At 54.0% G+C, this 113,612-nt stretch carries 117 protein-coding genes, 1 tRNA gene and 2 pseudogenes (1 of these 120 running past the window's edge); 78 read left to right on the forward strand and 42 right to left on the reverse strand.

Translation table 11 applies throughout. The features are described 5' to 3' along the window. Positions 1–352 (forward strand): annotated as a pseudogene (locus V7676_RS00005) (chromosome partitioning protein ParB); the annotation flags it as partial. Positions 353–771: 419 nt separating this feature from the next. On the opposite strand, the gene V7676_RS00010 reads toward V7676_RS00005, so the two are convergent. Next, positions 772–1,038, reverse strand: coding sequence for a hypothetical protein (locus V7676_RS00010; RefSeq protein ID WP_335657609.1), 267 nt, complete (start codon positions 1,036–1,038; stop codon positions 772–774). A gap of 48 nt (positions 1,039–1,086) precedes the next feature. Here V7676_RS00010 and V7676_RS00015 point away from each other — a divergent pair, with 48 nt between their 5' ends. After that, a complete protein-coding gene (locus V7676_RS00015; protein ID WP_335657610.1) occupies positions 1,087–1,410 on the forward strand; it encodes a DUF736 domain-containing protein in 324 nt (107 codons plus the stop codon). A gap of 50 nt (positions 1,411–1,460) precedes the next feature. Here V7676_RS00015 and V7676_RS00020 read toward each other — a convergent pair whose 3' ends face one another. Continuing rightward, positions 1,461–1,682 (reverse strand): helix-turn-helix domain-containing protein, encoded by a 222-nt coding sequence (locus V7676_RS00020; protein ID WP_335657611.1) that lies wholly within the window; start codon positions 1,680–1,682, stop codon positions 1,461–1,463. A gap of 162 nt (positions 1,683–1,844) precedes the next feature. Here V7676_RS00020 and V7676_RS00025 point away from each other — a divergent pair, with 162 nt between their 5' ends. The 8 genes from V7676_RS00025 to V7676_RS00060 all read left to right on the forward strand — a co-directional run bounded on the left by V7676_RS00025 (position 1,845) and on the right by V7676_RS00060 (position 7,960). Continuing rightward, positions 1,845–2,102, forward strand: coding sequence for a DUF2285 domain-containing protein (locus V7676_RS00025; RefSeq protein ID WP_335657612.1), 258 nt, complete (start codon positions 1,845–1,847; stop codon positions 2,100–2,102). 176 nt (positions 2,103–2,278) lie between these two features. Further along, positions 2,279–3,016: a DNA -binding domain-containing protein gene (locus tag V7676_RS00030; protein WP_335657613.1), complete on the forward strand. Its 738-nt coding sequence runs from the start codon at positions 2,279–2,281 to the stop codon at positions 3,014–3,016. 109 nt (positions 3,017–3,125) lie between these two features. Continuing rightward, complete coding sequence (locus tag V7676_RS00035; RefSeq protein ID WP_335657614.1) at positions 3,126–3,383, forward strand: helix-turn-helix transcriptional regulator; 258 nt, start codon at positions 3,126–3,128, stop codon at positions 3,381–3,383. After that, positions 3,376–3,855 (forward strand): DUF2840 domain-containing protein, encoded by a 480-nt coding sequence (locus tag V7676_RS00040; RefSeq protein ID WP_335657615.1) that lies wholly within the window; start codon positions 3,376–3,378, stop codon positions 3,853–3,855. Before V7676_RS00035 ends, V7676_RS00040 begins: the two co-directional genes overlap by 8 nt. Further along, the gene (locus V7676_RS00045) at positions 3,852–4,376 is read left to right on the forward strand and encodes a S26 family signal peptidase (protein WP_335657616.1); all 525 of its coding nucleotides are present in this window, start codon (positions 3,852–3,854) and stop codon (positions 4,374–4,376) included. Before V7676_RS00040 ends, V7676_RS00045 begins: the two co-directional genes overlap by 4 nt. A 1-nt stretch (position 4,377) precedes the next feature. After that, positions 4,378–5,094, forward strand: a complete 717-nt coding sequence (locus V7676_RS00050; protein ID WP_335657617.1) for a lytic transglycosylase domain-containing protein — start codon at positions 4,378–4,380, stop codon at positions 5,092–5,094. 208 nt (positions 5,095–5,302) lie between these two features. Next, entirely contained in the window at positions 5,303–7,048 is a 1,746-nt protein-coding gene (locus V7676_RS00055) for a relaxase/mobilization nuclease domain-containing protein (protein ID WP_335657618.1), read from the forward strand. Positions 7,049–7,267: 219 nt separating this feature from the next. Beyond that, positions 7,268–7,960 (forward strand): hypothetical protein, encoded by a 693-nt coding sequence (locus V7676_RS00060; RefSeq protein ID WP_335657619.1) that lies wholly within the window; start codon positions 7,268–7,270, stop codon positions 7,958–7,960. Between the two features lie 177 nt (positions 7,961–8,137). On the opposite strand, the gene V7676_RS00065 is transcribed toward V7676_RS00060, so the two are convergent. Further along, positions 8,138–8,785, reverse strand: a complete 648-nt coding sequence (locus V7676_RS00065; protein ID WP_335657620.1) for a TetR/AcrR family transcriptional regulator — start codon at positions 8,783–8,785, stop codon at positions 8,138–8,140. Between the two features lie 133 nt (positions 8,786–8,918). Between V7676_RS00065 and V7676_RS00070 the strand changes: the two genes are divergently transcribed. From V7676_RS00070 to V7676_RS00080, 3 genes are read left to right on the forward strand one after another with little or no spacing between them, the layout of a single operon-like run. Continuing rightward, a complete protein-coding gene (locus V7676_RS00070; RefSeq protein WP_335657621.1) occupies positions 8,919–10,010 on the forward strand; it encodes an efflux RND transporter periplasmic adaptor subunit in 1,092 nt (363 codons plus the stop codon). Then, positions 10,007–13,228, forward strand: coding sequence for an efflux RND transporter permease subunit (locus V7676_RS00075; RefSeq protein WP_335657622.1), 3,222 nt, complete (start codon positions 10,007–10,009; stop codon positions 13,226–13,228). Before V7676_RS00070 ends, V7676_RS00075 begins: the two co-directional genes overlap by 4 nt. Then, a complete protein-coding gene (locus tag V7676_RS00080) occupies positions 13,225–14,712 on the forward strand; it encodes an efflux transporter outer membrane subunit (protein ID WP_335657623.1) in 1,488 nt (495 codons plus the stop codon). The genes V7676_RS00075 and V7676_RS00080 overlap by 4 nt, the downstream gene beginning before the upstream one ends. A 33-nt stretch (positions 14,713–14,745) precedes the next feature. Here the strand turns inward: V7676_RS00080 and V7676_RS00085 are convergent, their stop codons facing one another. After that, entirely contained in the window at positions 14,746–15,735 is a 990-nt protein-coding gene (locus V7676_RS00085; RefSeq protein WP_335657624.1) for an AraC family transcriptional regulator, read from the reverse strand. A gap of 165 nt (positions 15,736–15,900) precedes the next feature. On the opposite strand from V7676_RS00085, the gene V7676_RS00090 reads away from it, so the two are divergent. From V7676_RS00090 to V7676_RS00105, 4 genes are all read left to right on the forward strand, one after another. Continuing rightward, the gene (locus V7676_RS00090; protein WP_335657625.1) at positions 15,901–16,380 is read left to right on the forward strand and encodes a cupin domain-containing protein; all 480 of its coding nucleotides are present in this window, start codon (positions 15,901–15,903) and stop codon (positions 16,378–16,380) included. 113 nt (positions 16,381–16,493) lie between these two features. Then, the gene (locus V7676_RS00095) at positions 16,494–16,949 is read left to right on the forward strand and encodes a hypothetical protein (RefSeq protein WP_335657626.1); all 456 of its coding nucleotides are present in this window, start codon (positions 16,494–16,496) and stop codon (positions 16,947–16,949) included. Between the two features lie 35 nt (positions 16,950–16,984). Further along, entirely contained in the window at positions 16,985–17,746 is a 762-nt protein-coding gene (locus tag V7676_RS00100) for an SDR family oxidoreductase (RefSeq protein ID WP_335657627.1), read from the forward strand. Next, positions 17,746–18,162 carry a hypothetical protein gene (locus tag V7676_RS00105; protein ID WP_335657628.1) on the forward strand — a complete coding sequence of 139 codons (417 nt, stop codon included), beginning with the start codon at positions 17,746–17,748 and terminating at the stop codon, positions 18,160–18,162. The genes V7676_RS00100 and V7676_RS00105 overlap by 1 nt, the downstream gene beginning before the upstream one ends. A 40-nt stretch (positions 18,163–18,202) precedes the next feature. Here V7676_RS00105 and V7676_RS00110 read toward each other — a convergent pair whose 3' ends face one another. Continuing rightward, a complete protein-coding gene (locus tag V7676_RS00110) occupies positions 18,203–18,529 on the reverse strand; it encodes a hypothetical protein (protein WP_335657629.1) in 327 nt (108 codons plus the stop codon). Further along, positions 18,530–19,258 (reverse strand): SDR family oxidoreductase, encoded by a 729-nt coding sequence (locus tag V7676_RS00115; RefSeq protein ID WP_335657630.1) that lies wholly within the window; start codon positions 19,256–19,258, stop codon positions 18,530–18,532. It lies immediately after the preceding gene. A gap of 132 nt (positions 19,259–19,390) precedes the next feature. Between V7676_RS00115 and V7676_RS00120 the strand changes: the two genes are divergently transcribed. Then, positions 19,391–19,984, forward strand: a complete 594-nt coding sequence (locus tag V7676_RS00120; RefSeq protein WP_335657631.1) for a TetR/AcrR family transcriptional regulator — start codon at positions 19,391–19,393, stop codon at positions 19,982–19,984. Positions 19,985–20,687: 703 nt separating this feature from the next. Here V7676_RS00120 and V7676_RS00125 read toward each other — a convergent pair. The 4 genes from V7676_RS00125 to V7676_RS00140 are packed head-to-tail and all read right to left on the reverse strand — an operon-like array spanning position 20,688 to position 24,089. Beyond that, positions 20,688–22,040, reverse strand: coding sequence for an MATE family efflux transporter (locus tag V7676_RS00125; protein ID WP_335657632.1), 1,353 nt, complete (start codon positions 22,038–22,040; stop codon positions 20,688–20,690). After that, a complete protein-coding gene (locus tag V7676_RS00130; RefSeq protein ID WP_335657633.1) occupies positions 22,033–22,962 on the reverse strand; it encodes an alpha/beta fold hydrolase in 930 nt (309 codons plus the stop codon). The genes V7676_RS00125 and V7676_RS00130 overlap by 8 nt, the downstream gene beginning before the upstream one ends. After that, positions 22,959–23,354, reverse strand: coding sequence for a hypothetical protein (locus V7676_RS00135; protein ID WP_335657634.1), 396 nt, complete (start codon positions 23,352–23,354; stop codon positions 22,959–22,961). The genes V7676_RS00130 and V7676_RS00135 overlap by 4 nt, the downstream gene beginning before the upstream one ends. A gap of 6 nt (positions 23,355–23,360) precedes the next feature. Then, the gene (locus V7676_RS00140) at positions 23,361–24,089 is read right to left on the reverse strand and encodes an SDR family NAD(P)-dependent oxidoreductase (RefSeq protein WP_335657635.1); all 729 of its coding nucleotides are present in this window, start codon (positions 24,087–24,089) and stop codon (positions 23,361–23,363) included. A gap of 147 nt (positions 24,090–24,236) precedes the next feature. On the opposite strand from V7676_RS00140, the gene V7676_RS00145 reads away from it, so the two are divergent. The 16 genes from V7676_RS00145 to V7676_RS00220 all read left to right on the forward strand — a co-directional run bounded on the left by V7676_RS00145 (position 24,237) and on the right by V7676_RS00220 (position 39,777). Continuing rightward, positions 24,237–24,788, forward strand: a complete 552-nt coding sequence (locus V7676_RS00145) for a TetR/AcrR family transcriptional regulator (protein ID WP_335657636.1) — start codon at positions 24,237–24,239, stop codon at positions 24,786–24,788. Between the two features lie 437 nt (positions 24,789–25,225). Beyond that, on the forward strand, positions 25,226–27,199 hold the full coding sequence (locus V7676_RS00150) for a conjugal transfer protein TraG (protein WP_335658868.1): 1,974 nt from the start codon (positions 25,226–25,228) through the stop codon (positions 27,197–27,199). 11 nt (positions 27,200–27,210) lie between these two features. Continuing rightward, positions 27,211–27,627 carry a CopG family transcriptional regulator gene (locus V7676_RS00155; RefSeq protein ID WP_335657637.1) on the forward strand — a complete coding sequence of 139 codons (417 nt, stop codon included), beginning with the start codon at positions 27,211–27,213 and terminating at the stop codon, positions 27,625–27,627. A 240-nt stretch (positions 27,628–27,867) separates the two neighbouring features. Beyond that, entirely contained in the window at positions 27,868–28,830 is a 963-nt protein-coding gene (gene trbB, locus V7676_RS00160) for a P-type conjugative transfer ATPase TrbB (protein WP_442955379.1), read from the forward strand. Between the two features lie 4 nt (positions 28,831–28,834). Next, a complete protein-coding gene (locus V7676_RS00165; protein WP_335657638.1) occupies positions 28,835–29,155 on the forward strand; it encodes a TrbC/VirB2 family protein in 321 nt (106 codons plus the stop codon). Further along, positions 29,155–29,427: a VirB3 family type IV secretion system protein gene (locus V7676_RS00170; protein WP_335657639.1), complete on the forward strand. Its 273-nt coding sequence runs from the start codon at positions 29,155–29,157 to the stop codon at positions 29,425–29,427. Before V7676_RS00165 ends, V7676_RS00170 begins: the two co-directional genes overlap by 1 nt. A 5-nt stretch (positions 29,428–29,432) precedes the next feature. Continuing rightward, positions 29,433–31,865, forward strand: a complete 2,433-nt coding sequence (gene trbE, locus V7676_RS00175; RefSeq protein ID WP_335657640.1) for a conjugal transfer protein TrbE — start codon at positions 29,433–29,435, stop codon at positions 31,863–31,865. 2 nt (positions 31,866–31,867) lie between these two features. Next, complete coding sequence (gene trbJ / locus V7676_RS00180; protein ID WP_335657641.1) at positions 31,868–32,617, forward strand: P-type conjugative transfer protein TrbJ; 750 nt, start codon at positions 31,868–31,870, stop codon at positions 32,615–32,617. Beyond that, on the forward strand, positions 32,614–32,919 hold the full coding sequence (trbK-alt, locus tag V7676_RS00185; RefSeq protein WP_335657642.1) for a putative entry exclusion protein TrbK-alt: 306 nt from the start codon (positions 32,614–32,616) through the stop codon (positions 32,917–32,919). Before trbJ ends, trbK-alt begins: the two co-directional genes overlap by 4 nt. Positions 32,920–32,923: 4 nt before the next feature. Further along, positions 32,924–34,201 (forward strand): P-type conjugative transfer protein TrbL, encoded by a 1,278-nt coding sequence (trbL, locus tag V7676_RS00190; RefSeq protein WP_335657643.1) that lies wholly within the window; start codon positions 32,924–32,926, stop codon positions 34,199–34,201. A 5-nt stretch (positions 34,202–34,206) separates the two neighbouring features. After that, positions 34,207–34,884, forward strand: a complete 678-nt coding sequence (gene trbF, locus V7676_RS00195) for a conjugal transfer protein TrbF (protein ID WP_442955401.1) — start codon at positions 34,207–34,209, stop codon at positions 34,882–34,884. Continuing rightward, entirely contained in the window at positions 34,881–35,873 is a 993-nt protein-coding gene (gene trbG, locus V7676_RS00200; RefSeq protein ID WP_335657645.1) for a P-type conjugative transfer protein TrbG, read from the forward strand. The genes trbF and trbG overlap by 4 nt, the downstream gene beginning before the upstream one ends. Then, positions 35,870–37,024: a TrbI/VirB10 family protein gene (locus V7676_RS00205; protein WP_335657646.1), complete on the forward strand. Its 1,155-nt coding sequence runs from the start codon at positions 35,870–35,872 to the stop codon at positions 37,022–37,024. Before trbG ends, V7676_RS00205 begins: the two co-directional genes overlap by 4 nt. Positions 37,025–37,033: 9 nt before the next feature. Then, a complete protein-coding gene (locus tag V7676_RS00210) occupies positions 37,034–37,258 on the forward strand; it encodes a DUF2274 domain-containing protein (protein ID WP_335657647.1) in 225 nt (74 codons plus the stop codon). Continuing rightward, positions 37,259–38,584, forward strand: a complete 1,326-nt coding sequence (locus tag V7676_RS00215) for a tyrosine-type recombinase/integrase (RefSeq protein ID WP_335657648.1) — start codon at positions 37,259–37,261, stop codon at positions 38,582–38,584. Continuing rightward, positions 38,581–39,777 (forward strand): tyrosine-type recombinase/integrase, encoded by a 1,197-nt coding sequence (locus tag V7676_RS00220; RefSeq protein ID WP_335657649.1) that lies wholly within the window; start codon positions 38,581–38,583, stop codon positions 39,775–39,777. Before V7676_RS00215 ends, V7676_RS00220 begins: the two co-directional genes overlap by 4 nt. 379 nt (positions 39,778–40,156) lie before the next feature. Here the strand turns inward: V7676_RS00220 and V7676_RS00225 are convergent, their stop codons facing one another. The 6 genes from V7676_RS00225 to V7676_RS00250 form a co-directional block, all read right to left on the reverse strand. Next, on the reverse strand, positions 40,157–41,545 hold the full coding sequence (locus tag V7676_RS00225) for a sulfatase family protein (RefSeq protein WP_335657650.1): 1,389 nt from the start codon (positions 41,543–41,545) through the stop codon (positions 40,157–40,159). Between the two features lie 28 nt (positions 41,546–41,573). Further along, positions 41,574–42,434 (reverse strand): SMP-30/gluconolactonase/LRE family protein, encoded by an 861-nt coding sequence (locus tag V7676_RS00230; protein WP_335657651.1) that lies wholly within the window; start codon positions 42,432–42,434, stop codon positions 41,574–41,576. Between the two features lie 23 nt (positions 42,435–42,457). Beyond that, complete coding sequence (locus V7676_RS00235; RefSeq protein ID WP_335657652.1) at positions 42,458–44,833, reverse strand: TonB-dependent receptor; 2,376 nt, start codon at positions 44,831–44,833, stop codon at positions 42,458–42,460. 276 nt (positions 44,834–45,109) lie between these two features. Continuing rightward, positions 45,110–46,129, reverse strand: a complete 1,020-nt coding sequence (dmpG, locus tag V7676_RS00240; RefSeq protein ID WP_335657653.1) for a 4-hydroxy-2-oxovalerate aldolase — start codon at positions 46,127–46,129, stop codon at positions 45,110–45,112. Next, positions 46,126–47,082 carry an acetaldehyde dehydrogenase (acetylating) gene (locus V7676_RS00245; protein ID WP_335657654.1) on the reverse strand — a complete coding sequence of 319 codons (957 nt, stop codon included), beginning with the start codon at positions 47,080–47,082 and terminating at the stop codon, positions 46,126–46,128. Before V7676_RS00245 ends, dmpG begins: the two co-directional genes overlap by 4 nt. Further along, a complete protein-coding gene (locus tag V7676_RS00250) occupies positions 47,079–47,864 on the reverse strand; it encodes a 2-keto-4-pentenoate hydratase (RefSeq protein WP_335657655.1) in 786 nt (261 codons plus the stop codon). The genes V7676_RS00245 and V7676_RS00250 overlap by 4 nt, the downstream gene beginning before the upstream one ends. A 105-nt stretch (positions 47,865–47,969) precedes the next feature. On the opposite strand from V7676_RS00250, the gene V7676_RS00255 reads away from it, so the two are divergent. Then, entirely contained in the window at positions 47,970–48,737 is a 768-nt protein-coding gene (locus tag V7676_RS00255) for an IclR family transcriptional regulator (RefSeq protein WP_335657656.1), read from the forward strand. A 92-nt stretch (positions 48,738–48,829) separates the two neighbouring features. Here the strand turns inward: V7676_RS00255 and V7676_RS00260 are convergent, their stop codons facing one another. From V7676_RS00260 to V7676_RS00290, 7 genes are all read right to left on the reverse strand, one after another. Further along, positions 48,830–49,414, reverse strand: coding sequence for an FAD synthetase family protein (locus V7676_RS00260; RefSeq protein ID WP_335657657.1), 585 nt, complete (start codon positions 49,412–49,414; stop codon positions 48,830–48,832). 58 nt (positions 49,415–49,472) lie between these two features. Further along, entirely contained in the window at positions 49,473–50,315 is an 843-nt protein-coding gene (locus V7676_RS00265) for an alpha/beta fold hydrolase (protein ID WP_335657658.1), read from the reverse strand. Positions 50,316–50,350: 35 nt separating this feature from the next. Next, the gene (locus V7676_RS00270) at positions 50,351–51,103 is read right to left on the reverse strand and encodes an SDR family NAD(P)-dependent oxidoreductase (RefSeq protein WP_335657659.1); all 753 of its coding nucleotides are present in this window, start codon (positions 51,101–51,103) and stop codon (positions 50,351–50,353) included. After that, positions 51,100–52,518: an FAD-dependent oxidoreductase gene (locus tag V7676_RS00275; protein ID WP_335657660.1), complete on the reverse strand. Its 1,419-nt coding sequence runs from the start codon at positions 52,516–52,518 to the stop codon at positions 51,100–51,102. The genes V7676_RS00270 and V7676_RS00275 overlap by 4 nt, the downstream gene beginning before the upstream one ends. Then, on the reverse strand, positions 52,500–53,375 hold the full coding sequence (locus V7676_RS00280; RefSeq protein WP_335657661.1) for an isocitrate lyase/PEP mutase family protein: 876 nt from the start codon (positions 53,373–53,375) through the stop codon (positions 52,500–52,502). The genes V7676_RS00275 and V7676_RS00280 overlap by 19 nt, the downstream gene beginning before the upstream one ends. Before the next feature lie 3 nt (positions 53,376–53,378). After that, positions 53,379–53,972: a cysteine hydrolase family protein gene (locus V7676_RS00285; protein ID WP_335657662.1), complete on the reverse strand. Its 594-nt coding sequence runs from the start codon at positions 53,970–53,972 to the stop codon at positions 53,379–53,381. A 90-nt stretch (positions 53,973–54,062) separates the two neighbouring features. Next, positions 54,063–56,333 carry a TonB-dependent receptor gene (locus tag V7676_RS00290; RefSeq protein WP_335657663.1) on the reverse strand — a complete coding sequence of 757 codons (2,271 nt, stop codon included), beginning with the start codon at positions 56,331–56,333 and terminating at the stop codon, positions 54,063–54,065. 136 nt (positions 56,334–56,469) lie between these two features. On the opposite strand from V7676_RS00290, the gene tcuA reads away from it, so the two are divergent. Continuing rightward, positions 56,470–57,927, forward strand: coding sequence for an FAD-dependent tricarballylate dehydrogenase TcuA (tcuA, locus tag V7676_RS00295; protein WP_335657664.1), 1,458 nt, complete (start codon positions 56,470–56,472; stop codon positions 57,925–57,927). Here the strand turns inward: tcuA and V7676_RS00300 are convergent. After that, positions 57,924–58,826, reverse strand: a complete 903-nt coding sequence (locus tag V7676_RS00300) for a LysR family transcriptional regulator (RefSeq protein WP_335657665.1) — start codon at positions 58,824–58,826, stop codon at positions 57,924–57,926. The genes tcuA and V7676_RS00300 overlap by 4 nt on opposite strands. A 123-nt stretch (positions 58,827–58,949) precedes the next feature. Between V7676_RS00300 and V7676_RS00305 the strand changes: the two genes are divergently transcribed. The 8 genes and pseudogenes from V7676_RS00305 to V7676_RS00340 all read left to right on the forward strand — a co-directional run. Next, the gene (locus V7676_RS00305; RefSeq protein WP_335657666.1) at positions 58,950–59,849 is read left to right on the forward strand and encodes a VOC family protein; all 900 of its coding nucleotides are present in this window, start codon (positions 58,950–58,952) and stop codon (positions 59,847–59,849) included. Continuing rightward, positions 59,850–60,422: a flavin reductase family protein gene (locus V7676_RS00310; RefSeq protein ID WP_335657667.1), complete on the forward strand. Its 573-nt coding sequence runs from the start codon at positions 59,850–59,852 to the stop codon at positions 60,420–60,422. Positions 60,423–60,432: 10 nt separating this feature from the next. After that, positions 60,433–61,635 (forward strand): acyl-CoA dehydrogenase family protein, encoded by a 1,203-nt coding sequence (locus tag V7676_RS00315; RefSeq protein ID WP_335657668.1) that lies wholly within the window; start codon positions 60,433–60,435, stop codon positions 61,633–61,635. A gap of 3 nt (positions 61,636–61,638) precedes the next feature. After that, positions 61,639–62,439: an aspartate/glutamate racemase family protein gene (locus tag V7676_RS00320; RefSeq protein WP_335657669.1), complete on the forward strand. Its 801-nt coding sequence runs from the start codon at positions 61,639–61,641 to the stop codon at positions 62,437–62,439. Further along, complete coding sequence (locus V7676_RS00325; protein WP_335657670.1) at positions 62,436–63,785, forward strand: FAD-dependent oxidoreductase; 1,350 nt, start codon at positions 62,436–62,438, stop codon at positions 63,783–63,785. Before V7676_RS00320 ends, V7676_RS00325 begins: the two co-directional genes overlap by 4 nt. Further along, a complete protein-coding gene (locus tag V7676_RS00330; RefSeq protein WP_335657671.1) occupies positions 63,782–64,531 on the forward strand; it encodes a hypothetical protein in 750 nt (249 codons plus the stop codon). The genes V7676_RS00325 and V7676_RS00330 overlap by 4 nt, the downstream gene beginning before the upstream one ends. Beyond that, positions 64,528–65,274, forward strand: a complete 747-nt coding sequence (locus V7676_RS00335; protein ID WP_335657672.1) for an electron transfer flavoprotein subunit alpha/FixB family protein — start codon at positions 64,528–64,530, stop codon at positions 65,272–65,274. The genes V7676_RS00330 and V7676_RS00335 overlap by 4 nt, the downstream gene beginning before the upstream one ends. 88 nt (positions 65,275–65,362) lie before the next feature. Further along, positions 65,363–65,569 (forward strand): annotated as a pseudogene (locus V7676_RS00340) (IS6 family transposase); the annotation flags it as partial. Positions 65,570–65,791: 222 nt separating this feature from the next. Here V7676_RS00340 and V7676_RS00345 read toward each other — a convergent pair. The 4 genes from V7676_RS00345 to V7676_RS00360 form a co-directional block, all read right to left on the reverse strand. Continuing rightward, the gene (locus V7676_RS00345; protein WP_335657673.1) at positions 65,792–66,421 is read right to left on the reverse strand and encodes a trimeric intracellular cation channel family protein; all 630 of its coding nucleotides are present in this window, start codon (positions 66,419–66,421) and stop codon (positions 65,792–65,794) included. Between the two features lie 235 nt (positions 66,422–66,656). Next, positions 66,657–67,256: an NAD(P)H:quinone oxidoreductase gene (wrbA, locus tag V7676_RS00350; protein WP_335657674.1), complete on the reverse strand. Its 600-nt coding sequence runs from the start codon at positions 67,254–67,256 to the stop codon at positions 66,657–66,659. Further along, entirely contained in the window at positions 67,253–67,972 is a 720-nt protein-coding gene (locus V7676_RS00355) for a DODA-type extradiol aromatic ring-opening family dioxygenase (RefSeq protein WP_335657675.1), read from the reverse strand. The genes wrbA and V7676_RS00355 overlap by 4 nt, the downstream gene beginning before the upstream one ends. A gap of 97 nt (positions 67,973–68,069) precedes the next feature. Beyond that, positions 68,070–68,477 carry a DoxX family protein gene (locus tag V7676_RS00360; protein WP_335657676.1) on the reverse strand — a complete coding sequence of 136 codons (408 nt, stop codon included), beginning with the start codon at positions 68,475–68,477 and terminating at the stop codon, positions 68,070–68,072. A gap of 99 nt (positions 68,478–68,576) precedes the next feature. Between V7676_RS00360 and V7676_RS00365 the strand changes: the two genes are divergently transcribed. Further along, positions 68,577–69,476 (forward strand): LysR family transcriptional regulator, encoded by a 900-nt coding sequence (locus V7676_RS00365; RefSeq protein ID WP_335657677.1) that lies wholly within the window; start codon positions 68,577–68,579, stop codon positions 69,474–69,476. Positions 69,477–69,897: 421 nt separating this feature from the next. After that, positions 69,898–70,818, forward strand: coding sequence for an alpha/beta hydrolase (locus V7676_RS00370; RefSeq protein ID WP_335657678.1), 921 nt, complete (start codon positions 69,898–69,900; stop codon positions 70,816–70,818). A gap of 349 nt (positions 70,819–71,167) precedes the next feature. On the opposite strand, the gene V7676_RS00375 is transcribed toward V7676_RS00370, so the two are convergent. Then, positions 71,168–73,390, reverse strand: coding sequence for a KAP family P-loop NTPase fold protein (locus V7676_RS00375; RefSeq protein WP_335657679.1), 2,223 nt, complete (start codon positions 73,388–73,390; stop codon positions 71,168–71,170). Positions 73,391–73,754: 364 nt separating this feature from the next. On the opposite strand from V7676_RS00375, the gene V7676_RS00380 reads away from it, so the two are divergent. The 3 genes from V7676_RS00380 (at position 73,755) to V7676_RS00390 (ending at position 76,245) form a co-directional block, all read left to right on the forward strand. Next, on the forward strand, positions 73,755–75,104 hold the full coding sequence (locus tag V7676_RS00380) for a hypothetical protein (RefSeq protein WP_335657680.1): 1,350 nt from the start codon (positions 73,755–73,757) through the stop codon (positions 75,102–75,104). Continuing rightward, entirely contained in the window at positions 75,085–75,498 is a 414-nt protein-coding gene (locus tag V7676_RS00385) for a hypothetical protein (RefSeq protein WP_335657681.1), read from the forward strand. The genes V7676_RS00380 and V7676_RS00385 overlap by 20 nt, the downstream gene beginning before the upstream one ends. Before the next feature lie 402 nt (positions 75,499–75,900). After that, positions 75,901–76,245 carry a single-stranded DNA-binding protein gene (locus V7676_RS00390; protein WP_335657682.1) on the forward strand — a complete coding sequence of 115 codons (345 nt, stop codon included), beginning with the start codon at positions 75,901–75,903 and terminating at the stop codon, positions 76,243–76,245. A gap of 631 nt (positions 76,246–76,876) precedes the next feature. Here the strand turns inward: V7676_RS00390 and V7676_RS00395 are convergent. Together V7676_RS00395 and folK are read right to left on the reverse strand one after the other, a co-directional pair. Beyond that, positions 76,877–76,952: transfer RNA gene (locus tag V7676_RS00395), tRNA-Lys, on the reverse strand. A 98-nt stretch (positions 76,953–77,050) separates the two neighbouring features. Beyond that, positions 77,051–77,536, reverse strand: a complete 486-nt coding sequence (gene folK / locus V7676_RS00400) for a 2-amino-4-hydroxy-6-hydroxymethyldihydropteridine diphosphokinase (RefSeq protein WP_335657683.1) — start codon at positions 77,534–77,536, stop codon at positions 77,051–77,053. 106 nt (positions 77,537–77,642) lie between these two features. Between folK and V7676_RS00405 the strand changes: the two genes are divergently transcribed. The 4 genes from V7676_RS00405 to V7676_RS00420 all read left to right on the forward strand — a co-directional run bounded on the left by V7676_RS00405 (position 77,643) and on the right by V7676_RS00420 (position 80,546). After that, complete coding sequence (locus V7676_RS00405; protein WP_335657684.1) at positions 77,643–78,224, forward strand: superoxide dismutase family protein; 582 nt, start codon at positions 77,643–77,645, stop codon at positions 78,222–78,224. An 82-nt stretch (positions 78,225–78,306) separates the two neighbouring features. Then, positions 78,307–78,765, forward strand: coding sequence for a low molecular weight protein-tyrosine-phosphatase (locus tag V7676_RS00410; RefSeq protein ID WP_335657685.1), 459 nt, complete (start codon positions 78,307–78,309; stop codon positions 78,763–78,765). Between the two features lie 236 nt (positions 78,766–79,001). Further along, positions 79,002–79,736, forward strand: a complete 735-nt coding sequence (locus V7676_RS00415) for a Bax inhibitor-1/YccA family protein (RefSeq protein WP_442955380.1) — start codon at positions 79,002–79,004, stop codon at positions 79,734–79,736. Positions 79,737–79,886: 150 nt separating this feature from the next. Then, positions 79,887–80,546 (forward strand): hypothetical protein, encoded by a 660-nt coding sequence (locus V7676_RS00420; protein ID WP_335657686.1) that lies wholly within the window; start codon positions 79,887–79,889, stop codon positions 80,544–80,546. A gap of 82 nt (positions 80,547–80,628) precedes the next feature. On the opposite strand, the gene V7676_RS00425 is transcribed toward V7676_RS00420, so the two are convergent. The 6 genes from V7676_RS00425 to V7676_RS00450 all read right to left on the reverse strand — a co-directional run bounded on the left by V7676_RS00425 (position 80,629) and on the right by V7676_RS00450 (position 86,127). Then, positions 80,629–81,240: a glutathione S-transferase family protein gene (locus tag V7676_RS00425; protein WP_335657687.1), complete on the reverse strand. Its 612-nt coding sequence runs from the start codon at positions 81,238–81,240 to the stop codon at positions 80,629–80,631. A gap of 68 nt (positions 81,241–81,308) precedes the next feature. Further along, positions 81,309–82,034, reverse strand: a complete 726-nt coding sequence (locus V7676_RS00430) for a DUF1428 domain-containing protein (protein WP_335657688.1) — start codon at positions 82,032–82,034, stop codon at positions 81,309–81,311. Positions 82,035–82,060: 26 nt separating this feature from the next. Continuing rightward, positions 82,061–82,549 (reverse strand): SRPBCC family protein, encoded by a 489-nt coding sequence (locus V7676_RS00435; protein WP_335657689.1) that lies wholly within the window; start codon positions 82,547–82,549, stop codon positions 82,061–82,063. Then, positions 82,546–83,199, reverse strand: coding sequence for a TetR/AcrR family transcriptional regulator (locus V7676_RS00440; RefSeq protein ID WP_335657690.1), 654 nt, complete (start codon positions 83,197–83,199; stop codon positions 82,546–82,548). The genes V7676_RS00435 and V7676_RS00440 overlap by 4 nt, the downstream gene beginning before the upstream one ends. A 147-nt stretch (positions 83,200–83,346) precedes the next feature. Then, the gene (clpA, locus tag V7676_RS00445; RefSeq protein ID WP_335657691.1) at positions 83,347–85,662 is read right to left on the reverse strand and encodes an ATP-dependent Clp protease ATP-binding subunit ClpA; all 2,316 of its coding nucleotides are present in this window, start codon (positions 85,660–85,662) and stop codon (positions 83,347–83,349) included. 267 nt (positions 85,663–85,929) lie between these two features. Next, positions 85,930–86,127: a DUF1192 domain-containing protein gene (locus V7676_RS00450; RefSeq protein WP_335657692.1), complete on the reverse strand. Its 198-nt coding sequence runs from the start codon at positions 86,125–86,127 to the stop codon at positions 85,930–85,932. 127 nt (positions 86,128–86,254) lie between these two features. Between V7676_RS00450 and V7676_RS00455 the strand changes: the two genes are divergently transcribed. From V7676_RS00455 to argC, 11 genes are all read left to right on the forward strand, one after another. Next, positions 86,255–87,265: an NAD(P)H-quinone oxidoreductase gene (locus V7676_RS00455; protein WP_335657693.1), complete on the forward strand. Its 1,011-nt coding sequence runs from the start codon at positions 86,255–86,257 to the stop codon at positions 87,263–87,265. An 81-nt stretch (positions 87,266–87,346) separates the two neighbouring features. Next, entirely contained in the window at positions 87,347–88,354 is a 1,008-nt protein-coding gene (locus tag V7676_RS00460; protein ID WP_335657694.1) for an acyltransferase family protein, read from the forward strand. Between the two features lie 97 nt (positions 88,355–88,451). Beyond that, entirely contained in the window at positions 88,452–89,366 is a 915-nt protein-coding gene (locus V7676_RS00465; protein WP_335657695.1) for a UDP-2,3-diacylglucosamine diphosphatase, read from the forward strand. Further along, positions 89,363–90,427: a glycosyltransferase family 4 protein gene (locus V7676_RS00470; RefSeq protein ID WP_335657696.1), complete on the forward strand. Its 1,065-nt coding sequence runs from the start codon at positions 89,363–89,365 to the stop codon at positions 90,425–90,427. The genes V7676_RS00465 and V7676_RS00470 overlap by 4 nt, the downstream gene beginning before the upstream one ends. 166 nt (positions 90,428–90,593) lie before the next feature. Beyond that, a complete protein-coding gene (locus V7676_RS00475) occupies positions 90,594–91,280 on the forward strand; it encodes a DUF1013 domain-containing protein (protein WP_335658871.1) in 687 nt (228 codons plus the stop codon). Between the two features lie 137 nt (positions 91,281–91,417). After that, the gene (locus tag V7676_RS00480; protein WP_335657697.1) at positions 91,418–92,533 is read left to right on the forward strand and encodes an MBL fold metallo-hydrolase; all 1,116 of its coding nucleotides are present in this window, start codon (positions 91,418–91,420) and stop codon (positions 92,531–92,533) included. Positions 92,534–92,690: 157 nt separating this feature from the next. Next, a complete protein-coding gene (locus V7676_RS00485) occupies positions 92,691–94,229 on the forward strand; it encodes a flavin-containing monooxygenase (RefSeq protein ID WP_335657698.1) in 1,539 nt (512 codons plus the stop codon). A 65-nt stretch (positions 94,230–94,294) separates the two neighbouring features. Then, entirely contained in the window at positions 94,295–95,803 is a 1,509-nt protein-coding gene (locus V7676_RS00490; RefSeq protein ID WP_335657699.1) for a flavin-containing monooxygenase, read from the forward strand. 43 nt (positions 95,804–95,846) lie between these two features. Continuing rightward, the gene (locus tag V7676_RS00495) at positions 95,847–97,268 is read left to right on the forward strand and encodes a leucyl aminopeptidase family protein (protein WP_335657700.1); all 1,422 of its coding nucleotides are present in this window, start codon (positions 95,847–95,849) and stop codon (positions 97,266–97,268) included. A gap of 126 nt (positions 97,269–97,394) precedes the next feature. Continuing rightward, a complete protein-coding gene (locus tag V7676_RS00500; RefSeq protein WP_335657701.1) occupies positions 97,395–98,333 on the forward strand; it encodes a C40 family peptidase in 939 nt (312 codons plus the stop codon). Positions 98,334–98,342: 9 nt separating this feature from the next. Further along, positions 98,343–99,275 carry an N-acetyl-gamma-glutamyl-phosphate reductase gene (gene argC, locus V7676_RS00505; protein WP_335657702.1) on the forward strand — a complete coding sequence of 311 codons (933 nt, stop codon included), beginning with the start codon at positions 98,343–98,345 and terminating at the stop codon, positions 99,273–99,275. A gap of 10 nt (positions 99,276–99,285) precedes the next feature. Here the strand turns inward: argC and lepB are convergent, their stop codons facing one another. The 4 genes from lepB to pyrE are packed head-to-tail and all read right to left on the reverse strand — an operon-like array spanning position 99,286 to position 101,936. Next, on the reverse strand, positions 99,286–100,155 hold the full coding sequence (lepB, locus tag V7676_RS00510; RefSeq protein ID WP_335657703.1) for a signal peptidase I: 870 nt from the start codon (positions 100,153–100,155) through the stop codon (positions 99,286–99,288). A 53-nt stretch (positions 100,156–100,208) separates the two neighbouring features. Then, positions 100,209–100,613 (reverse strand): holo-ACP synthase, encoded by a 405-nt coding sequence (gene acpS, locus V7676_RS00515; RefSeq protein ID WP_335658872.1) that lies wholly within the window; start codon positions 100,611–100,613, stop codon positions 100,209–100,211. A gap of 10 nt (positions 100,614–100,623) precedes the next feature. Beyond that, the gene (locus V7676_RS00520; RefSeq protein ID WP_335657704.1) at positions 100,624–101,349 is read right to left on the reverse strand and encodes a pyridoxine 5'-phosphate synthase; all 726 of its coding nucleotides are present in this window, start codon (positions 101,347–101,349) and stop codon (positions 100,624–100,626) included. A gap of 5 nt (positions 101,350–101,354) precedes the next feature. Next, on the reverse strand, positions 101,355–101,936 hold the full coding sequence (gene pyrE / locus V7676_RS00525) for an orotate phosphoribosyltransferase (protein ID WP_335657705.1): 582 nt from the start codon (positions 101,934–101,936) through the stop codon (positions 101,355–101,357). A 212-nt stretch (positions 101,937–102,148) separates the two neighbouring features. Between pyrE and coxB the strand changes: the two genes are divergently transcribed. The 14 genes from coxB to V7676_RS00595 all read left to right on the forward strand — a co-directional run bounded on the left by coxB (position 102,149) and on the right by V7676_RS00595 (position 113,253). Continuing rightward, complete coding sequence (gene coxB, locus V7676_RS00530) at positions 102,149–103,210, forward strand: cytochrome c oxidase subunit II (RefSeq protein WP_335657706.1); 1,062 nt, start codon at positions 102,149–102,151, stop codon at positions 103,208–103,210. Positions 103,211–103,223: 13 nt separating this feature from the next. Then, positions 103,224–104,876: a cytochrome c oxidase subunit I gene (gene ctaD / locus V7676_RS00535; RefSeq protein ID WP_335657707.1), complete on the forward strand. Its 1,653-nt coding sequence runs from the start codon at positions 103,224–103,226 to the stop codon at positions 104,874–104,876. Between the two features lie 90 nt (positions 104,877–104,966). Next, complete coding sequence (locus V7676_RS00540; protein WP_335657708.1) at positions 104,967–105,872, forward strand: heme o synthase; 906 nt, start codon at positions 104,967–104,969, stop codon at positions 105,870–105,872. Next, positions 105,869–106,033, forward strand: a complete 165-nt coding sequence (locus tag V7676_RS00545) for a hypothetical protein (protein WP_335657709.1) — start codon at positions 105,869–105,871, stop codon at positions 106,031–106,033. Before V7676_RS00540 ends, V7676_RS00545 begins: the two co-directional genes overlap by 4 nt. After that, the gene (locus V7676_RS00550) at positions 106,030–106,620 is read left to right on the forward strand and encodes a cytochrome c oxidase assembly protein (protein ID WP_335657710.1); all 591 of its coding nucleotides are present in this window, start codon (positions 106,030–106,032) and stop codon (positions 106,618–106,620) included. The genes V7676_RS00545 and V7676_RS00550 overlap by 4 nt, the downstream gene beginning before the upstream one ends. A 34-nt stretch (positions 106,621–106,654) precedes the next feature. After that, complete coding sequence (locus V7676_RS00555) at positions 106,655–107,524, forward strand: cytochrome c oxidase subunit 3 (protein ID WP_335657711.1); 870 nt, start codon at positions 106,655–106,657, stop codon at positions 107,522–107,524. Between the two features lie 9 nt (positions 107,525–107,533). Beyond that, a complete protein-coding gene (locus tag V7676_RS00560; RefSeq protein ID WP_335657712.1) occupies positions 107,534–107,926 on the forward strand; it encodes a DUF983 domain-containing protein in 393 nt (130 codons plus the stop codon). Then, complete coding sequence (locus V7676_RS00565; protein ID WP_335657713.1) at positions 107,923–108,513, forward strand: SURF1 family protein; 591 nt, start codon at positions 107,923–107,925, stop codon at positions 108,511–108,513. The genes V7676_RS00560 and V7676_RS00565 overlap by 4 nt, the downstream gene beginning before the upstream one ends. 42 nt (positions 108,514–108,555) lie before the next feature. Further along, positions 108,556–109,959, forward strand: a complete 1,404-nt coding sequence (gene thrC, locus V7676_RS00570; RefSeq protein ID WP_335657714.1) for a threonine synthase — start codon at positions 108,556–108,558, stop codon at positions 109,957–109,959. Next, positions 109,952–110,836 (forward strand): class I SAM-dependent methyltransferase, encoded by an 885-nt coding sequence (locus V7676_RS00575; protein ID WP_335657715.1) that lies wholly within the window; start codon positions 109,952–109,954, stop codon positions 110,834–110,836. Before thrC ends, V7676_RS00575 begins: the two co-directional genes overlap by 8 nt. A 77-nt stretch (positions 110,837–110,913) precedes the next feature. Continuing rightward, positions 110,914–111,285, forward strand: a complete 372-nt coding sequence (locus tag V7676_RS00580) for a dihydroneopterin aldolase (protein ID WP_335657716.1) — start codon at positions 110,914–110,916, stop codon at positions 111,283–111,285. Beyond that, positions 111,282–112,055 carry an SDR family oxidoreductase gene (locus V7676_RS00585; protein WP_335657717.1) on the forward strand — a complete coding sequence of 258 codons (774 nt, stop codon included), beginning with the start codon at positions 111,282–111,284 and terminating at the stop codon, positions 112,053–112,055. The genes V7676_RS00580 and V7676_RS00585 overlap by 4 nt, the downstream gene beginning before the upstream one ends. Before the next feature lie 112 nt (positions 112,056–112,167). Next, positions 112,168–112,740 carry a fasciclin domain-containing protein gene (locus tag V7676_RS00590; protein ID WP_335657718.1) on the forward strand — a complete coding sequence of 191 codons (573 nt, stop codon included), beginning with the start codon at positions 112,168–112,170 and terminating at the stop codon, positions 112,738–112,740. Between the two features lie 102 nt (positions 112,741–112,842). Further along, complete coding sequence (locus V7676_RS00595) at positions 112,843–113,253, forward strand: EVE domain-containing protein (RefSeq protein ID WP_335657719.1); 411 nt, start codon at positions 112,843–112,845, stop codon at positions 113,251–113,253. A gap of 206 nt (positions 113,254–113,459) precedes the next feature. On the opposite strand, the gene V7676_RS00600 is transcribed toward V7676_RS00595, so the two are convergent. Next, positions 113,460–113,612 carry the 3' end of a thiamine pyrophosphate-binding protein gene (locus V7676_RS00600; RefSeq protein WP_335657720.1) on the reverse strand. Its footprint extends 1,503 nt past the window's final position, so 153 of the gene's 1,656 nt are visible here — the last part of the coding sequence; its start codon lies beyond the right edge, outside the window; it ends in the stop codon at positions 113,460–113,462.

Below are 113,612 nucleotides of genomic sequence, written 5' to 3' on the forward strand. Positions count from 1 at the left end.
GACCGCGCTTTTGGGCGAAGTTGGCGGAGCCAGCATTGCTGCTGCGAACGCCAGCGAAAAGACCAAGACGGTGAAGGGCATTATTAGTGACCATCTGACCGGCGAGAATGACCGTGAGAAGAAGGAGTCATGGGTTCCGCGCTGGATGGCGTTTCCGCCATCGGCATATACGACACGCGGCGGGGTCGGCACCGTTGCCGCCGCCGAGAGGGCCAAATGGCTTATGGAGGATGATGAGCTAGCGGAGCCAGCGCCGCAAATCGCGGCGTCTGCCGAAGAAAAAAAAGACGAGGATGACAGCGGCGAAGCCACCCATAGCGAAGCCGCCGAGGATGGGCGGATTGCGGCTTGAGTGAATGAACGGACGGCGCATTAGCGCCGTCCGTGTCTTTGTTTGATAAAGACAATCCGCCTTATGATTGAGATACACTGGCAGCTATTAGTGTGAATTTGCCAATCCTCCGATTTTCCGAGAATGCCCCGCCCGAACAGATCGGGCGGGGCTATTGGGCTGTCTAGCGCCAGCCTTAAAGGCGCGTGACCGACCAACTGCCAGCCATCTTCATCGGCGAACAGACAGGTTGGTGTGCTTTTGCTGGTGGTCGCGATAAGCGAACAATTTGCTGGCCTGATTCAAGACATGGCGGCAGCCCTCGGTTTCTGCGCGGTCAAAACGGGGGAGGGCGGCACATTACAATCGCGCAGTTCAAGAAATCATTGGAATTTGGTCTGGGGTCATATTTACAGATTTCGCCGGAATTGCACTTTCAGCTATTGGTTCACACAGCGATATTTGCCAGTTTCTCCATTGTTCTGATTTAGCGGGTCCGCGCCCAGCACGGTCTCTTCGAATGGCTTGGTAGGCCGGTAACGGCTGCGCCTTATGGCCTTTGCTGCAACGCTGGACCCACCAATTTCTTCCCCTGCCTGCTTGCAGGCATTCCTCGCGGAAACAAGAAATTCGCGTGTCCAGCGTCCTTCGCTGCGCTGCGGCCCTGCGGGTGCAGCAGTCCATATCCCGGCCTTTGAACCAGCCATCGAGACCGCGATGAGCGCGGGACCGAGATAAACTCAAGGAGAAATATCATGGCAAATATCGGATCATTCACAAAGTCAGGCGAAAGCTACAAAGGCGAAATCGTCACAATGAGCGTTCAGACCAAGAACGTCCGCATCGTTCCCGAAACGCCAAGCGAAAATGAAAACGCACCTACCCACCGGGTTTTTGTGGGCCGCGCAGAAATTGGAGCCGCCTGGACCAAGAGCTCAAACGAAGGCCGTGAATATCTTTCGGTCAAGCTCGACGATCCCAGCTTCACCGCACCGATTTTCGCAAATCTGTTCGATGACGAAGATGGCAAGACCTTTAATTTGATCTGGTCACGCGCCCGCAAGGCCAGCGGCGAATAAGTCCGCCAATTTCAGCCCCGCCCGATCTGTTCGGGCGGGGCTTTGAAATGTCAATCGTCTGACTTGGGCGCTCCAAACAGTTCGACAAAAGCAACATCAAGCGCGATGGCAAGTTCCGATACGCGCACGATCGTCATATTCTGCAAGCCTCGCTCGATTGCGCTCACATAAGCGCGATCTGCGCCAATCTTTTCTGCGAGAGCTTCCTGACTTAGTTGCCGTTCGCGGCGAAAGCGACGGGTGTTGGCTCCTAAAATAATACGAATGTCCATGGACTAGCTTGAAGACAATCGCGCATTTTCATGCTACGTATTATAATACGCGAAAACTTGGTCACTTGCTGTCATGTCAGATTGGTCTATTGAACGTGACGGTTATTGATCGCTTCGGCTTGCACGCGGAAGGTTCATTTTGGTATGGGAACCAGATCGATTATGGTTGAAAAGACGTTTCAGACATGCCCACCGGCTTCGGAAGCACTGACCGAGTATGACGAGCAGCATCTGGTTACCTATCTGCGATTGCTTGAAGCGGACAAAGAGGGGGCAGACTGGAAAGAGGTTGTATCGATCATTTTTGGTCTCGACCCAAATGACGATCCAAAGTCAGCAAAAAAAATGTTCGAAAAGCATCTGGCGCGCGCAGTCTGGATTTCGCGGTCAGGTTTTTCTCATCTGTTAAACAAGCAATAGGAACCAGTGAATCTTGTCTCTTGTGGATCGGTTGTCGTTACGGAAATATGGACTAATCTTGATTTTCCGGTAAAACAATGTAATTAGTTTTGGCCTCGCTTTGAGAAAAGTTGACTGGGATACAACAATAGGTCTGATCCCTACTTCAGCTTTTGAAGCTATTTAGGGGTTTCGTAATGGGAACTACCGAGGATTGGAGGTCACCAGACTATGGTGACCAATTTGAAGGGTATGAACGGCCCGATTTCGCGCAGGAATTTTTGCGGCGTAATCCCGCATATATAGCAAACTACATCCGCGCTGGCGACGACCAGCAAATCCGTAAAGAGGTAGCGCGGCGCTGGGGGCTTTGCGTTCCGTTTGATCCAAGTTTGAAGGCCAGTCAGTCCAAGGCTTTATGGGATGAAAAGCTCCATCCACTCAGCCTCGAAATTCACGGTCCCAAATTCGACGTGGAGAATGTCGCGGCAGAGCATCAAGGCAGCATATTCAGAAATATCCTTTTGTCTGACAAGAATGGCGATCACTATGTGATTTGGAAAAAGACCGGTAGTCAAGGGTATCAGATTGTCATTCCGATGTGCTGCGATACCACCGCTAAACTCAAAGCTGCTTACCGATATTGGCGGCATATGGAGGGCAGAAATGCTGGCCCCTATCCTACGCCATATCGCCTGACCAACCAGCAACGTAAACGCTTGGCCGATGCCTTGCAAATAATCGATGCGCAAAAATCAGGTGCAAACAAACATTCGACTGCTGAAATCCTGTATGATGAAAAAATATCGCTGCGTGCTTGGTCAGACAGCAGTGAGCGGGCCCATGTGCGCAGATTACTCAAACGCGGTAAATATCTGTCCGATGAAGGATATCGGAAACTCCTCAATCCATTTCGCGGGACCGCAACCGCCTGACATTACTCCAAGGGGACGATTATCGCCCCTGCGATAAACGTCCCTTCCTCGGCCCCCTAACGCTTCGCCAGTATCGCCTCTTGTCACCCGAGCTACGCAAGAGGCCAATATGTCAGCAAATAAAACACCGCAGCGCTATCTCACCACGCCCGAAGCCGCCCGCTTCCTCGCACTTTCCGGCCGCACGCTCGAAAAGCACCGCACCTATGGAACAGGGCCAACCTACCGCAAGGTCGGTGGCCGCGTTATCTATGCGCTGGAAGACTTGCAGAGCTGGGCCAATCGCGGAACGCGCAATTCTACATCAGACCCCGGCATAGGCACTGTCCATCCAGCCAAACGCATGGAGGATGGCAGCCATGACTGATATTTCCGCTTCCGCCAATGTGCAGGTTCGCCTCATCTGGATAGATAAGCGCATCCAGTATTGGCTGCGCTTTGGCGATCCTTGCAGCGAAACCATAACCGACCGCCGCCGCAAAACCGCGAATTTCCAAGAGGGCAATATCTTCGCGCTCGTGCGCTGGAAATCTAACGACTACGGCACGGTATTTTCCGCACTGGACATATTGCAATGCGTGACCGGAGAAGGCGATCAGCTTGATATTCGCTGTGTGACGGGCAATGTCCGGTCACTATTGCATCTCACCAGCTGGCACCGCGTCAAACAGGTTTTTGAACATATTGATGCCATTGAGGCGCTCGATATCCCGCCCGCAGATGTTTGCCCTGACCATTGGAGCCATGTGCAATCGCGTATCATGGGCGGCGATAGCCCGCGTGATTATACTACGGTAAGACACAAAGTCTGGACCGAACGCCGGGAATATGTCGGATGAAACAGCGTTCGCTATTTCCGCTTTCGTGCAGCAGTAAGTGGGCCTTTGTTGCGCTGGCATTGCTCGCTGCCAGCAACATCCCCCAGCATAAATTCGTCATCTGGAATGCCAGCGCGAGCATGGCAAAGGGGCTATATATTGTCATCCCGCAGGCGCATGTTCGGCGCGGACATATTGCAGCCTATCAGCCGCCGCCAAAACTTGCGGCATGGATGGCAAAGCGCGGCTACCTTCCCGAAGGCTATCCTTTGTTGAAGCATGTAGACTCAAAGCCCGGCAACCGTTTCTGTCGCAGCGGCAGCATCATTAGCTACCGCGCGCAGCCGCTAGCTATCGCGCAAAGTCATGATCGCTTTGGGCGCGGTCTGCCGGTTTGGCAGGGTTGCCGCACGGTCGGTAACGACGAGATATTCCTGCTCTCATCATCAAAAGCGAGCCTCGATAGCCGCTATTTTGGACCGCTGCCAGCATCCGGCCTGCTGGGCCGTGCCTATCCGCTCTGGACATATGAAAGCGACTGATATGCAACTTTTCCGCTCATCCGCAGCTTGCCTTTTGATAGGCGTCGCAGCTTTCCAACCCAGTGTCTTATATGCCCAGAGCTATTCTTCCGCGCCAGCCGAGACACGCTCTAAACAAAATGGTCTGCAGAACATTATCGCCGAGGCATCCGCTCGTTTTGCAATTCCTGAGCGCTGGATCATCGAAGTCATTCGAGCTGAAAGCAACGGCAAAGTCGGCGCAGTGTCGCATAAGGGCGCACGAGGATTGATGCAGGTGATGCCTGCAACCTGGGCCACCTTGCACCGCCGCTATGGACTAAAAAATACGCCTTATGACCCGCGCGAGAATATCATGGCGGGAACCGCCTATTTGCGCGAAATGTATGATAAATTCGGTTTCCCCGGATGTCTTGCGGCTTACAATGCAGGGCCAGGTCGTTATGCTGCCTACGTTTCCGGCAAGCGCAAACTCCCTCGCGAAACCATCAATTACGTCAATCTGATCACGTCGCGCATCGGGCGCGGTTCGTCATTTGCTTTCTCAAATTCATCTCCCCTTGCCAAGCCGAACGCTTTGCGGCCAGCACAGTCTGGCCTGTTTATCAGCAGGCCGGTAGCAGACGGGGAACAGAAAAATATGAACACCCTTGGTGCAAAAGAAGTGCATCCGAAGGATGGCCTTTTGCAGTCCCAAGGCCTATTTGTTCCGGTCTCCGGCGCGTCAGCTCCCGAGTGATGGCAAATTTCCCAAATCAGACACTGGCGACCAAAAGCGTAAGCTTTTCTGTATGCTGCATCAAAAAATTTGGAGGGCAAGATAAAAGGAGCGCCGTCGGTCGCTCTGGGATGGTTGGAGTTCTGCGGGTTTTAGAGCGGCGCTTTCGCAAGGGGTGCGGCGGTTCACTTGAATATGCCAATAAATTCAATGCTATTGGAGACGGCGCATGACCCTTCGCGAAGATCGCTTCGAACTGCGCACGGGCAAAGCGCGCCGCGAGACGCGGCAGCGGCCAGCCAGCTTTGTGAAACAGATTTTACGGGCAGCACATCGATCAGGTCGAAGCGTCAGCCGCTGCAGAACTGGCAAGCCGGGCGGCGTTAGCTTTGGACGGGGATCGGCTGCGACACTGGCGACAAGGGATACGGCTTTTGCCCGGCGCGTTGTTATCAAGACCCATATTGTTCGCCATACTTCCGCAAGCGGTAATTCGCTGGGGCGTCATATCAATTATCTCGAACGCGATGGCGTTGCCCGCGGCGGCGAAGACGCTAGGATGTTTGATCACGCGGGAGATAAGGTTCCTGCGAAGGATTTTGCCGAGCGCTGCGCGGATGATCGTCATCATTTCCGCTTCATGGTATCTCCTGAAGACGCGGTGCAGCTGCAAGATTTGCGCGCGCTCACCCGCGAGCTGATGAGTGATATGGAGCGCGATCTGGGCACAAAGCTGGATTGGCAAGCGGTGGATCACTGGAACACCGATAATCCCCATGTTCATATATTGGTGCGCGGAATCGATGATACCGGACAGGATCTTGTGATTTCGCGAGGCTATATCAGCCACGGTATGCGGGCCCGGGCAGAGGAGAGGGTATCACTCGAACTGGGACCGCGCAGCGAGCGTGAAATTGCAGCGGATATCAAGAAGCAGATTACAGCCGAACGCTGGACCAAGCTTGATCAGGCTTTGACGCGGCGCGTATCAATGGGCGATGGAATCGCCGACCTACGGCCTGGCAGATCGCATCAGGATCAAAATTTCCAGAATGCATTGCGCGGACGCGCGCAGCATCTGGAAAAGATGAAGTTGGCAAGGCAGCTCGATCCGGCGCGCTGGTCATTTGTCCCTGATATGGAGGACAGGCTCCGCGAGCTTGGAACGCGCGGCGATATTATCAAGACCATGCACAACGCGATGGCGCGATCTGGTCGCAGGGCCGATGTGTCGCGCTTCTCTTTAACCGAGGTGTCGGGAAAGTCCGTTGTCGGAAAATTCGTGGCTCGCGGCCTTCATGATGAATTGAGAGGCGAGGCCTTTGCCATCGTCGACGGTGTTGATGGACGCAGTCACTATCTGCGTTTCGGCAATGTCGAGGTGACAGGCGATGCAGCGCCCGGCGCTATTGTCGAGCTGCGCAACTGGAAAGACGGGCAGGGGCGAAGGGCGAGAACACTTGCGGTTCGGTCTGATTTTGATCTTACATCGCAGGTCACAGCCGATGGCGCGACTTGGATAGACCGGCAACTTGTAGCAAAATCACAGGACGATTTGGGCGGCGGGTTTGGCAAAGAGGTGGCTAGTGCAATGGAGCGCCGGGTGGAATTTCTAACAGAGCAGGGATTGGCTAAGAAACAAGGCGGCAGGGTAGTCTTCGCTAGGAACCTGATCGTGACACTTCGCAAACGTGAAATTGAGAAAATAGCTTCAAAGATTGAGCGTGAAACTAGAATTGCGCATCGACCAACCAAGCAAGGTGAATATCTCAGCGGGACATATTCCAAACGTTTGCAATTGGCGTCAGGGCGCTTTGCTATGGTCGAAAGTATCAGCGAGGGAGGAAAGAGTTTTGAACTCGTTCCGTGGAGACCAGCTTTGGAGAAACAATTGGGCAAGCCGGTTCAAGGACAGATGATGCCTGGTGGTCGCGTCGATTGGTCAGTTGGGCGTCAGCGGGGGTTGTCGCGTTGACCGGCATAACAAACGGCGGTTGTTGATCGTGGTGACGTCGCAAAAGCAGACGGACCGATGCTGGTGCGAAGAGCAGCCGGTCGGCAAGCGCCCCAGGTTCAGACGTTCAATCCAATCCGATATTATGACTGCTTTACGCCCCATCCAAGACGTAGTCATCCAAATCTTAGTTCCCGAAAGCAGACATTCTTCTCGGCCATTCAGGCCAAGGAGAACAACATGACTTACTCTAAATTCGATCCTGCCACCCAGAATCGGGTGCCATGGAACTTAGGAGCCAAGATCGGCCCTAAGCGTCCTTTCAATCAGAAACAGATTTGGGCGATCCGTTTCTTCCTAGATCGCGAGCAGCGCATTTGCTACTCCGATTTGTCGAACGCAGCTTTGACCGCGCTCGGTCAAATCAAGATCATCGTTGCCCCGAACAGTTACCATTTTCTTCACATCGGCGAGTGGGCGGCAGCACACCCATCTGCCAAGGTACTCGTTCCTCGCAGTGCCCCAGAAAAAGTCAAAGCTCAGTGTGATTTTCTGGATGATGATGTGAGGGGTATCTCAGACACTGAACTTCTCACGAAGTGCATCAACCTTGGCCAATATCAAGAAACCGTGTTCTTCCATCCACTCTCGAGGACGCTTATTGTGACTGACTTAATGCAGAACTTCGAGGCCAGCCGAGTTAGAAAAAGATTGACCCGCTTCTTGCTCAAAGTAGGGCGCGCGACCGGCCCCACCGGTCAGCCATCAATCGAAATTCGCCATGCTGCTCGCAACCATCGAGCCGCTCTCAATGATGGTATCCAGCAAATGCTCGACTGGCAGCCGACTCAGATTATCCCCGCACATGGCAAATGCTATCGCTCAGACGCTGTCAGCGAATTGAACAAAGCATCCTCTTGGTCTCGCAAGTAGCGATTCTCACGGGCTGTGTTCGGGCATGACGACCAGCAATGTTTTCGCCCGACTTTGGGCGGGTAGCGAAACGCCCGATTTTGTTGGTCCCGCAACGTTGTAACTGCCAGAGGGGAAATAACCCCAAAAAGCCAGATTTGTGTGCGGCATAGCTGTCAGTTGGACAGCACATGACCGTCAGTTGGACTTATTGCTCTCAGGAAATAGCAGCTCGATGCACTCGGCAACGTGCGCGTTGCGGTCTCGCTGCTCATCGGCCGGAAGCCCAAGCTGAAGTGCGCAGTGATCCATTCCCTTCCATAGGATCAGCAGGTGCTCTGCCATCTGCTGCGCGGGCAAATCACTACGCGCATTTCCGCTTTCCTGAGCTTTCAGAATGAACTTCGCCATACGGTCTCTGGTGCCGATATGTGCATTGGCAAAGAACAACCGAGCACCTTGTGGCAGCTCGTCTGCCTTGCTCAGCAGCGTGCGTTCAAAGGTCATCTTTTCCGGGCTCAGGATCAGGTCGAGGAACCGCTCGCCATAGCTCTGAAGAGCGTCGCGAAACTCGGTCTTGGTGTCGACGCGGTCTGGGATGCCGTCGAAGATCTGCGCGGATTCGGCGTTCACCATTCGGCCCATCAGATCGGCCTTGCTCGAAAAATTGCGATAGATAGTCGCTTTGCTGACATTGGCCTCGCGCGCCAACATGTCGGTCGTCACATTCTCGTAACCGTGCGCAAACATCAATTCGCGCGCAATGACGAGAAGCCGTGCCTCTGCATCTTCCGCAGCAAGCGATCGTTGGGCTGAGCCCGCCGTTTTTCCTTTGTCTGCTTGCATGAGCCGCCCGATTAAGTTGCCAAAAGTTGATCCAATGCACTCTCGGCTATTGCAATTGCGTGCGAAAGAGGTCAATAGCAACGAGTGAGTACTGGTCAGTACTCAGATTGAACGTCTAGGAGAATCGCGCTTAATGTCCCTTCCGGTCCGCATCCTACTCTCTTTGCTCGGATTGTCTATGGTTGCCGCGTGCGGAGGGGCTCCGGTCCAAGAGCCGCCGCCCCGCGTTGCTCAGACGGTGAAAGTCGAAAGATCAACGCTCAGCTCAAGCAATCGGTTTCCTGCGGTTCTGCGATCAGATGATCGCGGGCGGCTTGGGTTCGAGCTTGGCGGACTAGTGGCGCGGGTAAATGTCGATGTGGGTGACCGGTTTCGGCGAGGAGCGTTGCTTGCAACGCTGCAGGCTAATCAGCAGCAACTTGGCGTCCGAGGGGCTTCGGCCAGCCTCGCGCAAGCACAAGCGTCCGCTCGTGAAGCTGAGCTCGATTTTGGACGTAAGTCGGCCCTCGAAGGTACAGGCGCTGTATCCCAATCGGAGGTTGATAGTGCTCGGCGTGTCCGCGATGAGGCCGTTGCCCGCGTCAACGCACTGAAAGCCCAGCGCGAACAAGCGGCTGATACCCTGCGCGACACGAGGCTCTATGCCCCATATGCGGGAGTTGTAACCAATCGTCTGGTCGAACCTGCGGAAGTTGTAGGCGTTGGCCAACCCGTACTCGAAGTTACCGGCCTTAGCGCGGGTCTCGAAGCCATCATAACCGTGCCCTCACGCCAGCGCAGCGAGTTTTCTGTAGGCCGGCGGCTCAGTTTTGTCCCAGAGAGCGGGCCAAGGCTTCAGGCCGTAGTGCAGCAGATCAATGCCGCTGCCGGCAGCAACGGTCTGTTCGAGATCATCCTGAGTGTACCTAATGCCGCCCGCAGCGGCCTCGCGCAGGGCAGCCGGGGCGAAGTGATCTTGAGTTCGGAAAGTGCTCTGAGCGTAAGGCTACCACTCGCGGCAGTTCGTATGGGGGAGCAAGGACGCGGGAGCGTGCTGGTCGTCGACCCGAAAACGAAAAAAGTCGCTGAACGCCGGGTTGTCCTCGGGCAAGTCAGCGATGGCGGTGTCGCAGTCATGGCCGGTTTGAAACCTAGAGAGACGGTGGTTGTCAAAGGTGCACGGCTGCTGCGGCCCGGCGAAATTGTGCGCCCGACATCTGACGGCCCGCGGCAGTTCAATCAGTGAATATCTCTGTCGCTGCACTGCGCGCTCAGCCGCTCATGCTGTTTCTTGTCAGCATTCTGATGCTGTTCGGGATATACAGCTATCTCACTCTGCCGGCTCGCGAAGACCCCAAGCTGATTATCCGCGAGGCAGTTGTCACAACTGCTTATCCTGGGCTTGCTGCCGACCAAGTCGAACTGCTGATCACTAAACCGCTGGAAGAAGCAATCATTGCGTTGCCCAATATCCGGGACATCAAAAGCACTTCAATGAATGGTGTTTCGATCGTCAAGCCGCGGTTTGATTTTACCACGCCTGATCTCGAACTCGCCTTCGAAAACCTGGCTGAAACCGTCGCAGAAACAGTGCCCTCGCTGCCTGAAGGAGCCCGGACGCCCATCGTCAATGATGATTTTGGCGATATCGCCGCGATGACGCTGGCACTTCACGGCCCGGATTTCACCAATGCTGAGCTCGCTGAATATGCCGAGCATGTCCGGGACGAGCTGATCCTTGTCGAAGGCACCAAGAAGGTCGATCTACTGGGCGTTCGCCCTGAACGAATCTTTGTCGAGTTTGAGAATGCCGTCTTGTCGCAAGCGGGGATTTCCCCGAATGCCATTGCCGCGGCGTTGGATACCGAAAATACGATCCGCCCCGGCGGGACTGTTGAGATGGAAGATGGCTCCATTGCCGTCCGGCCCGGCGGAGACTTCCAAAACCTTGACGACGTGCGTGGTGCGCTCATCCGATCTCCCAGCGGCACCCTTGTGCGGCTGGAAGACATTGCAACTGTCAGCCGCGGGTACGAAGATCCAGCGCAGCGGCTTGCCTATTACAACAATGACGAAACCGTAATTCTCGCCGTGGTGATGGAGGAAGGGCTGAGTGTTCTCAATTACTCAGCTGTTGCGCGCGAGGAAGTAGAGCGGGTTGCTGGCACACTGCCAGCCGGTCTAGCGCTCGATATCGTCACATACGAGGCAACCAAAGTCGAAGCCGCGGTCTATGGCGTCAGCTTCAACATGCTGCAAACCCTTGCTGTGGTTCTCGGCATCGTTATCCTGTTCCTTGGCCTGCGCACAGGACTGATTGTCGGCGCGATTATTCCGGCGGTCATTCTCGCGACATTTGCGATCATGGGCTATTTCCAGATTCCGCTGCAACGGATGAGCCTAGCGACCATTATCATTTCGCTGGGCCTGTTGGTCGATAACGGCATTGTGATTGCGGAAGACTTCAAACGGCGGGTTCAGGAACTGGGTGACCGTGACAAGGCCATCGCACAGACCAGCCGGGAGCTCGCCTTTCCCTTGCTGGTGTCTTCCCTGACCACGATCGCTGTTTTCCTGCCGCTACTCATCGCCAACAGTGACAGCTCTGAATACACCCGTTCGATCAGTCAGGTGGTCACCATCGCACTTGCTGTATCCTACGTCTTCGCCATGACGGTGACAACGGCCTTGTGCTATCGCTTCCTCAAGGTTCCTGAACCCGGGGACCCTGCGAATAAAGAAGAAGAGAACCCCGGCCGGATCGCGCGGGCGTTTGATCGGCTGACCGATATCTACGCTGGGATTCTGCGCAAGGCGCTCGCGTTCCGCTGGCTCTATGTTGCCGGAATGGTGGCTCTGTTTGCCGCAGCCGGGCTGCTACAATCCGCCATCCCAAAAGAGTTCTTCCCCAGCAATAACAACCCGCAGGTGCTGGTCTATATCGAACTGCCATCAGGCGCGACCACCAGCCAGACCGACGCGGGTGTCCGCGAAATAGTGAACCTGATCGACGACGAGGATCGCTTCCCCGAGGTTGAAGACTTCGCGGCTTATGTGGGCTTTGGCGGACCTCGCTTCGTGCTTTCGCTGTCCCCGGTCGATCCGGCGCCGAATAAGGGCTTTATCGTTATCAACACGGACGATCTGGCAGGGGCGCAGGCGATTGTGCCCCGTCTTCGCGAGATTTTTGCTGAGCGTGTGCCGGATATCAACGCGCGGGTCACCCGCATGTTTTTGGGGCCGGAAGATCCCAAAGTTATCCGGCTCCAGGTCACCGGACCAGACGCTGACTACATCAATGCCCGCGCCGGTGATGTTATGGAAATGCTCGCTGAAGAACCCGACATGATCGATATTTGGTCGGATTGGCGCTCCCGCACCGTAGAGCTCGATCTGAACGTGGACCAACAGGCCGCACGAGCAGCAGGCGTGACCTCAGCGGATATCGCAACATCGCTGCAACGGCAGCTTGATGGCCAGCCAGTTTCGACCTTCCGGGATGGCGATGAAAGCTTTCCAATCGTGATGCGCGCAAACGAGGACGAACGTACCAGTATCGAGCGGCTTCGCAATTCGGCGGTTTATGGTGCGGATGGTTCGAGCGTACCATTGGGACAGGTTGCCCAGCTTGATCTGAGCGGTGAGTGGGGATTCATCCAACGCGAGGATATGGAGCGGGCTGTGACAGTCGAGGGCCGTCATCTCACCATGACCCCGGACGATCTGGCGCCTTTGCTCCAGCCGAAAATCGATGAGTTGAACGCAGGACTCGCGCCTGGTCATAATGTCAAAATCGCCGGAATCCTTGAAGAGTCCGGCAAGAATAATGCCGCTTTGATTGCAACTCTGCCGATTGTGATCGGCATAACCTTCTTCCTGCTAATCGCTCAGTTTGGCGATTTCCGCCGCCCTCTGGTCATTTTTCTAAGCTTGCCCTTTGCAACTTTTGGTGCGTTTCTGGGCCTGCTGATCATGCAATCGCCGTTCGGCTTTATGGCGATTCTGAGTCTGTTCGCGCTGTTCGGGGTGATCATCAACAACTCGATCGTTCTCGTCGACCGCATCGATATCGAGCGTAATGCGGCTCTTGCTGAGGACGTGGAGCGGCCTGAGAGCGCTGCGAAAACATCGGCCAGCCGCGAACGTGAATTTGAAGCGGTGATCTCAGCATGTCGGCGGCGTTTTCGTCCGGTTGTGATGACAACTTTGACGACAATCGCGGGGCTTCTCCCGCTAATCATTGCGCAGGATGTGCTGTTCTACGGATTTGCAAGCTCCGTCGCATTCGGCCTTCTGGTCGGCACCTTTGTCGTTTCGTTAGGGCTAACCCCTGTCCTCTATTGCTTGTTCTTCGGGATACGCAAAGTGGACCCCGAGGAAGAGGTGGAAGACTCTGCACGTGCAAGCTGGTGGCAGCGGCTTACCGCAAAACTGCCATTGGCTCAGCGTTGGAAGAAAGCATGACACACAAAGATTCCATTACCGCCTTCGCGCTGTGCGGGCTGGGCCTGAGTATGGCTGGCTGCGCAGTCGGGCCTGATTACGCGGCACCTGCACAAAGCGTGCCCATCGCTACTTCCACATTGCCCGATGCCCCCGAACTCTCGCAGGCCTCGCCCGATCCCTATTGGTGGCGAGCATTCGGTGACCCGTTGCTCAATCAACTGGTTGCGGGCGCGGTGGCGAACAACGCCGATCTCGAAGCGGCGGCTGCGCGCATCGAACAAGCACGCGCGTTGCGGGCAGTCGCGGTTGGTGGCGGCCGACCCAATGTCGCGGCGAATAGCAGCGCGACGCGGTCGCAAAGTAGCGAGAATGCCATCGATCTCAGCGGCCTTGGCGGCGGCGGAAGCGGCGGCGGGGCTCCGATCGGCGGCATTGGGTCGCCTCAGACCATTTACAGCGTAGGCACCTCTGCCTCATGGGAAATCGACCTGTTTGGCCGGGTCGGTCGCCGGGTGGAAGCGGCCGACGCGCGGATCGGCATCGCACAAGAAGATCGCAACGGACTGTTGCTGACTGTGATCGCGGATACCGTCCAAAACTATGCTGAGTTGCGCATCGCTCAAGAGCAACTCGCCGCGGTACAGGCCAATCTGGCGACTGCACGTGAGACCGTTAGGCTGACACAATTACGGCTGGATAAAGGCTTGGCATCGCAGTTCGACCTGTCCCGCGCTGAAGCTGATGCTCGCAGCGCTGAGGCACAGCTTGCGCCCTTGCGAGCGCAGGTCAGGGCAAACAATGCTGCGATTGCGGCTTTGACAGGGCAATTTCCGTCCGAGCTTGGCGACAGCCTCATTACACCTGCCGAGATTGCCGTCCCGCGCGATGCGTTTCCCGCCGGAATGCCGAGCGATGTGCTGCGACGCAGACCAGATGTTCGCCTTGCTGAGCGCAGGCTCGCCGCTGAAACTGCGGACATTGGCGGTGAGATTGCCGATCTTTATCCCAGCTTCAGCCTTTCCGGCCTCTTCGGTTTCTCTTCAATTGCCCTCGACACGCTGTTTGCGGGCGGGTCGGACAACTTTTCAGTCGGCGCGGCGCTTGACTGGCCTATTTTCTCAGGAGGCCGCGCGCGCGCAGAAATCGCAGAAGCGCGGGCCGGAGCGGACGAAGCACGCGCGCTGTACCGGGGCGCGGTCCTGCGCGCTTTTGAAGACGCTGATCGGGCGCTAACCGTCTATGTCTTTGCGCAACGGCGACTGGCTGTTCTTGAATCGGTGCTGGCAGAGCGAGAACGCAGCTTCGGCTTTGCGAAACTGCGCTTCGAACAGGGGCTCGATAGCCAGTTGACTTTGCTTGATACGCAGCGCCAATTGATCGCGGCGCGGTCAGAGGTTGCCAGAGCCAGAGGCGAAATACTGGGAGCGACCGTGGGGGCCTATCGCGCATTGGGCGGCGGATGGGATATCGGCGAAACAGCCGATCCCGGCAATCAACCGTAGCAGCAATTAAGGTGAGGCACTGAGATGCGCGCCTTAAGCTTCGTAATCCTCGCGGAACCTCTCCGGAGGTTTCCCAGTCCATTTCTTGAAAGCGCGCTGGAAAGACTTCGCGTCTGCAAACCCAAGCAACCCCGCGATTTGGGCCAGCGTGAGCGTGCTTTTCGTGAGGTAGCGCGCGGAAAAATCCCCGCGCACATGGTTCAGGATTGATTGGTAAGCCTGCCCTGTCGCCGCGAGTTGGCGCTGCATTGTCGACCGGCTGACACCCAGTTCCTCGCAAATCGCCTCGACCCGTACCTGCCCGACATCCAGCGCCCGTCTTATCGCGCCCTCAACCTGCGCCGGGAAGTCTCCTGCACCGGCTTGCGCGCGCAGTTGCCGCTCGAGATCAGCTTCGATCTCGACCCACAACTCGTCATTGACCGACATAAAAGGCGCTTTGGCATCGGCCACGGCGAATTCGAGCACCACGTTTGCCCCATGAACGACGCCGGTCCCGAAGTACTCGCTTGCGACCGCATCCTCGATCAGACCTTTAGGAAATGTCACATGAAGCGGCACGATTTCGCGCAGCGAATGCGCCCTTGCCTTTTCGACAAGGAAGACTGCGATGGGCGCGGAGAGATGGGGCGGCATGGTAAGCGTTGGATCGTCTGCAACAATCTCTACCCGCAGCCCTGCTTTCTGGTGACTAAGCTTGATCGCCACGGGGCCAAACAGTGTCTTGTAGCGTGACAGACGTCGCAGGCCCTCTGCCATGTCGGGCGCAATCGAAATAGCCAGGAAAATCGGCAAAATCGGCCCGCTAGCCATCGCTTTGCCGACGGCAATTGGGTTGGCTCTTTCGCCTGCCAGTTCTGCCAAAGTCTGAAAAAGGGTAACATAATCTCGTCCTGAGACCAGCGTGTCAGCGCCAAGTTTGGTCGTTGATGGCCATGGCACATTGCGCAGCAAATCATCGGGATCAACACCCACAATTGGGCAGACGGCATTGAGCAGGATCGCGATCGAGTGTTTGGGCATCTTCATCTCTGGATAATGCATCCCACATTTTAACGCGCAGTTCCAGAAGCGCGGCACGCCTGAACGAATTGATCACCGCTTGACCGAATTCGTCACTCGCTTTTGCCCTTCCAAACGGTCAATTTGAGTTCGGCTGCGCTTCCGCAGTCCTCCTAGAGAGCATGCATGAAGCGATCACACATTCTTCCGCCGGCAGCCTTATTGATTTTGGCCGGATGCTATCCAGCAGCAGGCGATGAACGCCCGGAGGTAAGCGCTCCAGCGGTTACAGCATCGGTCGCCAGTACGCAGTTTGAAAGAACGACAGCAGATGCAGTCGAGTTCCAACAGTTTCTCCCTGGAATTTCCGTCGATGTTCTTTATGGTGGTATTGATCAGGGCGTCCCGACCGGCCAGCTGGCCAAGCTTGGCGCTGGCGTGACCTTCCCCGCGCATTCGCATTCGAGCAGCTATTATGCTGTCATCATCGCGGGCCAGTTTCAGCATTGGGAAGAAGGCGATGCCGACCGTGGGCCAGTCATGACGGCGGGTGCGCACTTCTACCAACCAGGGGGAAATTTGCATTACGACAGTTGCCTCGGACCAGAGGCTTGCATCGTGTCGGTCATATTTCCTGAGCGTGCTGACGTGACTGTCCCGCAATAACATGACCAGATGTCGCAGAGATCAAAGCCTATCATACGTCGCTACAGCTCCCGATGCATACCCCCGTATGCGCCATGGGAGCAGCCCGCAGTGAGCGTCCATGGAGTTCGACAATGATAGCCAAGTCTGACGTAACAGCCATACTCGCCGCGGGCACTTTTGCTGGCGCGCAATTGATGATCGGCATCTCTTTCGGCGCACAATGGAGACAGATGAGCGGCCCCGAACTGGTCGCCGCCTTTACCGGGAATTGGTTCAACATTGCCAAAACCATCATCCCGTTCGCGCTATTGCAGACGATTTTCCTGCCGTTTTCGCTCTATCTGGCATGGGGCAACGCACCGGCGCGAAAACTATGGGCGTTCTCGCTTGCAATTTGGCTCATCAATTGCCTGATTACCTCTGCCTATCATTTCCCGATTGTCTGGGCGTCGATGCAGGTCGGCTATTCCGCCGCGGAAATTGCCGCAGTGGTTGATACCTGGGTGCTGGTGCACTGGGTCCGGATCGCGCTGGGCTATCTAATTTTTGTTCGCTGTTCTCGCGACGCTGCGCGTGCGCGGGATTAAGTGAGCAGCCCTCTTCAAAGGATCGACATCACATCATGATTCTGGAAAAAAAGATTGTACTGGTCACCGGCGGAAGCTCTGGCATCGGTGCAGAAATCGCTCGGCAATTTCGCGCTTTGGGCAATGAAGTCATCATTTGTGCGCGCAACGAGCAGAAGCTCAAAGCAGCCGCCGCTTCGCTCGATGCCTATCCGATCCGCTGCGATGTTTCCAATATCGAAGATTGCACGCAGATGCTGGCCGAGATCGAGAAGAAGTTCGGCCAGATCGACATTCTGATCAATTGTGCCGGGATCATGATGCTCTATGATTTTCACATAGAAACAGACACCCCCGAGAGGCTTAGCAGTGAAATCGAAATCAACGCCGTTGCCCCTTTGCGGCTCACGCATATGTCGCTGCCGCTGATGCGCGAAGGGTGGGAACCGGCGATCGTTTTTGTCAGCTCCGGGCTTGCCTACATTCCGTTTCCCAAAACTCCAGTCTACTCCGGCACCAAAGCACTGATCCATCACAGCGCCATGGCGCTGCGGCATCAACTTGCGAGCATCGGAATAAAGGTATTCGAGCTGCTTCCCCCGGTGACTGACACGCCAATGGCTGAGGGTATGGATATCGGAAACTTCAAGAAAAGCGCACCTTCCGATGTGGTCGCGGAATTGATTGCTGGAATGCAGAAAGACAAGTTTGAGATTCCCGCCGGTGCCTCCAAACAGCTGCGCCTGATGAGCCACCTCGCGCCGGGCTTCCTGTTTAACCAAATGGTCAAACAGTTCGGAAAAGGTGCTCAAGCGTGATGAGCACGAAGCTCCGCTGGACTATCGCGGTGCTGATGTCGGCGACGATATTCAGGGCCCAGACGGTCCTGTTCTTGCCCACTGTTGAAATGTTCGGCGGGATCGCGCCCGATGCCTGGTTTGCGCCATGGTTCAGCGACGCCATACTCGGCTTCATGGTCCCGGTGATGGTCTATCTGTTCTGGCGGAGACGGGGCATCGCAGTCTGGGGCGTGCTGGTGATCTACAACGCTGTCGGCGCGTTCGACTATGCCACCGGATTGGCGACACAATGGACCGATTCGATGCCCGCCGAAATGGCCTCAGCCACCACGGTTTACCTTGGTATCAGCGTGTTCATGGTGTGCGAGTTGATAGCTCTGGCGCTTCTGTTTCACGATGATGTGATCGCACATTTCTCAGACGGCAAAGGATGAATGAAGTCCTGATTGCCGCGCATTCGGCGATCATCATCCGTCAGGTCGCTCGTCGCCCCAGTGCGGCAATCATCGCCAGCGCCATCAGGGCAACGACCGTCCCGGCTATCGCGGTCCCGAAACCTGCGAGGATCAGATATTCCGGTTTGCGGCTAGCGAGAACGAACATGGCCGCCATCGCAACGAGCGCAACCGATCCAACATGCCAAGAGAAGTGGTGCAGCCACACGACATCGTCAGGCAAATCTGTCCGGTGGAGCGGGTCAAGTACCTTCGCTCCGCCCAACGCTTCGTGGCCAAGCATCGCAGCGATGCACACCGTCGCGGCAATGCCGAAGCACCACTTTGCCGGGGCGCTCACAGCCATTCACCAAGCCTCGCTGAAGGGGCGCAAGTCAAGTTCATGCGTCCACGTCGAACGCGGCTGACGGTGAAGCATCCAGTAAGCTGACGCGATATCGTCCGGTTTGAGTGTGCCGTCGGGACCGAGCTTATCCAAGTGCTCACCAAACAGACTCGCTGCACGCTCACCATCCACCAAACCGTCTATGACGATATGCGCAATATGAACGCCATTCGGCCCGTACTCGCGCGCCAACGCTTGCACGAGATTGCGCAATGCAGCCTTTGCTGAAGCGAACTGTGCGAAGTTCGGTTTGCCGCGGAGCGAGGCTGAAGCCCCGGTAAACAGCATAGTGCCAGAGCCCTGCGTGCGCATAATTGGCAAGGCTTGCTTAGCGGCAAGGAACGCGCCGTAGCAGCACACTCGCCAGACCTGTTCGAACGCATCCGGCGATAGGTCTTCGAATGCATCGGGCGTGTTGCCACCGGCATTGAAAATGACAGCCTTTAGGTCGCCCTCGTGAGCCCAGACCGAGTCGAACAGGGTCTCGATGTCCTCTTGAGAGGTTACATCCACGCGCATGGCTTGAGCCGATCCACCTTCAGCAACAATCTTCTCAGCGCTCTCTTCGACTTTTTCGATAGCGCGGCCGGAAATGAAGACATGCAGCCCTTCTCGCGCAAAACGATTGGCTACCGCAGCCCCGATACCTTCAGGCGGGCCTGCGCCGAGTACGACCACTTTGTTTTTCATTTCTTTGCTCCCGTAATCGCTTACTAATGTTGCGCCTTGCTATTGTGGCAACTTTGCCGGATAGTTTCGGAACGATCGTTCTATAAGGGGTGATGAATGCCACGACCGCGATTAAAGTCAAGGGAAAATCTAGTGCAGAATGCCATGTGGGTGTTCTGGACGAAGGGGTATTACGCTACGTCTGTAGATGACCTCGTCAAGGCAACGGGAGTTGCGCGCAGTGGCATCTATTCCGAGTTTGGGGGCAAGGCAGAAGCGTTCCAATCCTGCCTGGCTCACTACCGCAAAGTGGTTACAGGCCCCGCAATCGCCATCCTCAATGATCAGGAAGATGGATTGCAAGCGATCCGGCAATACTTTTCTTACTTCATAGACAAGCATCGCCAGCATGGATTGCCCGGGCCGGGGTGTTTCATTGCCAATGTCGTCACGGAAGTTGCACCGCATTCTGAGGCGGTGGATCGAGAGGTTTCAGCCCACAAAGCAAAGTTGCAGCAGGGCTTCAAAGCGGCGCTGCGCCGCGCGGTCGGGCAGGCGCGTTGCGACTTGTCTCCGAGCGAAATCGAAAGCCTGGCCAATTTCCTCACGATCGCGTCCCAGGGCCTGTGGTCATATGCAAGGACGATGCATGAGCTAACAGAGATCGAAAATTTCGCGCGAGATGCCCTCGTTCTTGTTGAGGCGAAACTATCCCCCATTCAAGAAGAATATCGTTCCGATCGCTGATCGATCAAAGCCGGAAGCAATTCAAGCGCGGGTCGCAATTGCTCGATCTCCGGTTTTTCGTACTCTACTCAACACCTAGGATTTGGCCAGGCGTCCCGATTCCGCGCGCAGATTGAGAGCACATAACTCCTCGCCAACGATGGCACAGATCGCCTAACAATTGCCGTAGCTTGGGAGGAGAGCCGAAATCACATCAAACGATCACAACGGGGTTGCTAGCCGAACGGCCGCTTTCAATATGTAAGAAACCAATATCGGACAGTCTCCTCTCGGTCCAACAGCGGCCGTCCATGTTGCGGCGATTGTAAGACCGCTTACCACCCAATTTTTGCCGTTCAACTGATTAGATGCCGAATAAGAGCGGCTGGTCGGCAACCGCCCCAGCAGCAGACGTTCGCATTAGCGCGATTTTACGTCCGCTTTGCGCCCCATTTTTGCCGTTGATTTGAATGGTTCTCCAACATAACAGCGAACGTTCTCGCCCATCATCCGGCTGTTGAATGCAGATTTTCATCGAACTTACTTGCAACTAGATTTTCGGGCTTTGTAGAAGCACACTAAGTTCTTAGAATGGCTATTGAAAATGTTACTAAAGATAAAATTCGTGAAGTCTTACACGAGCACTTGAGGCCCTCAGCTCATATCACGAGACCTGAACGACTTTTGGGTCGAGGCAAGTCACTCACGCAGATCGATCGAGTGCTTAGTTCGTCTGGCCTCGCCATGCACCAAGCTTCAACGATACGGCAATTATGATACCAAACGCCGTCATAGCACCGGCTGAGGCGATGAATACGCCTTGCAGTCCCAACTCTAACCAAAATGCCAAAGCCCAACCCCCGCCAACCGCAAGGCCCAGACGGACAAATATAGCGGTAACTGGCCAACGCAAGGTACCGGCTCCCTGGCTAGCGAAGTAAAGCGATAATCCTAATCCCTGGAAGGCAAAAAACGGCCCTACTATCCGGATATAATCGCGAGCGGCTTCGAAGGTTGCCGGGTCCTTTGTGAAAGCATAAATCCATATCTCTGGGAAAAGCGCCAGCATCAAACCTACGACGCCGGTCAGGCCTGCTGCAAAAATACCTCCCGTCCAGCCAATATGCTCAGCACGGTCAATATTGCCAGCGCCAATGCTTAGTCCAACCAATGAGGTCATCGCCGCTCCAATTCCAAATACTAACGGGATCAGCAGAAATTCGATCCGCGACCCAATGCCATATCCAGCGAGTGCAGCCTCACCATAAGTCGCGACCATAGCAGTGAGGCTCAAGATGATAAGGATGGTAATGATCGGAGACATGGAAGCAGGCACAGCTACCTTGAAAATATCCTTGAACAAGGCACGCGAAAACGAAAGATACCGAATGTCCAGTTGAATGACGCGTCCGACTCTGGCGAGAATGATGAGCATGATTGAGCTGATCAGGAAACCGCTCACCACCGCCGAAATAGCCGCACCTACTATCCCCATTTGCGGCGCACCGAAGAGCCCCAATACCAAAGTAGCTGTCAGGGGGACCTGGATAAAAGCACCTGCGGTCATGAGTATGGCTGGCAATTTCATATCGCCCATTCCGCGAAAGACCGAACCAACAACGGCTACCAACCAGATGAACAATCCGCCGCCAAAAATTATCAGGCAATAGTCGACAGCTTGTTCTAATATGTCGCCGCTACCCCCCAAAAAGGTGATGAGCGAACGACCGCCTATCAAGAACAATATCAAAAACAGCATGGTTCCGATCGCCGCCACTGCAAATCCATGCCAGATAAGTGTTTGGGCGCGATCCCGGTCACCTGCACCCAAAGCGCGGGCGATAGACGACGTTACCGCCCCGCCGACTGCCCCGCCAGACATGGTCTGGATCAGCATAAGCAATGGAAAGGCCAAGGCAATGCTGGCAAGCGCGCCTGTTCCAAGCTGCCCAATGATCCAGACTTCCGCGATGCTCACCGAAGACTGTATAAAAAATGCTATCATATTGGGTGTTGCCATTTTCAGCAGCAAAGGCGCTGCCGCTGAAGTGACCATATGGTGGGTTCGTTCATCCATGCTGGGTTGGCTTTGTAATTTCTTCGACAAATTCCAGCAGCAGAGGGATTACAATCTCGTGTGCTTCTTCCTGAATATAATGACCGGAATCCTCGATGCGTGTCACATCAGCGTTTGGAAAATCAAGTAGCCACATATTATCCAGCGTTTCAATCGAGAATGCGACATCCTTCATCGGCCAGACAATTTTTACCGGTTTGTCTGCGAAAGCTTTCGCCAGTTTTGCGCCTTCTTCCGCTACAAAATCGCTAACCGCGCCGGTTGGACCGGACGGTATCTGCCGGGGGAATGCCAAAACCCCTGTGCGTGAGGACCATGTTGGATGCGGCGCCAGATAGGCTGCCTTGTCGGTTTTTGTGAGACGAGAGGGATCGTTTAAACCGGTTTTGAACAGAAAGCCTCTTACAAAAGCATGCGCGCCCTTAACAATCAGATCACCGAGCACAGGTGTCTGAAAAGCGCGAATGATGCGCGGTAGGGGTACTTCTTTTAGCGGACGCGCAAAAAATGTATTCAGGATAAACAATCCCGCCACCCGGTCCGAGCGGCGAGCCGCGAAGGTCAAACCAATCGGCCCGCCCCAGTCCTGCACGACCATGATCGCGTCTTGAAGATCTAGTGATTCCAGCAAAGTCTCACAGCGCTCCGCATGTCTGGGGATCGCATAAGTCGCTTCACTAGCCGGTTTGTCCGAACGCCCGAAGCCCAAATGATCCATGACAATGGCGCGGTAGCCCTGTGCAATCACCTCCTTGATAAAGCGCCTGTAGAGATAGCCCCAAGTCGGATTGCCGTGCACCATGATGATGGGACGTCCGCCGCGCGGGCCTTCATCTATATAGTGCATTTTGCCACCGGGCGTATCAAACCATTTGGGTTCAAACGGCCATTCGCCGCCAAAGGTCCAGTCGGTCTGGCTCATGTCGTTTTCCTTGCAGCTGCTAACCCAGCACATCCGATTATCGCAACAAGGGTCCACGGATAGGGCGCGGGTGTCGTCCAGAGGGCGCTGTTACCGAAGATCGCCAATCCTATCCCGAGTAAAGCAAATCCGGAGCTGATCGCGGTGGCAAAACCTGCCAGGATCAGGTGTTCACGCTTCCTGCCCGCCATAACGAACATCGCTATCATCGCTGCCACAGCTACCGATCCGACATGCCACGAGAAATGGTGCAACCACACAATGTCAGCTGGAATCCCGGCATTTTCTAACGGCTCCAGAACCATCGGTGCGCCAACCAGCTCGTGGGCGAGCAGGCCTAACAGACAGAGCACAGCGGCAGCATAGAAAAGGTTTCGGGGAAGCGCTGACATATTCGCTCACCAGTTCTCGCTGAAGGGACGTAAATCCAGCTCATGTGTCCAGGCCGAGCGTTGCTGCGTGTGTATCATCCAGTAGGCATCGGCAATCGCATCGGGGTGAAGCGCACCATCGCGGCCAAGCTTTTCGAGATACTCGCCGAAATGCGTTTGCGCCCGCTCGCCATTGACCACGCCGTCAATAATGATGTGGGCGACGTGTACGCCCTTGGGGCCATATTCCCGCGCCAGGGCTTGCACCAGATTGCGCAGCGCCGCTTTCGCCGACCCAAACTGTCCAAACATGGGTTTTCCGCGCAATGATGCCGATGCGCCGGTGAAAAGCAAGCTGCCCTTTCCCTGTCGTTCCAATATTGGCAAGGCCCGCTTTGCTGCTAAAAATGCTCCAAAGCAACCCACACGCCAAAAAGCTTCAAACTGCTCAGCCGACAAATCCCTAAATGGCGTCGGAAAATTACCACCGGCGTTATAAATGACCGCCGCAACCGGTGCTTCATCTGCTGCAACGCTATCAAACAGTGCGGCAATATCATTCTGGGAGGTAACGTCGGTGGCTTTGGCTTCCGCTGATCCTCCAGATTCGTTGATCTGCTTGGCTGACTGCTCGATTTTCTCAAGGCTTCGGCCTGATATAATAATGTGCATGTCTTCGCAGGCAAAGCGCCGCGCCAAGGCACCGCCAACACCCTCCGGCGGACCAGCGCCCAAAATCAACACCTTTTCTTTCACCAAAATACCTTCATCAGCTTAAACCTGCCTGCGACTTTTTTCTTTGCCGTTGCGATTGCAAAATGTATAAGAACGACCATTCTATAAATAGGATCACAAATGCCACGCCCCCGACTGGAGTCAAGAGAAAAGCTGCTACCAAACGCAATGAGGCTGTTTTGGGAAAACGGCTACCACGTCACCTCGATGGATGATCTGGTCAAGGCGACAGGTGTGGCGCGCGGCGGTATTTACTCGGATTTTGGCGGCAAGGCCGAGCTGTTTCGCGCTTCCCTTGATCATTATCGCGAGGAAATCGCGGCACCAGCCATTGCTATTTTATATTCTGAACAAGCGGGACTAGAGGCAATTGAGGCCTATTTTCAGCATTTCATTGCGATGCACAAGAAGCGCGGCATGCCTGGGCCGGGATGTTTTATCGCCAACAGCATGACAGAAGTTGGTCCGCATGAAGCTGTTGTTCAGGCAATGGTCAATGCGCATAGCGAGGAATTGCGTGCTGCATTCTTGATTGCACTTGAGCGGGCAAAAGGTGTTTCAAAAACTGGTATTTCTCATCCCAACTTCGATGAACTCGCACAATTCCTCGTAACCTCCAGCCAAGGACTATGGTCCTATGCAAGATCGACCACAGATTTTTCGTTACTGGAAAGCTATGTTCGGATACTAATGGATTTGCTTCGTGCCCGTCTGGCTTGATCCCTGCTAACATACCGTCGCGCGCACAGCGAAGGGTTCGACGTTTGCTTTGTCACGCGCTTGCACCGCAGAAAGCTGTATAAGCTATGGAAGCATAGCGGCCCGTTTTTTCGAACAGCAATTTATAGGCACGTGTGTTTGTCGGATGCCAAACTCTTAGTTTTCGATCAGGTACCAAGTCGGCGCGGACACCGATAGGTTTGCAACCATAAGGACGACTGGTTCTATGGAAAAGCGTTCAAAAGCCGACAGTCCGCAATCGGCCCAAAAGCTACCGCTATATATTGGTTTTTGGAATGACCGTAATCCACCCAGTTGCAGTCATTAGCGCTAGAACCTGTTTTTCTGCGCTAATACACGCGGCCGTACATTCGGTGTCATGCTATACTTGAATTGACTCACGTCTAGCTAGAAAAATCGTGCTTTTGCGGAGTTCGATTGCCATGACGAAGATACTCTGGGGCCAAATTATCGCGGTGTTCAGTATAATTTTTGCAAGCGTTTGGGCAGCAACTCAATATGCAGCATCGCGTCTTGGGTATCAGGCTGAACTGGGCGAGCCTTGGTTCATGTTAACGGACTATCCGGTCTATCCGCCACCTGCCTTTCTGTGGTGGTGGTTTGCTTTTGAGGCTTATGCACCGGATATATTCCTGCGGGCAGGCGGTATAGCTGTATCCGGCGCAGGCATCGCCATTGTCATCGCGATCGCCATGTCCGTTTGGCGGGCGCGGGAAGCGAAACGTGCTGAAACATACGGATCGGCGCGCTGGGCTGACCGCCGGGATTTGGCGCGCGCGGGGCTGTTTGAACAAAACGGCGTTATGTTGGGGCGTTTTCGCGGCCAGTATCTTCGCCATGACGGGCCGGAGCATGTGCTTTGTTTTGCGCCTACGCGATCGGGCAAAGGCGTCGGGCTGGTTGTGCCAACATTGCTGACCTGGCCAGGCAGCGCCATCGTTCATGATATCAAGGGCGAGAACTGGGGGCTGACCGCTGGCTATCGTTCGCGCTTCGGGCGCGTGCTGCTCTTCGATCCCACCAATGCTGATAGCGATGCCTATAATCCGCTTCTGGAAATCCGGCGGGGCGCAAGTGAAGTCCGCGATGTCCAGAATGTTGCCGATATACTGGTTGACCCTGAAGGCTCGCTTGAACGGCGCAACCACTGGGAGAAGACCAGCCATGCCTTGCTAGTCGGCGCGATATTGCACGTTCTTTATGCGGAAGCTGACAAGACGCTCGCTGGCGTGGCAACATTCCTCTCCGATCCCAAAAGGCCGATAGAGGCCACACTAAAGGTCATGATGAGCACTGCGCATCTGGGTGCAGCCGGTCCGCATCCGGTTGTGGCATCTGCGGCGCGCGAACTGTTTAACAAGTCGGAAAATGAGCGATCCGGCGTGCTTTCGACCGCCATGTCCTTCCTGGGCCTATATCGTGACCCGGTTGTGGCGCAAGTTACACGCTGCAGTCAGTGGAATATCTCTGATCTGGTGAATGGCGATGAGCCTGTGACGCTGTATCTGGTCGTACCTCCGTCTGACATTAGCCGAACGAAGCCGCTGATCCGTTTGGTGCTCAATCAGATCGGGCGGCGATTGACCGAGGATTTGAGCGGCAGTACAAAAAGGCAAAAATTACTGCTCATGCTTGATGAGTTTCCGGCATTGGGTCGTTTGGATTTCTTTGAGTCCGCATTGGCATTTATGGCGGGCTATGGCCTCAAAGCCTTCCTTATCGCACAATCGCTCAACCAGATTGAAAAGGCCTATGGCCCTAACAATGCAATTCTGGACAATTGCCATGTGCGGGTGAGCTTTGCGACCAATGACGAGCGCACCGCAAAACGGGTGTCTGATGCGCTTGGCACCGCTACCGAGATGCGCGCCATGAAAAACTATGCCGGCCACCGGCTCAGTCCATGGCTCGGTCACTTGATGGTATCGCGCTCGGAAACCGCCCGGCAACTCCTCACGCCGGGAGAGATCATGCAACTGCCGCCCGACGATGAAATCGTCATGCTCTCTGGACTACCGCCAATCCGCGCCAAGAAAACCAGATATTATACCGATCCTGCCTTGCAGCGCCGGGTTTTGCCGCCCCCAGAATTCCGCTCATCGGCAGACGGGGCGGCGCATTACGAAGACTGGACATCGCTTCCAAAGCCGGAATTGTTGTTCATGGATGGCGAAGAACTGATCGAGGAAGAACTGGCTGATAGCGACGGAGCTATTCGTCGGAACCCGGAGCTTTCAGATCATGATGCGGTTGTATCAAAACCAGAACCAAAATCTGAATTTACCTTTGATGATAGCGAACCGGAAAGCGAAGAAAGCGCGGTCCAGCGGCAGGCGTTCAGACTGGCGCGCGCTGCCAGTCTCAATCCCAACGATGGAATTGATCTGTAAGGAACTAGAATATGCGTATAAAACATACTTTCCGTTTGCCGCCTAAACTGTCATCGCATCTTGTGGACTACGCCGCACGCAAGCGGGTGACACAGGCGCTTGTCGTAGAAACTGCCCTGGCATCCTATCTGTCGCCGGATAGCAGCGAGCGCATGGAAGCAGCTTTAACGCGGCGATTGGATCGAATGTCGCGCCAGCTCGAACGACTAGAACGTGATGTTGAGATATCCAATGAAGCGATATCGCTGTTCGTTCAATTCTGGCTGACCACCACGCCGCCTTTGCCCGAAAGTGAATTGAAGGCAGCTAGGATATTGGGCCAAAGTCGCCATGCGGATTTCATTGCGGCACTTGGAGAGCGCGTTGGCGGGCATCGCAGCCTTGCTGGAGATATTGAGCAGCAAATCGATCCCATAGACTCGGACTAACCAGCAACTACACATGTTATTGATTGCGCTTTAGCCTCTTGCGCTTTTTGGCGCACCGAGTCGAAATTCTATCGTTCCGTTTGGTTGAAAATTGTTAACGCTGCTTCGCCATACCAAGTCTTTATACGCTGCAGCACTACTACGCCCTCACGATTGTTGAACTACTCTAAAAAGCTGCTTTTTAGCTGAACCCCACCCACGCAGTTGCAATTCCGCAGCTGCAATCAGGAGACGGGGTTCATGCAAACAGGCGCAGTCATTTCTATAACGCCAACAAGGCTAGGCAGTATGCTGCGCACCGCATTGGGCGCAGAAATTGCCGAATGGCTTGCTGAACCACAAGTCGTGGAAATCATGCTCAATCCGGACGGCCGGATATGGCTTGACCGGTTGGACACAGGCCTTGCCCAAACATCCTCCTTTCTAAGCGCAGCCGACGGCGAACGCATCATCCGGCTAATAGCCCATCATGTCGGTGCCGAGGCCCACGCCGCATCGCCTCGTATTTCCGCAGAACTTCCCGAAACCGGCGAACGGTTTGAGGGCTTGCTACCACCGCTGGTCGCAGCGCCATGTTTTGCCATTCGCAAACCCGCCGTCTCGGTGTTCAGTCTCGGTGATTATGTGGCGGCAGGCATCATGTCCGATGCGCAAGCCGACGCATTACGTGACAGCGTTGCATCGCGCGCCAACATTCTGGTCGCAGGCGGTACATCAACCGGCAAGACGACTTTGGTCAATGCGCTGCTAGCAGAAGTTGCCAAAACCGATGACCGCGTGGTGCTGATTGAGGACACGCGCGAGCTGCAATGCGCTGCGCCCAATCTGGTCGCGCTGCGCACCAAGGACGGCGTAACCAGCCTGTCTGATCTTGTCCGGTCCGCGCTGCGCTTGCGGCCTGACCGCATTCCTATTGGCGAGGTGAGGGGAGCCGAGGCGCTCGACCTGCTCAAAGCTTGGGGCACAGGACATCCCGGCGGTGTTGGAACCATTCATGCCGGTTCTGCTTTGGGCGCGCTGCGCCGGATGGAGCAGCTGATTCAAGAGGCGGTCGTTACCGTCCCGCGCCCGCTTATTGCCGAAACCATCAATTTGATTGCCGTTCTTGCCGGGCGCGGATCGCAGCGCCGCTTGGCCGAGCTTAGCCAAGTCACCGGCCTCGATAGCGCCGGCGATTATCAACTCACCCCAATCGGAGAATAGCTTTATGACAATCAACAAACCCCGTCTGGCATCCTGCGCCATTGCTGCGGCAACGCTGATCGCAATGTCCAGCCCCGCTTATGCTTCAGGCTCAGGCATGCCGTGGGAAGCGCCGCTGGAATCGATCCTTGAATCGATACAAGGCCCGGTTGCCAAGATCATGGCCGTGATCATTATCATTATCACCGGACTGACGCTGGCTTTTGGCGATACGGCAGGCGGGTTTCGCCGGTTGATCCAGATCGTCTTTGGTCTGTCGATTGCCTTTGCTGCCTCCAGTTTCTTTCTCTCCTTCTTCTCCTTCGGTGGAGGGGCTGTAATCTGATGGAAAATTCCTCCCCTGATTTTCCCGGATTAACCGTGCCCCTTCACCGTTCGCTCGCCGAGCCGATCTTGCTCGGCGGCGCGCCCAGAGCTGTCGCCATCGCCAATGGTACCATCGCGGCGGCTCTGGGATTGGGGCTTCGCCTCTGGCTTGTGGGTCTGCTCTTTGGCCTTATCGGCCATCTCATCTCTGTCTGGGCAGCCAAACGCGATGTGCAATTTGTCGACGTCGTTCGGCGCCATCCCCGTTATCCCAGCTACTTGGGAGTGTGACAGCGATGCTCAATCTCTCCGAATATGCCCGCAAGCCCAAATTGCTCGCTGACTATCTTCCTTGGGCGGCCATGGTCGCCCCCGGCATTGTGCTTAATAAGGATGGCAGCTTGCAAAGATCGGCGCGGTTTCGCGGGCCCGATCTTGATAGCGCGACGCCAGCAGAACTGGTGGGTGCAAGCGCACTGCTTAATAATGCGCTGCGCCGACTGGGTTCGGGCTGGGCGATATTTGTCGAAGCGCAGCGGCTGCCCGCTGGCGATTATCCGGCAAGCCTTTTTCCCGACGCGGCATCTGCCATTGTCGATGAAGAACGCCGCGCCGGGTTTGAAGAAGAGGGCGCGCATTTCATATCCGATTATGTACTGACGCTTTTGTGGCTTCCGCCCGAAGATCAAAAGGCCGCAGGTGAATCCTGGCTTTATGAAGGCCGCGAGAAGGAGGGCCAGTTTGACTGGCGCGAACATCTCAAAACCTTCAGCGACCGCACCCAACAATTATTGGGGCTTATCGAGACCTTCATGCCCGAAGCATATTGGCTCGATGATGAGGAGACCTTGTCATTCCTGCATAGCTGTATCTCCACCAAGCGCCAGAAGGTGCGGCTACCCGAAGCGCCGATCTATCTTGATGCGCTGATTGCCGATGAGCCGCTCACTGGCGGGCTCGAACCGAAACTCGGCGACAAGCATTTGCGCACGCTATCTGTGATTGGTTTTCCGGGCTCGACCACCCCGGGCTTGCTCGATGATCTGAATCGGCTCGCTTTTCCCTATCGCTGGTCAACCCGTGCGCTGTGTCTCGACAAGACCGATGCGACAAAGCTGCTGGGCAAAATCCGCCGTCAATGGTTTGCAAAACGTAAATCGGTTGCGGCGATCATCAAGGAAGTGATGACCAATGAGGCGTCGGTATTGCTCGACAGCGATGCCGCGAACAAAGCCGAGGATGCCGATCAGGCGCTGCAGGAATTGGGCGCAGACTATGTTGGCGCGGCCTATATCACAATTACAATAACGGTATCGGGTGATACTGCGACCGGTGCCAATGCGCGGCTCGCGCAGATCGAGAAAATTATTCAGTCGCGCGATTTCACTTGCATCAAGGAAAATATCAATGCGCTCGAAGCCTGGATGGGCAGCTTGCCGGGCCATGTCTATGCCAATGTCCGTAGCTTTCCGGTCTCGACGCTAAATCTCGCGCATCTCATGCCGCTCTCTGCGGTCTGGGCCGGTCCGGAGATCAATGAACATTTGAACGCGCCGCCTTTGTTTCTGGCAAAGACGCAAGGCTCGACGCCGTTTCGCTTTTCGGGTCATGTCGGCGATGTCGGTCATATGCTGGTCGTTGGCCCCACTGGCGCGGGCAAATCGGTATTGCTGGGTTTCATCGCGATGCAATTCCGGCGCTATGAAAATGCCAAGATATTCGCCTTTGACTTTGGCGGCTCAATCCGCGCGGCCATTCTGGCAATGGGCGGCGAATGGCAGGACCTGGGCGGCAACATCACGGAGCAGGCGCGCCCGATCACCTTGCAGCCGCTGCGTAATATTGACGATCCCGCGACCTGTACATGGGCGGCGGGCTGGATAGCCTCGATCTTGGCGCATGAGGGGGTTGCTATCGATCCCGACGTCAAGGATCATGTCTGGACCGCCTTGCAGTCCCTCGCATCCGCGCCGCTGCAGGAGCGCACGCTTACCGGCTTGTCGATATTATTACAGAACCAGCGGATCAAACAGGCGCTTGCGCCTTATTGTCTGGGCGGCAGCTGGGGTGAAATGCTCGATGCCGACGAAGAAAGGCTGGGCCAGTCCGGTTTGCAAGCTTTTGAGACCGAAGGCCTTATGGGATCTGCCGCTGCGCCTGCGGTCCTTTCTTATCTGTTCCACCGGATAGAATGTTCGCTGACCGGCGATCCCGCGCTGATCATCATTGATGAGGGCTGGCTAGCGCTCGCCGACACTGGCTTTGGCGCGACATTGCGCGAATGGCTCAAAACGCTGCGCAAGAAAAATGCCAGCGTCGTATTTGCGACCCAGTCCCTCAGCGACATCGATGGCTCCGCCCTCGCGCCCGCCTTGATTGAAAGCTGCCCGACGCGGGTTTTCCTGCCCAATGACCGCGCGCTGGAGCCTCAGATTGCTGCGATCTACCGCCGCTTTGGTCTCAATGACCGGCAGATAGAGATGACCGCGCATAGCGTTCCCAAGCGCGATTATTATGCCCAGAGCCGCGACGGCAACCGGATGTTCGATTTAGGGCTTGGCCCGGTCGCACTCGCCTTTTGCGCCAGCTCTTCCAAAACCGATCATGCCGCGATGACTGAAATCCTATCGCGAGATGACCCAGCGGCCTTCGCTGTGTCGTGGCTGCGCCACAAATCGCTCGGTTGGGCCGCCGACCTTTTACCCACCCTAACCCCCGAAGGAGAATAGAAATGAAAAATACAAAATTTCGTGACCGCATGATTGCCATGATGGCGGCGACCGCATTGACGGTGCCTGCCATGCTCCCTGCGCCAGCGCATGCCATTATTGTATATGACCCCACCAACTATGCGCAAAACCTGCTGCAGGCGACGCGCGCGCTCGAACAGATCAGAAACCAGATCCAGTCGCTGCAAAATGAAGCGCAGTCGCTGCTCAACGAAGCCGCCAATCTCAAGAAGCTGCCGAAGTCGGTCATGGCCGAGGTCGATAAATCGGTGCAAGCTACGCAAAGTCTTCTGAAAGACGCGCAGCGCATTGCTTATGATGTCCAGAAGGTCGATGAGGCCTTCTCCAAACGCTACAACCAAAACAGCCTGACCGGCTCGGATGCACAGCTCGTAGATCAGGCACGCGGGCGCTGGGCCGATAGTATCGGCGGCTTTCAAGATGCACTTCGCGTTCAGGCGGGCATTGTGCAATCGATTGATTTGACCCGCGCAAAGACCAACGACCTGATCACCAGCAGCCAAGGATCAGCTGGCGCATTGCAAGCAGCGCAGGCCGGCAATCAACTGCAGGCACTGCAATTGAAGCAGCTAACGGACTTGACCGCACTTCTTGCTGCTAATGGCCGCGCACAAATATTGGATGCTGCGGCGAAGTCGAGTGCAAAAGCGCAGGCGCGCGAACAGTTCAAGCGCTTCCTAAGCGGCGAGAACAGCTATCAGAAATCCACTGTCCGCCTGTTTCGCAAGTGACTGAGGAACGTCATCCATTGCTGAAGCGTGTGGCTGTCGGAATGGCTGGCCTCGCGCTTGTCATCGGCATCGCCGCCGGATTTTTCCGCGCGGTCGGATCGCCGGAAGCGAGCGGCCCTGCTGCCAGTCATCTGGCGCAGCCCGATCCGCTTTCCGTTGAACTGCGCCGCTGCTCTAGCTTGCCGCAAAGCAAAGCAATGGATGACACCAAATGCCGCCGCGCCTGGATATTAAACCGCCAGCGCTTCTTCGGGCAGTCGAAAGAACTGCTCTCCGATCTGCCTGATAGAAACAAGGAATAGCATCATGCAATCAACAGGTGTTATCGACAGATTTCTGGATGTCTTTTCGCGTTATATCGATAGCGGCTTTGGTTTGCTTCAAGGCGAGGTTGCTTTCTTGGCGACAACGCTGATCGTCATTGATGTAACACTCGCGGCATTATTCTGGACCTTTGGCGAACCGGACAACATCCTCGCGCGGCTAATCAAGAAGACTCTGTTCATCGGCGCTTTTGCCTATATTATCGGCAACTGGAACGCGCTTGCCAATATCATCTTCGACAGTTTTGCAGGACTTGGCCTCAAGGCCACTGGCGGCGCGTTGAGCGCAGCCGATTTGCTGCAACCCGGAAAAATCGCCGCTGTAGGTCTCGATGCAGGCAGGCCGCTGCTTGAATCCATCGGCGAGCTGATGGGCTATGTTTCCTTTTTCGAGAATTTTGTGCAGATCGTCATCTTGCTCCTGGCATGGTTTATCGTGCTGATTGCCTTTTTCTTCATTGCCATCCAGCTCTTCATCACACTCATTGAATTCAAACTCACCACGCTTGCGGGCTTCATCCTCATTCCCTTCGGCCTTTTTGGCAAAACCGCTTTCCTCGCCGAGCGCGTGCTCGGCAATGTCGTGGCCTCAGGCATCAAGGTGCTGGTGCTTGCTGTCATCATTGGTATCGGCACTACGATATTCAGCGAATTTACCGCTGGTTTTGCGGGTGAGCAGCCCACACTCGAAGATGCGGCCGTCTTGATCCTCGCAGCATTGTCCATGCTCGGTCTCGCGCTCTTTGGTCCTGGCATTGCCAACGGCCTGATATCGGGTGGTCCGCAATTGGGTGCAGGCGCTGCGGTTGGAACTGGTCTTGCGGTTGCAGGAGCGGGCGTGGCAGGCGCTGCCGGTGCGCGCATGGCTGGCGGCGCTGCGATGGGCGGCGTCAAGAAAGCAGCAGCTATTTCAGGGGCAGCTTCTGGCGGGTTTTCGGATGCCAAAGCGGCATCGGGCGGTAAGACCGGCGCAGGGATAGCAGGCGGCGCAAAAGCTGCTGCATCCGAGGCTGCCAGTCCGCTGCGCCGGGCAGGGCAGAATATCAGCAGCAGCTTTGCTGATGGCAAGGCCCGTGCAAGCGGAGCAGCTGCGGGCGCTGAGAGCAGCGCTTCATCAGCCCAAGACCAAACCCAGCCACAATGGGCTAAAAAAATGCACCGCGCGCAGGATATGAAAAGCGGCGCGACACTCGCTGCCCATGCTGCACGTTCATCCGATAGCGGCGGCAGCTCCACCCAGATCAATGTGAAGGAAGACTGATGCGCTTGTTTAAACGACCCGCCATAAGATACGCGACCACGCCCGAGGCTGAAACGCCCTACCGGCGTGCAGGTCAGATATGGGATGACCGGATTGGCTCGGCCCGCGTGCAAGCCAGAAACTGGCGCCTTATGGCCTTTGGCTGCCTTGCCCTGGCAGCCGGCGCAAGCGGCGCGCTGGTCTATCAGTCGCTGCAGGGCACCGTGGTTCCCTGGGTGGTAACAGTCGACAAACTCGGCGAGGCACAGGCCGCCGGGCCAGCTTCGGCCGATTACCAGCCGACCGATCCGCAAATTGCCTGGCATCTGGCGCAATTTATCGAACATGTGCGCTCGGTGTCCGCCGACCCGATCATTGTGCGCAAGAACTGGCTTAGAGCCTATGATTATGTGACTGACAAGGGCGCACTTGCGCTTAACGACTATGCCAAGGCGAATGATCCTTTTGCGCAAATTGGCGAGCATCAGGTGGCCGTCGAGGTCGCGAGCGTCATACGCGCATCGGACAAATCCTTCCGCATAGCCTGGATCGAGCGCCATTATGACAATGGCCAATTGAGCCGCACCGAACGCTGGAGCGCAATTGCGACCATCCATATTCAGCCCTCACGCACCCCCGAAGACATCCGCAAAAACCCGCTGGGCATATTTGTCCATGCCCTCAACTGGTCAAAGGAGCTATGACAATGCTATCCCCCCACAAACTGTTATTCTGTTCAATGGTCTTGCCGCTGGCGCTCTCTGCTTGCGGCCATAGCGGCGATAAGGCGCGGTACATGCCGCCTGCGCAGATGAGCGCAGCAAGGCTGCTTATTCCGCCGCCGCCCGAGCCACAGGCTGTTACCTTACCGGCAATATTACCCGGCCAGATGAAAAAGCTGGAACGCGAGAAGACAAAGCGCAAATTGGCTTCGCCGCTTGCCCGGATAGCCGAAGCCAACAAGAAAGCCCGCGTTCAGCCAGCAGGCGAGGGCTTTATCAACGCCGTGCAGATTTACCCCTGGGCCAAAGGGTCGCTTTATCAGGTTTATACCGCGCCCGGCCAGATCAGCGACATCGCGCTACAGCCCGGCGAGCGGCTGATTGGGTCTGGGCCGGTGGCAGCAGGCGATACTGTGCGCTGGATCATCGGCGATACGATCAGCGGCAGCGGCGCAAATGCCCGCGTCCATATATTGGTGAAGCCGGTGTCAAGCCGTCTATCCACAAATCTGATTATCAACACCGACCGGCGCACCTATCATCTGGAGCTTAATTCCACGCCCAAAGCCTATATGGCATCGGTAAGCTGGACATATCCGCAAGATGAGCTGCGCGCGCTCGCAAATAGCGCGAGCTGGCCGCGATCAACCGAACCGCTTGGCTCAGGAATGTCGCTCGACAATCTCAATTTTGCCTACAAGATAAGTGGTGATAAGCCCGACTGGCGGCCGGTCCGTGTCTTTGACGACGGCCGTCAGGTGTTTATCACTTTTCCCAGTGATATCGGTATGGGCGAGTTGCCACCGCTATTTGTCCTTGGCGCGAGTGGAAATGCTGAACTGGTCAATTACCGTGTGCGAAATAATCACATAATTGTGGACAGGCTTTTTAGGGTAGCCGAGCTACGCCTTGGCGCAAAAAAACAGAAAATTGTCCGCATCAAGCGCCGCAAGAAAGCGAACCGGCGATGACCGAAGCTGCGACTAACGAAAATGAAATCCCGCCTGATGGCAGCGGCGATCATGTAAAGGCCGATCCCAGATCAAAGCCATTGCTGCGACTGCGGCCCGAACATATTCCAGTCACGCGATTGTCGCGCAAGGCGCTCATTGCGCTTGGCGGCGGTTTTTCGATCATTATCGGCGCGGCTGCTATCTTCGCTCTGCAGTCTGGCAGTGGCGGTATTGGCCCAAGCGAGCTTTTTGCAACCAATCAGAAACCTTCTGCGGAGAGCCTGGCGGCTTTGCCAAAAGACTATTCGGCCATACCCAAGCTAGGTCCGCCGCTGCCCGGTGATCTGGGTAAGCCGATCCTTGATGCGGGCGCACGATATGAACTGCCGCCAGCAGAATTAGCTCCGCCACCGGTTGATCCGGCGATAGCCGAGCGCCAGCGGCAAAAGGAATCTGCTTTGGCGAGCCAGCTTTTTACCGAAAGCAAGGAAGGCAATCCGCAAACAGTAGCAGCGTCAGATCAATCTCCAGCAACTGTGGATAGCGGTCCTAGTAATTCGCGTGGAAAGGAACCAACTGTAAGCCAGCATCGCCTCCAGAAGCCCGCCAGCCCGTTTCTCATTCAATCAGGTTCGATCCTCTCGGCAGCGTTGGTGACCGGTATTCGCTCCGATGTGCCGGGACAGGTCACAGCTCAAATCACTCAGAACATCTATGACAGTCTTACCGGAAATCATGTGCTGATCCCGCAAGGTGCGAAGCTCGTTGGCAGCTATCAAAGCAATGTTGGTTTTGGACAAAACCGGCTCGCCATCCTCTGGACCCGGCTTTTGCTGCCAAATGGCAAGTCACTTGTCCTTGATGAATTGCCAGCCAGCGATGCGCAAGGCTTTGCCGGATTACAGGACGGCGTTGACTATCATTTTGACCGCCTTGCATTGGCTGCTGGGCTGTCGACGCTGCTCTCGGTGGGATCACAAGCCGGGTCTGCTGGTGACAGCGATATTGCGCGCGCCATAAGAGACGGTGTGTCTGACACAGCAGGGCGTACAGGCGAAGAAATTGTGGCGCGGCAACTGGCTGTCCCGCCAACGATAACGATTAGATCAGGGTATCCCATACGCGTGATTGTCAGCCGTGATCTTGTTCTTGAACCCTATAGAATTTGAAGGAGTGACATGGCTGATTTGCGCCTTAAATCGCTGATTGATGATAAGCCGGTTAAGATGCAGGTGGAATTGCCTGCATCGGTACACCGCGATCTTGAGGCCTATGCGGCAATCATGAGCGGGGAGGGGGGAGATAGCATCGCCCCGCAGCGCCTTATTGCGCCAATGCTAGCTAAGTTTATGGCGAGCGATCGGGCGTTTAAGAAGGCTAAGCGGGCGAACAAGTCGGTTTAAATGTGCACACCGTACGCAATTTCATTGCATGGAAGAGCGCAAGAAGTTGATTTAATTGATAAAATAGCGGATGATGACGAAGGCGTTCGCCACCCCGATAAAGACCATAAGGTCGCCAAGATTGCGGCCAAACTACCTCCAGAAACAACACCCCGAATCATCAAAAGGCGTTCGCGCACCGAGCGGGTAAAACTAACCGGCCACACGGCGCGAAGGATGAGTGATGGCCGAGAGCTGGTCATCTGGGATACCGAGTATCCGGGCTTTGGTTTGCGCTTTCGAGAGAGTGGTCGGAAGACCTGGATTGTCAGCTTCCGCCAGCGTAAGGTCAGGCGCTCGATTACCTTGGGCAGCGTTTCGCAAATGTCGGTCAGACAAGCGAGGCGCGAGGCTCGGCGGATTTTATCGGAAGCCCAATTGGATGGGCTTCCAACCAAGGCAAAGGCGCGCATGAAATCCGCGCCGCTGTTTGCAGATTACGCCGAAGAGTTCTGGGCGGACTATGCGCGGCACTGGAAGCCTACGACCGAGAGTCGCAATCAAAGTGCGCTCAAACTATACCTTCTTCCGTTTTTTGGAGAAATGACGCTCGATGCAATCCAGAAAACAGACATAGCTCGGTTTCGCGATGGCTTGTCGGCTCGACCGCAAATATTTAATCGCGCCATTCCCGTTCTATCGGTGATGATGAAATATGCCGAGCAATTGGGATATCGCCGTATCGATTCCAATCCTTGCCGGGGAACGCCCCGCTATAAGACCAAATTGAAGGAGCGGTATCTGACGCCCGTTGAATATCGCCGCCTTGCGTCCAGCTTAAACGCACTTAAAGACCGCTTTCCCGAAGCGGTTACGATCGTCTGGCTGCTGACATATACCGGGGCGCGCTTTGCAGAAATCCAGAAGTTGCGATGGGAATATGTAAAGCCGCCGAGATTGATGTTGCCGGATAGCAAAACCGGACCCAAGACTATTTATCTCAATGCACAGGCACGAGCGATACTGAATGCAATTCCGGGCAAGAAGCAATCCGGCCTGCTATTCCCAAGTCGTACTATCCCCGACAAACCTATATCCATCGTAAACTCGTGGCCTGTAATCCGGCATCATGCAGCTATCCCTGATGTCAGATTGCATGATCTGCGCCACAGCTTTGCTTCAATAGCAATCCGTGACGGTATGTCGCTGTTGGTAATCGGAAAATTGCTCGGCCACGTCCTGCCGGAAACAACCGCTCGATATGCTCATCTGGCCGATGAGACCATTCAGGATTCAGCTTTGCGGGTCTGTTCGTCAATTGCCTCTGCAATGGGAGGTAGCCAATGACCGCACATAGTCTCACCCGCATTGTTTCAGAGGAACTGGCCGCCATTGGCATTATCAAGTTCCGGGGCGACAACAAGCTAGGAATTCCAAAGCGAACCGTCTGGTCGTTGACCTTGCCGGGATTTGGCATTCGATATTATTATTCAGGCCGCAAAGTATATGTTCTCCAATCGACTATGGCGGGGAAGCAGCGTTTGGTGACGCTGGGCAATGCCAGTATCTTGACCAAGGCCGAAGCGATTGATGTTGCCAAGCGCATCTTGTTGCGCGCGCAGACTGGCGAAAACCCGGCTGAGGAACGCGCGCGTATTCGTTCCGCACCGCGCTATGATATTTTCTTGGAAGAATATTGGCACAAGGCCAGTCCGGGATGGAAGCCGCTGACGCTCAAAACCCATGACAGTTATCGCGGAAACTATCTGGGTTCTGCCTTTAAGGGCAAGTTCATCGACGAGATTGACAAGGCGGATGTCCTTAAATGGTTTGCCTGGGTCAGTGATACCGGGGGACCGGGCGCGGCAAACCGGGCAATGTCGATTTTGAATGCTGCATTTGGAAAGGCCGAACAATGGGGATATATAAACGAAGGTTCCAATCCCTGTCGGGGGATCAGACCGAACAGGCGCAAGAAACTCGAATGCTTCTTGTCCAATGACGAACTGGCGAGACTGGGCAGGGCGTTTGAGGAGCTTAAATCTGAATTCCCGGTTCAGGTGACAGCGTTGCAGATATTGGCGCTAACCGGATGCCGCAGAAGCGAAATTTTGAAACTCACTTGGTCGGAGGTGAGGGGCAATCGCTTACAACTTACAGACAGCAAGACAGGTCCGCGCACGGTCTGGGTGGGTGACGAGGTTCGTGAGTTGATCGCAAACCTCCCGAGAAGACCAGACCAGAAACAGATATTTGTAACGGACAGCGTTTCTGATTTGACCGCAAGTGTCTCCTATGTTTGGCGAAGATTACGGGAGCATAGTAACCTCAATCATGTGCGCTTGCACGATCTTCGCCACAGTTTTGCCAGCCACGCGGCGGCTATGTCCGAGACACTGCCAATGATTGGGAAGTTGCTTGGTCATGCAAGTGTACAATCTACCGCACGCTATGCGCATTTGGATGATGGGAGTGTATTGCAAGCGGCGGAGCGAATTGGAAATTTGATAGATAAAGTGGTCTACAACATCAGTAGGTAGGGATGCAGTTTCGGAGCGTTGCAGACGAAAAAGCGGCCATTCCGCTTCCGCCCCAGAAGCCGACATCGCCAAGAGTAAATTCGCTTCCCGAAAGCCGTCATTCAATCGTGCCGAGTTTAAAGTCTGGAACTGGGCCGGCAGCCGTCAGTCCGCTTTGATACCTAGAATAGCCAATGCAGACATTGGTCGATAGATTGTTGATATGCACCGTTGCTGACAGTCCGGAATGACCATGTTCCGTAAACCGCACCCCGCATTGCGACGCACATTATTTTTTGTCTGCTTTGCTAAAGACTTAGTCTTGTTCGTTCTGTTCATCATTAAGATCACCGAGACATTCACGCAATGCAACCTCAATGCGCCTGCTAGACCGACAGACTCATTCGACACCGAAGCGATCTGCGGCATCTTTGGCGTGGAATCCGTAGCTGAAGCTCTCGGGATCGAAGGGCAAGATACTCTCGTTCCAGCTCGAATATCGCGATTTCAGGTCGGCGAATATATCGGGCATGCGCGCCTTCAGGTTTCCCCGTTCGAGTGGATCTTGAACTACGTCGAACAAGAACTCGTTACCGTTGATCCGCAGATATTTATGATCGCCCATCCGGCACGCCGACTGGTCCAGATGGCGATAGCGCCAGAACAAGGGCCGGATGGGCAGGGTGCCGCCCAGAAGTGCCGGAGATACATCCATGCCGTCTGACGGGCGTTCGGGCGCCGGCGCTGACCCGGCTAGCGCGAGAAATGTGGGTAGCCAGTCCATCGACATGACTTGCTCTGTGCTTTCAGAGCCAGCAGCGATACGGCCAGGCCACCGGACAATCAACGGAACGCGAATTCCGCCTTCAAGCAGTTCCGTCTTTCGACCTGAGAAAGGCCAGTTGTCCGAAAATCGCTCGCCGCCATTGTCGCTTGTGAACACGACGATTGTATCGTCAGCTCTCCCGAGCTGTCCCAACGCTGCCAGCACTTCGCCGACCTTTTCGTCCAAGCGACGCATGATCGCGGCATAGCTTGCCATCGTGCCGCCGTCATAGTGGAAGATGGCCGCTGGCTCTCCAGCTGCGGCAATGCGGGCTGACTCAGCTTGATCGTCGGGTCCTTCCCAGGGCCAGTGCGGTGCAGTGAAGTGCAGACTCATGAAAAATGGTCGGGTGTCAGCTGCATGACGATGAAGCTGCGCGATAGCTTCGCGTGCCAAGATATCGGTCAAATAGCCATGATCATTCGCTGTCGTTTCGTTATCCCACAGGTCGTGCCCCCGGCCAGATGCATGGGTGAAATAATCTGCTCCACCGCCCTGGATACCAAAGAAACGGTCATAACCACTGAGCCTTGGCCCAAACTTTGGAGCGGCGCCCAGATGCCATTTGCCGATCAATGAAGTTGCATATCCCGCTTTCCGAAGTTGTGACGGCAGGGTAGGCTCTTCTGGCGGTAGGCCCATATCGCGGAAGGCCAGGGGCTCCTCGAGTCCGATCGGCAGACGATATTGGTACCGCCCCGTGATCAACGCGGTGCGAGTGGCTGAGCAAACTGGGCTGTTGGCATAGCCCGACATCAACTTCATTCCGCTTCGCGCCAAAGCGTCGATTTGCGGCGTCTCATAGTCCCTGCGTCCGTAACATGAGAGGTCCGCATAGCCCATGTCGTCGGCCATAATGAACAGAATGTTAGGACGTTTGCTTGACGCACGCGCGAGGGCAGGCACTGCTAAAGTCGATGCTGCCGCGGCGAGCATCGTACGTCGATTTAGCGTAAAGGTCATGAGGTTGAGGCAATCATGTTACCACCACTCAATTCAGCCACACCCGCCAGACGACGCCCTGCTGCGCTTCAGTCGCGTAAAGCCAATTTCCTTCGACCAATACGTTGGTAACGAGCAGTCCAGCCTCTGGTGGCAGCTTCAGGTCAGTCAGTGATGCACCTTCCAAGGTCCACCGGGAGATCGTTCCCGCTTCGATATTGGCAGCATAAAGCGTGCCATTCTCATCGAAGGTAAGGCCATCCGGTCCCACCCCACCCACTGTATGGGCGAAGACGTGGGGTACGTTGAACTGCCGGGTAGAATGGCGAGTGGGTATCGACAGGATGCGCTTGGCGGCAAACTCTGCGACCCGAATGCTGTTGCCATCGGGTGCAACGGCAATCCCGTTAGGAAAAGCAAGGCCACCGGCCACAATTTCAGGCTCCCTCGCGCCTGCAGGTAAATAAAATACCCGCCCGTCCTGACGCATGATGTTCGATTGTCCGGGGACGGTGAAGTAAACCCCGCCATGTTGGTCGAGCGCCAGATCATTCGCGATGTCGAGCGGTTGGCTTTCAAATTGCTCGACCAGCGCAGTGACCTCACCAGTTGTTGGATTAACCTTCATCAGGCCGCCGCGCCGCGCTACCACAAGATTGCCCTCAGCATCAACAAGCTGCCCATTGGGCAGATCGCTACTGCGAAGGATGACATGACAGATGCCCTTCGAATCTATCCGCAGAATCCTTCCGTTTAGTGGGTCGCTTACCCCCAAATCGCCGGAAGGCAAGCGGGTGGGTGCCTCCAGGAAACCGCCACAACGTGCCACCTCTTCCCATCGCTCCCGCCGGCTTTCAGTAGAAACTGCACTGGCCGCCACCGGAAGTCCGGTAGCGGCCAGCAGAAGCATTTGCTTGAAAAAGGCACGCATCATCAGAACTTGAAAGACGCGGCAAGTGCAATGGAGCGTGGACGATCAGGATAGACGATCGTCGCACCGTTTGATGTAGGCAAAGGCGCGATAAAGCTCGACGTCGCCTTATTTGTCAGGTTACGCGAGATCACAGCCAGTTCCCAGCTGCGGTCTTCGGGGCCGACGCCAACCCGCAAGTCGACCTTGGCAAATCCGTCTTGGCTAAGCAGCGGGTCCGCAGTCGCTGACATGAAGTAGCTGGACGAGAAGAACAGCGACGGATCGATCCGCAGCGCCAATGTGTCACTCAGCGACACATTCATATTAGCGCTCAAGGTGCCGGACCATTCAGGTGCATAGCCGCGCCGATTGCCTGACATATCCTGAACACACGTAGCGCTCTGTGCCGTGGCCAATACAGTACAAGATGCATTCGGAAAATCGGTATATTTTGCGTCAAGATAACCGATGTCTGCATTGATCCGCAGCCAATCGGCAGCTTGGATAGAGCCGCTTAGCTCAAGACCTTGCACCCGGGCACCCGCAGCATTGGCAGTGACGGCAGTAATTCTTTGAGATGCACCCGTTCCCGTGAAGAGAATCGTTGTTTCCTGCAGGTCTGAATAGTCCGACCGGAAAGCTGCAAGGCTGAAAGTACCAAGCCCCGAAGCAAAGGAACCCTTTAATCCGAGTTCGTAGGCATTGACGGTCTCGGGTCCGTAGATCCCACCTTGAGCACTGGCGTCAAAGCCGCCAGCCTTAAATCCAAAGCTGTAGGTCGCATAGGCCATGACGTCAGATGCTACGTCATACTCCACTCCGATCGACGGCATGAACTTGTCATCGCTGCGGCTCGTGATTGGATAATCGGTCATTGAAACACCGCGGTTGTTGCCAATGAGCAGCTGATCGGCCGCCGAAAAGGGCGTGAAGGCTTCGCCATCTGAACCGCCTAGTTCGCCGTCGATCAGGCCCCAGGTCATGGTTCGGTTGCCCTGCTTCTTGACCATAGAATAGCGCGCTGCCGCGTTAAACCGCAATGCATCGCTTGCACGCCAAGTCAGCGATCCGAACACGGAATAAACATCATCCTTCTGCGAGAGGGTTGGGCGACCCCCCACGGGTGAATTTGGTGCCAGCGGCGCGGTAAGCCCGGGTACGATCAGTACGAACGGTACAAAGTGAAAGCCTGTGCGGTTGCGGGCATCAAGTTTGCCATTGGCGTAATACCCGCCAACCATCCAGTCGATGCTATTGCCAGCATCAGACTGTAAGCGCAGTTCTTGGCTGAACTGCTCATAATCCTCAAGATTGCGCGTAGGTAGGATGCCGCTACCGCCGAAGCCAACATTCGGCGTCGGGATCAGCTGGATCTTAGCATCATTATCATGCTCGAAATAGGATGTAATCGACGTGAGTGTCATGCCTGAGAAGTCGAGCGTGTTGGTCCAAGCAGCCTCAGTATAATTATAGTTGAAATAAGTCTCGCGACCCGAGGCGCTATAGTCAAAATTCGATTCCGTTCCGCTGGCCAGCAGCTGACCGCAGGCAAGGCCCGCGCCACCATAGGCAACAGGTGGCGGACAGCCGACAATTTCGCCGGGGAAGGCATCGCGCGACCGAAGCCTAGCCATATCCACCCTCACATCACTGCGGAAGTTGTCGGTTGGCTCGAAACGGACAGAGATGCGGCCGATTGCGTCGCGCATCCGTGGCCCTTCGCGGCCAAGCGTTGGGTTGGCGACAAAACCGTCCATCCCCGAAAGTCGTCCGGCGATCCGTACCGATAGGCTATCTGAAAGCGGCGCTGTGACACCCGCTTCCAGTGAGTATTCGCCCTGTTCCAATTCATAAAGAGCGCTTGCATTGGCGGTAAAATCGCCACCCGGCTTGCGGGTGACAATATTGAGTGCACCAGCCACAGCATTGTGGCCGAAGAATGTGGTTTGTGGGCCGCGCAGGACCTCTACTCTGTCAAGATCGAAAAGCGCCGCACGGGTCGCTCGTGACCTTCCGCGATACACGCCATCGACAAAAGTCCCCACCGCTTGCTCGAAACCCACGTTTGCGCCGGATCCGACCCCGCGCACAACCAAGACGTCTGTGTTGGTGCCATTATTGATACGGACATTCGGCAAACGCGCCGTCACATCCTGCAAGCTGCGCAGGTCGGCTCGTTCCAGCTCAGCACCGCTCACCACCGATACGGCAACTGGAACATCCTGGAGACGCTGCTCACGTCCGCGCGCTGTGACGACAATTTCGTTGGGATCGAATACGGCTGCCCCCTGAGTGTCCGCATCTTGTGCAAAGACAATAGCGGGCTGTGCCATTGTCGTCAAAGCGACGCTAGTCAGCACAAAGTTGCGCGTTCCGCGCAAAACGGCGTTATTCATTTTTTCTCTCCCAAATCAGACACTGCGCTTGCGGCAGCTTGTCCTGTAATCCCTGGATCAAACTGCTACCTGCCATAGGTCATCGATGGTAGCGATATTTATCAATACCCGTTATCGGAATTGTCGTTAGGCTTCGACGCAAAAATCCGTGCGCTTAAATGATGACATGGCTTCGCTTTTTTCTCCGAAATGCCAAATCTAAGCCCCTGGAATCTATTGCTGTGTGAATGGAGCATGTTAGGCATAATCAGTGGTTCTTTAAGAACTTTGCGCGTTTTATCCTGCCAGATCGAGCGCGATGTCTACAATCATGTCTTCCTGTCCACCGACCATCTTGCGCTTACCGACCTCAGTCAAAATTGCGCGCGTATCGACCCCATAATCTTGGGCCGCCTTTTCAGCATGTCGAAGAAAGGAGGAATAAACGCCCGCATAGCCTAGCGTTAATGTCTCGCGGTCCACGCGTACGGGACGGTCTTGCAGCGGCCGAACGAGGTCCTCCGCGGCATCCATCAGCGTATAGAGATCGCAACCATGGTTCCAACCCATGCGATCGACTGCTGCAATAAAAACTTCAAGTGGTGCATTGCCGGCCCCTGCACCCATGCCCGCGAGCGAGGCATCGACCCGAACTGCACCATTCTGGACAGCAACAATCGAATTGGCGACACCAAGAGCGAGATTGTGATGCGCATGCACGCCGCGCTGGGTCTCTGGCTTAAGTACACGGTCATACGCCTGAAGGCGCGCGGCATATTCATCCATGTTCATGGCCCCGCCGCTGTCGGTAACATAAACACAATGCGCGCCAAAATCTTCCATGAGCTTAGCTTGAGTGGCGAGCGATTCGGGGTTGGTCATATGGCTCATCATCAGGAATCCAGATACGTCCATACCGAGGTTGCGGGCCGCCTCAATGTGCTGCTTCGAGACATCCGCTTCGGTGCAATGCGTAGCGATGCGGACCGAGCGCACGCCCAGATCATAAGCCCGCTTCAGGTCATGTACGGTGCCGATGCCGGGAAGCAACAGCGTGGTCAGTACGCTATGTTCGAGTACCTCGGCCACTGCGCCAATCCAGTCCCAATCTGTGTACGCGCCAAAACCATAGTTGAAGCTGGAGCCTTGCAACCCATCGCCATGGGCGACTTCAATTGCATCGACCTTGGCATTGTCGAGTGCTTTGGCAATCGCCTTCACATGATCGAGGCTATACTGATGCTTGATTGCATGCATTCCGTCGCGGAGCGTGACGTCCTGGATGTAGAGTTTAGTGGTAGTGGGATCTAAGTTCATACCGCTAGTCCTTCGCGCATTCGTACAGCAATTTTTTCGGCAGTTTTTAGCGCTGCTGAGGTCATGATGTCGAGATTGCCGGCATAAGCGGGCAAATAATGCGCCGCGCCCTCGACCTCCAGAAAGATGCTGACCTTGAGACCGGTAAATTCGCCACCTTCACCATCATTCATCTCGGGGATACTTAAGGGCTGGTTGGATCCAATATGTTCGAACTGAACTTTCTGCTTGAGCCGGTAGCCGGGCACATAGCCTTGCACTTCTGTAACCATGTCCTCGACCGATTTGGCAATCGCCTCCTGCTCCGCTTCATCGCACAGGCAATAAACCGTGTCGCGCATGATCAGTGGTGGTTCGGCAGGGTTAAGGATGATGATCGCCTTGCCGCGCGTTGCTCCGCCAACATCGACAATGGCTTGCGAAGTCGTTTCGGTAAATTCGTCAATATTTGCGCGGGTGCCGGGGCCGGCGCTTTTCGACGAGATCGAGGCAACAATCTCGCCATAATGTACTTTGGCGACGCGGTTCACGGCGTAGACCATCGGGATCGTCGCCTGTCCGCCGCAGGTAACCATGTTGACATTAAGCGCATCGAGATGATCATGGCCGTTGACAGGGGGGATCGTATAGGGGCCGATTGCTGCAGGTGTCAGATCGACAACGCGTTTGCCATGTTGTTGCAGGATGTCATTATGATGCTTGTGCGCTCCCGCCGAGGTGGCATCAAAGACAATCTCGATGTCCTGGAATTCGGGCATCGCCACCAGCCCGTCAATGCCATCGGAGGTGATCGCCACGCCCATCCGTTCGGCGCGTTTCAGGCCATCGGATTCGGGATCAATGCCGACAAAGACACTCATTTCCAGCACGTTGGACAGGCGCATGATCTTGATCATCAGGTCGGTACCGATGTTGCCCGAGCCGATAATGGCGACTTTGGTCTTGGCGCTCATACTGCCTCTCCATAGGTGAAGCCGCATTCGCCAATCCCGCCAATGATTGTGTGCACGCGATCGCCCGGCGTCAACGTAACCATCGGGCCAAGCGCTCCTGCCAGCAGGATGTCACCTGCATGCAGAGGTTCGCCGCGCTCTGCCAGTGTGCGAGCAAGCCAGGCCGCAGCATTGAGAGGGTTGCCAAGTGCCGCTGCACCGACGCCGGTCGACACGGTTTCACCGTTTATGGTCATGGTCATCGGAGCACGTTCGAGGTCAAGTCCGGTAAGCGTCAGTCCGTGTTCGGCCAGCACGAAGAAGGCCGAGGAGCCATTGTCGGCCACCGTATCAGCAAAGGTGATCTTCCAGTCGGCGATACGGCTGTCGACGATCTCGATCGCTGCATGCACGCTGGCGACCGCAACAGCCACATCTTCAGCAGTTGTATTGACAGAAGGTATATTCGCGCCAAGCACAAAGGCGATTTCCGCCTCCGCCTTGGGCTGCAGGCAACTGGTCGGGTCGAGATTGCCACCATCTGCCACGCGCATATTGTCAAACAACACACCGAAATCGGGCTGGTCAACGCCAAGCTGCTTCTGCACCGCCTCAGCCGTCAGCCCGGCCTTTCGCCCTACAATTCTGCGCCCCTGCGCTTCCCAGTAACGTGTGTTGATTTCCTGCACCGCATAAGCGCCCATGACATCGGTGGGGTCGAGCCATTGGCGTAACGGCGCCATCGCTGAACCTTCATAGGCAGCGCGCAACAACTGCGCGGGTTCTTGGTATTTCGTGTCCATACACCATGCTCCTTGCGCTGCCGTAATATACCTCGGGCCATCCCACGCAAACAACTGACAGCAGGGAATTCTTGCATAGTGAAAATTGCTGCTGCAGAATAGGTCATGGCAACCACACAATCTTCCACTCTCGCCAAGGGTCTGCGTCTACTGCAGGCGATCGTCGCCGACGGCGGTCGCTCGACGCTGGGGGATGTAGCTGCTGAACAGCAAATACCTCTGCCCACCGCATATCGGCTTGCCGTCACGCTCGAAGCCGAAGGCTATCTCGAACGCCAGGCAAAGGGCTGCTATCTACCCGGGCGCGAAATTTCTCGGCTCATGCCGCTAATCCTGCGGTCCGAAGACCGTATCGCTGTACGTCTGCGCCGTCCGATGAAAGTGCTCGCCGCCAAATACCGGGTGTTCATGCATTTCGGCATTCTGGAGGACGGGATGGTCACTTATCTCGTCAAGGAGAACGGCGGGGTCCAGGAACTGTTTACCGAGGAACGCATGCAGTTGGAGGCTTATTGCTCTGGTATTGGTAAGATATTGCTGGCAGCGATGCCCGAAAAGGAATTGCAGGCTTATCTTTCAACCGGACCGTTTCCGGCCTTGACTGCCCGTACGCTGACCGATCCTGAGGTGATCCGCAAGGAGCTAGCGGCGGTGCGGGAAGACGGTGTCTCCTTCGATCGCTTCGAGATTCGCGACGACATTTTCTGTATGGCATTGCCGGTCGCTGATCCGAAGGGAAGTGTCATCGGCGGGCTATCGGTCAGCTTCCTAGACGAAATCCCCGATGCCATAAAGCTTGCTAGCCTGCGACGTTCGATGACGGGGCTTATCAAGAGTGCATTACAAAAGGAATTTGATACGAATGTAGTCTGAGCTGATACGATCACCTTGCTGCGCTCAACAAAAATTGTTGGGAGGGTAAGAGTACTGCAATTACCGACCATTCAACAGGTAGAAAAATCAATTCAGGCCATCAGTCGGCTTGCTGCCCAAGGATCACGACCCAGTAATTGCCGAATGCGTGTGCTGGAGATGACTTCCCCCCGCTCGCAGCATACCGCATCAAGAATTTGCACATTAAAGCGCGTGGAAAGCAGCGCAACATCACCAATGCTTTGGAAGCCGAAACGGAAGTCCGCGCCCACCCAGATCTCGCACGGGTTCAGCCTCGCCAACTCTTCCATGAACTCTTCGGCACTGCGCGAAGCAAATTTATGATCAAACTTGGCCACCACTGCACGAGATACTCCGAGCAATTCTATCTTGCGGAGTTTTTCTTCGGCTGAGGTCAGCACTCGGACACCTGCAAAGAAGGCCTTGGGTGGCGTGTCGAAAGTATAGACAACCGACGGGCAAGATTTTTGTCGTGCGGAAGCGACAGCCGAACCTATCAGCTTCTGGTGCCCCCGGTGCACCCCATCGAATGCGCCTATTGCCACGACGCTGGCGTCCAGCTTGAGCTGGTTCGCAGCAAAGGAACGCAGGCGGCTATGAGTGAGCGCCATTGCCGCGGGTTCACTGTTAGCGGATCGGTTACTAACTATTGGCATCGGAAATGTTCCTCTTCACTCAATTTCGCGTCCGGTCGTCCGAAAACGCGCGCCTGCCTCAATTATGCTTGATGAAATCGGCCACCATCCGGTTGAACTCTTCGGCATGCTCGATCATCGCCCAATGGCCACAGCGGTTGAGCAGAACGAGCCGCGAATTGGGGATATGTGCGCAGAGCAACAGTGAATGCTCGTATGGCACGACGCGATCATCGCGACCATGAATCAGCAAGGCCGGGATATGCATCTTCATCAACTGGTCCATCGGCGCCCAGCTGTTGATGGGGCCGCCTTTGTTCAACATGTCGAGGAAGTTAGTGAGATGCTCAGGCCGGCCCATGGCTGCGTCGGAACGGGCCTGGCACAGATCGGGGCTGGCGAATGACTTGTCATAAACCATGATGTTAACCAGCGCCATCATCGCTTCCGGCGTGGGTGTGCGATAGGCTTGCTGCAAATATTTCAAGCCCTCGGTCGGCCCATCTCCTGCGCTGAACAGCTTGGGCATGGGGCTGGAGCCGGAGCCCATAGTGATGAGGTGGCTCACCCGATCAGGATGGTCGACCGCAACCGATAGCGCAACGATGCCGCCCATCGAATTACCGATAAGAGCAGCCTTTTCGATTCCCAGCGCGTCCATGAACTGAATGGTCGCACTGTTATGGTCGAGCGTTTCTTTGGTGCACGCCTGCGAATCCCCCCAGCCCGGCATGTCCAGCGCATAAACGTGGAAATTCCTGGCCAATTCCTCGATATTGCTGGAAAAATTGCTCCAGCCGGTTGCCCCCGGCCCGCTGCCGTGGATCAGGATCAGCGGATGGCCTTCGCCCGCTTCATAATAGCGCAGCTTCCAGTCTTTTGTCTGGACGTCGCGGGAGGCTTGTTCTTTGGTAAGTGCCATGTCTAATTCCTTCTTTTTGGGCGTCTTGCGGAGAGTCAATCCATCCAGAGACCGCCGTTTACGTCGATAATTTCACCGGTCACAAAAGCATTTTCACGCGCGCAAAGCCAAGCCACCATCCCGGCGACTTCATCGGGCGCGCCAAGGCGTCCGGCGGGGATTTGCCGGACGAGCGCTTCGGGAAAGCTGGTCGTCATCGGGCTAGCGATGGGGCCTGGGGCAACAGCGTTGACGGTGATGCCATCCACCGCGAGTTCCTTGGCGAGATAGAGTGTGAGCGCATGAACACCTGCTTTAGCTGCGCCATAAGCGGCATTGCCTGCACGCTCCTGTTCGCCCGCATCGATCCACGGCCTCGGGTTGCCACCATTCTTGCCGAGGACAGAACCAATGTTGACGATGCGTCCGAATTTCTGCGCCTTCATCGGCGCGATGACGGCTTGGCAGGCGAGAAAAACGCCTCGCAGATTAATGGTGTGGACACGGTCCCATTCGTCGAGCCCAATCGTTTCAAACGCGCCAAGCGAGGTGACACCGGCGGCGTTGACAAGGCAATCGATCCGGCCAAAATCGGTCATGGCCATATCAATCAATGCGCGGACTTGGACTGGGTCGGCCAGATCAGCGGCATAGCTGCGGCTTTCCCCGAACATGTTTGTTGACGCTTCCTGGTCAGCGAGCGCGAGCCGTGCACCGCCCTCTGCCATGCGTCGTGCCACCGCACTGCCGATCATCCCGCCCGCGCCGGTGATGAGCGCGACCATACCGTCGAGTGCGATGCGGGTCATTGCGCTTGTCCGCAGGCGTGAAGTGCGGCCTGCCGTCCGAACACCGCGCCGCGTAGTACTGAGGTCGAGCCGGTATAAGTGCGGTAGTAGATGCCTATAGTCTCGCCAGCTGCGTAGAGGCCGGGGATCGAACGCCCGTCCTGATTAATCACGCGGGCATTGCGGTCCACCTTGAGCCCGCCGAAGGTGAATACATTGGCCGAGATGATGGGCCATGCGCGGTAGGGCGCACTGTCGATAGGGCGTGCCCAGTTAGATTTTGGAGGAGAGAGCCCTTGGGTGGCGAGGCCGTCCTTTTCGAGCGGTTTGAACGGGCCCTCCACACAGGCGGCATTATAGGCACCAATTGTTGCCGACAGCGCTTCTGCAGGAAGATCCATTTTCTGAGCCAGATCCGCGATGCTGTTTGCGACCACCGGAGCCTGATCAGTGCGGCTGCCTTTCTGCCAATTGGGGACGTCATCCAACTGCGCGTCGGCTATCATCCAAGCTATGCCGTCGCGTTGCTCGAATATTCGGCGCGTCACGCTTTCATAATGCGCATCAACTGTGCCGGGGGCCTCGTCAGTAAAGCGTGTCCCAGCCTTGTTGACCAAAATGCCATAAGGGAAGGTAAATATGGCAGGCTCGGCTACGCCCGAGCGCGGGTCAATCGGTTCGGCATGGTAGCTGCCGAAATCGCCATTGGGCGCTGCCCCGATATCGAGCGCCATGCGGATGCCTTCGCCCTTATTATAATGTCCGCCGCGCGCGACCGGGCGCAGGTTAATGGCACTGGCGCCGATATAGCGGGCGAGCATCTCCGGATTGCCCTCAAAGCCGCCGCAGGCAAGGATCACGGCGTCACCCTTGATTTCACCGGTGTTAGTCGAGAGGCCAGTGATGCGGCCTTTGGTCATGAGCAAATTCTGCGCCGTCGTTTCAAAGCGGAATTCGACACCCTTGGCTTTGCAGGCCGCGGTTAGTGTTTCCACCATCACAAGCCCGCCGCCGACAGGCAGCAGGCGCGTCGTCGTTGTGGTAATGAAAGCGGTCGGCAGGAAATCGAAACGCAGTCCAGCGCTCTCGAGCCAGCGCAAGGTTGGACCGGCATTGTCGGCAAAGGCACCAAGAAAATCGGGATCAACCGTCGATTGGCTGCGTGCAAGCGGCGACCAGTCAGCATGGTCACGCACCATTTCCTGTTCAATGCTTGGATCGGTGTAGCCGCCTGCGTTGGCCATGAAGTGATCGATAAAATCGTCCGCGACGTCATCCATCGATTTCATGCGCAAATAGGCTTCGGTATAGCGGGTGTTGCCGCCGTGCTCGCCTTCGCTGGCGCGTTCGATGATCGTGACCTTTGCGCCACTCTCGGCAGCTGACAGCGCTGCGCTTAATCCCGCAATTCCGCTTCCTACGACAATGATATGCATTGGGTTGCTAACTCCCCTTTAAAGCGCTGCTCGAGCGCGTCCCACTTGCCTTTGGCTACGGCGGCCTGGCGTTCATCGAACGATGCGAGCCGATCATGGACGGCATTAAGCGACCCGGTAGCCTTGAGCGAGGCGAGTACCTCTGATGATGCCCGAACGGCAGCCTGCAGCGCAGCATTTGCGTAGAGCACGATGCCGAAGCCCATGTTCGCTAATTCGCTTTGCGGGAGTGCAGGCGTCTTGCCGCCGTGGACGATGTTCGCGACCTGCGGAACGCCGAGCGCAGCAATCCGCCGCATCTGGCCCGCATCGCGTGGCGCTTCGACAAAGGTCATGTCCGCTCCCGCTTCGATGAAGGCTTCCGCTCGTTCAAGCGCCGCGTCCATACCCTCCACTGCGAGCGCATCGGTGCGAGCGATGATCAACGTGTCCTTCGTTCGCGCGTCCGCTGCAGCCTTGATCTTGGGGAGCATGTCGCTGAGCGGGACGACGCCCTTGCCATTGAAATGACCGCAACGTTTGGGAAAGACTTGATCTTCAAGCTGGATCGCACAGGCACCAGCGCGTTCCAGAACTTTCATCGTTCGCCAGGTATTGACCGCATTGCCAAAGCCCGTGTCCGCATCGACTATGAGCGGCAAGCTTACGGCATCCGCGATGCGGGAAACGGTCTGGGCGATGTCATCCAGCGTAGTGAGGCCGATATCGGGTGCCCCCAAAGTCATATTGGCGATTCCCGCTCCTGTGACATAAACGCACTCAAACCCCTGGTCCTCAATGATCCGGGCGAACAAGGCATTTGCCGCTCCGGGAGCCAATACGGCCTGGCGTCGTGCAATAATCTCCCGCAACGTCATTGCTTATTCCTCGCCCGCCGACGCCACAAAGTCAGCGGTCGTGCCGACGGTACCCAGGGCGGGTGCGATCATCGCAATGAAATGGTCGTGCAGTGCGGGATTGGGTGCGGCGCAAATATCCTCGATCACCACCGGCGCAAAACCAGCGTCATCGGCAAAGCGTGCCGTGCTTTCTACGACGAGATGCGTGGCGACGCCGCCCATATAGAGGCGCTTGATGCCGTTCTGCATCAGCCAGGTCATCAGTCCGGTGTTGAAAAACGGATTGACGCACTGTTTGGTGATGACCAGCTCGCCGTCGAGCGGCGCAACCATTGGGTGAAACTCGGTTCCGAACTCGCCAACGATCGCGGCGCGGTTGTTCTTTAAGCCCTCAATCCGGGCGGCGACGCTCAAGCAATCGGCATAATCGGAGCGAAAGCCAAGCCTGACATGAACTACTGCCATGCCTGCTTTGCGCGCAGAATCAAGGCAGCGTTTTGCATTGACCAATACGCCACGATCTTCGACTATCTTGGCGAGTCCATGCGCGCCCACCTTGCCATTGGGATCGACCATTTCATTTTGCAGATCAAGTAATAGCAGGGCAGATTTCATTCTGGGAACTCCGATTGTGTAATGTCTCTCACGCGCCTGATGGCGGTACGGGGGAGGAGCTGGATTCAAAAATGAGGCGATCCTGACGGATCAGTAACGGAATGACAGGGTCGCGCCGTATGTTGCGGGTTTACCGGCAAAACGCGCCGACACGTCCGCGATCCGGTAAGCGTTGGTCCAGTAATATTTGTCGGTGATGTTGCGGCCCCAGATGCTCAGTTTCCAGCGATCATCGTCAGAACCCACGCCAGCACGAAGGTCGATCAATGTGTAGCCGTCAATGCTCAGGATCGCATATTCGCCGAGCCCGCCATTAGTCTTGCTGCGCATTGTGGCATTTGCGCCTAGGAAGCCGTTAAGATTGCCCGATACGGGAAACTCGTAATCCGCAGCGAGCGAACCCTGCCATTTCGGCGTGTTGGGATAGGCTTCACCCTGAAAATTGCGCGAGACGCCGAACGGATCGATATTGTTGAAATTGCCAATACGAGTATTGACATAGGTCAAGCCGCCATTGAGGGTTAGCCCCTCGACCGGGCGGAGGATCAGCTGAATCTCAGCACCCTTGATCTTTGACTTTGGAATATTGACGAGCCTGTTCAGCGTGCCAAAAGGAGGAACATTGTCGCTACCGAGCACTTGCTTGTCGGAATAATCATAATAGAAGACCGCGCCGTTAATCTGCACCGCGCGGCTGGGTGAAAGCTTGAACCCTATTTCATAGGCGGTTAGCTTCTCCTGCGTCGCAGGATCATATTGGAATGCAAGCGCGGCCGGGATCAGCGGGAATGCACCAATCTTGAAACCGCGGCTGACATTGGCATAGACCAGCGTATCCGAATTCGGCGTGAAATCGAGACCGATGCGCCAAGATAGATTGTCTTCCTTGAGCGTATTAAAGGTAGGGGCCCCTGCGCCGGTCGCGTTGAACTGGGTGCACTGAGGATTACCGGGGATGCCCAGGATGAGGGCAAGCGCGCCGTTTGCCGAGTTTCCTGTGCAGCCTACAAATCTGTTGCGCGTTTCGGTATAACGAAGCCCCGCGTGCGCCGTGATCTGATCGTTGAAGGCAAAATCGACGTTCGCAAAGGCCGCCAGATTGCGGAACTTCTGCGAGGACGAAATGTCGATCGCATCGGGGATGGGCGCACCGAAGAATAGGTTGAAAGCGCGAAAGCCGCTGCCACTGGTCGAAGTCAGGGTTTGCGTTTCGAGAACCTTGTTATTCTCGTAATTGCCACCGATGATCCAGCGGCTACCCTCGCCAAACTCCCCTGACAAGCGGATTTCCTGAAACAGCGCCTTGATAGACCCCCGGTCAATCGTATCCACAATTTGTAGGCTGGTCGCATCCGGATCCACCCGATCATTTTGTTTATAATGCGCATAAGACGTCAGCGAGGTCAGCGTCACGGCGTCGTCAATTTCATAATCGAATCGTGCGGTTGCCTGTGCTTGGCGATCATCGCGCTTGGGCTGCAGCGACGCGGTCCAATCTGCTGCACGCGCACCGGATGCCAGCGGAAAGGCGAACAGCCGGGCATCAACGGCGGGAGGGACAAGCGGATTGACCTGGATCAGCTGAGCCGCCTGCACGTCCGATTTATCCCAGAAAGCGCTTACACCTAATTTGGCGGTTAGGCGCTCGCTGGCTTGAATATCAAACTGCAACCGCATTTGTGTGAAATTGCGTTTGCCGAGGGTTTCGTTGCGCGTCGTGCTTTGCTGCCAGTCGCCTGAGCCTTCGTGGCGAGCAGCAAGGCGGACGCCGACATTGTCGCCGAGCGGACCGGAGACAAAGCCGCCGAGTTCCCAGGCGTTAAAGCGGCCATATCCGGCATCGATGCCACCTTCGAAACTGCTGGTAGGACGGGCGGCGATGTAGTTCACGGCTCCACCGGTAGAGTTCGAACCAAACAACAAGCCTTGCGGACCTTTCAGTACTTCGACACGTTCAAGATCAAAGCTGGCACCGCGTGACATTGCTGAAAAAGGCAGTGGAGCTTCGTCCTGATAGACGGTGACCGTCGGGGTCGAGGCAATATCATAATTGTAAAAGCCGACACCGCGCAGCGAGTAGACCGGAGTACTGTAAGCCGATTGCGTGAAAGTGAAACCCGGCACGATTTTACCCAGATCATCTGCGCTTCTGATGCCCGCTGCGGCCAGATCATCACCTGACGCCGCTGTAATCGACATCGGTACATCATTGACTGATTCGGCGCGCTTCGTCGCAGTCACAATAATCATGTTGCTTTCGGCAATCTCATCAGACCCTTGGGCATATGCTGTGCCAGAAGCAGCAAGTACGGCTGCGACCGTGAAAGCGGATGCAGTTGCGAGATGGCGCATCGACGTCATGAGTTTGTCACTCCCCTACCTAAGAATGCCGCCGAACGACGGCTGTTTATTTTTCTATTGACGTGACTGCTAAATCATTGGCATCATCGAGAACAGCGATATATTTTGATAGTCTGTATTGATATAGGTGATACCAATGAATAAAAGTCGACATATTTTGGTGGTAGGTGCAGGTAATGCCGCGCTGTGTGCAGCGATCTCCGCCGCGGAGAATGGCGCGCGTGTGACCATGCTGGAACGTGCGCCTGCTGGAGCACGGGGAGGGAACTCCGCCTTTACCGGTGGATGTTTCCGCACGGTGTATGATGGAGTTGAAGATATCAAAAAGCTTGTCCCGGATCTGACCGAGGAAGAGCAATCATCGAGCGACTTCGGCCGCTACGATGCCGAAAAGTACTACCTCGATCTGTGCGACCTCAGCGGCTACCGGGCTGATCCCGTCCTGATCGATCTGCTGGTCGAGCAAAGCCTGCCCACCCTCTTGTGGATGCGCGATCAGGGTGTGCGCTTCCTGCCTGCCTATGGCCGCCAGTCGTTCAAGGTGGACGGGCGCAACATCTTCTGGGGCGGGCTGACAATTGAGACGGCGGGCGGCGGGATCGGGTTGGTCGATGCACTGTTCCGCCGGGCTGAAGCGCTCGGTGTGGAGGTCCTCTATGATCACAAGGTTGAGCGGCTCCTAGGTGACCGGCATCATGTGCGCGGGGTTATGGTCAACGGGGAGGAGCTTCTCGCCGACGCCGTTATCCTCGCTGCTGGTGGCTTTCACGCCAATACCGAATGGCGCGTGCGTTATCTCGGCCAAGGCTGGGACCTCGCCAAGGTGCGCGGTTCACGCTACAATACCGGCAATGTTATCCAGGCGGCGTTCGACATCGGTGCGCGGTCACATGGCAACTGGTCGGGCTGTCACAGTGTTTTCTTCGATGCAGGCGCGGACGATTTCGGAAACATTGCCGTGCTTAACCAACAGAAGAATTATTTCACTCTCGGCATCGTAGTTAATAGCGACGGCCAGCGTTTCTTCGATGAAGGCAGCGATTTCCGCAACTACACCTACTCTAAAATGGGCGCGGCGATCCTGAAGCAGCCCGGCGGAACGGGCTGGCAGATTTTTGACGCACAATCGACTAAGATTCTCCCAGATGAATATAGGGTGCCACGAGCAGCCCGCTTCGAGGCGAATACGCTCGAAGCGCTGGCGGCGAAACTGGAGGGGATCGATAAGGAAGCCTTCCTCAAAACTGTGGCGGACTTCAACTCAGCCGTCGATGAGGCCGCTCTGTTCAACCCAGCAGTCAAGGATGGGCGCCGAACCAGCGGCCTTGCCATCGACAAGAGCAATTGGGCGCGCGCGATCAGCGAACCGCCCTTCGTCGCCTACCAAGTGACCTGTGGGATCACCCTGACTTACGGCGGTCTTGCCATCGACGAACAGGCGTGCGTGCAGAATGAAGAGGGCGAACCTATGGCTGGGCTTTACGCAGCGGGCGAACTGGTCGGCGGGCTCTATTATGATCGCTACCCAGGCGGCGCTGGTCTAACCAGCGGCTCTGTATTCGGACGCATCGCAGGCGCGATTGCAGCAGGCTAAATGCTCGCAATATCAACCAGCGTTTCCCGTAGCCACGTCAAAGCAATATCCTTCCCCTGATCGGGGCGCCACATCGCGGCAATCTCCAGTTCCGGTGTGGGCAGCGGGACTTCGATCCATTTGAGATTCCATTCGCCGGTGAGCGATTCAGCAAGGCGTTTGGGGAGGATCGCGACGGCATTACTCGATGAGACAATGCGGGCGAAAATGAGGTAGTTGCCCATCGTCAGGCGCAAATTGGTGTGTTTGTTCAGATCGTCCCACAACATCATTTCGTGATTGAAGATGACGCGGGGCAACGCGGAATAGCCGATATGCGGCAACGCCAGAAATTCGTCCGATGAGATGTCTGCGTGGAGCGCCTCATTGTCTTTTGCGGCGATACATACATAGCTATCTTGATAGAGGACCTGTTTATCCATACCCTCCGTCCGCAGCGCGTTTGCAGGGATAATGAACATGTCGATATCGGGCCGTGTGGAGCGGTTGATGAATTGAGGGCGCATGTCGACGAAATCGAACGACAACTGCGGTGCTTCGGCCATGGCGCGTTCGAACAGCCTTGCGCCGAACAGCGCCGCGAAATAGTCCGCCGTCGCGATCACGATTCGCCGCTCGACGGTTTCAACTTCGCCGAACGACTTGGTGAGCACGGTGCGAACGCCATTGAGCAGTTGCGCGACGTCGGGCATGATCTGTTCGGCGAGCGGGGTCGGCACCATCTCACTACCCGACCAGGTAAAAAGCTCATCGTCGAGCGCAAGGCGGAGCCGGTTGAGCGCGGCACTGACGGTCGATTGGGCAAGGTTTAACGTCTTTGCTGCATTTGAGACGTTTCGCGTCGTCCAGATCGCTTCCATCGTGGTCAGCAGGTTTACGTCAAAGTCTCGTAGTTGCATTGCTCGCGCTCCTTATCATCTTTCATGATAGTGCGTATCCAAAAATATCGTTTTATGCAATAGACATTGCTCAGCTAGCACACTCAAAGGAAATCGCGACTCAATGCGATCGGAGAGTGATGAATGGCCGAACTGCAAAATCTTGCTTATGTCGTTGTTGCCGCGAGCGATCTTGAGGCATGGCGTAGCTATGCGACCGATGTAATCGGTCTCGGAACCGTTGATACAGATGCGGGCGATCTGGGTCTGCGGATGGACGATCATCCCTGGCGTTTGCTTATCGAGTCCGGTGAGGATGATGATCTGACGCATGCGGGCTGGGATTTGGGTTCGGACGCGGATCTCGACGAATATGTCGCGGCGTTGCGGGTGAACGGTCAGGAAGTGCGCGAAGAAAATGCAGAAATGGCCGCTAAGCGCCATGTCACCCGCCTTTTCAGCCTCTTCGACCCGAACGGCTTTGCCCACGAATTCTTCGTAAGTCGGACTGACGTGCAACAGGATGGCGGCGCGCTTTCTCCCATTCTGCGTGGGCCGGGATTTCAAACAGGCGACTTGGGTATTGGTCATATTCTTCCCGTATCAAAAAATTATAAAGAGGGCGTACGCTGGTATCAGGACGTACTCGGCCTGCGCTATAGTGACCGCATCCGGCAGGAAATGGCACCAGGCGTTTACGCCGATGCGACCTTCTTCCACAGCGCGACAGGGCGTCATCATTCGCTAGCAACAGGCACATTCCCTTCGGACAAGCGGCTTAATCACCTCATGCTCGAATATCGCGACATGAACGATGTGGGCTTAGCCTATGAACGCGCCAAGAAGGCCGGGATTCCGATCGTACTCGAACTGGGGCATCACCCCAACGACCAGATGTTTAGCTTCTACATGCGCACGCCTTCGGGCTTCGGCATCGAACTTGGCTATGGCGGCGTGGTCATCGAAAAAGATACCTGGGAGCCCCAGCTATATGATGTGATGTCGGACTGGGGCCATGCCCGCAATATCGCGATGGTTGATTAAATGTCCGTCTCTCTCGCTACCGTTGAAAAGCCTAGCGTCGCATCGACGCCGGCAGTTCCGCAAACACCTGATTTGTTTCGGCAGGGAATGCGGCGGCTGGCAGGGGCCTGCACGATCATCACTTCCGTCGCACCGGGACAGGGGCGCGAAGGCTGGACAGGAATGACCGCCACTGCCGTTGCATCGGTGACCGCTGATCCGGCCCGCCTGCTGGTTTGCATCAACCGGTCTACATGGGCGCACGGTATTGTCAGCCAGTCACGAATTCTTGGAGTGAATGTCCTTGGCGATGATGCCTTACCCTTGGCCAAACGATTTGCCGGTGGCGTGCGTCCGGAAGAAAAATTCACCGAAGGGAACTGGCTGACCACCACCTCGGGTGCTCCATTGCTTTCCAGCGCTTTGGCGAGTTTTGATTGCCTGGTCAGCGAAAGCATCGAGGCGAGCACGCATGACATCTTCATCTGTGATGTCCTCGGCGTGCTGCTGCGCGAACCAGGCGGAGATCCGCTAATCTATTTCGATGGATCGTTCCTTCCGGAACGCCCGACCCAGCAGAACCCAGAGCAATAGGAGACTCTTCATGCAACCTGCAGTACTTGAAAGAACAAATGTCCAGATACCGACCAGCGACGAGCTGGTTGCGCGCGCCGCGGCGATGGTGCCTGGCCTTCGGGATCGTGCCGAAGAGATTGAAAAGGCCCGACAGGTGCCGAAAGACGTAGTGCAGATGTTCAAAGACGCGGGCTTCTTCCGCATTCTTCAGCCAAAAGCTTTTGGTGGATGGGAAATGAATCCGATCGTGTTCATGCGCGTGCTCGGTGAACTCGGCCGGGGATGTTGCGCAAGCGCCTGGATCATGATGATTCTGGGTGTGCACAATTGGGAATTCGGGCTGATGGAAGCGCGCGCCGGAGAGGATGTGTGGGGTGAAGACGATGAAACGATCATTGCATCGTCTTATCCTCCCGTGGGTGACATCACCAAGGTCGAAGGCGGTTGGCGGATAAAGGGTCGCTGGCCAACGTCGAGTGGTAGCGATCACGGGAAATGGGCATTCATCGGTGCACTCGAAAAGAACGAAAAAGGTATTCCCGTCGACCGCCATGCGTTGCTGGTGAAGCGCGAAGACTATGAGATCATTGATGACTGGTTCACCTTCGGTCTGTCGGGCACGGGATCGAAGAGCCTGCTAATCAAGGATGCCTTCGTGCCCGATCACCGTGCGCATTCGATGATAGACTACAAGCTTGACGACCGTCCGGTAAACTATCTGTTCCCGTTCGCGACGGTGTTCTACTCATCGGTGTCGTCCGTAATCATCGGCTTCGCGCAGGGCGCAATCGACGTCTTCATCGAGCAGATGCAGGTCCGGGTTGACAATGGCTCCGGTGCCGCAACGCGGCTCAGCCCTTATGTCAAGGACCGGCTGGCCAACGCGGTGGCCAAGGTCCGCGCCTGCCGTGCGCGGATGGAGCATATGATGGCGCATTGCACCGCCATCGTGGAACGCCGTGAACTCGTTTCGAACGACGACCGCATACACTATATGCTCGACATGGCCCGGATCGGCCGCGAGTGCGAAGAAGCTGCACTTACGATATACAAGTGTACCGGCGCACGCGGCGTGTATTCTTCCAATCCGATCCAACGCTATCTCCGCGATACACTGGTTGCGGCAAACCACATCACCCAGGACGCTGACAATAATGCAGGTGCATTGGGCGGTTATCTGCTGAGCGGCGAGCTTCCTCCGATGCTCTACGAAAAGCCGAAACTGGCCTGATCCATGGCGATCCGCATCTGGCACCAGAGCTTCACTGTCCTCAGTGACCTTGAAGCTTACGACGCGGCCTTGCAGGAGCATTTCCGGCGCGTGTCGCGGCCGGATACGGTCATCGACATGCACGGGATGCGGGAAGGCACGTATCGCACCAATTATCCGGGCGATGACATCAAGCATGTCGGCTTCCAGTTCCTGCATTCGATTCAGTTCATGCAAGGCGCATTGCTCGCTGAACGACAGGGTTATGATGCCTATGCTCTGAGCACCCTGCCCGAGCCAGGGCTGCGCGAGATCCGGGCGCTGATTGACATTCCCGTGGTTGGATATGGCGAATGTGCAGCACGTGCTGCCGGCAGGAACGGTCGCAAGTTCGGGGCGCTAGTGTTCATCCCGGAACTGGCTGAATTGTACAGCGACAATATCCACCGTCATGGGCTGGGTGGCCAGCTTGTCGGAGCGCGCGATGTGGGCTTCCGTTTTACAGATGTGCTAGCCGCTTTCGACCGGCCGGGGCCGCTGATCGACCAATTCCGCGACGCTGCGCGCCGACTGATCGCGGCCGGTGCACAGGCTATCGTGCCTGGAGAGGCTCCGCTAAACGTGTTGCTGGCGATGAACGGGGTAACAGAGGTCGACGGGGCCGAGATTATCGATTCGCTTGGCGCGTGGGTGCGAACTGCCGAAGCGGAGGTTGAGCTCCATCGAACGGGTAGGGCCGAGGTTGGTTCCGGTTATTTCGGTGCCATTCCCGATCCAGTGCGACGTGATGAAATTCTCGCCTTTTATGGGCTGAAACCGATATGAGTGATGTGATCGTGGTTGGTGGTGGGGCAGCGGGATGGGCTGCGGCACTTGCCGCGGTGCAGGGCGGCGCCAGCGTGGTGCTGTTCGAAAAGCTCGCCGAGTCCGGTGGATCTTCAGCGCTGAGCGGCGGCTGCCTTGCTCTCGCCGGAACTGACCTTCAGGCGGCACAAGGCGTCGCCGACGGCCCGGACCTGCTGTTTAAGGATTTGTGTGAGGTGGGCCAGCATGTCAACGATGCTGCATTGGTCCGGACCTATTGTGACGCCCAGCTAACGACCTATGATTGGCTTAAAGAGGCTGGAGTCGGCTTCAGCCCAGTGATCGAAACCGCTTCCGGTCAGTCTGTCCCCCGTGTGCACACTGTCGATCCGGCAGATCTGGTGCGCGCGCTCAAGGCGATGGCCGAGCAGGGCGGTCGTGTTGTTTATCGGTCGAATGCTGCAGTCAAGAATCTGCTCTCCGCTCCTGACGGGCGAGTGACGGGGGTACAACTAGAGAGTGGACAGGAGCTGCTGGCGAATAAGTCCGTTATCATCGCGAGTGGCGGCTTTGCCAAGAATCCCGAAATGCTCAACCAATATGCGCCGCAATATGCCGAAGCTGTATTTGTTGCGGGTGCAGGATCGCAGGGTGACGGTCTGTGCATGGCAACCAGCATCGGCGCTGATCTTCGCGACATGAACTATGTCAAAGGTACGTTCGGCAAGCACCCCACCGACGAAACCAATGATCACTCGCTGCAAGCGGTTTACAAGGGCGCAATCGCGGTCAACCAGGATGGACAGCGGTTTGTCGATGAAAGCATTTCCTACAAGCTGCTCGGTGATGCCGTCATGGCCCAGCCCTGGCATACCGGCTACCAGATCATGGACCAAGGCATCTTCGATACTGGCGATGACCGCGTCCGCATTCTCGATTTTGGAAGGCGCCTTGAGGAAGGACTTTTCTATGTCGGCGACACGCTGGAAGAATTGGCGACGCAAATCGAGATAGATGCTGACACGCTCGTCGCAACAATCGCGCGGTATAATGGCTATGTTGAGGCCGGAAACGATCCCGATTTCGGCCGAGAACACCTTGTCCACCAGCATGGCGTGCTTCGGAAGATCGAGACGCCGCCATTTTATGCATATCCCTCGACCGCGGTGGTCTTTGGCACCTATTGCGGCCTGCGCATTGACCCCCATGCCCATGTGCTGCGTGCAGACGGATCGCGCATCGATGGCCTGTTTGCGGCTGGCGAAGTCACCGGCGGTTTTCATGGTGCCGCCTATATGACTGGTTCGGCATTGGGCAAGGCGGTGGTGTTCGGCAAGATCGCTGGCGAAGCCGCCGCCGCGTCATGAAGATCACCGTCCTGTTGGCGGGGGTTCTCGACCCCAAATGGCCGGTTGCACCCGATGGTGATGGGTTGCCCGTTCGACCGGCTGCTCAATTGGCACTAAGCCCATTTGACGAGGCCGCTCTGGAGATCGCACTGAAGATTCGGGACAAAGCCTTAGACACGGAAATCAGGGTCATCGTCGGCGGCGGCGAAGAAGCGATCAAGATCGCCCGCACGGTCTGTGCGCTCAATGTTCCCGATGTCCTTACGGTCGACCATTCGACATTGTGGGACCAAGCCGCTGTGGCACGCGAGCTTGCCCAGTGCAGTCTTGGCAGTGACCTTGTCCTGATCGGCCGCGAATATGGCGATTGCGACGACGGGCTTGTCCCATCGATGCTGGCGCGGCTACTGGGCTATGACTATTTTGGCAGGGTGCAGGTTCTTGATGCAGGCGAGCCACCCAAGCTGCTGCGCGAGAATGGTGCTTTCGTGGAACGGCTCGTGCTTGACCGGCCCGTGGTCGCCAGCGTTACCAATGATCGGCGTTCGCGCCTGCGCAAGCCGCTGATGAAAAACGTGATGATGGCGCGGCAGGCGCAGGTCGGAGCAGTTGATGCTGTTGCAGCCCAAGGCGATGCTCTTAAGCTGGCTGGAGTGAGCCAAGTGGCGGGTTCGCGTTCAGCCGTGGAATGTACGATCATCGAAGGCACGCTTGAACAGCAGGCCGAACTGCTGGCCGCGCTGCTGCTGGATGATGCCGCATGATCGGCTGGCAGGTTCTGTGTGTGGAGGCGCTCGGGCCCGAGCCAACCGAGATTCCGCCGCTGTCCGGGCCGACCGTGCTGGTCTTTCCCGCCGATGCGACCGGCGATGCACTGGCCGGCGCAACGGCGGTAGTCTGCGGAGCCGAAGTGCTGGGTCGGATCACGCACCTGTCCGTTGCCGGAGATAGGGTGGAGGCGAGCCGGTCTTCACATGGTGGGCGCATTGCAATTAGAGTAAGCAGCACCAAAAACTTTGTTATCGCAACGGCCAACACCATGCCTGCATGCGACGGCGAAATCACTCTGGGCGCTGAATCTCCGCTCACTCTGGAACGTGAGGCAATTGTCGACCAGGCAGTTGCACTGGAAGGCGCGCCGATCGTCCTAGCGGGAGGGCGCGGGCTCGATGAGGCGAGTTTTGCTCAGCTTGAGAAACTTGCTGCGCTGCTCAAGGGGGCGGTGGGGGCGAGCCTTCCGGCTATAGATCTAGGGCTTGCACCGGTATCGCGGCAAGTCGGACAGTCGGGCAAGTTTGTTACGCCACGTATTTACCTGGCTGCGGGGCTTTCGGGCACACCGCAGCACTTGGCTGGGATCGGCAGCGCCACCAGACTGCTGGCGATCAACTCCGATGCCGAGGCGAGCATCTTCCGTTATAGCGAAAGCGGGGTTGTGGGCGATGCCCGGATCATCCTGCCGAAATTGGTCAAGGCGGTTGAACGAAAGCTGGCCCAATGCAGCTAGCGGACGGTCTTCTTGACGCATGTCTCGTTTGGGCATTGTCATATTTACTTTGCTAGCGATATGGGCAAGTCTACGATAGTATAAATCGGTGCAAAAAATCTCGTTCGAGCGCCATCGTTTTCCATCTGAACTAATTGTCGGTGCGATCTGGCTTTATGCAAGGTTCAACCTGAGCTTTCGCGATGTGCCAGATTTGTTGGACGAACGGGGACTAGATGTTTCTTTTGAAACTGTTCGCCGATGGTTTATCAAATTTGGCAACGGGATCGCCCGTAATTTGAGGATCGGCAGGCCCACCCTCAGCCAATTGGCTAATTATAAACCTTTTCGGCATAGCCCAAGGCGTCTGGAAATGGTCTGCTTTCCGCCAATCTGCTTTCGGAACTTTGACTTCTGAAGCGGACGTTTCGTCAGCACTACGTTCCGGACATGCGCGCCGTGCATCATTCTGGACTGTTGAACCTTATTAGGAATCGATCGGAAATTGTGCCATCAGCTGACGGGCCGCTGATAACACTTAGGCCTCGGGCCCCCGGGACTTGTAACGAGGGAGCGCCCATCCGCGCGATAGCGCTCCCGCTCTCAACCCGAACCCGCAGGCCAGCGCCAACCCGATTGCAATTTCACGCTGAAGGCCCAGCAAATGCAGGATGATATAGGTTGAGGCTGCCAGAACCGCTGCAGTCACATAAATCTCGTGAGAAAAGATTATGGAGTCTTCTTTTCCAAGAACGTCCCGGATGATTCCCCCAAAGCACGCTGTAATGACGCCCATAGTGATCGAGACCAGTGGGGCCTCTCCTAACGCATTGGCCTTTTCGGCCCCGGCGGTCGCGAAGAGCGCGAGCCCCAATGCATCGAACCACAATATCCATTGATGTCGGGAGGCGGCGAGATGGGCTGTGAAGAAAACCGAAACAGAGACTATTATACACACCCCGAGATACTCCGGACGATCCATCCAGAAAACCGGTTGACTGTCGAGCAAGAGATCACGGATGGTCCCCCCGCCGATCCCAGTGATCGTGCCAAGCAGGATGAAGCCGATGACGTCCATCTGATTGCGTGAGGCGACCAGAGCGCCGCTTATGGTGAAAACCACGATGCCAAGCCAGTCGAGGGCGGCTATACTGCTTTCGAATATCACTTTGATGCTCTTCCCTAAATCGTCATTGCTTCCGCACCACAGTCGAGGATCATTTTGAGATGATTCTTTGCCCCGCTCCGGGAATGCCGTGTCCTCTGGTAGCCTATTGGAAAACGCGAACAAATCCATATATAAAGTGCGAGCCTTCAGTCGCATGAGCGGCGGCTGCAAGCTCCTTCTTCAAAGGGGGCATTTGATAAGGTGCGCGACGCTGCCTGCCCCCCTTGAGAATTGATTACGCGAACAGTTTTTCGGCGGTTTTGGCCGCGCGCGATCCGAGATACCGGGCACCGGCAAGATCATCTTCATCGGGTTGGCGGCTGCCATCCCCACCGGCAATGGTAGTAGCACCATAAGGCGCACCACCACGAACCTTGTCATGTCCCGATTGGCCTTCAAACCCATAATCGAGGCCAACGATGGTCATCCCGAAATGCAGCATGTTCGTGATCAGGGAAAACAAGGTGGTTTCTTGTCCTCCGTGCTGCGTCGCGCTGGCAGTGAAGGCTGCGCCAACCTTCCCGTTCAATGCACCGCGCGCCCAGAGACCACCGGCCTGGTCGAGAAACGCCGCCATCTGCGACGATACCCGTCCGAACCTTGTGCCGGTGCCAATGACGATTGCGTCGTAGCCTTCCAGTTCGTCGATCGAAGCGATCGATGCATCCTGGTCCAGTTTGAAATGATTGGCACGAGCGATCTCTTCCGGGACCGTCTCCGGCACTCGCTTCACATCTACAGTCGCGCCTGCTTCTCTGGCACCTTCCGCGACTGCTTTGGCCATCGTCTCGATGTGACCGTAAGTCGAATAATATAACACGAGAACTTTGCTCATAATGTCACTCCTTCATTTGTGATTTGATCGTCATTCTGGCCGAATGCATAGGCATCCATCCGCAAAACACCGTATGTGTTGCTGGTATGAAGCCTTTCGGCAGCCGCCTTTGGTCCTGCTGCCCCTAGTGCAACGAACAGGGGTAGTAGATGCTCTTCGGTCGGGTGATTGCGCTGGGCATTCGGAGCGAGGCGCCGGTAAGCAAGAAGATCGCAGGTGCGGTCTTCCACAAGAGCCGCATCGAACCAATCCGCAAAATCGGTGACCCATTCGGGCTCTTCCATAGCTTGCTGTCCGCGCCAGCTGGAGAGGTCATGCGTGTAGCTGCCGCTGGCGATAATCAGGACGCCTTCATGAGTAAGGGGCGCAATGGCCCGTCCGACTTCGAGATGATGTCCCGGCCCAAACTGGCTTTGCACCGAAAGCTGCACGACGGGAACATTTGCCTCTGGCCAGGCCAGCATCAAGGGAACCCAAGCCCCGTGGTCGAGGCCGCGGGATTTATCGGTGGCTGCAGACAGACCGGCATCGCCCAGAAGATCGACTACGCGTTCTGCCAATTCCGTGGAGCCGGGTGCAGGATAGGAGAGGCGGTAGAGCGCATCGGGAAAGCCGGAAAAATCATGGATCGTCTCGTTCTTCTCGACAGCATTGACGGTGGCAATGCGCGTCTCCCAATGGGCTGACACCACCAGTATCGCGCGCGGACGGGGCATGGTGGACGCCAACCCCTCGAGGAAGTAGCGGGCTGCTACGTCCTCGAGTGGAAGCGTCGGAGCCCCATGCGAAAGGAAAAGGGGGCGAAGCATGGCTTCAGGCCTTCTCTGCGAACGGATTACCGATCGCATAGGCACCGTCGCCAAACATTGACTGCGCTAGCAAGGTCACTGCCCAGAATACGGGATATTCCCAGCCACCTCCCGGATTCGAAAAGCTGAAGCCGCTGGGAAGATGCGGTATGATTGCTCCGATCATTATGACCAGCGCGCCAAGTGCGGCCCAGCGGGTCATGAAACCCACGATCAGCGCAAGGCCCAGCCCAATCTCGCCCGCCATGACGGGATAAGCGAGGATGCCTGGAAACCCGATGCTTTCGAAGAAGCCGGCCGTTCCGGCAGGGGTGAATACGAAAAGCTTGGTCAGTCCGTGAGTCAGCAGGAGCGTGCCACTGGTTACTCGCAACAGGGCAATGGCTCGTGAAATTGTATAAGTGTCGGTCATAAAATCCTCCAGTTGGGTTGCCCACTAGATAGACTGATACGGATACGCATTAAATTATCTAAGATTGACTACCAGCTATGCGTTTTCGTATAATAGGGCATGGACTGGGACGACTTGCGGACATTTCTTGCGATTGCGCGACAGGGGACGCTTTCGGCAGCGGCGCGCTCACTGGGCGTCACCCAGCCTACGATGGGACGCCGTCTTGCGGCTATGGAGGCCCGAATTGGGGCTCGATTGCTACAACGCACCCCAAGCGGATATGCGCTTACGCCGACTGGAGAGGCGGTGCTTGGCAATGCCGAACGTGCCGAGGCTGAAGTTCTGGCTGCGGAGCGCGCCATCACCGGAAGGGACGTCGCTCTCGAAGGGGTTGTAAGGCTGACAACAGTTGACACGCTGGCCGCGCGGATTGTCGCTCCGGCACTTGCTGCCCTGCAAAAGAAGCACCCGGGCATCGTGGTAGAACTGGTTCCTGATACGCGATCACTCAGCCTGTCGAAACGTGAAGCCGACATAGCGCTTCGCATGACACGATTCGAAGGGCATGAAGTTGCGACCAGACGCGTCGGTGCCGTAGCCATGGGACTATATGCCACCGCTGAGTGGATCGAACCCGCCGAACACGGTGACGTGCGACTCGTCACGGTTTTGGACGACCAGGCCCACCTTCCAGAAGCCAAGTGGCTGCGAGAAGCGTTTCCAGGCGCCTCGATTGGCTTCAGATCGAACAGTCGCGAAGTGCAATTGCATGCTACGCTCGCAGGCGCCGGGGTCGCAGCCCTTGCTTGCTACAGAGCGGATGTAGAACCCGGCCTCCTCCGGCTCAGAAACTCCAAATCGGAACTGGTCCGTGACATCTGGTTGGGGGTGCATGTCGACATGCGACACATGCCAAGGGTGCGCGCAGTTTCGGACACAGTGGTTGAAGCACTGAAGGAGAACTCCAGCATTCTAAATCCGAAAACCCAAGCGAGCAATGCCGCTCAAAAATCCTAACAACGTCCTGACTGTGTGTCCGCTTCCAGGCATTTAAAGCTGCAGACTGGATGACCGAAATTGGGGCGCATAGCTGTGAGGCCCACCAAGGCGTTTGAATGTCAGTTTCCGCGAACTGTCGTCCCAAAAGCGGGCCGTCGGCAAGCCACCCATAATCGGTCATGCGAACTGATTGGATGGAGAATAAAAGCAGCCAGTCGGCGACCGCCTCAATTGCGGTCATACAGAAGCGAAGCCAGCAATGCCTGTAACTTTCAAAAATCTAACTTTCCTTTATTGAAAGATAAAGCGACGCGAAAATCGTAGAATGTTGGCAAAGTCAATCTCGCCCCCATTACTAACAGGCGGCGTTCATCAAAGATTAACGACCGGCTGTAGTATCATATATTCATCGCAATGGTCGCAAAGCTGGAGCCGATCTATGAAACAATCCGTAGTCATCGCATTTGTAGCAATAGGCCTCATAGCTTCAACTATTGCCCAATCCCGCGCCGGAGATCGCTTGAAAGATCGACTTGAACAAAGAAAAAGTGAGGCGACTGCCACAATGTCGCGCTCGGCGAAGGGGGCACAAAGGCTTTCATATGGTGACGACAAGGCGCAGCATATCCTCTTTTTTCGCGCCGACCGCAGCCATCAGCGGCCACCCCTTGCAGTATTTATCCACGGTGGCGGTTGGAAAAATGGTGCGCCAGAGCTGGTTGACAACAAGCCGGAATGGTTTGCGCGGCACGGCTGGGCTTTTGCCTCGGTCGGATATCGATTGCTGCCTGACAGCCCAGTGGAAGAACAGGCGCGAGATATTGGCCGTGCACTCGATAAGCTCCGCAGCGATGCTGTTCGGTTGGGATTTGATGCTAATCGCATAATTTTGTTCGGTCATAGCGCGGGAGCGCATCTGACGGCGCTGGTTTCCACCGATCCCAGTTATGCGCTCGCCAGCTTTTCGGCAATCCGGGGCGCAATCCTGATTGATGGCGCCTGCTATGATATTCCTTCGCAGATAGCGGCTTCACGTTTCATGGCGCGGCGGACATATATTCCTGCTTTTGGAACCGATCCGGCCCGGCAGCGCGAACTTTCGCCGGTCACCCATGCAGGAGGTCGCGATGTGCCCAACTGGCTGCTGCTTTACACATCGGCGCGCGATGACGCACAGGCCCAGTCCAAGCTGCTGTCTTCTGCCCTGAAACGCGGCGGCGTACAGTCCGATCTGGTCGAGATCCAGAGCAAAACTGACAAACAACTTACCGAGCATCGTGCGATAAATGTCGAATTCGGTACAGCTGGCTATGCCGGCAATCCCGCAATTGAGGCGATTATGCAACGTGTTGCGGAGTAACCCTGGGCATAATGAAACGAGAAAGCGGCCGTTCCTCTTCCCACCCAATCTCGGTCAATGAGCGATGGCTCAAAGTGGGCCGTCTCCTGCCAGTCAGGTTTTGGCCGCAGAAATTGGGAAGCTGACATTCAGATGCGTTGAAACCTCGGTCCACAACTGCCGCCCAAATTGGCGTGGCAAACGAAGATCTAAATCTTGAAACTGTCCCTTCGCTCAGATCTCTTCAATGCAATGACTATGGAGCGGTCGCGAATTCAGCGCCAAGCCTGTAGTATTGTCGTTCACTGCCATTAGTCTGTGTCTTTTGCCATGTATCGTAACGTGATACGTTGGGTCGAGGCGAGGGCACTCAATTTTCGGATTGTTGCTCTGCGACCGCTTCCGGCGCAGGTCGACGGTGTACAACCGAGAATTGATTGACGATGCAACGGTCAACATCAAAATCACGGCCCCAATTTTCCTCCCATGTCGCCGCGTCGAGTTTGGCGCCATAAATGGAACGGAGCTGTGCATATACGCGATTGGGGTCCAGTAGCTGTGAGAGCGACTGGTAGGTTTCCGCCGTGAAATCTGACGGCTTGATAACGCCATCTCCGCCCTGCGACCGTCCGCTTAGACCCTTAAGAATCAGAATTGCATTCTTGGGGTCTGCTTCCAAAAAGGCGGAAAGTCGATCCAGTAGCGACTGTTTTGTCGCTTCGTCGCCATCTCGAAAGATAGCAAATGCCAAATCGCCAAACCGATCGCCTGCGCACTCAATGAGGTTGCTTTCGTCAGCAGCAGTGAAGAAGCGCTTGGCCAAAATTACCGCGATAGGGTGCAGTCTCTCCGGCGTCAGGAAGCCGCGATCCTCACCTTCCGTCGTTCGCGCACGGCTCCACCTCAAAAGTTGGCTTATGAAGGGGAGGGAGTCGGCGTTTTCTGCGACTTCCGCGATAATGGCGTCTTGCTGGGCTGCCTCCATGCGGAGCGCGAGCTGGCAAATAAAAATGGCGGCTTGGGATAACACGAACGTCCCGAACACAATGTCTCGTGAGATGGGAATTTTGGAAGCGCGTTTGGCGAGCGCCAAGCTCAAGGTGGGGGCCGCAGTCAGATCGAGCGTTTTCTCGTGGCGCCTCAATTTTCTAATCAGAAGTTCCGCAGCGTCTCTTTCGAAGGCATCGTCGAGAGCCGCGCCGACGCCCTCTTCGTCGCATGCTAATGCCTGCTCAAGCAATGCATCAATTTCGCGATCGGCCATATCGCCAGTGGGCACGGCATAGGTGAAGTAGCGTCTGAAATAATCGCTGCTACAGATTCGTTTTTCATTCGCCCACGCGGAATCCCAGTCACCGCCATAGCCCATCTGGCTGAGGCGTGGGAAAAGCCCCTGCAGGAGTTCTTTAACGGCTCCCTTTTCAGCTTCATCAGCCTCCAACTGTTCGATCGCTCTGTCGATCGGCGACGGAAGTGGCTGTCCCTGTCCTTGGTGGTTGTCTCGTGCTTTCAGTACATGGTCGGGGTTGGCGCGGACCGTATCGTAGATCGCAGGATAAAAGACCCTCAGCGCTTCGATTTGAATTTGATCGACAAGACGCACCTCGCCCTTGAGAATGGGGACCGCAAAGCTGATTGCATTGTCGAATAGCTTCACCCGCCGTGGCGTCCTCAGTGTAGCGCCGAAAGCCTCCATCAAAGCATGACCGAGTTCCGGGCCATCGGACTCGTTTAGTTGAATGCCGTTCTCAGCGATGACCCGGTCGCATGCCGCGAACATGAGGTCCCGCAATTTGTCGGGGTGCGCAGGAGGAAGATGGAGCGGCACCTGCACTATTTTTTCGAGGAAATGACGTCCGGCCAAGGGATCGCCAGTGCTATATGCCTCGCCCAAGGCTTCCGAAACGATCGCATCGTCGAAGGCCAGCACGTAGGTCGTGTGATCGAAATCGCCGGACAGTCGCACCAGTTTGAATAGAGTCTGGATGTCCCGCCTATCGAGACGATCGATATCGTCGATGAAAATTACAATCTTCTTGCCGTGCTTACGAAGGATACCGCCGACCTTGTCGCGAGTTTCAACGAGTACCTCGGTGGTGATGGCCTCGCCCAAACCCTGCACAGTATCGCCGACCCGAGGGATCGCCTTTCCATATGTCGCCATGAGATCGCCGATATTCTCTTTGGAGAACCAGCCACTCTTCTCCAGCTTGTTCTTGATGGAATGAAAGAAGCTGCGGGTGATGGCTTCGGTGCTATCGCCGTAGAACCAAGGGTTGTAGTCCATAGGAAGCACATCGGCATACGGCTCTAGGTATTCTTTGACCATCGCCAGCGTTGACGTTTTACCGTCGCCCCATGGCCCATAGATGCCAATAACAAGGCTCGACGGGTCGCCTCTGCGCGCAATGGTCTCTGCGATCTGCTTCGCGAATGAGGCGCGATCGAATATATCTTCGGCAACAGTTTTGATCGGCCGATCGACTTGGACTGACAGACCCTTGTCGGCCGATTCAGCAGGTTTTTCTTTCCGAGCAGGTGATTGGTCTGCCGTCGTGTCAGCAGTGCCAAAGAATCGCTTTAGTATCTTCATGTCTCAGGTTTAATCCGACTCCAACGTGGTTGTCGCATGTGCAGCGATAATAGCAACAGTTGCATAGAGCAGGTATTTTGTCATGCGCCAATGCTCGGCGTGTTCGAACGAACGACAGCAATCGGGATCGCCATGCGGCTGCCGGAATGACAGGAGTTAGTGCGCATTTGAGACCGGCCGGAATTTGGCCGTTTGCTGACTGGCAGAGATTGGCCGCAGAGAGCAATTAGGCGCCGCTCAGCATTGCGCGAGCGATTGCAAATCATCGCCTAATTCTCAACCGAGGCACTGGAGTTGCCCGCAGTCATGCGGCCGCGCTGCTATCCATCTTGAAAAAAATGGTGTTTCGACTGATAATACTGGCATGACCAAAAAAAAAGAGACTGACAAAATTGTAAAGAGAACAGCGGATGACATTATCGCTTCACGTGCGCCGTCTGTCGTAGAGCAAGCCGCACTTGCACGGGAAACATCACTATCGCGCGCCGCAGGTGGACTTACTGGTTCCGCCGTAGAGCGGGCAGCGTTAGGTCAGGAAACTGCAGTATCTCGCGCTGTGCGCGATCTTACTGATTTTCCAACGTCCGCTCTGCTGAAGGCACAATTTAAGTCGCCCCTTGCTGAATTGATCGAGGGTTCAAAAACAAGCCTACTTGCATCCGGGATTTTGGAGTCAAATCAATTGTCTGCGTCCGCTGAGGCAGCGCGTGGAATCAGTCAGCAGTTAAATTTGCTTAATGGGCTGGGAAGCGCACAATGGAAGCGTGAGCTTTTGGGTTTTGACACCTCAATTATTCACGAAGTGGCTCGCCAGCAGAGTGGAATTGCAAAAGCCCTTGCCGGAATAACGGACAACCTATCAGCTACTACGAAGGCGCTTGAATTCGGTATGCCGAATTTAAGCGCCCATGTAGAGGCGGCAATCGCCAGTTTTTCATCCCTTAATCTGACCAATCAACGTTTTGCGGCACTGGCTGGAATAACGGACACCTACGGCCTTGGTAGTCTGCATCGGCAGACCTTTGAAACCCTGTTAGGCCAATGGCATACAGCGTTTGATTTGCCGAAGAACTATTGGCGCGACTTCGATTATCGACGTGAACTATACCGCGAAGCCGAGGTTGATGAAGGGCTGATTGAAGCTGACCCCGAAACCACGATTGAGCTCGCCATATCGAGCGGGGCAATCGTCGGCGAGATTATCGAAGAAGGCCACTATATTGTTGGCAAAACTGCATCTGGAATCCTCACACTTACCACCTCAAATTTGGCGACTGACATATTCGAGCTGGTCGGGACGATCGAAACCGCGTTGCGCCGACTCATTGTCCGTAAATTAAATGCCCACGCCGGACACAAGTGGTTCAAACAGCGGGTGCCTGGTGCGCTCAACATAAAGGCAAAAGACACACGACAACGGGCACTTAAAGCTGGCGAGCCGCTAACACCATTGATCGAGTTTCTTACGCTTGGAGAACTGATGGAAATCGTTCTAAAAAGCAATAATTGGGACGAGGTGTTTGAGCCGATTTTCCGCAATCGCGATTGGTTTAAGCGCGATATTGAAGTGATCGGTGTCGCTCGTAATCCGAATGCGCATTATCGTGCGAACGATGGCCTACGTCTTACCGAAGCCATGATTGTTTGGCAGCGCCTCAGCTCATACATCGAAGATGATGGGCAATGGGCAGTTGATGCCGATGCTGACAAGTAAGCATGCTTTTGTTAGATCGGCCGCGCTTCCATTAACTCATCAAGGCGCGCAAAGTAGGACGCTGAGAGATTTGCCGTCGCATCGACCAAGGCTTTTTCTTGTTAATCGCGCCCGCATTGATCGTTCCTCACTTATGCCGGTTGTTGATCGCATTGAACACCTGCACAGCAGCCGCTCCAACGGCGCCCGCTTTCAGGATCGCGAAGGAAGAGCCTTAACGACCGGGATTGGGGCGCAAAGCGGACATAGGTTGCGACTATTGCGAACGTCCGGAAATGAGGCGTTAGCCGCCATCGCAATGACAGCCGGTTTGTGGCCGTTATTTGAACCGAATGATCAAAAGCTGTCCGTCTGCTCACGACTCAAAGGCGGTTGTCAGGATGTGATCTATTGAACAACTGCTTTCCAGCCAACTTTACCGTTCGACTGGATTACGAGGATCGCCGCAGAACTGTTCATCTGGCGCTCTACCACCAACAATAGAATCTCGAAACGACAACCCAATAAATCGACAGTTGCGTTATATTTCAGATGCACACTCGCTATGTATCACCGTCCAAAAAGCACACCCCCTTTCATGACATAAACCAGCCCCTGTCCGGATGGTGCCTGGGCAGCAACCCGCGCATCTTCAGGGCCGTGTTGCAACGCTGTGCGCTGCTGCCCGCACCGCCCCTTCGAGCGGGGTTTCCCTCATGTGCATTCGGTGCAGTCCAGACCCCATCCGGACCTTTCGGGGCTTAGTCAAAGGGATGGTCCCTTGGACGAACAAATTTGCTTCGAAAGGTATTATCAAATGAAAAACACAGTCACACTCGTCGGCTTCGTAGGTAACGATCCAGAGGTTCGTGAAACCAAGTCAGACGCGACTATTACAAATATCTCACTGGCAACAACGCGCAGCTTCAAAGATAGCGAAGGCGAACGCCAACAGGATACCGAATGGCATCGGATCACATGCTTCAACGGTATTGGAAAATGCGTTGCTGAACATGTCACCAAGGGTGCCATGATAATGGTCACGGGACGCATCCATTATACCAAGTGGACAGACGATAAGAACGTTACCCGCTATGGTTGCGAGATCATCGCAGAGCAGGTTGATTTTCTGTCCAAGGCGAAAGCCAAATCATCCGAATAGATCACGCCGTCATCGTTCCGTTCCGAGGCTCGGTAGCATCCGCTACCGGGCCTCTTTTTTTGTCCTTTCTTGATGTGGCCTCAAAGGTCGTTGCCGAGTCAGAAACGGTGCATATATGGGAGGCACTTTTAGCGACCAATGCTGTCCGCAAATGGGATTAAAATGATGACTATTTGTTACCAGAATGCAATTTTCAGCGCTCAAGCGGACCACGTCTTTGGTCAGCCATATCAACGAAAAATTGACTCTTCGTTCCACGAAAAAGATCATGATATTCTCAGTGGCAAGTTCGGGGTCGATTAAGGCTATTTGGTCACCAGAGGGCAAAAAAGCTGAATTTTCTGGTGACGTTTCTATAGATTTCAGACGCCCGATAGCCTACGAGACCCTCTGCAAACACTTACAATACTGCGATAAAGGGATGAACAAGATGAGCGGAAAAGGACTGCCGAGCTGTGGACAAAATCAGTGCACACCGTACGCGAAGGATCTTTCAATAACAGCCCTGCGACAATCGATGTGTGTTCCAGGTGCCGCCAAAGGCGTCGCTTTTCACCGATAATCCGCCGTTCTAAATACCGTTCTAATTTGAAATTAGAACGGTATATCTGACTTAAGCCATTGAAAACTATGGTGAGCCCTGCTGGGTTCGAACCAGCGACCTACTGATTAAAAGTCAGTTGCTCTACCGACTGAGCTAAGGGCCCCCAGACATCCTATGCGCTGCATAAATGCTCTTGAGAAGCGCCTCCCTAGTGGTGCTTGCGCTTGGGGTCAAGCAGCTTTCCTTGGTTTTCGCAGGATTTTATTGGCGGGATTTGCGGGAAGCTATTTGCGCTATGGTTAAGCCCGTCACCGGATCGCGCCATTCGGGTGCTATTTCGGCAGAGGGCTGCAGCACAAAGGGGCGTTTGCGCATCATCGGATGAGGAATGGTGAGTGGTGGACGGCTGTCAGAAAATGAGCCCTCGCTCCATAATATAATGTCAAGATCAAGTACCCTTCGGGACCAAGCCTGGCCGCGTCTTGTTCCGAAATGCGATTCGATGGTTTTCAGGAGAGCGAGCAAAGCGTCGGGCTCTAGCTCTGTTTCTACAATGGCGGTGGCATTGGCGTAGGCGCGGTTTGATGGGCCGATAGGCCGGGAAGAAAGGGTGGAGGATTTGTTCAGGACGGCAAGACCCTGTTGCTCCAAGCGGCTCAATGCCACGTCAATAATATTACGAGGGAGACCAAAACGGACATGGCGCTGGTTTGACCCCAGAGCGATCAGGTAGTGGGTTTTTGGCACTGTGATCCACGGCCCTTTGCTGCGAATAGTGTTAAAGTAACGGTTCCAAGCTCTTATAAGCGCTGCTACCATGGTATAATTATAACGCAAGCTGAGGAACAAGTTTATGGGCAGTCGATATCGAGGTGCAAGTAGCGGAACAATATGGCTGGCGGGATTGGTTCTTTCGTTGACGGCATGTAGTGGCGGCGGTGATAGTGCAGAGCCAGAGCCGGTTGATAGCATTGTGCGTGCGGTTCTGACAGGTGCAGATAACAGTCCATATGGTGAAGTGATAATCGGTGAAGGTGATGGCGGTTTACTGGTGCAAATCAAGGCTGAAGGGCTAACTTCCGGAACGCGCGGCGTTCATATCCATGAAGTGGGGACATGCGAAGGCCCTGACTTTAAATCAGCGGGTGGCCACTGGAATCCGGGCGGAAAAGAACATGGCTTTGACAATCCCAAAGGCGCCCATATGGGTGATTTTTTCAACCTTGAGATCGGCGAAGATGGCAAGGGATCGTTAGAGACCAAGATTGAGGGTGCCAGTTTGAAAGGCGGCCCAAACGCGTTGATGGACGCTGATGGCGCGGCCTTTGTTATTCATGCGGGGCCGGATGATCTGAAGACCGATCCATCGGGTGAAAGCGGTGGCCGAATTGCTTGCGGTGTTTTTGAAATGGAACGGTTTGAGTCTGCTCTGTAACGCAAAGCCAGCAAACATCGTTTTTAATAAGCTTTAAAATATACAAAAATATATATTATCATTTTAGCTATCGGGGGGTCGCATGGCTATTTCAGTTCTATTTGTTTGCATGGGTAATATATGCAGGTCGCCGTTGGCGGAAGCTGCGCTGCGGCAGCAATGCTCGGATATGGAGCTGAGTCTGATTATCGATTCTGCCGGAACCCATGACTGGCACGCAGATCAACCGCCGGACGAGCGGGCGCAGGCTGTTGCAGCTAAAAACGGAGCGCCGATCGACCATTTACGCGCGCGAGGGGTACGGACTGCTGATTTTCGTGATTTTGATCATATAATTGCGCTCGACAATGATAATATGGCCTATTTAGAGGAATTACAGCCATCGGATGGGTCGGCTTTACTGTCTCTCTTTCTCGACCATGTAATAGGTCGGGAGGGAGAGGGGCTTGTCGATCCTTATTATGAATTAGAGGATGCATTCGACAAGACTTGGGCCGACGTGGTAGCCGGAGCAAAAGGGATTATCGCCAAAATATTCTGAACGCGACTTCGGATGGAATATGTTCATGGTGAGGCATTTGAAAATTATTGCGACCCCGTTCGGCAAATTTTTAAGGCTTAAAGGCTTATCAATTGATATTATCTATGAGTCGCCATGTTAATTTTGTCGATTTTTCATGCGGTTTTTCTTGAAAAATTCACATAATAACCGATATTAGTAGATATCGCGCTGCAATAATCGATTTGCGGCCCAATGAACCGAGGAGTTTGAATATTATGGCTTGGCCCGACCCCAGAACGACAATGTCGCGTGCACCTGTTGGCACCGCACCACAATCTGATGTCGCTTATGACGCTGGACTGCGTTCGTACATGCTCAAAGTCTATAATTACATGGCGAGCGGCGTGCTGCTGACCGGCATCGTTGCGATGCTCTTTGCTAGCTCCGGCATGGCAGCGGAAATCATGCTTGGCGGTGGAATGATGAAATGGGTGATCATCCTGTCGCCACTTGCTATCGTATTTGCGATGAGCTTTGGACAGAATAAATTTTCGACATTTACGCTGCAGGCAATGTTCTGGGGCTTTGCGACCTTGATGGGCCTATCGATGTCGACGATTTTCCTGGTATACACCGGCGCTTCGATTGCCCAGACCTTCTTTGCTACGGCTGCAGCCTTTATGGGGCTTAGTCTCTATGGCTATACGACAAAGAAAGATTTGTCGGGCTGGGGCACCTTCTTGATCATGGGTGTTATCGGCTTGTTGGTTGCCATGGTGATTAACATTTTTCTGCAATCCACGATGATGCATTTTGTCATCAGTGCCATTGGTGTTCTGATCTTCGCTGGTTTGACAGCATATGACACGCAGCGGATTAAAAGCATGTATGCTTATGTCGCTGGAACCGACATGATCGGCAAAGTGATTATCATGAGTGCGCTGAACCTGTATCTGGACTTTATCAATATGTTCCAGTTCCTGCTCACCTTCATGGGCAGCCAAGACTAAGCTTATATTCATAAGCCCTGATTTACAGAAAAGCCCGGCAGGAAACTGCTGGGCTTTTTCTTTTGGCAGTTGATCGATTTTCCATCGCAATCGCTGGACAATAGGAAATCCCGAGCATAGGAGATTCTTAGCTTTTCAGGGGAAAAATACGTGATTCAGACTATTAAAAATCTGCGCTTGTTTGCGACCGTTATTGCCGTTTCTGCATTGGCTGCCTGTCAGGCTGCGCCTCCTCCTCCTGTTGCTCCGGTACCTGTCCCACAATATACGCCGCGTGCCCCGACGACTCCTTTTGGCGCGAGCGCCAATACTATCGTGCCGCTGGTACGCCCCGATGGTTTGCGGGAAACGATCAACCGTGATCTTGGCCCGCTGGAAACCGTATGGCATGTGCGTGCGGCACTAAACGTCGCGGCTTTGAGTTGTACCGGACCGGAATATGAACGGTTGGTTGGCGATTATAATGCGTTTATCGGTAATAATGAGAAATATTTGCGTAACGCCAATAATGCGATTGTGAGCAAAGCTCGCCGTGAAATAGGTAGTAATTACAAGGTCGAGCATGATCGGCACCAGACGATCCTATATAATTACTGGTCCTTTTCGCCCCTGCGTCGCCCGTTCTGTGATCAGGCGGTTCAGGTTAGTCAGCGTGCGATCATTACCAAAACCGAAGATATGGCAGCATTTGGTGAGCAGGCGCTGATGGAATTGGAAAAACCATTTACAGATTTTTATCAGGCCTATGAGCAATATGAAAAAGACCTTGCCGCGTGGCGCGTCCAATATGGGCAGACGCCGGAAAATTAGCCTCTTTGCCGTTACTGGCTAATATTTGAACAGATAAAGGCCAGAGGGTTCATCCCGTCTGGCCTTTATCTTTTGGTGCTTTCTAGCCTTGGGGGATGAGCTTTTCATCAATCGCTTTGGCTTCGATATATGCGCTACGCGATTGCACACGTTCGGCATAAGCCTTGAAACTGCCGCGTTCGGGAAAACTCTTGAATGCCAAGCCCCAGCCTACCTGCGCGCCAACATATACGTCTGCCATCGTAAACCGTTTTCCGCAGACATAATCATTGGTTTGCAGCATCTGGTCGAGCACATCCATAGCCATGTTATAATTGCCATAGCCAGCCATGCGTTGCTGTTCTTCGGCGATGACGACACCAAAAGATCTGTCGGTCACCGCTTGCTCGATCGGCCCGGCCACGAAAAACAGCCACCGATAATAATCAGCGCGTTCGTCCGCAGTCGGTGCAAGGCCTGCATCAGGAAACGTATCGGCAAGATAAGCGCAAATCGCAGCACATTCGGTGACCGTCTTACCATTATGGACTATCGCCGGAACTTTCCCCATCGGATTGACCGCAAGAAAGTCTGCAGACTTCATCTCGTTGTCAAATGCGACAATCTTCTCATCATATTCCACCCCCGCTTCATGCAGGGCCCAGCGGGCAATCTGGCCGCGTGACATAGGGTTGGTGTAGAATTTTAGCGACATGATACGAATCCTCCTCTGGCATATTGGAACATAATAAGAACAAAATGTTTTCGGTCAAGCATCACAATCTACTTCCTTGCATCGAGAAGGACTTCAAAGCCGCCATAGATTAGGCGCCGACCGTCAAGCGGCATATCAGCGCCTAACTGCGGCATGCGATCATCCTCCCGCATTCGGGCTGAGCCTTTTTCATAGGCTTCCTTCGATGGCCATTCGACAAAGCCAAAGGCGACTGTTTCGTCGTTTTCCGCTTTTACTGCCTGCTTAAAATCGGTCACCTTACCGTCAGTAATATTGTCCGCCCAGCCGTCCATCGTATATAACGCACCGCAGTCGATTGCGACGGATTGCATTGTCCGGCACAACTCTGAAAAAGCGCTGCGATTGCCCTTCGGCACAGGCGCTACATAGCCCTGTACATAGGTCGATGAGCCGCTAGATTCGTTCTCTGCTAACGGTTCAAATCCGGAAAACATCATCCGCATTCCATCAAACGGCATATCTCCGGGAGGGGTTTGCATAGCCTCATCATCCATCATCTTTTCATGGGCTGCCTCGCAGGTTTCTTTCGAATCCCATTCTATCCATGAGAAAACTATTTTTTCATTTTTCTCGGCTTTAACCGCGCGATACATGTCCGTCACCTCGCCGCGGGGAACATCGTCGTCCCAGCATTCGACGATCCGCTGTGCTCCATACCCCGTGAAAAGCGGAACTGCATCGTGGGCCATCTTCTCATAAGCTTCTTTCTTGTCCTCGGGAACGGGAATCAGAAATCCTTGTAAATAAGTCATTATCTCTCTCTCCTTTCCAAAATAAGTTAGATTATATCTGCCATCTCATTTTCGCAAAGCTCAGCAAGTTGGTCTGAAACTGCAGTCCATCCAGCGAAAAAGCCCATTTCTTCATGCTGTTTTTTCGCTTCTTCCGTCCAGTGACGAGCGCTAGCGGTGTAGCGGGTTCCGTCGTCCTCTGCCTCAATCGCGAAAATACCGATCATGAACGGGCCTTGCGGTTCGAAATCTGCCGTCATGGCGTCAGTAAAGACAAAACGCTGTCCCGGTTTTACTTCGAGGAAAATACCTTCGCCTTCTTCTCTCTCCCCATCAGGGCCGAGCATCACAGTTGCATTGCGGCCACCGGAGCGCCAGTCCTGTTCAATAATCTCTGTTCGCCACGGCGTAGGGCACCACCACTGCGCGGTCTGTTCGGTTATTACACGCCAAACCTTTTCGGGTGGTGCAGCGATATGTCGGGTAATAGAAAGTTCGTGAACATCTTCGGGTTTAGTGGGATTACAATCGGTCATTTTATACTCCTTTCTTTAAATTTTGGGGTAAATAACATTTGGGCATAACGCCGCAAATGGGAGATCGCCTCGTGAACGGGCGTGGCATTACCCCGGCCCTTGGCGAGGATGAAAGCACCTTGCAGCGCAGCCTGTGTATAGGATCCTAGTGACATACCGGTGACGCCTTCTGGTGCGCCATATTTTGCGATGGCTTGATCGAGATCAGCGGCCAATCGGGCACTATGACCCGCTATACTATCGTAAGCCGCACCGCGGATGGCATCGCTGCTGCCATAGCACTCTTGCAAGCTGGTACCGGCATAGCAGGTAAATTCCTCGACCGCGCCGGTTGCAATCTCTTCACGAAAATCGAGATAGCCAAAATAGCGGTCGAGTGGGTCGTCGTGGCGGTTGTAATCGGCCTTCATGAATAACGCGCTGGATGTTTCTGTCCAATAGTCCGCCGCAGCAGCTCCTAAGGCATCTTTGTTCGTAAAATGGTGGAAAAAAGCGCCCTTGGAAACTCCAGCTTCGGCGCAAAGCTGATCTACAGAAGTGGCCGAAAAACCATTTTTGCGCACCAGTTTTATCGCTGCGCCGAGTAATTTTGTCCGCGCACCGGATTTTGGCGGAGGGGAATTAGCGGATAGGTTTCGACTCGGTTTCATCGCAAATACATACCAACTAGTCGGTATGAGTCAATATGGGGAATTTCTCTTTTCTCGGGTATTTGCACGACGCACTGATTGAACACAAAAAAACGGCGTGAGATTAATCACGCCGTTTTTAATATTAGGAGCTAAGCTTAAGCCTGTTTATTTAGCCTTGGTCGCTGCCTTTTTCTTCGGCCGTTTCTTCTTGGCTGCCGGTGCAGCGGGCGTGACTTCAAAAGTTAGCTCGTTGTCTTTCAGGTGGACCTTGACCTCACCGCCGTTGGTGAGTTTGCCGAACAGCAATTCTTCAGCCAAGGGTTGCTTGATCTTTTCCTGAATCAAGCGGCCCATTGGGCGCGCGCCATAAAGCTTGTCATATCCGCGGTCGGTCAGCCATTTCTGGGCATCCTCATCTAATGTGATGTGGACGTCCTGATCGGCCAGCTGCAATTCGAGCTCGAGAATGAACTTCTCGACAACCCGCGCAACAACTTCTGGCGGCAGATAGGCAAAGGGAACAATGGCATCCAGACGATTGCGGAATTCTGGAGTGAACATTTTCTTCACCGCTTCATCGCTGGCATCTTCTTTGGACACATTGCCAAAACCAATGCCTTCTCTCGCCATGTCGGATGCACCGGCGTTGGTGGTCATAATCAGGATCACATTGCGAAAATCAACGGTCTTGCCGTGATGATCGGTCAGCTTGCCGTTGTCCATCACCTGCAAGAGAATGTTGAACACGTCGGGGTGGGCTTTCTCAATCTCGTCGAGCAGCAGAACGCAATGCGGGTTTTGATCCACAGCATCTGTAAGCAATCCGCCCTGATCATAGCCGACATAGCCTGGAGGCGCACCGATCAAGCGGGATACGCTGTGCCGTTCCATATATTCAGACATATCAAAGCGTTGGAGCGGAATACCCATGATTGATGACAATTGCCGTGCCACTTCGGTTTTACCAACACCGGTGGGGCCAGAGAACAGATAGTTACCAATTGGCTTATTGGGTTCGCGCAGGCCAGCCCGCGACAATTTGATCGCGCTGGAAAGCTTTTCGATGGCCGCGTTTTGTCCGAAAACAACGCGCTTCAAATCGCGGTCGAGACTTTCTAGCGTTTTCTTGTCATCCTTGGAGACAGATTTGGGCGGGATGCGCGCCATGGTCGCGATAACCGCTTCAATATCCTTGGTCGTGATCATCTTCTTGCGCCGCGAAGGCGGCAACAGCATCTGCATTGCGCCCACTTCGTCTATCACATCAATGGCTTTATCCGGTAATTTGCGATCATTAATATAGCGCGTGGAAAGCTCCACAGCCGATTTCAACGCATCGGGTGAATAACGTACATTGTGATGATCTTCGAACGCGGAACGCAGTCCTGCGAGGATTTTGATCGTATCTTCGACACTCGGTTCGTTCACGTCAATCTTCTGGAACCGGCGCAACAGGGCGCGGTCTTTTTCAAAATGATTGCGGAATTCTTTGTAAGTGGTGGAACCAATGCAGCGGATAATGCCGCCTGACAAAGCAGGTTTTAACAGGTTAGACGCATCCATTGCACCGCCACTGGTCGCGCCAGCACCGATTACTGTGTGAATTTCGTCAATGAACAAAATGGCGTCAGGCATTTTTTCAAGCTCTGATACTACCTGTTTCAGCCGTTCTTCAAAATCGCCGCGATAGCGTGTGCCTGCCAATAATGAACCCATGTCGAGCGAATAGATCACCGCTGGTTTCAAAACGTCAGGAACATTTTCTTCGACAATGCGTAGGGCAAGACCTTCTGCGATAGCGGTTTTACCAACGCCGGGTTCGCCCACATAAAGCGGGTTATTCTTGGATCGGCGGCACAATATCTGCACAGTACGATCAACCTCGGCCTGACGACCGATCAATGGATCAATCCGGCCGTCCTTGGCTTTCTCGTTCAAATTGACTGTAAACTGGTCGAGCGCGGTTTCTTTCTTGCTCTTGGCTTCTTTTTTCTCTTCGCCATCATCTGCGCCCGATAGTTCAACCGGATCAACGGACTGACCGCCTTTGCCGACGCCGTGGCTAATAAAGCTCACCGCATCCAGGCGGCTCATATCCTGCTGTTGCAGGAAATAGACCGCATAGCTTTCGCGTTCGGAAAATAGCGCGACCAGCACGTTGGCTCCGGTGACTTCGTCTTTTCCGGACGATTGCACATGCAAGATCGCACGCTGAACAACGCGCTGGAAGCCAGATGTGGGCGATGGATCGATGGTTTTCTGGACCTTCAGGGAGTCGAGTTCGGTATCAAGATAGAGCACAACTGCATCTTCCAGCTCGCCGAGGTCAACACCGCAAGCATTCATCACCTGAGACGCATCGCCGTCGTCGATCAATGCGAGCAAGAGATGTTCCAACGTCGCATATTCGTGAGACCGGTCGGCTGCATTTTTCAGCGCCTGATGAAGGGTCTTTTCCAGTGATTCTGCAAATGACGGCATATACTTAACTCCTTGATGGGACATCAAATTGTCCCGGTGGCCGAAAAACCTGCGGTACAGTCTGCTCAGGCCTTAACTATTCGGCTACCTTACTAATTTATGCGCAACCGTGAAAACATCAAGGGCTATGCACTCATAATGGTCAGCTTTAAGCCAAGGTTATACCAATTTTCTCGTCTCTTCTCCTAAACGGTTCAAGTCAGATCAAATTAAATCCGAATATTAAGATATAGGGTTAACAAATCCTTACCAGAAAGCCAGCTTTCATCATTTCTTAAAAAGGTCATCGGCGCTGGTACGGTGCGCCACTGCGAAGTTTTTCTTGGCTTCACAGCGGCTTATTTCGCTTTTGAGCAGCAAAATCCGTTTCTCCAGCTCATCCACAGAAAACGAGTCTAAATCCTGTTTTATGAGCCGGGCGAGCGGATCATTGGCGCTGCGCGGCAGATTATCGTCGTCATCCATTTAAAGACCCTAGTTTTTTTGTCCACAAGCGTCGGTAATGTTGACCGAGAAGGGTTTGCTGTCAATAAGGCGATCGGAGAAAAAATCTGTACGGCATTTGGACGGATTGGGGAGATTTGGGCAGGTTATGACAGTAACGCAAATATTGCAGTCGGAAATGACAGCTATCGCGATCAGCAAACCGGGCGGACCGGATGTTCTGAAGCCTGAAATTATGGCGGTACCAAAGCCTGCGGTTGGCGAAGTGCTGATCAAAGTGGTGGCCGCCGGCGTAAACCGACCCGATATCATACAGCGCAAGGGGCTTTACCCCGCGCCGCCGGGCGCATCGCCTCTACCGGGACTTGAGGTGTCGGGCATAGTAGTCGCGCTGGGTGACGGCGTAGAGCCGGAATGGATGGGGCGCAGCATATGTGCGCTGACCAATGGCGGCGGTTACGCTGAATTTTGCGTAGCGCCCGTGGGGCAGTGCCTTTCTGTGCCCGAAAGCCTGACCATGGAAGAAGCGGCGGCATTGCCGGAAACCCTGTTCACGGTCTGGAGCAATTTGTTCAATCGCGGTTTTGCGCGGGAAGACGAAACGGTTTTGATCCATGGCGGCACCAGCGGCATTGGTACAATGGCAATCAAGCTGGGCAAGCTGTTTGGTGTGAATGTCATTGTAACATGCGGTTCCGATCAGAAATGCATCGCGGCCAAAACCATCGGCGCGGATCATGCGATTAATTATAAAACGCAGGATTTTGTCGAAGAGATTAAAAAGATCACCGGCGGGCAGGGCGTTGAAATCGTGCTTGATATGGTCGCGGGTGATTATGTCGCGCGGAACCTGAATTGCCTGAAAGAAGATGGCCGCCATGTCACAATCGCGGTTCAGGGCGGAGTGAATGCGACCCTCAATATGGCGCAGATCATGATGAAACGATTGACGCTGACCGGATCCACATTGCGTCCGCAATCTGCCGATCGCAAGGCGTTGCTGGGGGATGAAATTTATCGCTATGTCTGGCCGGATGTCGAAGCCGGAAAGTTGAAGCCGGTCATGGATGAGGTTTTTGCGTTCCGGGATGCTGCCAAAGCCCACGCTCATATGGAAGCGGGCAATCATATCGGGAAAATTGTCCTCACTATGGGATAGCGGGTTGATGACGCGGTAACCCGAATGAAAGATGTCTTTGCTAACGCCGGGTAGTTTCAAGAATGGAATTATGCCGCTAGCATGACAGACAGTTATTTTTCTATCCAGTATCTGCGCGGATTAGCGGCGTTGATGGTCGTTCTTCTACACCTGTCGACCGGCGGTTTTTTCCCGCAATCAGCGGCAACTGAATGGCTCGGCGGCGGCGTCGATATATTTTTTGTGATTTCCGGTTTTATAATGGTCAAATCGACCCAAGGGAAAACATATTCACCAAAGCAATTTTACGTTAAACGTATCATGCGTATCGTTCCGCTCTATTGGCTGGCCACGTTGGTCACGGTTCAAGCAAGTGGATGGACGGGCTGGCACAGCATCGCTTCCTTCCTGTTTATCCCGATGCAGCATCCTACAGATGCTGTATTTCTACCGGTTCTTCAACCCGGATGGACGTTGAACTATGAAATGTTTTTCTATTTGATTTTTGGTGCGAGCTTGCTGCTGCCGGAAAAAAACCGGCTGATCTGGCTGGGTGCCGGCTTGGCCCTGCTCGTAATGGGCGGCATAATTTTCCAGCCAACCGGTGTGGCTGGATTTTATCTGAATCCCATCATTCTTGAATTTGTCTGCGGTATGATCATTGCGAAATCGCGCCGAAAAATGCCAATCATAGTTGTTCCCTTGGCATTGTTTTTCATGCCGCTCTTATGTGGATTGACCGATCAGCGCTTTTTTTCGCTGGGCTTGCCAGCGATGCTGCTCGTTTGGGGGATTATTTCTGCGGAGCCAAAAATGCCAGAAATTCGAGCATTTTCGTTGGTCGGAGACGCTTCCTACGCAATTTACTTATTTCACCCGTTGGTTTTGGGTACGGCCCAAATTTTCATCACCGGGGAACCGGGAAAATCGATTTGGCTTGTTCTAGTAGTTTTGATGGCAACAATTGCATTTGGCGTTATGGCGCACCTGTTTTTGGAAAAGCCGTTCAGTTTATTTCTGTCGGACTGGATGTACAAATACCGGAAAAAGCAAGGCGATGACGGTGCTTCGAAAACGAGTCAAAAACAGCTGCAAAACGAGATAACTTAAGCTCTATCGTCACCAAAGGGTCACAAAATGCGAATCAACCTGTAATATAGGCAGGTTATAGGCGGCTCCCATGGATGGTTTCCTTGGGAGTGAAGCGATGGCCAAACAATTTCCGCCGATTTCAGCGTCTAATGTCCCCTTGCTTGATGTGGACCGCTATGAAGCGCGGCTTACCCGTCAACCACAGGTCAATCCGGTAGACCGGACGCGATACCGAACCATCTGGATTTCTGACATCCATTTGGGCACGCGCGGCTGTAATGCCGACATGTTGATCGATTTCCTAGACCATGTGGATAGCGATACACTTTATCTGGTGGGCGATATTATCGACGGCTGGCGGCTGAAGAAGAAATTTTATTGGCCGGACGGTCATAATGATATCGTTTGGCGGATATTGAAACGGGCCAAGCGGGATACGCGCATTGTCTATATTCCCGGTAATCATGACGAGATGTTCCGCCAGTTTACCGGATTAAATTTCGGCGGCGTTGAAATCCGCCGTTCCGCAATCCACGAAACCGCTGATGGACGACGGTTGCTCGTGCTGCATGGCGACGAATTTGATGCGGTGATGTTGGCCCATCGCTGGCTCGCTTTTGTCGGGGACACCGCTTATACCTTTCTGATGCGGCTCAACTGGGTGGTCAACAAGGTCCGCCGGCGCATGGGACTGCCTTATTGGTCGCTATCGAAAATGGCCAAGAACAAGGTCAAAAATGCCGTGGAATTCATCGGTCGCTTCGAAGAACTGGTTGCCAAAGCTGCAGGCAGCCGGGGTGTCGACGGGGTCGTGTGCGGCCATATCCATACCGCCGATATGCGCGAGATTAAGGGCATCGAATATTATAATGACGGTGACTGGGTCGAAGGATGCACGGCGCTGGTCGAATGTGACGACGGCACGATGGAAATATTGCACTGGGCCGATGAAATTGCCGCACGAGAGGCCCGGCGCGCCGAACAGCTGGAACTGGAAAGCGTGAACGACGATCTGGTGCAAGCGGCGTGAAAATCGCGCTGGTCACCGATGCTTGGCATCCCCAGGTAAATGGTGTGGTTCGGACATTGGAAACGGTGGTCGGCATATTGCGCAATTGGGGGCATGAGGTGTTGATTATCTCCCCCGATCAATATCGCTCGGTCGCGGCACCCAGCTATCCGGAAATCCGTTTGGCAATGACCCGTGCGCGTAGCGTGGGACGCCGCATTTCCAAATTTAATGCCGACGCGGTCCATTTGGCGACTGAGGGGCCATTATGCCTGTCTGCGCGGCGTTGGTGCCGCCGTAATAAATTCCCGTTTACAACGGCTTATCACACACAGTTTCCGGAATATCTTGCTAAGCGCACCCATTTGTCACCGCGCATTTTCTGGCATTATATCCGCTGGTTTCATGGCCGGTCACAGGCCATCATGGCGTCTACCGAAAGCGTGCGTCAGCAATTAATGGGCGAACGTTTGCCGCAAGTGCACCATTGGAGCCGCGGCGTTGATCTTACGAATTTTTCTCCGGATGCGCCCGCCCCGGACCTTTTCAAAGATTTGCCGCGCCCGATCCAGCTTTATGTCGGACGGGTAGCGGTGGAAAAAAATATTGAGGCTTTTCTGCAAACCGATCAACGGGGCAGCAAGGTTATCGTGGGCGATGGTCCTGCGCTGGATGATCTGCGCTTACGCTATCCCGAGGCTTATTTTCTGGGCCGTAAATCGGGTAGACAATTGGCCGGATGCTATGCGGGTGCAGATGTTTTTGTATTCCCCAGTAAAACCGATACGTTCGGACTGGTGTTGATTGAGGCGCTGGCTTGCGGCACGCCGGTAGCGGCTTTCCCTGTCACCGGCCCGGTCGATATATTGACGGAAAAAAGCGGAGCCATGTCCAAAAATTTGAACCACGCAATTGCTGTCGCGCAATATTTACAGCCAAGTGATTGCCTGAAACGGGCCAGTCATTTCAATTGGACCGCCAGCGCCCGGCAATTTTTGGATGGATTAGCACGAATTGAACCGGATCAGACCGCCTATATGTCACGCCGCTTTATTGCTAAGGCCATTTTTGCGAGAGTATGAACCGGAATTGGCCAAAAACCGTCAAAAAACGATGGCCTAACCAAATATCTTGCCGACTCTTTCGATATCCACTACAAAGAAGATAACAACAGGCCGCTCCCGAAAGGGGCGGCCCTTATTTTTTAAAAAGGATGCCGCCGTGGCCCAAGATAACCCAACCCCACTCATGCAGCACGCAACAGCGAGCTGGCTGGTTGATAATACCGGATTGAGCTTTGAGCAGATTGCTGAATTTTGCGGTATTCACATTCTTGAAGTGAACGCGATGGCCGATGATCTTGCTGGTTCTAAATATACGGGCCGCGATCCTGTGCAGGCGCATGAATTGACCAACGCGGAAATCGCGAAAGCCGAAGCTGATCCGGAATATCGGATGAAGCTACAAAAAGGTCCCGATCAGATCCGCCGGACCAAAGGCCCTCGCTATACGCCGGTGTCTAAGCGTCAGGATAAGCCGGACGGTATTTCTTGGTTGCTGCGCAATCATCCCGAAATTTCTGATGCGCAGCTTGGCAAGCTCATCGGCACGACCCGCACTACGATCAGCGCTATCCGTGACCGTGAACATTGGAATATTGCCAATATTGTTCCCAAAGATCCGGTTACTCTGGGTCTTTGTTCCCAGCGTGAACTCGATACCGTGGTTGCCAAAGCTGCGAAAAAGGCAGGCATTGAACCTGAAGTGGAAGAAGACAAGAAATTGGGCGGCGACAAGGAAGCGCTTATCGCCGAATTGCATGAAGAACGCGCGAAAGCCGGACGGGATGCGGAGGCCGCATTGGCCGCTGAATCTGGTGAAGGCGAAATTGCTAGTAAAGATCTGACCGCAGAAACGCTCTTTAAAGATAGCTAAAGTCGCGCGCAGCCGGTGATTTTTGCCCCGCATTGATTATGGGGTAGGAACATACAGCTACTTATATTTGACATTGGTCTTAACTGACTGATTAAATTGGCTTGCGCCGCTTCCTTGCGTAAGTCTATGGTCTGGCTATGGATGCAATAACACACCCCCCCGCTTATGATGCCACCTTGGCCGATCATGGCTTTGACCCCATCGAAGCGGAAGGTCTCATCTATCCGCTCGGTGATTATGAACCGAAATATGGCGAATATTTTGAACTCATGCCCGGTATCGGTTGGACCCGTACGCCGGTTCCTGGACCGCTGGGGCATATTAACAACTGGGTGCTTGATGATGTGCATCCGGACGGTTCTGCGGGTTTTGCGATAGTCGATACGGGATTGTTCATGCCGGCAGTCATCGAATCCTGGAAAACGCTTTTCAAAACCGGGCTAAACGGAAAATCAGCGACGAAAATCGTCGTGACCCATTTCCATCCCGATCACGTCGGTTGTGCCGGCTGGCTGGCCAACCGCTTCAAGGCGCCGGTTCACATGAACCGTACAGAATGGTTGCTGGCGCGTATGCTCACAGCAGATGTCAGTGATGATGTGCCACAAGAGGCTATTGATGAATGGCGTTTTGCGGGCTGGGACGAAGCGTTGATCAAAGAGAAAAGCGAAGGTGGCTGGGGCCGCTTTGCCCGCGCCGTATCGCGTCTGCCCATAGGCCATATCCGCATGGATGAGAGTGATAGCCTGACCATCGGCGATAATGACTGGCGGGTGATGATTGGGCGTGGCCATACCCCGGAACATGCCTGCTTAATCGATGATAAAAACCATGTGATGATTTCCGGCGACCAGATATTACCGCGCATCACATCCAATATCTCGGTCATGTTGAGTGAACCAACTGCTGATCCGCTTGGCGAATGGCTTGCCAGCATAGATCGGTTCCGCGCTGAAATTGATCCGGATCTGCTGGTGTTGCCAGCGCACGGCCGTCCGTTCAAGGGCGCGCATCAGCGGCTTGATACTTTGGCGCTACGGCATAATGAGGCGTTGGATGACCTTGCTGATGCGATCAGCAAAAAACCCATGCGGGTGGTCGACAGTTTCCCGCTGCTTTTCACCCGCCCAATCGGTCATGATGTGATCGGGATGGCAACGGGAGAGGCCATGGCGACGCTCCGGCATTTGGAATATACCGGCCGAGCGACCTATGAGATGAAGGATGGAACTGCTTGGTATAGCGGCGTTTAATTCAGTTCTGACCAAATTCGTTTCACACGCTAGCATATCAACTATAGTCCCGTCGGTGTGAAGAATGTGAAGTATTGCATTAATCGTCCAGTTAAATTGCTAATTGCAACCTTGTCTCAGGAATGGCATAACATTGTCCAGCTGGGAGAGACGGCAAATGACAACACAAGCTATAAAGAAAAGCGCAAGCGCTTTAGAAACACCGATGCAATCAGTCGACGTCCTGATAGTAGGGGCGGGAATTTCCGGTATCGGGATGGCCGTGCATCTTCGTGATAAATGCCCGGATAAGAGTTTTGCGTTGGTCGAACGCCGCGACGAGATAGGCGGGACTTGGAACCTGTTTCAGTATCCCGGGGTCCGATCTGACAGTGATATGCATACTTTAGGTTTCCAATTTGAGCCATGGACCGAGCAAAAAGCCATAGCCGATGGCCCATCGATCATGAACTATCTCCACCGGATCAAGGTAAAGCATGATTTGGAAAAACATATTCATTTTGGCCACAAAGTATTGGCTGCTAGCTGGTCTAGCGAAGATGCACGATGGACCGTAACCGCAGAAAAATCAGACGGCAGACAAGCCATTATTCATGCCAATTTCCTGTATATGGGGTCGGGCTATTATGACTATGATCAAGGCTATGATGCGAAGATTGCCGGTATTGAAAATTTCAAAGGCGATGTGGTTCATCCGCAGTTCTGGCCCAAGGATTTTGACTATAGCAGCAAAAAGGTCGTAATAATCGGCAGCGGTGCGACGGCGGTGACCATCGTTCCGGTCATGGCTGAAAAAGCCGCCCATGTGACGATGTTGCAACGGACGCCGACATGGTATTTTGCTCGCAATGCAAAGGACCATCTAGCCAATTTTCTTCGCAAGATCATGCCCGAACAATGGGCCTATAATATCATTCGCTGGAAAAACGTGAAGATGCAGGACATCACCTTCCACATGGCACGGAACCAGCCTGAAAAAGTCATAAAAAAACTGGAAAAACCACTTAAAAAAGAACTGGGCGATAAATATAATAAGGAAGATTATACGCCGCCTTATGGGCCATGGGAACAGCGCCTGTGCCTTGTCCCCGATAGCGATATGTTCAAAGCCATTCGTTCCGGCGCGGCAGAGGTCAAAACCGGCCATATCGAAGCGGTAACTGCGAATGGTATCAAGTTGAAATCTGGCGAAACATTGGATGCCGATGTGATTGTCACAGCCACCGGCTTGAAACTTGCCGTTGCGGGTAAGGTCGTATTTGAAGTGGACGGGAAGCCGATTAATTTTCATGATCATTTTTATTATAAAGGCTGCATGTTTTCAGACATCCCTAACATGGCGATTGTCTTCGGCTATTTGAACGCATCGTGGACACTTAAAGCAGATATAGTCTCGGAATATACCTGCCGGTTGCTCAAGCATATGGACGCCACTAGCACGCGGATCGCCAATCCAGTTTTGTCAGAATCAGTGGAAGAGGAAGAGCTGTTCGATTTCTCGTCCGGATATATTAAGCGTTCCATCAGTGAGCTGCCACGCAACAGCACTGGCATGCCGTGGAAGTTGAATCAGGATTATCTCGCTGATAAAAAAATCTTGTTGAATGAACCGGTCGATGACGGTGTGATCCAATTTTATGGACCGAATAGTGCAACTGAAGGTCATGAAGACCTAACAATGGAAGCCGCCGAATAATCTTGAAGCGCCATATAATTTAATTGCTATGTTGTAATTAACACTAATGTAAGTAAATTAGATTCATGAAAAATGAAATGTTTGATGTTCTGATCGTGGGTGCTGGCCTATCCGGTATTGGCGCCGCTGTTCACTTGACCAAAAGATGCTCTGGCAAAAGCTTCGCAATCGTCGAAGGGCGCGAGCGATTGGGCGGGACGTGGGATTTATTCCGTTATCCCGGCATCCGATCTGACAGCGACATGTATACTTTGGGTTATAATTTCAAACCTTGGACCGAGCGCAAAGCGATTGCAGATGCGCCGACAATTCTGAACTACCTGCGCGAAACCGTGGAGGAACATGGGCTAGGTAAGTATATCCGCTATGAGCGGAAAGTTACCAATGCCAGTTGGTCGAGCGACACCGCCCGTTGGATGGTCAGCCTGGATCATGGTGATGGTGAAACCAGCGAAATTGAATGCAATTTCCTGTTCATGTGCTCTGGATATTATAGCTATAAAAGCGGGTATAAACCGGATTTCAAGGGCCAGGAAGGTTTCTCTGGTCCTATTGTTCATCCACAGGAATGGCCGGAAGATCTAGACTATGCGGGAAAGAAAGTGGTTGTCATCGGCAGCGGCGCGACCGCCGTCACTTTGGTCCCATCCATGGCGGATACAGCCAGTCATGTGACGATGCTCCAACGGTCGCCGACCTATATCGTGTCGCGTCCGGCCGAGGATAAATTCGCGCTGGCACTGCGTAAATATTCGCCAGGTAAATGGGCTTATGGCGTCACCCGTTGGCGAAATGTGCTTTACCAGCTTTTCACGTTTAATTTGGCCCGTCGGCAGCCGGTCGGATTCAAGAAACGGCTCCTCGATATGGTGCGTGCGGAAATGGGTGAGGGCGTCGATATGACGCATTTTACGCCAAACTATAATCCATGGGATCAGCGGCTTTGTCTGGTTCCCGATAGCGATCTTTTTAAGACGCTGAAATCCGGCAAAGCGTCGATCGTCACCGATCATATCGACCGGTTCGTCAAGAATGGCATCCTACTGAAATCAGGCGAGACAATTGAGGCTGATATCATCGTCACGGCCACCGGACTGACTATGGTTTCTGGCGGGCATGCGCAGTTCCAAATTGATGGCGAACCGCTCCATTTCGGTTCGCATTTCAATTATAAAGGGGTGATGTTCTCCGACGTTCCCAATCTGGCTATGATTTTCGGTTACACCAATGCGAGTTGGACTTTGAAGGCGGATCTTACCAGTGAATATATTTGCCGGTTAATCAATAAGATGGATACCAAACATGTGCAGATTGCTTATCCGCATCCCATTGATTCAGAGACGATGGTTCCGGAAACAATAGTCGATTTTTCATCAGGCTATATCGAACGAGCTGCTGCTGATCTGCCGAAGCAAGGACAGAAAAAACCATGGCGGCTGAATCAGAATTACGCGAAGGATATTGTCAATTTGCGTTATAAGAGCGTGGATGATGGGGTGATGGTTTTTGCAGAAGCAGGACGCCAGCATAGTGGTGCGACTGGAAAGCAAGAGAAGGTGATGGCCGGAGCATGATTACGCTCTCGCGCTGAACCGGTTTCATGGTTATAGAGGCCCGATGACAGATTTTGCGACATTGATCGAAGCCGATAAAGGCCAAGCAGCACGGACCATCCAGATATTGGATGTGAATATTTTTGAAGATTGGCTGCGGAACCAGCCCGATAGCGTGCGCAATTTCGTCAATGCATATAAATTTGTCGCCAATCCGGAATCCTACCTTATTTTGCCTGTTGTGACGGGGCAGGGCAAAGCTGATAAATCAGAGCAGGGTGATTTTACCGTTGTGGCCGGTGTGATCGACCACAAAAAGCTGGACCCTTGGGCCTTGGCCAAACTGGGAGGAAAGCTGCCCGAGGGTAAATACCGGCTCGCCGGGGCAAGCGCAAAAAATGCTTTGTTCAGTTGGCTGATTCCGCAACATGAATTTGACACTTACAAAGAGCTGCCCGACCGGCAAGGGCCAAGCGTTTTATTAGTGAAAGGCGAGATTGCACAGGTGGACGATGCCGTCCGTCAAGCAGAAGCCACGGCGCTTGTTCGCGACATGGTCAATACGCCAGCAGCCGATATGGGGCCTGACAAGATCGAGGAAATTGTCGAGCAATTGGCAGAGAAGCATGGCGCTGACTTAAAAGTCACGCGCGGCGATACATTGGAAAAACATTTTCCTATGATCCATGGCGTCGGCAAGGCGGCAATGCGCGAACATGCGCCACGCTTGATTGAATTGAAATGGGGTAATGCGAACCATCCGAAAATCGCAGTTGTCGGAAAAGGTGTAACCTTTGATAGCGGCGGCCTGTCGATGAAATCACCCGCCGGCATGCTCATTATGAAAAAAGACATGGGCGGCGCGGCGCATGCGATTGCGCTCGCCAAAATGATCATGGAGACCAAATTGCCGGTACAACTACACTTGTTGGTGCCCGCGGTTGAAAATTCCGTTGATGGCCATGCGCTCCGTCCGGGAGATGTGCTACACAGCCGCAAGGGTTTGACGGTAGAAATTGGTAATACCGATGCTGAAGGACGTCTGGTTCTGGGTGATGCGCTAACTCTTGCCAGTGAAGAAGAGCCTGAGATGATCTTCGACTTTGCGACGCTCACGGGTGCCGCGCGGGTTGCATTGGGACCGGATTTACCAGCATTATTCTGCAATAATGATGATATGGCAGCCGGATTGGTCGCTAGCGGTGAAGAAGAAGACGATCCGTTATGGCGTATGCCATTATGGGCGCGTTATGAATATCGGCTCAACAGTGCGATTGCGGATACGAATAATGTTGCGACGGGGGCCTTTGCGGGATGCATAACGGCAGCGTTATTTCTTCAAAAATTCGTGCCCGGAGAGATATCTTGGGCACATTTTGATACTTATGCATGGCGACCGGCGAGCAAAGCGGGGCGACCAAAAGGCGGTGAAGCACTTGGTCTGCGGGCGAGCTGGAATTATTTGAAAGCGCGTTATACCAATTAGCGAAGCGCAGTCGCTGCTTGATCAACGGGCTGTTTCTCGGTTAAGGGCGCTTTGTTGTCACAGCTTTGTCATAAAGCGCAGAATCCGTGCGGTTGCGACAAAAGCTGCAAATGGGGTAATGAATAAATGAATATTGTTGGGGACATGAAAGTCGGAGAAACACCGACGCGCGCGAAGTTTTCGCTGCACGGTCCCGAAGAGGATTTTGATCCCCGGATTACGGCGCATCGCGGTGATCTTGCGGATATCGCGCTTGCGGGCAAAATGTTCGCTCCGCATTATGCAGAGCCGATACCCATGCGCTGTGCTGCGCCGAAGGCTATGATCCGTAAGCAAGGCAATAAGAATTCGGAAGCTGTATCTGAACTACTGCATGGCGAAGATTTCCACTTGCTGGATGTTGTGGGCGATTGGGCCTGGGGCTATTGCGATCATGATGGCTATGTCGGCTATATACCGGTCCATGCATTGCAGCATCAACGCAAGACAGCTCAGCCCACACATTTAATTTCAGCACGAGCGGCCCTGATATTTGTGGAACCCGATGTCAAATCTGGCTTGCTCAAGCGCCTGCCGATGGGTGCGAAACTGGCCTGTAGTGAGCTGAGCGAGTGCGGTAATTTTTTGAAAACGGGTAAAGGTTATATCCATATTCGCCACGTTCAGGAAATCGGTGCAAAGCTTGTTTTTGATGGTACGAATAACACCGTCGCTTTTGCAGAACAGTTGATTGGTGCGCCATATCTATGGGGCGGCCGCAGCGGTGATGGCCTTGATTGCTCGGGTCTGATACAGATGGTTCTTGGCCAGACGGGGCAAACAGCACCGCGAGATACGGACCAGCAACTAAAAACCATTGGTTTGGAAATTGCAGCCGAAGATGATTTGAAGCGGGGCGACATTGTTTTCTTCCCAGACCATGTCGGGATTATGGTTGATGGTGAGCGGATTATTCACGCCAATATCCATTGGATGAAAACAGTGGCTGAACCTTTAAGCGATGTAATTGCCCGCTTCGGCAAAGATGTGGAGAAGCCGATTTTGGCGCGTAAGCGGCTCGGATGAGAAACGACCATGACATATAGTGTTTTTATTGATGGAGCGGTCGGCACGACGGGCCTCGAAATAGCGGATAGACTGGGCACACGGACCGAATTTAATCTTATACGACTGCCTGAAGAGCAGCGTAAAGATCTGGCTGCCCGGCGCGAGGCGATTAATAGCAGCGATTTTGTTATCCTCTGTTTGCCGGATGATGCGGCCAAAGAAGCGGTGTCGCTGATTTCCAATGAGCATACGCGGGTTATTGATGCTTCATCTGCACACCGCACCGCCCAAAATTGGGTTTATGGATTCGCCGAGTTTCAGGATGGACAGCGGAATCTTATCGCTAACGCAAGACTAGTGTCCAATCCGGGTTGTTATCCCACTGGTTTCCTCGGCTTGGTGGCACCGCTGATCGCGCGCAATTTGTTGCCTGCTGACTGGCCTTATTCTATCAATGCGGTTTCCGGTTATTCCGGTGGCGGCAAAGCGCTGATTGAGCATTTCGAGCAAGAACCGGATATTGGCTTTCGTAGTTATGGACTAACTCTTGAGCATAAGCATATGCCCGAAATGAAGCATCACGCTGGGCTTGCGTATGATGTAATCTTCGCACCAGCGGTTGTTCGTGCCTATCGGGGTATGATCGTAGAGGTTCCGATCAACCTTGCTGCTATTGGCAGTGGTGTAAAAGCCAGCGACTTGTTGGATGGGCTAAAACACCATTATGACGGTTCCGCCATTGTGGGCGTGCAGGATGGCAGCGGCCTTAGCGAGCTATTGTTGAGCGAAAATGACCCAGCAACTGATCGGCTGGAACTTTATGTTTTTGCGCATGAAAATGGTGATCAAGTGCGGCTGGTGGCTACGCTAGACAATCTCGGTAAAGGTGCTGCAGGCAGTACGGTTCAAGATTTGAACATCATGGCGGGTCTCGACGAAACCTTAGGGCTTCGCCTTTAATAGGATCCGATTATTTGGCGGCGTTACGGCCCCGTGATGGCCGTAAACTTGTACCCGCACGACCACTTCGAAATGATGTGAACCAGCTTATCGGATTGAAACTGGTCGTTCCATCAAGTGAGAAAGTGATAAATTCTGCGCGGCCACCAATATTTTCCCATGGAATTGGGCCATCCAAGCCAAGTGGACTCGCTACCCGGCTATCTGCGGACAAATCACGATTGTCACCTAGAAGGTAGACATGCCCTTCGGGGATGATCACGGGCGAGATATCGTCAGAAGATTGGGGGCCGAGGTCGATAATATCATAGCTCACCCCATTAGGCAGCGTTTCCCGAACAATAGGAAGCGCGCAAACCGGATTGCCACTGGCATCAGTATCTCGCAATCCGGGAAATTCGCGGCTTCCGCATGGTGCATTTACGTCGATGGGTAGTCGCAGGTCCGGTTGAGCTTCTTGCTGGACGGGTTCACCATTCAGGAAAATCTGACCACCGCGGAGTTCCACTATATCGCCGGGAAGACCGATAACTCGCTTGATATAGTCGCTGCTCTGGTTTTTGGGTGTAAGGATTACGACGTCCCCGCGTTCTGGCAATGATCCAAAAAGTCGCCCTTTCGCGCGTGGGAATATGTGAAAAGTGGGGGATACCCATGACCAGCCATAGGCATATTTGCTGACAATCAGCCGGTCGCCGACCAGCAATCCGGGCATCATTGAAACCGATGGAATGTAAAATGGCTTGGCTACAAGGCTATGAAAGGCCAGAACAGCAAGCAACAAAAGGCCTATACTCTTGATCTCGCCGATCCAGTCAGTCTTCTCTTTCCCGGAATCATCAGCCTTTAGAGTCTGCTCATCCACCTTTTCTACAGCCATATTGGGTTTTCTTCTTCTCTTGCCGCGTCGACAATCGTCAGTCTGGCATATTATTAAATATTAGGCATCGCTTCGATAATAACGAATGCTTGCGCCCATGGATGATCGTCGGTGAGTGTAAGATGAACAATGGCAGTATATCCAGCCGGAGTCAGCGCGTCGAGCCGTTTTTTTGCACCGCCCGTAAGGATCAACGTTGGTGCGCCGCTTTTAGCGTTGATCACGCCGATGTCCTTCATGAACACACCGGCTTTGAAACCCGTGCCTACTGCTTTGGAATAGGCCTCTTTGGCGGCGAAGCGCTTTGCGTAGGTTCCGGCCTTCGTATATGGTCTGTGCGCGGCTTTGGTGCGTTCGACTTCAGTGAATACGCGCTTTTCAAATCGTTCGCCAAAACGGTTCAGCGAATTTTGAATGCGGTCGATATTGCATAGGTCTGATCCGAGGCCGATGATCATAGTGTGATAATCATCGCGCATCATTCATCAGGGCGCGCATCTGTTGGATGCTTCCAGAAAGACCTCCAAATATCGCCTCACCAATCAGAAAATGACCGATGTTGAGTTCGACTAACTGCGGTATTGCAGCGATAGGAATAACATTGTCAAAAGTCAGGCCATGCCCGGCATGGGGTTCAATACCGTTTTTCGCAGCTAGTGCTGCGGCGTCGCTAATCCGCCGTAACTCAGTTTCACGCTCTGCTCCAATGACCTCAGCATAGCGGCCGGTATGAAATTCAACCACCGGCGCGCCGAGATGAATCGCAGCTTCAACCTGTCTAGGATCAGGTTCAATGAAAAGGCTAACGCGGATATTGGCCTCACGAAGTTGGCTGACAAAATCCTTTAATCGGTTATGTTGCCCTGCTGCGTCCAAGCCACCTTCGGTGGTGCGTTCTTCGCGGTTTTCCGGGACGATGCAAGCAGCATGCGGTTTATGGCGCAGCGCGATGTCCAGCATTTCGTCCGTGGCCGCCATTTCGAGGTTGAGCGGGATAGATAGTTTGTTCATGAGCTCTACCAAATCATCATCACGAATATGCCGGCGGTCTTCTCGTAAATGTGCTGTGATTCCGTCGGCCCCCGCTTCTGCTGCAATGGTCGCTGCACGAATGGGCTCGGGATGCTCGCCGCCACGCGCGTTGCGAATGGTGGCAACATGATCAATATTGACGCCTAAACGGAGGGGCTGCATTTGGCTCATGCCTTGCGACTACCTGGTTTGGTAGTCGGTATAGCGGCTAGCTCTGGTGGGAGTTCGTCATCCGTATAAGATGGTACTTCGAGCGCGATTAATGGAAAAAAGGGGACATCAAAACTAGCCGTGCTGTTCGACCGGTCCACCAGCGCGCCTGCCGCAATGACTTCGCCTCCAGCTTCGCCGATGGCCTTGATCGCTTCGCGTGAGGATAGGCCAGTTGTCACGACATCTTCCATCATCAGAACTTTTTGACCCGGCTCCAAGCGGAAACCTCGCCTTAGTTCGAATGTGCCGTCAGGACGTTCCAGAAAAATTGCCTCTTTCCCAAGTGATCTGCCCATTTCATGCCCAACGATCACGCCGCCCATTGCGGGAGAAACAACGATATCAATAGCATCACGAATATCTGTTGGCATTTTTGCGACCAGAGCATCGGCGAGCCTTGCCGCGCGGGCTGGATCCATGAGCACTCTGGCGCATTGCAAATATTGCGCACTATGTCGCCCCGACGACAAGATAAAATGTCCTTCCAGCAAGGCATCGCTAGCGCGGAATTCGTCCAATATTTCATTTTCAGTCAATGTTTTCTATCCGTCGTTAGAGGGCTTTAATTCCAGAATGGAGCCATCTTTGTTTCAATGAAAGTCCAAAAACTTAAAAAATATGCGTAGAGTAGCTTGAGGCTTGCGACAACCCTGCTTATAAGCCGCCCCAAATGGGATGTTTTCGATTAACCTGAAAGCTTACTAGATGGGCTATTTGCCTGAATATCTATTAGCTGTTTCAGGAGGAAATGACCGAAAATTGGGGTTTAGATAAGGTTGAGCAAGTAATGACTCATTATGTGAAAGCATGGATTCTGGCATTGGGCCTGATTCTCGCGCCAGCGGCGGTTGTCGCGCAAGATACGTTGCCAGTGTCGCCGGGGGCGGATGCTGCGCCGGTTGCTGCGAGCAGTGAAGTAGCTGCAGCAGAGGCTGAAGCCGCTCCGGCCGCTGGTTTGGATCCAGCGCTTTATACGCCCATGAAACCTACCAAAGGCATAGGCATGCCAGTCGATGGCGGTATGGACTTTCAACCGCAGGTTAGCGAGACCGGTAAGCAAGCCAAATGGATTAACAATTCGATCCTCTTGCCTATCATGGTGGTTATTTGTCTGTTCGTGCTCGGGTTGATTTTTGTCGTGATCGCACGTTTTCGGAAAGGTGCTAATCCAGAACCTTCAAAGACGACCCATAATACATTTATTGAAATTATCTGGACAGTCGTTCCTGTTTTGATTCTTTTGGTAATCGCTGTGCCGTCCATTAGTTTGCTGGCCCAGCAGTTTGAGCCAGCACCGGAAGATGCTCTGACGATAAAGGTCACAGGGTATCAATGGTATTGGGGCTATAGCTATCCTGACAATGGTGATTTCGAGATTATTTCTAATATGCTTCCAAAAGAGGAAGCCGATGCACGCGGGGAACCTTTTCAACTTGCTGCGGATAATCGGTTGGTTATCCCGGTAGGGAAGCCTGTTAAAATGCTTATCACCGGTGCGGATGTTATTCATAGTTTCGCTCTTCCTGCAGCATGGTTCAAACTGGACGCTGTTCCTGGACGGATAAACGAAAAAGTGCTGCAGATTGATGAGGTTGGCGTTTATTATGGTCAATGTTCAGAACTTTGCGGCGCACGTCATGGTTTCATGCCGATTACCGTCGAGGTTCTGCCGGAAGACAAATTTAACGATTGGGTGCGCGCAAATGGCGGAACCGTTAAAGGCGACGATACTGCCGTAGCTGTGAAAACTGCTGCTGGCGACACGACAACAGAAGGCGCGCCTGCAAATGCAGCCGCTGCTGCGAATTAAGGGATAGCAAGCGATGACAACTATTGCAGCAGATGGTCAGATTTTGGATGATCACGCACATGACGCGGATCACAAGCCAGCGTTTTTCCAACGTTGGTTTATGTCCACAAACCACAAAGATATTGGAACGCTTTATCTAATCTTCGCGATTATGGCGGGTATTATTGGCGGCGGGATATCCGGTATGATGCGGTTGGAGCTCGCACAGCCAGGTATCCAGTACCTCACAACTTGGGTCGGGTCGGGAGCATCTGCGGATGAAGCTCTGCATCTTTGGAACGTGCTCATTACGGCCCATGGTTTGATCATGGTTTTCTTCATGGTTATGCCTGCGATGATCGGCGGATTTGGTAACTGGTTTGTACCGTTGATGATCGGTGCGCCGGATATGGCCTTTCCGCGGATGAACAATGTTAGCTTCTGGTTGCTGGTTCCAGCATTTTTGTTGTTACTCGGTTCGACTTTCGTTCCGGGCGGCACCGGCAATGGCGCTGGTACCGGCTGGACGGTTTATGCTCCGCTATCTACTAGCGGTTCTGTTGGCCCTGCTGTGGATATGGCGATCCTTTCGCTTCATCTGGCAGGCGCAAGCTCGATTTTGGGCGCGGTAAACTTTATCACAACTATCTTGAATATGCGCGCACCGGGCATGACCTTGCATAAAATGCCGCTATTTGTTTGGTCTGTTCTTGTCACAGCATTTTTGCTGCTTTTGTCGCTGCCCGTATTGGCCGCTGCAATTACCATGTTGTTGACCGATCGTAACTTCGGCACGACTTTCTTTGATGCTTCTGGTGGCGGTGATCCGGTTCTGTATCAACATCTGTTCTGGTTCTTCGGGCATCCTGAAGTCTACATTATGATTTTGCCCGGTTTTGGTATGATCAGTCACATTATCTCGACCTTCTCACGTAAGCCAATTTTTGGATATCTCGGCATGGCCTATGCAATGGTCGCGATTGGCGTGGTCGGTTTCGTGGTTTGGGCGCACCACATGTTCACTACCGGAATGTCGGTTAATGTGAAGATGTACTTCACTGCGGCAACGATGGTGATCGCGGTGCCGACAGGCATCAAAATTTTCTCATGGATCGCGACCATGTGGGGCGGTTCGATGACCTTTAAAACGCCTATGATCTGGGCATTGGGCTTCATCTTCATGTTCACCGTAGGTGGTGTGACCGGTGTTGTTCTGGCTAATGGCGGTATCGACGATAACCTGCATGACACTTATTATGTGGTTGCTCACTTCCACTATGTGTTGTCATTGGGTGCGGTATTCTCGATCTTTGCAGGTTTCTATTACTGGTTCCCGAAAATGTCGGGTCGCCATTATAGCGAGCTTCTGGGACAGCTGCATTTCTGGATTTTCTTTATCGGTGTGAATGTATTGTTCTTCCCTATGCACTTCTTGGGTAATCAGGGCATGCCACGCCGCTATCCCGATTATCCTGAGCAATTTGCTTATTGGAACGAGATTGCGTCTATTGGTTATGCGATCATGGCGGTCGGTGTGTTGATATTCTTCATCAACATTGCTTGGTCGCTGGTTGCTGGCCGTAAAGCCGAGGGCAATTATTGGGGAGAAGGAGCGACGACGCTGGAATGGACATTGTCTAGTCCGCCGCCTTTCCACCAGTTTGAAACGCTTCCTCAGATTAAGTAACTGAGGAAAACCAAGTGGGTTAATGTTCCGGTCGCTAATAAGCTACCGGAACAAAACCTCAAATTGACGATTGAGATATTTGAAACAGATATGACTATCGCTTCGACACCATCGTATAATTTGGCTAGTGCACAGGACCTGTTTGCGCTCACTAAGCCGCGCGTTATGTCGCTCGTGATTTTTACGGCGATTTGCGGCCTTCTCGCGGCACCCGGTTCCATTCATCCGGTTATAGGTTTTACTGCTATTCTGGCAATAAGCTTAGGTGCTGGTGCCTCTGCGGCACTGAACCAATGGTATGAATATGATATTGATGCGATGATGAAGCGGACTGCTAACCGTCCTCTACCGGCTGGACGAATGGACCGTGAAACCGCTCTACATTTTGGTGTTGGTCTTTCCGCTTTTTCGGTGTTGCTGATGGGCCTTGCGGTAAATTGGCTCAGCGCGGCCGTATTGGCGTTTTCGATCTTCTTTTATGCAGTTGTGTACACCATCTGGTTGAAGCGCAGCACGCCACAAAATATTGTTATCGGCGGCGCTGCTGGTGCATTTCCTCCGGTGATCGGATGGGCTGCGGTAACGGGCGATATTACAATAATGCCGCTTTTGCTATTCGCTATCATATTCTTCTGGACGCCGCCGCATTTTTGGGCACTCGCGCTGTTCGTAAACAGCGATTATTCCAAAGCCGGTATACCTATGATGCCGGTTGTCGCGGGACGAAAATCGACCCGCAAACAGATCGCAGTTTATAGTCTTATTCTTGCAGTATGCGCGATCGCGCCCTTTGCACTGAATATGACAGGCGTTATTTATGGCGCAACCGCAATCTTGTTAAGCATTGCCTTTGTTGTATTGTCTTTCCGCGTGGGACTTAGCAAGACAGAAGACCCCCTGGCGATGAAGGCAGAAAAACATTTGTTTAGTTTTTCTATCCTCTATCTGTTTACTCTTTTTGGGGCGCTTGTAGCAGACCGGATGATCATAGCATGAGTGAAATCGATACAACCAAAGCGCCTATGTCTTCCGAAGAACAAAAGGCTTATCAGGCCCGCCAAAAGCATCGCGCCATTATTATGGCCGGATTGCTCTTTTTTCTTGTTGTGCTCTTTTACCTCATCACCTTTGTTAAAATCGGCGCGGCGGCATCATGAAGCATACGCAAAACCGCGATCTGTCAGCTAAAAACACCCGCAGCGCTTTAATGGTTGGCGCAATAGCATTGGGGATGTTGGGCATGGGCTATGCCGCGGTGCCGCTATATCAAATTTTTTGCAGTGTAACCGGCTATGGAGGAACGACACAGCGCGTAGGCGAGGCTCAAGCTGCTACGATCAAGACAACGGACCGTGTCATGTCGGTGCGCTTTGATTCCAATGTTAATTCGGCGCTGCCATGGACCTTCAAGCCTGAGCAGGTTGTTGACCGCGTCAGCGTGGGTGCCCGTGACATGGCGATTTTTCTGGCGACGAATCTGTCCGATCAGCCTGTCTATGGAACGGCAACGTTTAACGTCACGCCACTTCAGGCGGGTAAATATTTTAATAAGGTGCAATGCTTTTGTTTCACCGAGCAATTGTTGCAACCCGGGCAGACGATGAGAATGCCGGTGCTTTATTATGTCGATCCGGCAATCCTCGACGATCCGGATACAAAGGATATCGAAGAAATAACATTGAGCTATACATTTTATCGCTCAAAAGACGGCATTGCAGTAGACCTCGCGAAAAGCGGTAGCTAAGAACATTAACGAAAGAAGTTTGGGGAATTACACCATGGCTGGAGCCAAAAATCACGACTATCATATTTTGCCGCCAGACATTTGGCCAATTTTTGGCTCCTTTTCTGCGCTCACCATGGCTTTTGGCGGAGTTATGTGGCTGCACCCCGAAGTCTTCGGGGCTTTCGGACCGATGGTGTTTTCCATCGGCGTTGCAGCAGTTGCCCTGACTTTCTTTTCATGGTGGTCAAATGTGATCAAGGAAGCGCATGCTGGCGATCATACACCGGTCGTACAATTGCATCTTCGCTATGGCATGATCTTGTTTATCGCCTCTGAAGTGATGTTCTTTGTGGGGTGGTTCTGGGCTTGGTTCGATTATTCACTATTTCCCCAGCCGCTTGACTTTGTTGAAGGCGTCACGACCAATATGATTGGCAAAGAAGGCGCAGATGCGCTTATTCAGTGGCCGCCAAAGGGTATCGAGGTTCTGAATGCATTCGAACTTCCGCTCTTGAATACCCTTATTCTGCTATGCTCCGGTACAACAGTTACTTGGGCTCATCACTCGCTGATCCATGATAATCGCAAAGGCCTGATCACAGGACTGTGGTTGACCATTATTCTGGGCCTATTGTTCAGTGCGATACAGGCTTATGAATATAGCGTTGCACCGTTTCCGTTCGCAGGCCTCAACTATACAAGCGCCTTCTATATGGCGACCGGCTTCCATGGTTTCCATGTTATCGTCGGCACCATCTTTTTGATCGTTTGCTTGGTTCGCGCATATAAAGGGCATTTTACACCCAAGCAGCATTTCGGTTTTGAAGCTGCGGCCTGGTATTGGCATTTTGTCGATGTCGTCTGGTTGTTTCTTTTCCTCGCTGTTTATGTATGGGGCGGATGGGGCGCGCCGGTTCACTAGGACAATGTGTTGAACGATACCGAACAAACCAAAGGGCAGCCGGATGTTCTTCCAGCTGCCCTTTTTGGCCTCTGCCCTAATTGTGGGCAAAAAACCCTTTTTAGCAGTATGACTGCCTTTGCCCAAAAATGTCGGGCGTGCGGATTGGATTATAGCGAATATAATGTTGGCGATGGTCCGGCGGCCTTTTTAACATTGATTGTTGGCGGATTAGTGCTGGCTTTGGCTTTGATTGTGGAACTTAATTATCATCCCCCTATTTTGGTTCATGTAATTCTATGGATTCCGTTGACCATTGCAGCGGTGATCGGTTCCCTAAGAATGTCCAAAGCCATGTTGCTAATCCTGGAGCATCGCAATCAAGCCCGTGAGGGTAGTGTCGATACTGGTCGTGAGGAATGAAGGGTTTTCCGGTCTTTGTGACTGGCCTTGTTCTGGCCGCAGTCGCCACAATGATCGGCCTCGGTATCTGGCAGTTACAGCGCGCTGAATGGAAAAACGAGCTGCTTGCGACTTATGAAGCCGCAAGCGAACAGCCTGCTATTAGCTATCCATCGGTTCCTATCGAAGATAATCCACCTTATTTCCGGCAATCATCGATCAATTGCCTTGAAGTTCTGGACTGGCGTGCTGCCAGCGGTAGGAATGCAAATGGTGCCTCGGGATGGGCTCATATTGCGCATTGCAAAACCTCCGGAGGCGAAGGGCCCGGCGCACAAGTTGTGGCTGGATGGTCTAATTCATCAGAAAATCCAGAATGGAATGGCGGTATCGTTAACGGTGTGATCGCGCCCGATAGCCAATATATCGTACGCCTAGTTGCGGGTCAGCCCGTCGCAGGATTGGAAAAGAGCCAAGCACCATCTATTGAAGATATCCCGAACAACCATATGGCCTACGCGGTGCAATGGTTTTTGTTCGCTGGGATCGCCTTAATCATCTATTTTCTCGCATTGAGGGGGCGTAAGCGCACCACCATCGAAGCTTAAAACTTGCCCTCGGACAATGAGGCCGCTAATCCGCTGGCCATCATGAAATATATCTCGACACGCGGTGGCGCAGAACCTCTAAATTTTGAACAAGTAACTCTGGCTGGCTTGGCTGGCGATGGTGGTCTTTATGTTCCAACCCATTGGCCAAAGCTAACACAAGACGAAATTGCGGATATGGCCGGTCTTCCCTATTCGGAAGTCGCGGTGCGCGTCATGCAGCCGTTTATTGGTGATGTCCTGACCACAGAGGAAATTCGGAGTCTGTGTGAAAAGGCATATGGCCGTTTTGCGCACAGCGCGGTTACGCCGTTGGTTCAACTGGATGGACAGCATTGGCTGCTCGAACTGTTCCATGGTCCGACCTTGGCATTTAAGGATGTTGCGCTGCAATTGCTGGGCCTATTGTTTGAAACTTTTCTGGCACGTCAGGATAAGCATCTGACCGTTGTGGGCGCTACGTCCGGTGATACCGGATCGGCGGCTATTGACGCCCTAGCAGGGCGCGATAAGGTCGATATTTTTATGCTTCATCCCGATGGGCGTATATCGGATGTCCAACGTCGGCAAATGACTACGGTGTTGGCGCCAAATGTTCACAATATCGCAATTGATGGCAGCTTCGATGATGCCCAGGCCATGGTCAAACGGATGTTTGCCGATACAGAAGTGACCGACCAATTTGCCATTTCGGCGGTTAATTCAATTAACTGGGCGCGGCTGATGGCCCAGATTGTCTATTATTTCTATGCTGCGTCTCAACTGGGATCACCGCATCGTAAAATTGCATTCTCGGTTCCGACGGGCAATTTCGGCGATGTCTTCGCCGGTTACGTGGCCGCTCAAATGGGCTTGCCGATCGAGCGGCTGATTGTTGCGACCAATGTGAACGACATCCTCCATAGAGCATTGAGTGAAGGCGACTATTCCACCGGAACGGTAACGCCGACAGCAGCACCGTCCATGGATATCCAGATCAGCAGTAATTTCGAAAGACTGCTTTTCGATTTGGAAGGTCGTGACGGCGCAAAGACTGCCGCACGGATGAAAGCGTTTGAAGAGACGCGAAGCATGCAGATAGATAGTGATATGCTAGACAAGGCAGCCACGATTTTCAGTAGTGAACGTGTCGATGCCGATGGAATGACCTTGGCAATGAGCCAAGCGCAGGAGCAGTCGGGACAGGTTATTGATCCGCATACCGCCATCGGACTGGCAGCGGCGCGTAACGCCGATATTGATCCATCCGTTCCGATTGTGACACTGGCTACGGCCCATCCCGCCAAGTTCAGGGAGGCCGTAGAACGAGCAACGGGTTCACGTCCGATTTTGCCGCGCCGTATTGGCGATTTGTTTGATCGTGAAGAGGCGTGCGATAAATTACCGGGCGACTATGATGCCGTGAAGGCCTTTATTACCTCTAAAGCAACGCCTGCCAATGGCTGAGGCTGTGTTGCAACCCGGTGTGATGATTAGCGATCCGCGCAGTGACTATGCGCTGATCGACAGCGGTAATGGCCGCAAGCTGGAACGCTATGGCGATTATCAGTTTATTCGGCCTGAACCGCAGGCAATGTGGTCGCCGCAAAATGATGAATGGCAGGCAGATGGCGAATTTATCCCTGCTTCGGACGATGACGGCGGTGGTCGGTGGCATTTCAACCGGCCTGTGCCGCAAGAAGGCTGGACTTTGAGTTGGGAAGAGGTGACTTTTACCGCCCAATGTACACCCTTTCGCCATCTGGCCTATTTCCCCGATATGGATCCGGTGTGGCGGTGGATTCGTGCTAATTTGCAGGACGTAGAGGCGGCTCAGGCGCTCAATCTCTTTGGCTACACCGGGGTGGGGACATTGGCTCTATCGGCAGCGGGCGCCAATCTCGTACATGTAGATGCCTCTAAAAAATCTGTATCAGCCGCGCGGGATAATGCCGCTTTGTCTGGCATGGCAGAACGCCCGGTACGCTGGATTATAGACGATGCGGCCAAATTCGCGGCCAGAGAGGTTCGGCGGGAGCGGCGCTATGACGCGATCCTTCTTGATCCCCCTAAATATGGTCGCGGGCCCGATGGAGAGATTTGGCGTCTCGAAGAAGATTTGGCACCGTTGATCGAAAATTGTGGGAAACTGCTCGATGAGAATAGCCGCTGTTTGTTTTTGACCGTCTATGCGGTGCGGATGTCGGCGCTTGCCTTGGGTTCGTTGTTGCAGGAAAAGCTGGCGCATCTTGGCGGCACAATAGAGGTTGGCGAATTGGCCGTGCGGGAAGAAGCCCGCGGTCTGCTCTTGCCAACGGCCATATACGCACGCTGGTCTAAATAGGGGCTCCAAACGAGTGGGGCCCCAAGAGCCGGGTAGTATGGGTTACCATCGGCACATCAAGGTAGTGAAGATATATTATGACAGATACGCTCACATTAGAAGTCAATGATCTGGAAGTGGATGTCCTGACCGGCATTTATTCTGAAGAGACTCATTTACCGCAACCCTTGCGTATCTCTATCGCGGCGGACCTAAAAATTCAGGAGCGTTATGAGGCGGACACGCCGCTGGAAAGCTCCAAAAATTATATGGACCTCAAAGATGCAGCGACCACCGCCTTGCCGGAGGGCGTGCATTTCAAGCTCATCGAAGCGGTTGCTGATCATATTATCGAGACCTTATTCCTTCAGGACAAAAATGTGATGCGGGTGAAGGTGAAAATTATAAAACTGCTTATCTCTGAAAAGGGAGAGGCGATCGGCATTACCATGTCACGGGATCGCAAGTGAGTGACGGGCAAATGAAACTGGCATTGGTCACAGGCGGGGTCAGGCGGATCGGTGCGCATATAGCTGGCCGATTGGCGGATGCGGGCTACGCTTTGGCACTTCATGGCCATAGCGATGCTGATCCAGAGGATGAGCTGGCTGAAAAAATAAAAAGCAACGGAACGACTTGGTCGGGGTTTGTTGCGGATTTCGGGTGTGATGGCGCGGCCGCCGAATTGCTCGCCGCCGTGCGTCAGAAATTTGGACGGATGCCTGATTTGCTGGTGAATAATGCATCTGTCTTTGAATATGATGATGCGCACAGCCTTGGTGCTGAAACGCTCGAAAAACACATGAAAATCAACATGATGGTTCCGACTTTGTTGACTGCCATATTAGCTCGTGAAGTTCCGGAGGGCGCACGGGCGGCAGTCATTAACATTGTCGATCAGCGTGTTCGTAACCCGAATGGTGATCAGCTAAGCTATACATTATCCAAGCAGGCATTGGCGGAATCCGTAAGGGCTTTGGCGGTCGCTTGCGCCAGTAATTTAAGAATAAACGGTGTCGCACCCGGGTTGACGTTGGCGACCCATGACTATAGCAACGACCAGATGGACCGCTTAGCGACCAATATGCCCCTCAACCAGCTATCATCACCCGATGAAATTGCTGATGCTGTGCTTTATCTGGCTCAGGCCAAAAGCGTAACCGGACAGATATTATTTGTCGACGGCGGCGCGCATATGAAAAGCTTTGACCGTGATTTCATGTTCATGGAGCGTCATTAAGTCCTAAATTAGCACTATATTCATTGATTACTACCTTACATGGCGGGGAAGCCCCCACCTTGCCGTGAGGGCTTTTTGCCAAATCAGGGGGCTTATTGTTGAAAGGACCATTGTGCGTAACATTTCCAAATTCCTCCTGACCAGTGTAGCCACCCTCTCCCTAGCCGCTTGTTCCGGCCAAAATTCCGACACTGCCGCAAATGAAGGCGATAGTGAAACTGTCGCAGAAGTTCAGGAACCCACAAATATCATTGGCGTTGCTCAACATAATGCCGATTTTTCGACTTTAGTAGTTGCTGTCACAGCGGCTGACCTTGGCGCGACGCTTTCTGAGGAAGGACCATATACGGTTTTTGCTCCAACCAATGCTGCGTTCAACAAAGTTGATCCTGCCAAATTGAGCGAACTTTTGACCGCCGATCACAAGGCCGATCTGACCGCTTTGCTGAACTATCATGTTATCGCTGGCAAGATGACAGCGGCTGATGTGACCAAAGCGATCAGCGAAGGCGGGGGCACCGCAACATTGACGACGCTTCAAGGCGCGAAGCTCAAAGCCACTATGGAAGGCACGCACGTCATATTGGAAGATGCCACTGGCGGAAAATCAACCGTTACAGTTGCCGATGTCAATGCCACCAATGGCGTGATCCACGGCATCGATACGGTTGTCATGCCCGGTTAAAACCACAGCCTAATTTTCTGAAAAGGCCTCGCCGGTTGGCGGGGCCTTTTTTGTTGGCGAAAGACCGTCTATCGTGTTTCGTTCTGATGATGAAGGAGCAACATGGTGGCGCAATATTGGTTGATGAAGTCTGAGCCCGATGCCTATGGCTGGGATAATCTGATCGCAGAAAAGGAAGGCACCTGGGACGGAGTCAAAAATGCGCAGGCCAGTAATAATATGAAAAAGATGCAGGTCGGCGACCAGGCGTTTTTCTATCATTCGCGGCAAGGGTTGGAAATTGTCGGAATTATGGAAGTGAGCGCGGAGCAATTTCCTGACCCATTTGATAATACTGGCCGTTGGGTCGCAGTGAAGGTCAAACCGGTTCGCAGATTGGAAAGACCCGTATCCCTAAAAGCCATGAAGCAAAATCCCAAGTTGGCTGATCTGGCGATATTGCGCCAGTCGCGATTATCGGTCGCACCGGTGACCCAGGCGGAATGGGATGCGATTTTAGATATGGCGGTTTAAACCGACGGTTGGTTTTGTGTTTCACAATTTCAAAATTCACACATTTCACACCCAAAAACTTTGGTTTTCTAACAAATTTGAAAAAATAGTTTTGTTTGAAAAGCGCAAATTCATCCATTCTAAAACACTAAAAGGACACGTTTATATTTAAGCTGAGAAAGACCGAGCATGATAATATCATAACGGCAGGCTCGTAGGAAAGTGGCTTAACTTTTGTTTTCTCGAAACCCGCTAACCGTTGCGCCAGCGGCAGTTAGAAATTCGACATCAGTTTTGAGATGCAGCAGGCGCAAACCTTTATGCTGCATGGCTTCTTTCAGTGCAGGTGCAAATTGGCCGGTATTTTCCACTGTTGCGCT

Origin of the sequence: Parasphingorhabdus sp. (genome assembly GCF_036963805.1) — a bacterium.
GTDB lineage: Bacteria > Pseudomonadota > Alphaproteobacteria > Sphingomonadales > Sphingomonadaceae > Parasphingorhabdus.

What these genes read in the sequence shown, in the direction of transcription:
- wrbA (WP_335657674.1), bottom strand. Translation starts at nt 67,256, where the DNA reads ATGAGCAAAGTTCTCGTGTTATATTATTCGACTTACGGTCACATCGAG.
- V7676_RS00040 (WP_335657615.1), top strand. Translation starts at nt 3,376, where the DNA reads ATGACTGATATTTCCGCTTCCGCCAATGTGCAGGTTCGCCTCATCTGG.
- dmpG (WP_335657653.1), bottom strand. Translation starts at nt 46,129, where the DNA reads ATGAACTTAGATCCCACTACCACTAAACTCTACATCCAGGACGTCACG.
- V7676_RS00440 (WP_335657690.1), bottom strand. Translation starts at nt 83,199, where the DNA reads ATGAAACCGAGTCGAAACCTATCCGCTAATTCCCCTCCGCCAAAATCC.
- V7676_RS00010 (WP_335657609.1), bottom strand. Translation starts at nt 1,038, where the DNA reads ATGGCTGGTTCAAAGGCCGGGATATGGACTGCTGCACCCGCAGGGCCG.
- V7676_RS00215 (WP_335657648.1), top strand. Translation starts at nt 37,259, where the DNA reads ATGTGCACACCGTACGCAATTTCATTGCATGGAAGAGCGCAAGAAGTT.
- V7676_RS00365 (WP_335657677.1), top strand. Translation starts at nt 68,577, where the DNA reads ATGGACTGGGACGACTTGCGGACATTTCTTGCGATTGCGCGACAGGGG.
- V7676_RS00030 (WP_335657613.1), top strand. Translation starts at nt 2,279, where the DNA reads ATGGGAACTACCGAGGATTGGAGGTCACCAGACTATGGTGACCAATTT.
- V7676_RS00465 (WP_335657695.1), top strand. Translation starts at nt 88,452, where the DNA reads ATGGCCAAACAATTTCCGCCGATTTCAGCGTCTAATGTCCCCTTGCTT.
- V7676_RS00380 (WP_335657680.1), top strand. Translation starts at nt 73,755, where the DNA reads ATGACCAAAAAAAAAGAGACTGACAAAATTGTAAAGAGAACAGCGGAT.
- V7676_RS00595 (WP_335657719.1), top strand. Translation starts at nt 112,843, where the DNA reads ATGGTGGCGCAATATTGGTTGATGAAGTCTGAGCCCGATGCCTATGGC.
- acpS (WP_335658872.1), bottom strand. Translation starts at nt 100,613, where the DNA reads ATGATCATCGGCCTCGGATCAGACCTATGCAATATCGACCGCATTCAA.
- V7676_RS00315 (WP_335657668.1), top strand. Translation starts at nt 60,433, where the DNA reads ATGCAACCTGCAGTACTTGAAAGAACAAATGTCCAGATACCGACCAGC.
- V7676_RS00170 (WP_335657639.1), top strand. Translation starts at nt 29,155, where the DNA reads ATGGAAAATTCCTCCCCTGATTTTCCCGGATTAACCGTGCCCCTTCAC.
- ctaD (WP_335657707.1), top strand. Translation starts at nt 103,224, where the DNA reads ATGACAACTATTGCAGCAGATGGTCAGATTTTGGATGATCACGCACAT.
- V7676_RS00375 (WP_335657679.1), bottom strand. Translation starts at nt 73,390, where the DNA reads ATGAAGATACTAAAGCGATTCTTTGGCACTGCTGACACGACGGCAGAC.
- V7676_RS00320 (WP_335657669.1), top strand. Translation starts at nt 61,639, where the DNA reads ATGGCGATCCGCATCTGGCACCAGAGCTTCACTGTCCTCAGTGACCTT.
- V7676_RS00100 (WP_335657627.1), top strand. Translation starts at nt 16,985, where the DNA reads ATGATTCTGGAAAAAAAGATTGTACTGGTCACCGGCGGAAGCTCTGGC.
- V7676_RS00105 (WP_335657628.1), top strand. Translation starts at nt 17,746, where the DNA reads ATGAGCACGAAGCTCCGCTGGACTATCGCGGTGCTGATGTCGGCGACG.
- V7676_RS00300 (WP_335657665.1), bottom strand. Translation starts at nt 58,826, where the DNA reads ATGCAACTACGAGACTTTGACGTAAACCTGCTGACCACGATGGAAGCG.
- V7676_RS00080 (WP_335657623.1), top strand. Translation starts at nt 13,225, where the DNA reads ATGACACACAAAGATTCCATTACCGCCTTCGCGCTGTGCGGGCTGGGC.
- V7676_RS00485 (WP_335657698.1), top strand. Translation starts at nt 92,691, where the DNA reads ATGACAACACAAGCTATAAAGAAAAGCGCAAGCGCTTTAGAAACACCG.
- V7676_RS00260 (WP_335657657.1), bottom strand. Translation starts at nt 49,414, where the DNA reads ATGCCAATAGTTAGTAACCGATCCGCTAACAGTGAACCCGCGGCAATG.
- clpA (WP_335657691.1), bottom strand. Translation starts at nt 85,662, where the DNA reads ATGCCGTCATTTGCAGAATCACTGGAAAAGACCCTTCATCAGGCGCTG.
- V7676_RS00135 (WP_335657634.1), bottom strand. Translation starts at nt 23,354, where the DNA reads ATGTCAGCGCTTCCCCGAAACCTTTTCTATGCTGCCGCTGTGCTCTGT.
- V7676_RS00230 (WP_335657651.1), bottom strand. Translation starts at nt 42,434, where the DNA reads ATGCTTCTGCTGGCCGCTACCGGACTTCCGGTGGCGGCCAGTGCAGTT.
- V7676_RS00225 (WP_335657650.1), bottom strand. Translation starts at nt 41,545, where the DNA reads ATGACCTTTACGCTAAATCGACGTACGATGCTCGCCGCGGCAGCATCG.
- V7676_RS00390 (WP_335657682.1), top strand. Translation starts at nt 75,901, where the DNA reads ATGAAAAACACAGTCACACTCGTCGGCTTCGTAGGTAACGATCCAGAG.
- V7676_RS00250 (WP_335657655.1), bottom strand. Translation starts at nt 47,864, where the DNA reads ATGGACACGAAATACCAAGAACCCGCGCAGTTGTTGCGCGCTGCCTAT.
- V7676_RS00575 (WP_335657715.1), top strand. Translation starts at nt 109,952, where the DNA reads ATGGCTGAGGCTGTGTTGCAACCCGGTGTGATGATTAGCGATCCGCGC.
- V7676_RS00565 (WP_335657713.1), top strand. Translation starts at nt 107,923, where the DNA reads ATGAAGGGTTTTCCGGTCTTTGTGACTGGCCTTGTTCTGGCCGCAGTC.
- tcuA (WP_335657664.1), top strand. Translation starts at nt 56,470, where the DNA reads ATGAATAAAAGTCGACATATTTTGGTGGTAGGTGCAGGTAATGCCGCG.
- V7676_RS00110 (WP_335657629.1), bottom strand. Translation starts at nt 18,529, where the DNA reads ATGGCTGTGAGCGCCCCGGCAAAGTGGTGCTTCGGCATTGCCGCGACG.
- V7676_RS00090 (WP_335657625.1), top strand. Translation starts at nt 15,901, where the DNA reads ATGAAGCGATCACACATTCTTCCGCCGGCAGCCTTATTGATTTTGGCC.
- V7676_RS00550 (WP_335657710.1), top strand. Translation starts at nt 106,030, where the DNA reads ATGAAGCATACGCAAAACCGCGATCTGTCAGCTAAAAACACCCGCAGC.
- V7676_RS00450 (WP_335657692.1), bottom strand. Translation starts at nt 86,127, where the DNA reads ATGGATGACGACGATAATCTGCCGCGCAGCGCCAATGATCCGCTCGCC.
- V7676_RS00060 (WP_335657619.1), top strand. Translation starts at nt 7,268, where the DNA reads ATGACTTACTCTAAATTCGATCCTGCCACCCAGAATCGGGTGCCATGG.
- thrC (WP_335657714.1), top strand. Translation starts at nt 108,556, where the DNA reads ATGAAATATATCTCGACACGCGGTGGCGCAGAACCTCTAAATTTTGAA.
- V7676_RS00520 (WP_335657704.1), bottom strand. Translation starts at nt 101,349, where the DNA reads ATGCAGCCCCTCCGTTTAGGCGTCAATATTGATCATGTTGCCACCATT.
- argC (WP_335657702.1), top strand. Translation starts at nt 98,343, where the DNA reads ATGACATATAGTGTTTTTATTGATGGAGCGGTCGGCACGACGGGCCTC.
- V7676_RS00255 (WP_335657656.1), top strand. Translation starts at nt 47,970, where the DNA reads ATGGCAACCACACAATCTTCCACTCTCGCCAAGGGTCTGCGTCTACTG.
- V7676_RS00480 (WP_335657697.1), top strand. Translation starts at nt 91,418, where the DNA reads ATGGATGCAATAACACACCCCCCCGCTTATGATGCCACCTTGGCCGAT.
- V7676_RS00220 (WP_335657649.1), top strand. Translation starts at nt 38,581, where the DNA reads ATGACCGCACATAGTCTCACCCGCATTGTTTCAGAGGAACTGGCCGCC.
- V7676_RS00430 (WP_335657688.1), bottom strand. Translation starts at nt 82,034, where the DNA reads ATGACTTATTTACAAGGATTTCTGATTCCCGTTCCCGAGGACAAGAAA.
- V7676_RS00425 (WP_335657687.1), bottom strand. Translation starts at nt 81,240, where the DNA reads ATGTCGCTAAAATTCTACACCAACCCTATGTCACGCGGCCAGATTGCC.
- V7676_RS00270 (WP_335657659.1), bottom strand. Translation starts at nt 51,103, where the DNA reads ATGACCCGCATCGCACTCGACGGTATGGTCGCGCTCATCACCGGCGCG.
- V7676_RS00020 (WP_335657611.1), bottom strand. Translation starts at nt 1,682, where the DNA reads ATGGACATTCGTATTATTTTAGGAGCCAACACCCGTCGCTTTCGCCGC.
- V7676_RS00555 (WP_335657711.1), top strand. Translation starts at nt 106,655, where the DNA reads ATGGCTGGAGCCAAAAATCACGACTATCATATTTTGCCGCCAGACATT.
- V7676_RS00275 (WP_335657660.1), bottom strand. Translation starts at nt 52,518, where the DNA reads ATGCATATCATTGTCGTAGGAAGCGGAATTGCGGGATTAAGCGCAGCG.
- V7676_RS00310 (WP_335657667.1), top strand. Translation starts at nt 59,850, where the DNA reads ATGTCCGTCTCTCTCGCTACCGTTGAAAAGCCTAGCGTCGCATCGACG.
- trbL (WP_335657643.1), top strand. Translation starts at nt 32,924, where the DNA reads ATGCAATCAACAGGTGTTATCGACAGATTTCTGGATGTCTTTTCGCGT.
- V7676_RS00050 (WP_335657617.1), top strand. Translation starts at nt 4,378, where the DNA reads ATGCAACTTTTCCGCTCATCCGCAGCTTGCCTTTTGATAGGCGTCGCA.
- V7676_RS00045 (WP_335657616.1), top strand. Translation starts at nt 3,852, where the DNA reads ATGAAACAGCGTTCGCTATTTCCGCTTTCGTGCAGCAGTAAGTGGGCC.
- trbB (WP_442955379.1), top strand. Translation starts at nt 27,868, where the DNA reads ATGCAAACAGGCGCAGTCATTTCTATAACGCCAACAAGGCTAGGCAGT.
- V7676_RS00325 (WP_335657670.1), top strand. Translation starts at nt 62,436, where the DNA reads ATGAGTGATGTGATCGTGGTTGGTGGTGGGGCAGCGGGATGGGCTGCG.
- V7676_RS00210 (WP_335657647.1), top strand. Translation starts at nt 37,034, where the DNA reads ATGGCTGATTTGCGCCTTAAATCGCTGATTGATGATAAGCCGGTTAAG.
- V7676_RS00165 (WP_335657638.1), top strand. Translation starts at nt 28,835, where the DNA reads ATGACAATCAACAAACCCCGTCTGGCATCCTGCGCCATTGCTGCGGCA.
- V7676_RS00205 (WP_335657646.1), top strand. Translation starts at nt 35,870, where the DNA reads ATGACCGAAGCTGCGACTAACGAAAATGAAATCCCGCCTGATGGCAGC.
- V7676_RS00330 (WP_335657671.1), top strand. Translation starts at nt 63,782, where the DNA reads ATGAAGATCACCGTCCTGTTGGCGGGGGTTCTCGACCCCAAATGGCCG.
- V7676_RS00065 (WP_335657620.1), bottom strand. Translation starts at nt 8,785, where the DNA reads ATGCAAGCAGACAAAGGAAAAACGGCGGGCTCAGCCCAACGATCGCTT.
- trbG (WP_335657645.1), top strand. Translation starts at nt 34,881, where the DNA reads ATGACAATGCTATCCCCCCACAAACTGTTATTCTGTTCAATGGTCTTG.
- V7676_RS00355 (WP_335657675.1), bottom strand. Translation starts at nt 67,972, where the DNA reads ATGCCCCGTCCGCGCGCGATACTGGTGGTGTCAGCCCATTGGGAGACG.
- lepB (WP_335657703.1), bottom strand. Translation starts at nt 100,155, where the DNA reads ATGGCTGTAGAAAAGGTGGATGAGCAGACTCTAAAGGCTGATGATTCC.
- V7676_RS00115 (WP_335657630.1), bottom strand. Translation starts at nt 19,258, where the DNA reads ATGAAAAACAAAGTGGTCGTACTCGGCGCAGGCCCGCCTGAAGGTATC.
- V7676_RS00155 (WP_335657637.1), top strand. Translation starts at nt 27,211, where the DNA reads ATGCGTATAAAACATACTTTCCGTTTGCCGCCTAAACTGTCATCGCAT.
- V7676_RS00130 (WP_335657633.1), bottom strand. Translation starts at nt 22,962, where the DNA reads ATGAGCCAGACCGACTGGACCTTTGGCGGCGAATGGCCGTTTGAACCC.
- V7676_RS00015 (WP_335657610.1), top strand. Translation starts at nt 1,087, where the DNA reads ATGGCAAATATCGGATCATTCACAAAGTCAGGCGAAAGCTACAAAGGC.
- V7676_RS00055 (WP_335657618.1), top strand. Translation starts at nt 5,303, where the DNA reads ATGACCCTTCGCGAAGATCGCTTCGAACTGCGCACGGGCAAAGCGCGC.
- V7676_RS00385 (WP_335657681.1), top strand. Translation starts at nt 75,085, where the DNA reads ATGCCGATGCTGACAAGTAAGCATGCTTTTGTTAGATCGGCCGCGCTT.
- V7676_RS00265 (WP_335657658.1), bottom strand. Translation starts at nt 50,315, where the DNA reads ATGGCACTTACCAAAGAACAAGCCTCCCGCGACGTCCAGACAAAAGAC.
- V7676_RS00025 (WP_335657612.1), top strand. Translation starts at nt 1,845, where the DNA reads ATGGTTGAAAAGACGTTTCAGACATGCCCACCGGCTTCGGAAGCACTG.
- coxB (WP_335657706.1), top strand. Translation starts at nt 102,149, where the DNA reads ATGACCGAAAATTGGGGTTTAGATAAGGTTGAGCAAGTAATGACTCAT.
- trbE (WP_335657640.1), top strand. Translation starts at nt 29,433, where the DNA reads ATGCTCAATCTCTCCGAATATGCCCGCAAGCCCAAATTGCTCGCTGAC.
- V7676_RS00545 (WP_335657709.1), top strand. Translation starts at nt 105,869, where the DNA reads ATGAGTGAAATCGATACAACCAAAGCGCCTATGTCTTCCGAAGAACAA.
- V7676_RS00490 (WP_335657699.1), top strand. Translation starts at nt 94,295, where the DNA reads ATGAAAAATGAAATGTTTGATGTTCTGATCGTGGGTGCTGGCCTATCC.
- V7676_RS00145 (WP_335657636.1), top strand. Translation starts at nt 24,237, where the DNA reads ATGAGGCTGTTTTGGGAAAACGGCTACCACGTCACCTCGATGGATGAT.
- V7676_RS00405 (WP_335657684.1), top strand. Translation starts at nt 77,643, where the DNA reads ATGGGCAGTCGATATCGAGGTGCAAGTAGCGGAACAATATGGCTGGCG.
- V7676_RS00070 (WP_335657621.1), top strand. Translation starts at nt 8,919, where the DNA reads ATGTCCCTTCCGGTCCGCATCCTACTCTCTTTGCTCGGATTGTCTATG.
- V7676_RS00245 (WP_335657654.1), bottom strand. Translation starts at nt 47,082, where the DNA reads ATGAGCGCCAAGACCAAAGTCGCCATTATCGGCTCGGGCAACATCGGT.
- V7676_RS00370 (WP_335657678.1), top strand. Translation starts at nt 69,898, where the DNA reads ATGAAACAATCCGTAGTCATCGCATTTGTAGCAATAGGCCTCATAGCT.
- V7676_RS00580 (WP_335657716.1), top strand. Translation starts at nt 110,914, where the DNA reads ATGACAGATACGCTCACATTAGAAGTCAATGATCTGGAAGTGGATGTC.
- V7676_RS00035 (WP_335657614.1), top strand. Translation starts at nt 3,126, where the DNA reads ATGTCAGCAAATAAAACACCGCAGCGCTATCTCACCACGCCCGAAGCC.
- V7676_RS00285 (WP_335657662.1), bottom strand. Translation starts at nt 53,972, where the DNA reads ATGAAATCTGCCCTGCTATTACTTGATCTGCAAAATGAAATGGTCGAT.
- V7676_RS00415 (WP_442955380.1), top strand. Translation starts at nt 79,002, where the DNA reads ATGGCTTGGCCCGACCCCAGAACGACAATGTCGCGTGCACCTGTTGGC.
- V7676_RS00455 (WP_335657693.1), top strand. Translation starts at nt 86,255, where the DNA reads ATGACAGTAACGCAAATATTGCAGTCGGAAATGACAGCTATCGCGATC.
- V7676_RS00435 (WP_335657689.1), bottom strand. Translation starts at nt 82,549, where the DNA reads ATGACCGATTGTAATCCCACTAAACCCGAAGATGTTCACGAACTTTCT.
- V7676_RS00495 (WP_335657700.1), top strand. Translation starts at nt 95,847, where the DNA reads ATGACAGATTTTGCGACATTGATCGAAGCCGATAAAGGCCAAGCAGCA.
- V7676_RS00280 (WP_335657661.1), bottom strand. Translation starts at nt 53,375, where the DNA reads ATGACGTTGCGGGAGATTATTGCACGACGCCAGGCCGTATTGGCTCCC.
- V7676_RS00095 (WP_335657626.1), top strand. Translation starts at nt 16,494, where the DNA reads ATGATAGCCAAGTCTGACGTAACAGCCATACTCGCCGCGGGCACTTTT.
- V7676_RS00235 (WP_335657652.1), bottom strand. Translation starts at nt 44,833, where the DNA reads ATGAATAACGCCGTTTTGCGCGGAACGCGCAACTTTGTGCTGACTAGC.
- V7676_RS00540 (WP_335657708.1), top strand. Translation starts at nt 104,967, where the DNA reads ATGACTATCGCTTCGACACCATCGTATAATTTGGCTAGTGCACAGGAC.
- V7676_RS00125 (WP_335657632.1), bottom strand. Translation starts at nt 22,040, where the DNA reads ATGGATGAACGAACCCACCATATGGTCACTTCAGCGGCAGCGCCTTTG.
- V7676_RS00410 (WP_335657685.1), top strand. Translation starts at nt 78,307, where the DNA reads ATGGCTATTTCAGTTCTATTTGTTTGCATGGGTAATATATGCAGGTCG.
- V7676_RS00085 (WP_335657624.1), bottom strand. Translation starts at nt 15,735, where the DNA reads ATGCCCAAACACTCGATCGCGATCCTGCTCAATGCCGTCTGCCCAATT.
- trbJ (WP_335657641.1), top strand. Translation starts at nt 31,868, where the DNA reads ATGAAAAATACAAAATTTCGTGACCGCATGATTGCCATGATGGCGGCG.
- V7676_RS00290 (WP_335657663.1), bottom strand. Translation starts at nt 56,333, where the DNA reads ATGACGTCGATGCGCCATCTCGCAACTGCATCCGCTTTCACGGTCGCA.
- V7676_RS00460 (WP_335657694.1), top strand. Translation starts at nt 87,347, where the DNA reads ATGACAGACAGTTATTTTTCTATCCAGTATCTGCGCGGATTAGCGGCG.
- V7676_RS00475 (WP_335658871.1), top strand. Translation starts at nt 90,594, where the DNA reads ATGCAGCACGCAACAGCGAGCTGGCTGGTTGATAATACCGGATTGAGC.
- V7676_RS00305 (WP_335657666.1), top strand. Translation starts at nt 58,950, where the DNA reads ATGGCCGAACTGCAAAATCTTGCTTATGTCGTTGTTGCCGCGAGCGAT.
- V7676_RS00360 (WP_335657676.1), bottom strand. Translation starts at nt 68,477, where the DNA reads ATGACCGACACTTATACAATTTCACGAGCCATTGCCCTGTTGCGAGTA.
- V7676_RS00500 (WP_335657701.1), top strand. Translation starts at nt 97,395, where the DNA reads ATGAATATTGTTGGGGACATGAAAGTCGGAGAAACACCGACGCGCGCG.
- V7676_RS00335 (WP_335657672.1), top strand. Translation starts at nt 64,528, where the DNA reads ATGATCGGCTGGCAGGTTCTGTGTGTGGAGGCGCTCGGGCCCGAGCCA.